99 protein-coding genes and 9 pseudogenes (1 of these 108 only partly in view) are annotated in these 111,728 nt (G+C 70.5%); 64 read left to right on the plus strand and 44 right to left on the minus strand.

Annotation, left to right across the window (positions count from 1 at the left end; genetic code table 11):
- Nucleotides 1–2,367, minus strand: the 5' portion of a protein-coding gene (locus ACFWWQ_RS08795; RefSeq protein WP_384592356.1) for a Pls/PosA family non-ribosomal peptide synthetase. Its footprint begins 411 nt before the window's first position; only the first 2,367 of its 2,778 coding nucleotides appear in the window; its start codon is at nt 2,365–2,367; the stop codon falls past the left edge of the window.
- A gap of 884 nt (nt 2,368–3,251) precedes the next feature.
- Between ACFWWQ_RS08795 and ACFWWQ_RS08800 the strand changes: the two genes are divergently transcribed.
- Nucleotides 3,252–4,751, plus strand: a complete 1,500-nt coding sequence (locus ACFWWQ_RS08800; protein WP_384592359.1) for an amidase — start codon at nt 3,252–3,254, stop codon at nt 4,749–4,751.
- A gap of 234 nt (nt 4,752–4,985) precedes the next feature.
- Here ACFWWQ_RS08800 and pqqB read toward each other — a convergent pair whose 3' ends face one another.
- Nucleotides 4,986–5,921 (minus strand): pyrroloquinoline quinone biosynthesis protein PqqB, encoded by a 936-nt coding sequence (gene pqqB, locus ACFWWQ_RS08805; protein ID WP_384592362.1) that lies wholly within the window; start codon nt 5,919–5,921, stop codon nt 4,986–4,988.
- A 195-nt stretch (nt 5,922–6,116) separates the two neighbouring features.
- On the opposite strand from pqqB, the pseudogene ACFWWQ_RS08810 reads away from it, so the two are divergent.
- Nucleotides 6,117–6,442 (plus strand): annotated as a pseudogene (locus ACFWWQ_RS08810) (GNAT family N-acetyltransferase); the annotation flags it as partial.
- Here ACFWWQ_RS08810 and ACFWWQ_RS08815 read toward each other — a convergent pair.
- The 3 genes from ACFWWQ_RS08815 to ACFWWQ_RS08825 all read right to left on the minus strand — a co-directional run bounded on the left by ACFWWQ_RS08815 (nt 6,379) and on the right by ACFWWQ_RS08825 (nt 11,036).
- Nucleotides 6,379–9,483, minus strand: a complete 3,105-nt coding sequence (locus tag ACFWWQ_RS08815; protein WP_384592365.1) for an AAA family ATPase — start codon at nt 9,481–9,483, stop codon at nt 6,379–6,381. The pseudogene ACFWWQ_RS08810 and the gene ACFWWQ_RS08815 sit on opposite strands and share 64 nt — an antisense overlap.
- Nucleotides 9,480–10,646 (minus strand): exonuclease SbcCD subunit D, encoded by a 1,167-nt coding sequence (locus tag ACFWWQ_RS08820; RefSeq protein WP_384592368.1) that lies wholly within the window; start codon nt 10,644–10,646, stop codon nt 9,480–9,482. The genes ACFWWQ_RS08815 and ACFWWQ_RS08820 overlap by 4 nt, the downstream gene beginning before the upstream one ends.
- A gap of 180 nt (nt 10,647–10,826) precedes the next feature.
- Entirely contained in the window at nt 10,827–11,036 is a 210-nt protein-coding gene (locus ACFWWQ_RS08825) for a hypothetical protein (RefSeq protein WP_384592371.1), read from the minus strand.
- A 305-nt stretch (nt 11,037–11,341) separates the two neighbouring features.
- Here ACFWWQ_RS08825 and ACFWWQ_RS08830 point away from each other — a divergent pair, with 305 nt between their 5' ends.
- Nucleotides 11,342–12,106 carry an alpha/beta hydrolase gene (locus ACFWWQ_RS08830; protein ID WP_384592374.1) on the plus strand — a complete coding sequence of 255 codons (765 nt, stop codon included), beginning with the start codon at nt 11,342–11,344 and terminating at the stop codon, nt 12,104–12,106.
- 338 nt (nt 12,107–12,444) lie between these two features.
- Complete coding sequence (locus ACFWWQ_RS08835; RefSeq protein WP_384592377.1) at nt 12,445–13,128, plus strand: C39 family peptidase; 684 nt, start codon at nt 12,445–12,447, stop codon at nt 13,126–13,128.
- On the opposite strand, the gene ACFWWQ_RS08840 is transcribed toward ACFWWQ_RS08835, so the two are convergent.
- The 3 genes from ACFWWQ_RS08840 to ACFWWQ_RS08850 form a co-directional block, all read right to left on the minus strand.
- The gene (locus tag ACFWWQ_RS08840) at nt 13,112–13,912 is read right to left on the minus strand and encodes a DUF6424 family protein (RefSeq protein WP_384592379.1); all 801 of its coding nucleotides are present in this window, start codon (nt 13,910–13,912) and stop codon (nt 13,112–13,114) included. The genes ACFWWQ_RS08835 and ACFWWQ_RS08840 overlap by 17 nt on opposite strands.
- 134 nt (nt 13,913–14,046) lie before the next feature.
- Nucleotides 14,047–14,739: a transglycosylase SLT domain-containing protein gene (locus ACFWWQ_RS08845; RefSeq protein ID WP_384592383.1), complete on the minus strand. Its 693-nt coding sequence runs from the start codon at nt 14,737–14,739 to the stop codon at nt 14,047–14,049.
- Between the two features lie 165 nt (nt 14,740–14,904).
- Nucleotides 14,905–15,753, minus strand: a complete 849-nt coding sequence (locus ACFWWQ_RS08850) for a peptidoglycan-binding protein (RefSeq protein ID WP_384592386.1) — start codon at nt 15,751–15,753, stop codon at nt 14,905–14,907.
- Between the two features lie 533 nt (nt 15,754–16,286).
- On the opposite strand from ACFWWQ_RS08850, the gene ACFWWQ_RS08855 reads away from it, so the two are divergent.
- From ACFWWQ_RS08855 to ACFWWQ_RS08870, 4 genes are all read left to right on the plus strand, one after another.
- Entirely contained in the window at nt 16,287–17,390 is a 1,104-nt protein-coding gene (locus tag ACFWWQ_RS08855; RefSeq protein ID WP_384592389.1) for a M4 family metallopeptidase, read from the plus strand.
- A gap of 57 nt (nt 17,391–17,447) precedes the next feature.
- Nucleotides 17,448–17,702, plus strand: a complete 255-nt coding sequence (locus ACFWWQ_RS08860) for a protealysin inhibitor emfourin (RefSeq protein ID WP_384592392.1) — start codon at nt 17,448–17,450, stop codon at nt 17,700–17,702.
- 398 nt (nt 17,703–18,100) lie between these two features.
- Entirely contained in the window at nt 18,101–18,724 is a 624-nt protein-coding gene (locus ACFWWQ_RS08865; RefSeq protein ID WP_384592394.1) for a lasso peptide biosynthesis B2 protein, read from the plus strand.
- Between the two features lies 1 nt (nt 18,725).
- Nucleotides 18,726–20,543 carry an asparagine synthase-related protein gene (locus ACFWWQ_RS08870; RefSeq protein WP_384592397.1) on the plus strand — a complete coding sequence of 606 codons (1,818 nt, stop codon included), beginning with the start codon at nt 18,726–18,728 and terminating at the stop codon, nt 20,541–20,543.
- Here the strand turns inward: ACFWWQ_RS08870 and ACFWWQ_RS08875 are convergent.
- The 4 genes from ACFWWQ_RS08875 to ACFWWQ_RS08890 all read right to left on the minus strand — a co-directional run bounded on the left by ACFWWQ_RS08875 (nt 20,527) and on the right by ACFWWQ_RS08890 (nt 25,016).
- Nucleotides 20,527–21,837 carry a hypothetical protein gene (locus ACFWWQ_RS08875; RefSeq protein ID WP_384592400.1) on the minus strand — a complete coding sequence of 437 codons (1,311 nt, stop codon included), beginning with the start codon at nt 21,835–21,837 and terminating at the stop codon, nt 20,527–20,529. The genes ACFWWQ_RS08870 and ACFWWQ_RS08875 overlap by 17 nt on opposite strands.
- A gap of 236 nt (nt 21,838–22,073) precedes the next feature.
- Nucleotides 22,074–23,396 (minus strand): Dyp-type peroxidase, encoded by a 1,323-nt coding sequence (locus ACFWWQ_RS08880; RefSeq protein ID WP_384592403.1) that lies wholly within the window; start codon nt 23,394–23,396, stop codon nt 22,074–22,076.
- Between the two features lie 52 nt (nt 23,397–23,448).
- Nucleotides 23,449–24,459, minus strand: coding sequence for a hypothetical protein (locus tag ACFWWQ_RS08885; protein ID WP_384592406.1), 1,011 nt, complete (start codon nt 24,457–24,459; stop codon nt 23,449–23,451).
- 23 nt (nt 24,460–24,482) lie between these two features.
- Entirely contained in the window at nt 24,483–25,016 is a 534-nt protein-coding gene (locus ACFWWQ_RS08890; RefSeq protein ID WP_384592409.1) for a hypothetical protein, read from the minus strand.
- A gap of 200 nt (nt 25,017–25,216) precedes the next feature.
- On the opposite strand from ACFWWQ_RS08890, the gene ACFWWQ_RS08895 reads away from it, so the two are divergent.
- The 5 genes from ACFWWQ_RS08895 (at nt 25,217) to ACFWWQ_RS08915 (ending at nt 28,769) form a co-directional block, all read left to right on the plus strand.
- Nucleotides 25,217–26,245: a zinc-dependent alcohol dehydrogenase family protein gene (locus tag ACFWWQ_RS08895; protein WP_384592412.1), complete on the plus strand. Its 1,029-nt coding sequence runs from the start codon at nt 25,217–25,219 to the stop codon at nt 26,243–26,245.
- 211 nt (nt 26,246–26,456) lie between these two features.
- Nucleotides 26,457–27,131, plus strand: a complete 675-nt coding sequence (locus ACFWWQ_RS08900) for an HdeD family acid-resistance protein (RefSeq protein ID WP_384592415.1) — start codon at nt 26,457–26,459, stop codon at nt 27,129–27,131.
- A gap of 81 nt (nt 27,132–27,212) precedes the next feature.
- Complete coding sequence (locus ACFWWQ_RS08905) at nt 27,213–27,635, plus strand: enoyl-CoA hydratase/isomerase family protein (RefSeq protein WP_384592418.1); 423 nt, start codon at nt 27,213–27,215, stop codon at nt 27,633–27,635.
- Nucleotides 27,586–27,723: a hypothetical protein gene (locus ACFWWQ_RS08910; protein ID WP_384592819.1), complete on the plus strand. Its 138-nt coding sequence runs from the start codon at nt 27,586–27,588 to the stop codon at nt 27,721–27,723. The genes ACFWWQ_RS08905 and ACFWWQ_RS08910 overlap by 50 nt, the downstream gene beginning before the upstream one ends.
- A 185-nt stretch (nt 27,724–27,908) precedes the next feature.
- A complete protein-coding gene (locus ACFWWQ_RS08915; protein ID WP_384592421.1) occupies nt 27,909–28,769 on the plus strand; it encodes a heparin lyase I family protein in 861 nt (286 codons plus the stop codon).
- A 611-nt stretch (nt 28,770–29,380) separates the two neighbouring features.
- Here ACFWWQ_RS08915 and ACFWWQ_RS08920 read toward each other — a convergent pair.
- From ACFWWQ_RS08920 to ACFWWQ_RS08935, 4 genes are all read right to left on the minus strand, one after another.
- Nucleotides 29,381–30,727 carry a hypothetical protein gene (locus ACFWWQ_RS08920; RefSeq protein WP_384592424.1) on the minus strand — a complete coding sequence of 449 codons (1,347 nt, stop codon included), beginning with the start codon at nt 30,725–30,727 and terminating at the stop codon, nt 29,381–29,383.
- Between the two features lie 355 nt (nt 30,728–31,082).
- A complete protein-coding gene (locus tag ACFWWQ_RS08925) occupies nt 31,083–31,274 on the minus strand; it encodes a hypothetical protein (RefSeq protein WP_384592427.1) in 192 nt (63 codons plus the stop codon).
- 85 nt (nt 31,275–31,359) lie between these two features.
- Entirely contained in the window at nt 31,360–32,472 is a 1,113-nt protein-coding gene (locus tag ACFWWQ_RS08930; RefSeq protein ID WP_384592430.1) for a hypothetical protein, read from the minus strand.
- A gap of 11 nt (nt 32,473–32,483) precedes the next feature.
- Nucleotides 32,484–32,777, minus strand: coding sequence for a hypothetical protein (locus ACFWWQ_RS08935; protein WP_384592433.1), 294 nt, complete (start codon nt 32,775–32,777; stop codon nt 32,484–32,486).
- Between the two features lie 830 nt (nt 32,778–33,607).
- On the opposite strand from ACFWWQ_RS08935, the gene ACFWWQ_RS08940 reads away from it, so the two are divergent.
- Both ACFWWQ_RS08940 and ACFWWQ_RS08945 read left to right on the plus strand, forming a co-directional pair.
- Entirely contained in the window at nt 33,608–33,886 is a 279-nt protein-coding gene (locus ACFWWQ_RS08940; protein ID WP_384592436.1) for a M1 family aminopeptidase, read from the plus strand.
- A gap of 112 nt (nt 33,887–33,998) precedes the next feature.
- Entirely contained in the window at nt 33,999–35,693 is a 1,695-nt protein-coding gene (locus ACFWWQ_RS08945) for a DUF885 domain-containing protein (RefSeq protein ID WP_384592439.1), read from the plus strand.
- A gap of 161 nt (nt 35,694–35,854) precedes the next feature.
- Here the strand turns inward: ACFWWQ_RS08945 and ACFWWQ_RS08950 are convergent, their stop codons facing one another.
- Nucleotides 35,855–36,418 (minus strand): GNAT family N-acetyltransferase, encoded by a 564-nt coding sequence (locus tag ACFWWQ_RS08950; protein ID WP_384592442.1) that lies wholly within the window; start codon nt 36,416–36,418, stop codon nt 35,855–35,857.
- A gap of 260 nt (nt 36,419–36,678) precedes the next feature.
- On the opposite strand from ACFWWQ_RS08950, the gene ACFWWQ_RS08955 reads away from it, so the two are divergent.
- Nucleotides 36,679–36,888 (plus strand): hypothetical protein, encoded by a 210-nt coding sequence (locus ACFWWQ_RS08955; RefSeq protein ID WP_384592445.1) that lies wholly within the window; start codon nt 36,679–36,681, stop codon nt 36,886–36,888.
- A 140-nt stretch (nt 36,889–37,028) separates the two neighbouring features.
- Here ACFWWQ_RS08955 and ACFWWQ_RS08960 read toward each other — a convergent pair whose 3' ends face one another.
- Together ACFWWQ_RS08960 and ACFWWQ_RS08965 are read right to left on the minus strand one after the other, a co-directional pair.
- Nucleotides 37,029–38,378, minus strand: a complete 1,350-nt coding sequence (locus tag ACFWWQ_RS08960; protein WP_384592448.1) for a SufS family cysteine desulfurase — start codon at nt 38,376–38,378, stop codon at nt 37,029–37,031.
- A complete protein-coding gene (locus ACFWWQ_RS08965) occupies nt 38,365–39,747 on the minus strand; it encodes a family 2B encapsulin nanocompartment shell protein (RefSeq protein ID WP_384592451.1) in 1,383 nt (460 codons plus the stop codon). The genes ACFWWQ_RS08960 and ACFWWQ_RS08965 overlap by 14 nt, the downstream gene beginning before the upstream one ends.
- 547 nt (nt 39,748–40,294) lie before the next feature.
- Here ACFWWQ_RS08965 and gntA point away from each other — a divergent pair.
- Nucleotides 40,295–40,963 (plus strand): guanitoxin biosynthesis heme-dependent pre-guanitoxin N-hydroxylase GntA, encoded by a 669-nt coding sequence (gene gntA, locus ACFWWQ_RS08970; RefSeq protein ID WP_384592454.1) that lies wholly within the window; start codon nt 40,295–40,297, stop codon nt 40,961–40,963.
- A gap of 199 nt (nt 40,964–41,162) precedes the next feature.
- On the opposite strand, the gene ACFWWQ_RS08975 is transcribed toward gntA, so the two are convergent.
- On the minus strand, nt 41,163–42,275 hold the full coding sequence (locus ACFWWQ_RS08975) for a PP2C family protein-serine/threonine phosphatase (protein ID WP_384592457.1): 1,113 nt from the start codon (nt 42,273–42,275) through the stop codon (nt 41,163–41,165).
- Between the two features lie 479 nt (nt 42,276–42,754).
- Here ACFWWQ_RS08975 and ACFWWQ_RS08980 point away from each other — a divergent pair, with 479 nt between their 5' ends.
- Nucleotides 42,755–43,432 carry a ScbR family autoregulator-binding transcription factor gene (locus ACFWWQ_RS08980; RefSeq protein WP_384592460.1) on the plus strand — a complete coding sequence of 226 codons (678 nt, stop codon included), beginning with the start codon at nt 42,755–42,757 and terminating at the stop codon, nt 43,430–43,432.
- A 35-nt stretch (nt 43,433–43,467) separates the two neighbouring features.
- Here ACFWWQ_RS08980 and ACFWWQ_RS08985 read toward each other — a convergent pair whose 3' ends face one another.
- On the minus strand, nt 43,468–44,130 hold the full coding sequence (locus ACFWWQ_RS08985) for a ScbR family autoregulator-binding transcription factor (protein WP_384592463.1): 663 nt from the start codon (nt 44,128–44,130) through the stop codon (nt 43,468–43,470).
- 193 nt (nt 44,131–44,323) lie between these two features.
- Here ACFWWQ_RS08985 and ACFWWQ_RS08990 point away from each other — a divergent pair, with 193 nt between their 5' ends.
- Entirely contained in the window at nt 44,324–45,271 is a 948-nt protein-coding gene (locus tag ACFWWQ_RS08990; protein WP_384592466.1) for a ScbA/BarX family gamma-butyrolactone biosynthesis protein, read from the plus strand.
- Between the two features lie 112 nt (nt 45,272–45,383).
- Here the strand turns inward: ACFWWQ_RS08990 and ACFWWQ_RS08995 are convergent, their stop codons facing one another.
- Nucleotides 45,384–46,157 carry a glucose 1-dehydrogenase gene (locus ACFWWQ_RS08995; RefSeq protein ID WP_384592469.1) on the minus strand — a complete coding sequence of 258 codons (774 nt, stop codon included), beginning with the start codon at nt 46,155–46,157 and terminating at the stop codon, nt 45,384–45,386.
- A gap of 352 nt (nt 46,158–46,509) precedes the next feature.
- A complete protein-coding gene (locus ACFWWQ_RS09000; protein ID WP_384592472.1) occupies nt 46,510–47,256 on the minus strand; it encodes a DUF4232 domain-containing protein in 747 nt (248 codons plus the stop codon).
- A gap of 606 nt (nt 47,257–47,862) precedes the next feature.
- Between ACFWWQ_RS09000 and ACFWWQ_RS09005 the strand changes: the two genes are divergently transcribed.
- The 3 genes from ACFWWQ_RS09005 to ACFWWQ_RS09015 all read left to right on the plus strand — a co-directional run bounded on the left by ACFWWQ_RS09005 (nt 47,863) and on the right by ACFWWQ_RS09015 (nt 49,544).
- The gene (locus ACFWWQ_RS09005; RefSeq protein WP_384592475.1) at nt 47,863–48,447 is read left to right on the plus strand and encodes a hypothetical protein; all 585 of its coding nucleotides are present in this window, start codon (nt 47,863–47,865) and stop codon (nt 48,445–48,447) included.
- 73 nt (nt 48,448–48,520) lie between these two features.
- Nucleotides 48,521–49,216 carry an alpha-ketoglutarate-dependent dioxygenase AlkB family protein gene (locus ACFWWQ_RS09010; protein ID WP_384592478.1) on the plus strand — a complete coding sequence of 232 codons (696 nt, stop codon included), beginning with the start codon at nt 48,521–48,523 and terminating at the stop codon, nt 49,214–49,216.
- 88 nt (nt 49,217–49,304) lie between these two features.
- Complete coding sequence (locus ACFWWQ_RS09015) at nt 49,305–49,544, plus strand: DUF2277 domain-containing protein (protein WP_384592481.1); 240 nt, start codon at nt 49,305–49,307, stop codon at nt 49,542–49,544.
- 108 nt (nt 49,545–49,652) lie between these two features.
- Here ACFWWQ_RS09015 and ACFWWQ_RS09020 read toward each other — a convergent pair whose 3' ends face one another.
- The gene (locus tag ACFWWQ_RS09020; protein ID WP_384592483.1) at nt 49,653–50,276 is read right to left on the minus strand and encodes a flavin reductase family protein; all 624 of its coding nucleotides are present in this window, start codon (nt 50,274–50,276) and stop codon (nt 49,653–49,655) included.
- Between the two features lie 374 nt (nt 50,277–50,650).
- Between ACFWWQ_RS09020 and ACFWWQ_RS09025 the strand changes: the two genes are divergently transcribed.
- Nucleotides 50,651–51,073, plus strand: coding sequence for an STAS/SEC14 domain-containing protein (locus ACFWWQ_RS09025; protein ID WP_384592486.1), 423 nt, complete (start codon nt 50,651–50,653; stop codon nt 51,071–51,073).
- Nucleotides 51,074–51,114: 41 nt separating this feature from the next.
- Here the strand turns inward: ACFWWQ_RS09025 and ACFWWQ_RS09030 are convergent, their stop codons facing one another.
- Nucleotides 51,115–51,270, minus strand: coding sequence for a transposase family protein (locus ACFWWQ_RS09030; RefSeq protein WP_384592489.1), 156 nt, complete (start codon nt 51,268–51,270; stop codon nt 51,115–51,117).
- Nucleotides 51,271–51,300: 30 nt separating this feature from the next.
- A complete protein-coding gene (locus ACFWWQ_RS09035; protein ID WP_384592492.1) occupies nt 51,301–51,957 on the minus strand; it encodes a maleylpyruvate isomerase N-terminal domain-containing protein in 657 nt (218 codons plus the stop codon).
- A gap of 258 nt (nt 51,958–52,215) precedes the next feature.
- Here ACFWWQ_RS09035 and ACFWWQ_RS09040 point away from each other — a divergent pair, with 258 nt between their 5' ends.
- Nucleotides 52,216–54,720, plus strand: a complete 2,505-nt coding sequence (locus tag ACFWWQ_RS09040; RefSeq protein WP_384592495.1) for a DUF4118 domain-containing protein — start codon at nt 52,216–52,218, stop codon at nt 54,718–54,720.
- 368 nt (nt 54,721–55,088) lie between these two features.
- On the opposite strand, the pseudogene ACFWWQ_RS09045 reads toward ACFWWQ_RS09040, so the two are convergent.
- From ACFWWQ_RS09045 to ACFWWQ_RS09055, 3 genes and pseudogenes are all read right to left on the minus strand, one after another.
- Nucleotides 55,089–55,478 (minus strand): annotated as a pseudogene (locus tag ACFWWQ_RS09045) (universal stress protein); the annotation flags it as partial.
- A gap of 269 nt (nt 55,479–55,747) precedes the next feature.
- Nucleotides 55,748–56,026: a universal stress protein gene (locus ACFWWQ_RS09050; protein WP_384592498.1), complete on the minus strand. Its 279-nt coding sequence runs from the start codon at nt 56,024–56,026 to the stop codon at nt 55,748–55,750.
- 167 nt (nt 56,027–56,193) lie between these two features.
- Entirely contained in the window at nt 56,194–57,183 is a 990-nt protein-coding gene (locus tag ACFWWQ_RS09055) for an Acg family FMN-binding oxidoreductase (RefSeq protein ID WP_384592502.1), read from the minus strand.
- Nucleotides 57,184–57,406: 223 nt separating this feature from the next.
- Between ACFWWQ_RS09055 and ACFWWQ_RS09060 the strand changes: the two genes are divergently transcribed.
- Entirely contained in the window at nt 57,407–58,057 is a 651-nt protein-coding gene (locus tag ACFWWQ_RS09060; RefSeq protein ID WP_384592504.1) for a CBS domain-containing protein, read from the plus strand.
- A 51-nt stretch (nt 58,058–58,108) separates the two neighbouring features.
- Here the strand turns inward: ACFWWQ_RS09060 and ACFWWQ_RS09065 are convergent, their stop codons facing one another.
- Complete coding sequence (locus ACFWWQ_RS09065) at nt 58,109–58,813, minus strand: helix-turn-helix domain-containing protein (protein WP_384592508.1); 705 nt, start codon at nt 58,811–58,813, stop codon at nt 58,109–58,111.
- A 169-nt stretch (nt 58,814–58,982) separates the two neighbouring features.
- A pseudogene (locus ACFWWQ_RS09070) lies at nt 58,983–59,126 on the minus strand (universal stress protein); the annotation flags it as partial.
- A gap of 285 nt (nt 59,127–59,411) precedes the next feature.
- Between ACFWWQ_RS09070 and ACFWWQ_RS09075 the strand changes: the two are divergent.
- A pseudogene (locus tag ACFWWQ_RS09075) lies at nt 59,412–59,732 on the plus strand (GNAT family N-acetyltransferase); the annotation flags it as partial.
- A 308-nt stretch (nt 59,733–60,040) separates the two neighbouring features.
- Nucleotides 60,041–60,208, plus strand: a complete 168-nt coding sequence (locus ACFWWQ_RS09080) for a hypothetical protein (RefSeq protein WP_384592511.1) — start codon at nt 60,041–60,043, stop codon at nt 60,206–60,208.
- 66 nt (nt 60,209–60,274) lie between these two features.
- On the opposite strand, the gene ACFWWQ_RS09085 is transcribed toward ACFWWQ_RS09080, so the two are convergent.
- Nucleotides 60,275–61,171, minus strand: coding sequence for an aminoglycoside phosphotransferase family protein (locus ACFWWQ_RS09085; protein WP_384592513.1), 897 nt, complete (start codon nt 61,169–61,171; stop codon nt 60,275–60,277).
- A 453-nt stretch (nt 61,172–61,624) separates the two neighbouring features.
- Here ACFWWQ_RS09085 and ACFWWQ_RS09090 point away from each other — a divergent pair.
- The 5 genes and pseudogenes from ACFWWQ_RS09090 to ACFWWQ_RS09110 all read left to right on the plus strand — a co-directional run.
- Nucleotides 61,625–61,816, plus strand: a pseudogene (locus tag ACFWWQ_RS09090) (IS110 family transposase); the annotation flags it as partial.
- Between the two features lie 244 nt (nt 61,817–62,060).
- Nucleotides 62,061–63,383 carry an MFS transporter gene (locus ACFWWQ_RS09095; protein ID WP_384592516.1) on the plus strand — a complete coding sequence of 441 codons (1,323 nt, stop codon included), beginning with the start codon at nt 62,061–62,063 and terminating at the stop codon, nt 63,381–63,383.
- Entirely contained in the window at nt 63,383–64,828 is a 1,446-nt protein-coding gene (locus tag ACFWWQ_RS09100) for an aromatic amino acid ammonia-lyase (protein WP_384592519.1), read from the plus strand. Before ACFWWQ_RS09095 ends, ACFWWQ_RS09100 begins: the two co-directional genes overlap by 1 nt.
- Before the next feature lie 671 nt (nt 64,829–65,499).
- Complete coding sequence (locus tag ACFWWQ_RS09105) at nt 65,500–66,447, plus strand: hypothetical protein (RefSeq protein WP_384592522.1); 948 nt, start codon at nt 65,500–65,502, stop codon at nt 66,445–66,447.
- Nucleotides 66,448–66,685: 238 nt separating this feature from the next.
- A complete protein-coding gene (locus ACFWWQ_RS09110) occupies nt 66,686–67,105 on the plus strand; it encodes a hypothetical protein (RefSeq protein WP_384592525.1) in 420 nt (139 codons plus the stop codon).
- A 586-nt stretch (nt 67,106–67,691) separates the two neighbouring features.
- Here ACFWWQ_RS09110 and ACFWWQ_RS09115 read toward each other — a convergent pair.
- Nucleotides 67,692–68,062, minus strand: a pseudogene (locus tag ACFWWQ_RS09115) (IS5/IS1182 family transposase); the annotation flags it as partial.
- Nucleotides 68,063–68,688: 626 nt separating this feature from the next.
- Between ACFWWQ_RS09115 and ACFWWQ_RS09120 the strand changes: the two are divergent.
- From ACFWWQ_RS09120 to ACFWWQ_RS09130, 3 genes are all read left to right on the plus strand, one after another.
- Nucleotides 68,689–72,309 (plus strand): beta-galactosidase, encoded by a 3,621-nt coding sequence (locus tag ACFWWQ_RS09120; RefSeq protein WP_384592528.1) that lies wholly within the window; start codon nt 68,689–68,691, stop codon nt 72,307–72,309.
- Between the two features lie 127 nt (nt 72,310–72,436).
- Nucleotides 72,437–73,075, plus strand: coding sequence for a hypothetical protein (locus ACFWWQ_RS09125; RefSeq protein ID WP_384592533.1), 639 nt, complete (start codon nt 72,437–72,439; stop codon nt 73,073–73,075).
- 257 nt (nt 73,076–73,332) lie between these two features.
- Nucleotides 73,333–74,448: a chemotaxis protein gene (locus ACFWWQ_RS09130; RefSeq protein ID WP_384592536.1), complete on the plus strand. Its 1,116-nt coding sequence runs from the start codon at nt 73,333–73,335 to the stop codon at nt 74,446–74,448.
- A 222-nt stretch (nt 74,449–74,670) separates the two neighbouring features.
- On the opposite strand, the gene ACFWWQ_RS09135 is transcribed toward ACFWWQ_RS09130, so the two are convergent.
- Nucleotides 74,671–75,033, minus strand: coding sequence for a hypothetical protein (locus ACFWWQ_RS09135; protein ID WP_384592539.1), 363 nt, complete (start codon nt 75,031–75,033; stop codon nt 74,671–74,673).
- A gap of 239 nt (nt 75,034–75,272) precedes the next feature.
- On the opposite strand from ACFWWQ_RS09135, the gene ACFWWQ_RS09140 reads away from it, so the two are divergent.
- On the plus strand, nt 75,273–75,563 hold the full coding sequence (locus ACFWWQ_RS09140; RefSeq protein ID WP_384592542.1) for a hypothetical protein: 291 nt from the start codon (nt 75,273–75,275) through the stop codon (nt 75,561–75,563).
- A 20-nt stretch (nt 75,564–75,583) separates the two neighbouring features.
- Here the strand turns inward: ACFWWQ_RS09140 and ACFWWQ_RS09145 are convergent, their stop codons facing one another.
- Both ACFWWQ_RS09145 and ACFWWQ_RS09150 read right to left on the minus strand, forming a co-directional pair.
- Entirely contained in the window at nt 75,584–76,126 is a 543-nt protein-coding gene (locus ACFWWQ_RS09145; RefSeq protein ID WP_384592545.1) for a class I SAM-dependent DNA methyltransferase, read from the minus strand.
- 180 nt (nt 76,127–76,306) lie between these two features.
- Nucleotides 76,307–76,666 (minus strand): beta/gamma crystallin domain-containing protein, encoded by a 360-nt coding sequence (locus tag ACFWWQ_RS09150; protein WP_384592548.1) that lies wholly within the window; start codon nt 76,664–76,666, stop codon nt 76,307–76,309.
- A gap of 603 nt (nt 76,667–77,269) precedes the next feature.
- Between ACFWWQ_RS09150 and ACFWWQ_RS09155 the strand changes: the two genes are divergently transcribed.
- Nucleotides 77,270–77,530 carry a hypothetical protein gene (locus ACFWWQ_RS09155; RefSeq protein WP_384592551.1) on the plus strand — a complete coding sequence of 87 codons (261 nt, stop codon included), beginning with the start codon at nt 77,270–77,272 and terminating at the stop codon, nt 77,528–77,530.
- A 119-nt stretch (nt 77,531–77,649) separates the two neighbouring features.
- On the opposite strand, the gene ACFWWQ_RS09160 is transcribed toward ACFWWQ_RS09155, so the two are convergent.
- Together ACFWWQ_RS09160 and ACFWWQ_RS09165 are read right to left on the minus strand one after the other, a co-directional pair.
- Nucleotides 77,650–79,794 carry a transporter substrate-binding domain-containing protein gene (locus ACFWWQ_RS09160; protein WP_384592554.1) on the minus strand — a complete coding sequence of 715 codons (2,145 nt, stop codon included), beginning with the start codon at nt 79,792–79,794 and terminating at the stop codon, nt 77,650–77,652.
- Nucleotides 79,791–80,204: a hypothetical protein gene (locus ACFWWQ_RS09165; RefSeq protein WP_384592557.1), complete on the minus strand. Its 414-nt coding sequence runs from the start codon at nt 80,202–80,204 to the stop codon at nt 79,791–79,793. Before ACFWWQ_RS09165 ends, ACFWWQ_RS09160 begins: the two co-directional genes overlap by 4 nt.
- A gap of 427 nt (nt 80,205–80,631) precedes the next feature.
- On the opposite strand from ACFWWQ_RS09165, the pseudogene ACFWWQ_RS09170 reads away from it, so the two are divergent.
- A pseudogene (locus tag ACFWWQ_RS09170) lies at nt 80,632–80,871 on the plus strand (transposase family protein); the annotation flags it as partial.
- A gap of 180 nt (nt 80,872–81,051) precedes the next feature.
- Here the strand turns inward: ACFWWQ_RS09170 and ACFWWQ_RS09175 are convergent.
- Nucleotides 81,052–82,257, minus strand: coding sequence for a glycosyltransferase (locus ACFWWQ_RS09175; protein WP_384592560.1), 1,206 nt, complete (start codon nt 82,255–82,257; stop codon nt 81,052–81,054).
- A 606-nt stretch (nt 82,258–82,863) separates the two neighbouring features.
- On the opposite strand from ACFWWQ_RS09175, the gene ACFWWQ_RS09180 reads away from it, so the two are divergent.
- Complete coding sequence (locus ACFWWQ_RS09180) at nt 82,864–83,568, plus strand: hypothetical protein (RefSeq protein ID WP_384592563.1); 705 nt, start codon at nt 82,864–82,866, stop codon at nt 83,566–83,568.
- A gap of 159 nt (nt 83,569–83,727) precedes the next feature.
- Here the strand turns inward: ACFWWQ_RS09180 and ACFWWQ_RS09185 are convergent, their stop codons facing one another.
- The gene (locus tag ACFWWQ_RS09185; RefSeq protein ID WP_384592566.1) at nt 83,728–85,110 is read right to left on the minus strand and encodes a M20/M25/M40 family metallo-hydrolase; all 1,383 of its coding nucleotides are present in this window, start codon (nt 85,108–85,110) and stop codon (nt 83,728–83,730) included.
- A gap of 787 nt (nt 85,111–85,897) precedes the next feature.
- Here ACFWWQ_RS09185 and ACFWWQ_RS09190 point away from each other — a divergent pair.
- A complete protein-coding gene (locus ACFWWQ_RS09190) occupies nt 85,898–86,995 on the plus strand; it encodes an SAM-dependent methyltransferase (protein ID WP_384592568.1) in 1,098 nt (365 codons plus the stop codon).
- 31 nt (nt 86,996–87,026) lie between these two features.
- The gene (locus ACFWWQ_RS09195) at nt 87,027–87,200 is read left to right on the plus strand and encodes a hypothetical protein (RefSeq protein WP_384592571.1); all 174 of its coding nucleotides are present in this window, start codon (nt 87,027–87,029) and stop codon (nt 87,198–87,200) included.
- Nucleotides 87,201–87,384: 184 nt separating this feature from the next.
- Here ACFWWQ_RS09195 and ACFWWQ_RS09200 read toward each other — a convergent pair.
- Nucleotides 87,385–87,597: pseudogene (locus tag ACFWWQ_RS09200) on the minus strand (NADP-dependent oxidoreductase); the annotation flags it as partial.
- A 519-nt stretch (nt 87,598–88,116) separates the two neighbouring features.
- Between ACFWWQ_RS09200 and ACFWWQ_RS09205 the strand changes: the two are divergent.
- From ACFWWQ_RS09205 to ACFWWQ_RS09235, 7 genes and pseudogenes are all read left to right on the plus strand, one after another.
- The gene (locus ACFWWQ_RS09205; RefSeq protein WP_384592574.1) at nt 88,117–88,818 is read left to right on the plus strand and encodes a metal-dependent hydrolase; all 702 of its coding nucleotides are present in this window, start codon (nt 88,117–88,119) and stop codon (nt 88,816–88,818) included.
- Nucleotides 88,819–89,168: 350 nt separating this feature from the next.
- Nucleotides 89,169–90,015 (plus strand): annotated as a pseudogene (locus ACFWWQ_RS09210) (GlxA family transcriptional regulator); the annotation flags it as partial.
- A 65-nt stretch (nt 90,016–90,080) separates the two neighbouring features.
- Nucleotides 90,081–90,749 (plus strand): DJ-1/PfpI family protein, encoded by a 669-nt coding sequence (locus tag ACFWWQ_RS09215; protein WP_384592577.1) that lies wholly within the window; start codon nt 90,081–90,083, stop codon nt 90,747–90,749.
- A 133-nt stretch (nt 90,750–90,882) separates the two neighbouring features.
- Nucleotides 90,883–91,737: an NAD(P)-dependent oxidoreductase gene (locus tag ACFWWQ_RS09220; protein ID WP_384592580.1), complete on the plus strand. Its 855-nt coding sequence runs from the start codon at nt 90,883–90,885 to the stop codon at nt 91,735–91,737.
- A 50-nt stretch (nt 91,738–91,787) separates the two neighbouring features.
- Nucleotides 91,788–92,459 (plus strand): hydrolase, encoded by a 672-nt coding sequence (locus ACFWWQ_RS09225; protein WP_384592583.1) that lies wholly within the window; start codon nt 91,788–91,790, stop codon nt 92,457–92,459.
- Nucleotides 92,460–92,625: 166 nt separating this feature from the next.
- Nucleotides 92,626–94,374 carry an enoyl-CoA hydratase-related protein gene (locus ACFWWQ_RS09230; RefSeq protein ID WP_384592586.1) on the plus strand — a complete coding sequence of 583 codons (1,749 nt, stop codon included), beginning with the start codon at nt 92,626–92,628 and terminating at the stop codon, nt 94,372–94,374.
- 56 nt (nt 94,375–94,430) lie between these two features.
- A complete protein-coding gene (locus tag ACFWWQ_RS09235; RefSeq protein WP_384592822.1) occupies nt 94,431–94,670 on the plus strand; it encodes a hypothetical protein in 240 nt (79 codons plus the stop codon).
- Here the strand turns inward: ACFWWQ_RS09235 and ACFWWQ_RS09240 are convergent.
- The 3 genes from ACFWWQ_RS09240 to ACFWWQ_RS09250 all read right to left on the minus strand — a co-directional run bounded on the left by ACFWWQ_RS09240 (nt 94,609) and on the right by ACFWWQ_RS09250 (nt 96,983).
- The gene (locus tag ACFWWQ_RS09240) at nt 94,609–95,307 is read right to left on the minus strand and encodes a helix-turn-helix domain-containing protein (protein WP_384592589.1); all 699 of its coding nucleotides are present in this window, start codon (nt 95,305–95,307) and stop codon (nt 94,609–94,611) included. The two genes, ACFWWQ_RS09235 and ACFWWQ_RS09240, sit on opposite strands and share 62 nt — an antisense overlap.
- A gap of 328 nt (nt 95,308–95,635) precedes the next feature.
- Nucleotides 95,636–95,908: a DUF1918 domain-containing protein gene (locus ACFWWQ_RS09245; RefSeq protein ID WP_384592592.1), complete on the minus strand. Its 273-nt coding sequence runs from the start codon at nt 95,906–95,908 to the stop codon at nt 95,636–95,638.
- A 193-nt stretch (nt 95,909–96,101) separates the two neighbouring features.
- On the minus strand, nt 96,102–96,983 hold the full coding sequence (locus ACFWWQ_RS09250; RefSeq protein ID WP_384592595.1) for a universal stress protein: 882 nt from the start codon (nt 96,981–96,983) through the stop codon (nt 96,102–96,104).
- A 362-nt stretch (nt 96,984–97,345) separates the two neighbouring features.
- On the opposite strand from ACFWWQ_RS09250, the gene ACFWWQ_RS09255 reads away from it, so the two are divergent.
- From ACFWWQ_RS09255 to ACFWWQ_RS09330, 16 genes are all read left to right on the plus strand, one after another.
- Entirely contained in the window at nt 97,346–98,191 is an 846-nt protein-coding gene (locus ACFWWQ_RS09255) for an HAD family hydrolase (RefSeq protein WP_384592825.1), read from the plus strand.
- 262 nt (nt 98,192–98,453) lie between these two features.
- Entirely contained in the window at nt 98,454–99,242 is a 789-nt protein-coding gene (locus ACFWWQ_RS09260; RefSeq protein ID WP_384592598.1) for an AfsA-related hotdog domain-containing protein, read from the plus strand.
- Between the two features lie 49 nt (nt 99,243–99,291).
- Nucleotides 99,292–99,921, plus strand: coding sequence for a hypothetical protein (locus ACFWWQ_RS09265; RefSeq protein ID WP_384592601.1), 630 nt, complete (start codon nt 99,292–99,294; stop codon nt 99,919–99,921).
- A complete protein-coding gene (locus tag ACFWWQ_RS09270) occupies nt 99,918–100,766 on the plus strand; it encodes a hypothetical protein (protein ID WP_384592604.1) in 849 nt (282 codons plus the stop codon). Before ACFWWQ_RS09265 ends, ACFWWQ_RS09270 begins: the two co-directional genes overlap by 4 nt.
- Nucleotides 100,767–101,121: 355 nt before the next feature.
- Nucleotides 101,122–102,159, plus strand: coding sequence for a 3-oxoacyl-ACP synthase III family protein (locus tag ACFWWQ_RS09275; protein ID WP_384592607.1), 1,038 nt, complete (start codon nt 101,122–101,124; stop codon nt 102,157–102,159).
- A 2-nt stretch (nt 102,160–102,161) separates the two neighbouring features.
- Nucleotides 102,162–103,130, plus strand: coding sequence for a zinc-binding dehydrogenase (locus ACFWWQ_RS09280; protein ID WP_384592610.1), 969 nt, complete (start codon nt 102,162–102,164; stop codon nt 103,128–103,130).
- A 263-nt stretch (nt 103,131–103,393) separates the two neighbouring features.
- Nucleotides 103,394–103,648, plus strand: coding sequence for an acyl carrier protein (locus ACFWWQ_RS09285; protein ID WP_384592613.1), 255 nt, complete (start codon nt 103,394–103,396; stop codon nt 103,646–103,648).
- A gap of 12 nt (nt 103,649–103,660) precedes the next feature.
- Entirely contained in the window at nt 103,661–104,641 is a 981-nt protein-coding gene (locus tag ACFWWQ_RS09290; protein ID WP_384592616.1) for a beta-ketoacyl-ACP synthase III, read from the plus strand.
- Nucleotides 104,638–105,399, plus strand: coding sequence for an SDR family NAD(P)-dependent oxidoreductase (locus ACFWWQ_RS09295; protein WP_384592619.1), 762 nt, complete (start codon nt 104,638–104,640; stop codon nt 105,397–105,399). The genes ACFWWQ_RS09290 and ACFWWQ_RS09295 overlap by 4 nt, the downstream gene beginning before the upstream one ends.
- 38 nt (nt 105,400–105,437) lie before the next feature.
- On the plus strand, nt 105,438–106,211 hold the full coding sequence (locus ACFWWQ_RS09300; RefSeq protein WP_384592622.1) for an SDR family NAD(P)-dependent oxidoreductase: 774 nt from the start codon (nt 105,438–105,440) through the stop codon (nt 106,209–106,211).
- A 51-nt stretch (nt 106,212–106,262) separates the two neighbouring features.
- Nucleotides 106,263–107,021 carry an SDR family NAD(P)-dependent oxidoreductase gene (locus ACFWWQ_RS09305; protein WP_384592626.1) on the plus strand — a complete coding sequence of 253 codons (759 nt, stop codon included), beginning with the start codon at nt 106,263–106,265 and terminating at the stop codon, nt 107,019–107,021.
- Between the two features lie 142 nt (nt 107,022–107,163).
- A complete protein-coding gene (locus tag ACFWWQ_RS09310; RefSeq protein WP_384592629.1) occupies nt 107,164–107,625 on the plus strand; it encodes a MarR family winged helix-turn-helix transcriptional regulator in 462 nt (153 codons plus the stop codon).
- Nucleotides 107,622–109,022 carry an MFS transporter gene (locus tag ACFWWQ_RS09315; RefSeq protein ID WP_384592632.1) on the plus strand — a complete coding sequence of 467 codons (1,401 nt, stop codon included), beginning with the start codon at nt 107,622–107,624 and terminating at the stop codon, nt 109,020–109,022. The genes ACFWWQ_RS09310 and ACFWWQ_RS09315 overlap by 4 nt, the downstream gene beginning before the upstream one ends.
- A gap of 136 nt (nt 109,023–109,158) precedes the next feature.
- Nucleotides 109,159–109,776, plus strand: a complete 618-nt coding sequence (locus ACFWWQ_RS09320) for an isochorismatase family cysteine hydrolase (RefSeq protein WP_384592635.1) — start codon at nt 109,159–109,161, stop codon at nt 109,774–109,776.
- A gap of 186 nt (nt 109,777–109,962) precedes the next feature.
- Nucleotides 109,963–110,541 carry a hypothetical protein gene (locus ACFWWQ_RS09325; RefSeq protein ID WP_384592638.1) on the plus strand — a complete coding sequence of 193 codons (579 nt, stop codon included), beginning with the start codon at nt 109,963–109,965 and terminating at the stop codon, nt 110,539–110,541.
- 427 nt (nt 110,542–110,968) lie between these two features.
- Nucleotides 110,969–111,598 carry a TetR/AcrR family transcriptional regulator gene (locus ACFWWQ_RS09330; RefSeq protein WP_384592641.1) on the plus strand — a complete coding sequence of 210 codons (630 nt, stop codon included), beginning with the start codon at nt 110,969–110,971 and terminating at the stop codon, nt 111,596–111,598.
- The last annotated feature ends 130 nt before the right edge of the window (nt 111,599–111,728 follow it).

The following is a 111,728-nucleotide window of genomic DNA, read 5'->3' on the forward strand; positions in this document are numbered from 1 at the left end:
GAAGGGGGTGCCGTTGAACGCGTTGAAGTGGGTCTCGGGCACCTTCCACAGGCGTTCCTGGTGCCAGAAGTCCCGTTCGTAGATGGAGAACACCTGGGGCCGCAGGGTCCGGAAGCGGGTCAGGCACCGTTCCACGAGGGCGTAGTAGACGGCGGTGTACGTCATGACGCCGATCAGGAATCCGGCTTCCAGCAGGGAGCCGATCGCGTCGTCGCGTCCGGTGGTCACGAGGCTCAGCAGGACGATGCCATGGAAGTGGACCCAGCGGATGAGCAGGAAGAGGGCGATGGTGCGGAGGTTGTAGCGGTTCTTCGCCGCGAGGCGGTCGCGGAAGGTGGCGCCGGTGCGGAGGTGGTCGAAGCGGGTGTCGCGGTCGACGGTGCGCGGGATCTCGAAGCTGGGGGAGCCGAGGAGTCCCACGCCGGTGCGGAGCTCGCCGTCGAGCGGGATCATCACCTTCGTCGCCAGCAGGCAGTTGTCGCCGGTGCGGCCGCCGGGGGGGTAGGCGATGAAGTTGCCGAGGAAGTTGCGCCGCCCGATCGCGGTGCGGGTGACGCGGAAGGACGAGCCGGAGAACTCGGCGTTGAGGAGCGAGAGTCCGTCGGCGATCATCGTGCCGCTGCCGATGGAGCTGAGGAACGGCGAGTCGTGCTGGATGAGGCTGCCGAAGTTGGAGCCGGTCTGTTCGACGCGGGAGAGGTCGTACCCCAGTCGTTGCAGGTAGGGGACGATATAGCTGCTGTCGCCGAAGAGCTGCATGAAGAACTTGAGGTTGGTCAGGCGGGCGATGGTGCGGTGGGCGCCGTAGCGGAGGCCGTACAGCGGGTAGACCGTGCCCGGTTCGATCGTCCGGCGCAGCAGGCGGGGGACGGTGAAGAGCACGCCCAGTCCCAGGGTGATCGCCCCGAAGAAGAGCGTCCCGGACAGCAGCAGGGCGTTGAGGTGGAACACCGCGGAGGTCAGGGGCTGTTCGTCGAGTTCGCCGTGGCCGCCGAGGACCGGTACGCCGGTCCACAGCAGGGCGAGGAGCGAGAGGGCCAGCGGGATGGCGAGGAGCAGGGTCCTGGCGAGGTCCGCCGCGCCGAAGGCGGCCCGCCGCAGCGTCCCGCAGCGCTTCGGAGGGACGCGTACGTAGTTCACGTCCGTGGGGCGGGCCGGAGAGCCGTGCCAGCGCTCGCCCGCGGGGACGGCGTCGCCGCGCCGGAGGGTGGAGGTGTGGCCGAGCTGGGCGCCGTCGCCCATGGCGGTGTCGATGTCCAGGACGGTGCGTTCGCCGACGAAGGTGTCCCGGCCGAGGGTGACGGGGCCGGTGCGGATGCGTCCGGCGTGGGCCCGGTAGCCGAGGAAGAAGGAATCCTTACGGATCACGGAGCCGGCGCCGATGGTGAGCAGGTCGGTGCAGACGGGGACGGTGTGGGACAGGATGGTGACGTGCCGGCCGATTTTCGCACCGAGCGCCCGCAGGTAGAGGACGTAGAGCGGGCTGCCGACGAAGAACACCACGGGGTTGGCGTGCACCAGCACCTTGACGATCCACAAGCGCAGATAGGTGACGCCCCAGACGGGGAACTCGCGGGCCGTCCACTCCCCGATGAGCAACCATTTGACCAGGACGGGGAAGGCGCAGAGGCCGGTGAACTCGGCGCTGCCGAAGACGACCGCCCGGCCGTAGAGCGCCGGGAGTGACGAGGCGCGGGAGACCCAGGTGTAGCCGCGGGTGGTGGCGAACGCGATGAGGCAGGAGTAGCCGAGGAAGAAGGCCAGTTGCGCGGCGCCGCAGGCGAGGTAGCGCGCGGTGGGGTGCGCGGGCGGTGGCCCGGCGGGGGCCTCGGGTTCGGCGGGGGTGCCGGGCTCGGGGGCGGCCTCGTTTGCGGGGGTGGCGTCGGCGCAGGCCGTCGCCAGTGCGGCGATGGTCGGGTGCCGGTAGATGTCCCTCATCGAGACCGCGGGCAGCTCCCCGCGTTTCCTGACGCGGGCGCAGAAGTGCGCCATCACCAGGGAGTCGGCCCCGAGGTCGTCGAAGAAGTGACTGTCGGCGGGGACCCGTTCGGCGTGCAGGAGCTCGGCGAGGATGGCGGCGAGGACGGTCGCGAGGACGGGGGGCGGGCCGGGCGCCGCGGCGGGTCCGTCCGGGGTGGCGGCCGGTGCGGATCCGTCCGTAGCGGCCGTTCGTGCGGATCCGTCCGCAGCGGCCGTTCGTGCGGATCCGTCCGCAGCGGCAGTCCGTGCGGATCCGTCCGTAGCGGCCGTCCGTGCGGATCCGTCCGCCGTGGCCGCCGGCTCGGTCCCGTTCGTGATGGCTGTGGTGACCGGTGCGGCACCGTCCGGGTGGCCGGGCGTGGTTCCGGTCGGTTCTTCTCTCCCCACGTGAACTCCTTGGACGCGTCGTGCCCGTGCGCGCGGGCGAGGTGCGGTGGTGGTCGGGCCGGAGGGGCGATGGCGGGTCAGGGGGAGCGCACCCGGGGGCTCATCGGTGCGTGGCGGCGCCCGAGAAATCCGGACGGCCGCCTTCGGCGCCATCCGCGTACCGCTCGCTTTTCTCCCGCACGGCTCCCCCATTTCCCGTCCCCACCTAAGGGATCGTTGAAGAACGTAGAACCGCCCCCTCCCCCGAACCAGCCGGGTGCAGGCCACAAAAAGCACCGGCCCGCGGGAACGGAAAAGGATCACCGCCCCGCATCGGAATATCCGGCTCCCCGTCCGGCGCAATTCCCCGGGAGGCGTCTGCCACCTGCGGATCTCCTTCCCCTCCACACGACGACACAGAGGGGACATGAACCTTCACCACCCCCACACAGAAAGCATGTAAATGCTACTTATCGGGCGCCATAACGGACCATAAAAGGTGCAAAAAGTGCAATGCGACAGGCGAGGCGATACCCGTTCGGCGCTTCTGCGACGAACCGAGTTGGCGCGAATCGACCGAAACGCGCGAGTCATGGATAAAGAATTACCCTGACTCCGGTAATGACCCGCCACAATCCGACGGACGCACTTCCGGAACACTCCGAGAATATTTTTATATTCTTCTCCCAAAATTCCCTCCGGACGTACCACTTAGCACATCCCTCACCGCACACACCGGAATGCACTCTCCTTTCCCGGGCCCCGGAAAGACCGTCGGATCACGGAATTCCCCCGGACCACGAAGGGTGGCGCGAAGCGCACCTCCGCGCGCGCCCGGCGCGACGTACGCGATCTCCCCGCCCCTACGGTGAGCGGTGGCACAACCGCGAGGAGAAGAGGCAGAGATGACAGGTGGTCAGGCCCGGGGCAACCGGCTGATACCGGACGGGGCGCAGGCACCGGACGAAGAACTCGCCTGGCTGGACGCGACGGCGCAGGCCGGTCTGGTCCGCCGTGGTGTGCTGTCGCCGACCGAGCTGGTCGAGGCGGCGATCGCCCGGATCGAGCGGCTCAACGGCAAGCTCAACGCGGTGATCACGCCCCTGTTCGAGAAGGCCCTCGCCACGGCGGGCGCGGCCGGGCTGCCGGACGGCCCGTTCCGCGGGGTGCCCCTGCTGCTGAAGGACGCCCTGTGCCACTCCGCCGGCGATCCGGCCCACAGCGGTATGCGCGCGTTGCGCGACCGCGGCTGGCGCGCCCCGGAGGACGCGACGCTGACGAAACGGTTCCGGTCCGCCGGATTCGTCATCTGCGGCCGGACCAACGTCCCGGAACTGGCCACCAGCGTGACCACGGAGCCGCTGGCGTACGGACCGACCCGTAATCCGTGGGACCTGACCCGCTCCCCGGGCGGTTCGAGCGGCGGTTCGGCGGCGGCGGTCGCCGCGGGCATGGTCCCGGTGGCGCACGGCAACGACATGGCCGGTTCGATCCGGATACCGGCGAGCGCCTGCGGGCTCGTCGGCCTCAAGCCCACACGGGCCCGGACCTCGCTGGGGCCGGAGTTCGGCGAGTACTGGGGGCCGGTGACGCATGAACACGTACTGACCCGGTCGGTCCGCGACACCGCGGCGGTCCTGGACGCCACCGCCGGCATGGCACCCGGCGACCCGTACACCGCGCCCGCCCCGGCGCGGCCCTACCGCGCGGAGGTGGGCGCCGGCCCCGGCGTTCTGCGTATCGGGTTCCGTACGACGCCGCCGGGCGCGTCCGCCCCGGCCCATGCGGACTGTGTGGCGGCGGTCGAGCACACCGCGCACCTGCTCGACGCGCTCGGCCACCGCGTCGCCCCGGAACCGGCGCCCGCCCTCGACTCCCCCGCCCTCTTCGAGGCGCTGCCGAACCTGTTCGCCGCCATCGTCACCCGGGAGGTGGCGTACTGGTCGGAGCGGATCGGTGAGCGGCTCGAACCCGGCGACCTGGAGCCGATGAACGGGGCGCTCGCGGAGGCGGGCCGCTCGGTCACGGCCGCGCAGTGGCTCGCCGGCCTCCAGACGTGGCAGCGCTGGGCCCGCGGTGTGGCCGCGCTCTGGGAGGACGACGTGGACGTCCTGCTCACGCCGACGGTGTCCACGCCGCCGCGGCCACTGGGACAGCTCGCGCCGACGGCACAGGAGCCGATGGACCTGGTGGCGGGCGTCGTCGAGGGCATCGCCTTCACCATGCCCTTCAACCTCACCGGCCAGCCCGCCGTCTCCCTGCCCCTGTACCGCAACGCCGAGGGTCTGCCGATCGGCGTCCAACTGGTCGCGGCCTACGGGCGGGAGGACGTGCTGATCCGGTTGGCCTCCCAGCTCGAAGAGGCGGCACCGTGGTCGGGCGCGCGGCCGCCGTTCGCGGCGTAGTCATGTGACGGCGACGGCCGCGACCGCCCAGGCCGTGCCGACGCCGGGCACCGGGCCGACGCCCGCCTCGGCCCTGGTCCGGAACCACTACGGGGGTGTGGGCCGGGGCCAGGGCCGGAGGACCTCGGTTCCCTCGGCTCAACGGCCTGTCACGTCACGCGGCGGGCTCACCCGTGGTCCGCCGATGCGGGCCCCACCCGCGGCCGCGTGGCACCGCGTCGGGGCGCCCGTCCCTCACACCGTCAGCTCCCTCCCGTCTCCCGGGACCTCCACCCCCGCGCGGCGCACCTCATCTGCGGCATCGGACGACGGATCCAGAAGCGGATTGGTGTTGTTGAAGTGTGTGTAGAGGCGACGGAGGTCCGGGTGGCGGGCGAGGCGGGCGAGGGTGCCGCCGGGGCCGCTCACCGGGAGGTGGCCCATCAGGGACTGCCCGGCGTCCGGCGACCGGACCGCCTGCCCCAGCTCCTCCGCGCTGAAGAACGTCCCGTCGACGAGGGCGCAGGTCACCGACGCGAGGAGGTCGTCGAAGCCGTCGGCCCAGGTGGCCAGGCAGGGCGCGTAGAGCAGCGCCCCGCCGGTCGCCGGGTCCTCGATCCGTACCGCGCTCACCCAGGGCACATCGGTGGCGGGCGCCGCGACATACTTCGGGGCCTTCGTCCCGACCGGGTGCAAGGTGACGGTGAGGCCCCCGGACAGCGTGAACGGAGCGGAGGCGGCGGCCGTCCGGTCGGTGGAGCCTGGCGTGGTCAGGGGGCCGGTGTCCTGCCACCGCCAGGGTGCGTAGCGGTCCAGCAGGCCCCGCAGCGGCAGCGCCGTGGAAAGCGCCTCGTGGACGGGCGGCGCCGCGTACACCGTCAGGTCCGCCCCGCCGCGCAGCACCGCCAGGCCGAGGGTGTGGTCGGCCTCCGCGTCGGTGAGCAGGACGCCACGCACCGGGGTGTCCCGCGGCCCCGGGCCCGCGGCCAGCGCGGACGTCGCGTCCAGCTGGACCCGGATGTCCGGCGAGGCGTTCAGCAGCCACCAGTCACGGCCGTTGCCGCTGACGGCGACGGAGTCCTGGAACCGGGACGGCAGCTCGCCACGGCGGCACCGGGCACACAGCGCGCACCCGCAGTTCCACTGCGGGAACCCCCCGCCCGCGGCGGTACCGAGCAACTTCACCCTCATCGACAGCCTCCCCAACTCACCGGATACGCCGAGTTCCTGACACTTACGCGCCTCGGACCGCCGGAAATCACAGCGGGCGCAGCGGGTTTCCGTGATCGCCGGGGAGCCTCCCCGGAACGGTGCGAGCGAACACACGAGACCGGGCGGGCAGTGGGAGCGGACCGCGGCGCGCCCCGCCGACGAGCAGCGGCGCCAGCCGGAAACAGTGTGGCGACCGCGACCGTCCGGAAGCTGTGCGACCTGGCGGCGCAGCGCTACGGGCTGCGCACCCTCAGGGCGGCCACCGCCCACGGGAATCCCGCGTCCCGGAAGGTGCTGGCCAGGGCCGGTTTCCTCCCGGTCGGCCCGCGGACCCGGCCGGCCTCGGCGGCAGGCCGGGCACCTGGTACCGGCGCGACCTCACCCCCCGGCAGGGGTCCTCGGCGTCCCGCGCGCCCCGTTCACCGGGCGGCCCGCCCTACCCGCCCACGCCCCGATGCCGCACCGCCGACCCCGACCGGTCCTTCAGGACCTCCAGCTGAGCCGGGATGCGGCCCTTCAGGTCCGCGACATGGCTGACGATGCCGACGCTGCGGTCGCGTTCCCGCAGCCCGTCCAGTACGTCCAGCACCTCGTCCAGGCTCTGTTCGTCGAGGCTGCCGAAGCCCTCGTCGATGAAGAGGGTGTCCAGGCGGGTGCCGCCCGCCTCGTCCGTCACCACGTCGGCGAGGCCCAGCGCCAGGGCGAGCGAGGCGTAGAACGTCTCCCCGCCCGACAGGCTGGAGGTGTCCCGCTCGCGTCCCGTCCAGGCGTCGATCACGCGCAGTCCCAGGCCGGAGCGGCGCGCCCCGGCGCTGCGCGCGTCCGTGTGCACCAGGGTGTAGCGGCCGCCCGACATCCGCTGCAGCCGCTCCCCCGCCACCACCGCGACCTGTTCCAGGCGGGCGGCCAGGACGTACGACTCCAGCCGCATCCGGCGTACGTTCTCCCCGGAGACGCCTGCCACGAGCGACGCGACGCCGCCGACCACGCCGAACTCGGCGTACAACGGCGCCAGTTGGCGGGCCTCCGCGGTCGCCCAGTGCGACAGCCGGTCCAGCGCCGCGCAGCGCTCCTGTGCTCCCGTGCGGGCCGCGGCTGCCTCGCGCAGCCGCCGCCCGGCGGCCTCCACGGAGCGGCGCGCGGCGGCCGGGTCCACCTCCGCGCCCGTCGCCACGGCGGCCGCCGCTTCGGCGTCGGCCAGCTCGCGTTCCACCGCCGCCGCTTCCGCCTCCCGGTGGGCGACCCCTTCGGCCAGCTCCCGCCGTACCGCATCCGGCAGCTGCGCGGCCACCGCGTCCACCACGTCCGCGAACCCCGCCGATGCGACGGCCTCGGCCCGCGCCTCCTCGGCCTCCCGCAGCCGCCGGTCCGCCGTGCGGGCGGCGCCCGCCGCGTCCACCACGGCGGCCAGCATCGCCGCCCGCCGCTCACCGCGCCGGGCCCGCTCCGCGACGCTCGCGCACTCCCCGCGGGCCCGCGCCACCTCCTCGCGGAGCGCGGCCCGCTCCGCCTCCAGCGCCTCCCGCCGGGAGAGGCGGGCCGCGATGCGGCGCTCGGCGTCCTGCCGCTCCGTGCGGCGCCGCTCCGCCTCGCGCTCCGCGGCCGTCAGCGCCTCCCGCGCGGCCCGCACCCCGGCCGCCACCGTCCGCACCTCGGCGTACTCGGCGGCCAACTCCTCGGCGTGGGCGGCACGTTCGGCGGCCGGGGCGTCCCCGGCCGCGGTGGTGGCGGCGGACAGTTCACCGTGGACCTCCCGCACCCGGCCCTCCGCCGCCCGGTACGCGTCCTCCCGCTCCTGGTACGCGGCGAGCGCGGCCTCCTCCTCGGTGCGGCCGACGTGCCCCTCCCCGGGCTGCGCGGGATCCGGGTGTTCCGTCGCGCCGCAGACCGCGCACGGCGCGCCGTCGCGCAGCGCGGCGGCCAGCTCCGCGGCGACGCCCCGCAGCCGCCGGTCCTTCCGCTCCAGCCAGCGTTCGTGTGCCGCGGCGGACCGCTCCCGCGCGGCCAGGGACTCGCCGCGCAGCCGCTCCAGGCGGGCCGCCAGCTCGTCGCGGCGCCGGGACGCCGCCGCGCGCTCCCGCGCCGTGGCCACCGCCGCCTCCAGCGCCTCCGCGCGCCCCACGGCCTCCTGGGCGGTCTCCACCCGTTCCTGAAGGGCGCGGCGGTGCGCGTCCCATCCGTCGAGCCATTCCGCGCACTCCGCCACGGCGTCCTCGTCGGCGGCGCCCTCGCGCTCCGACGCCTCGCGTTCGGCGGTCAGCGCGGTGACGCGCTCCTCCGCGCGGCGGGCCGCGGCCAGTGCGCCGAGCTGTTCGCGCTCCGCGTGTTCCCGTGCGGCGAGGTGGTCCGGCTCCGCACCGGCGAGGGAGACGGGCAGCCCGGCGCGGCGGGTGCGCTCCGTGGCGTCGGCGGCCTCGGCCTCCCGGCGGGCCGTCACGCACCACGCCAGCGTCGGCGCCACCTCGGCGGCGCGGCCCGCCGCCGCCAGCCGCTCCCGGTCCCCGGCGTCCGCCACGGCCGTTTCCGCCAGGCGAGCGGCACGGTCCCGGGCCCCGGCGAGGCGACGCCGTACCCGGTCGCGCTCCTGCGCCTCCTCCCACGCCAGGGCGGCCACCCGCTCCGCCTCCCCGGCGGACCGCTCCGCGCAGGCGGCCACGGCCAGCCGCTCCCGCGCCGCGGCCCGCGCCACGGCCATCCGTACGAGGACGGAGGCGGCGAACCCGGGCTCGCCCACGCCCGGGGCGTCCGGAACCGTCTCCGCAGCCCTGCGGCCCGCGGTGCCCGGCTTCCGTGCGGCCGGGACGGTGCCCGCCGCGGAACCGGCCGGCAGCGCGGGCAGCACCGCGAGATCCGGGCAGTCCCCGGCCGCCTCCGCCGCACGGTGCGCGAGCGCCAGCAGCCGTTCGTCGCCGCCGCGGACCCGCTCGGCCGCCGCCTTCCGCCGGGCCGCGAGCCGCTCCTCGACGGCGGCGAAGCGCCGGGTGTCGAAGAGCCGGCCCAGCAGCCGTGCCCGGGACTCCGCGTCGGCCCGCAGGAACCGCGCGAAATCGCCCTGCGGCAACAGCACGACCTGGCAGAACTGCTCCTTGTTCAGGCCGAGCAGCCCGCCGATCTCCTCGCCGATCTCCTGGTGCGACCGGCTCAGCGCCTTCCACCGGCCGCCCTCGCCGGGCCCGGGCACGTACTCCCGCAGCCGGCTCTGTGCCTTCTCCCGCGTCGTGCCCGTACCGCGCTTCTTCGGGCGCGTCTGCTCGGGCAGCCGGGTGATCTCCAACCGGCGTCCGGCGACGGTCAGTTCGAGCACCACCTCCGTCGGCGTCCACGGGTCGGCGAGATCGCTGCGCAGCGCCTGCCCCGCCTGCCGGACGCCGGGCACCGAGCCGTACAGCGCGAAGCACACCGCGTCCAGGACGGAGGTCTTGCCCGCGCCGGTGGGGCCGTGCAGCAGGAACAGGCCGTCCCGCGACAGCCGGTCGAAGTCGACGGTCTGCGCGCCGCCGAACGGTCCGAACGCCGTGACCGACAACCGGTGCAGCCTCACGGCGCCACCTCTTCCGTCGCCTCGTGCAGCCGTACCTCTTCGAACGCGGCGCGCAGCACCGCCCGCTCCCCGTCGTCCGCCGCCCGGCCCTCGCGCACATGCTCCACGAAGTCCTCGGCGACCTCCTGGTCACCGCGGCCCCGCACCCTCTGGGCATACGAGGCGAAGGTGACGGCCGGGCCCTCGTCCGGGTCGAAGGCGAGGGCGAGGGTGTGCGGGAACCGCTCCGTCAGGCGGGCCATCGGCTCCGGCGGGCGCACCGGGTCGGTGAGTGTCGCCTCCACCCAGTGCTCCGCGTGCCGCTCCAGCGCCGGATCCGCCAGCAGCGCCTCCAGGCGGCCCCGCAGGCGGGCCAGCGGACGCGGGACGGGGACGTCGATGCGCTCCGCCGTCACCGCGCCGTCCGCGCCGAGGTCGATCAGCCAGGACGACTTGCGGTGCGCCGCCTCGGAGAAGGAGTACGCGAGCGGGGAGCCCGAGTACCGGACCCGGTCGGAGAGGGCCTGACAGCCGTGCAGATGTCCCAGGGCCACGTAGTCGACGCCGTCGAAGACCGCGGCGGGCACCGAGGCGACGCCGCCGACCGTCAGGTCCCGCTCGCTGTCGCTCACCTCGCCGCCGGTCACGAAGGCGTGCGCCAGGACGACGGAGCGCGTTCCGGCGGGGCGGGCGGCGAGGTCGGCGCGGACGCGGTCCATCGCGGCGCCCAGCACCTCCGTGTGGGCCGCCCGCCCGGCGCCGAGGCGGTCGCGGACGAGGGCCGGTTCGAGGTAGGGCAGGCCGTAGAAGGCGACCGGGCCGTCGGCGTCGTCGATCAGGACCGGTTCACCGCACCGCTCCGGGTCGGTGCGCAGGTGGACGCCGCCGCGCTCCATCAGCCCGGCGCCGACGCCCAGGCGGCGGGCGGAGTCGTGGTTGCCCGAGATCATGATCGTGGGGACGCCCGCGGCGGCGAGGCGGTGCAGGGCGGAGTCGAACAGCTCGACGGCGGCGAGCGGCGGCACCGCCCGGTCGTACACATCACCGGCGACGAGGACGGCGTCGACGTCCCGGGCGGTGACGGTCTCGACGAGATGGTCGAGGTAGGCGCGCTGCGCGGTGAGCAGGCTCACGCGGTGGAAGGAGCGCCCCAGGTGCCAGTCGGAGGTGTGCAGAAGTCTCACAACATCGCTCCGACCTGCATGTTCCGCCTCTCCATCGGCTTCGGCTCAGCACCGGGTCAGCACCGCACCGGGTCAGCACGAGTCTACGAGTCATCACGCGTCACGTTGCCCGTGGCAGGCACCCCGTCCGTCACGGACCTCATTTTCGCACCCGCGTCTGGAGTCAGGTGACCGTAGATGTCAGCGGTAGATGTCAGCGGTGATCCGCATCGTGGCGCGCCCCGGCCAGCGGGAGACCTCAAGCAACGACACCCCCAGCGATAGCGCTGCCGGCAACGAAGTGCCGCAGTGTATGGACTGTCCACGACTCGCCTGCGAATCGCCCGCCTCGATAACTGCACGCTTGAACTCGATCCGATAATGCGTGATGCGAATCCAGAACATGGCCACCGCGACGAGCACCGATGACGGGGGCCAGGTCCTACCGGCTCCGGAAAGGACGGATCGGCGGGTTCTGGGGCGAGACCGCCCTGTGCGGCCTCCTCCGCCAGGCCGGGCTCGTACCCGGGCAGGTTCCGCTGGACGGGATGATGCCCGGGCTTGTAGCTTGCAGTTGACCGTGACGCCGCCCGAGGAGGTGAGACCCATGAACGCTGTATCGACGTGGGTGCTCCCCCTTTCCGTCACGGCCGGCGATTGACGTAGGTGTCGCCGGGAGCGCCTCGACAACCAGGCACTCCCGAAAGGCAACACCTGTGCATTCTCTGCAATTCACCGCCGAGTCGTCGTCGAACGGCATGGTCGAGCGCGACTTCACCGTGGGCGAGGTCCCCGGCGTTCTCTGGTCGCCGGTCTCCGGCGCCGATCGGGCACCCCTGGTGCTGATGGGCCACGGCGGCGGCGCCCACAAGAAGCATCCGGCGATGGCAGGCCGCGCTCACCTTCTCGTGACCGGCTGCGGCTTCCATGTCGCCGTCATCGACGCGCCCGGTCACGGCGACCGGCCGCGCACCGCGCACGACGAGCAGGAGATCGCCGCGCTGCGCAAGGTGCAGGCGGCGGGCGAGCCGGAAGGGCCGATCGTCGTCCGTTACAACGCCCGCCTGGCGGAGCTCGCCGTGCCCGAGTACCGGGCGGCCCTGGACGCCCTTCAGGAACTTCCGGAGATCGGCGCCGATGGGCCGGTGGGCTACTTCGGCATCGGCCTGGGCACCGCGATCGGGGTGCCGCTGGTGGCGGTCGAGCCCAGGATCACGGCCGCGGCCTTCGGCCTGCACTGGCCCGATGCCCTGGTCGAGACGGCGAAGCAGATCACCATCCCGATCGAGTTCGACCTGCAGTGGGACGACGAGCGCATCCCGCGCGAGGCCAGCCTCGCGCTGTTCGACGCCTTCGCCTCGGAGGAGAAGACGTTGCACGCCAACGCGGGCAAGCACTTCGACTTCCCCAGGTTCGAGGCCGACAGCGCGGCCCGGTTCCTCGCCCGGCATCTCGGCCGGGCGGCGACCTCACCGGCCTGAGGCGAGCGGCAGCGGCGTCCGGTCTGCCGATCGGGCGCCGCTACCGCGGTCCGGGGCGAGGCTGCGTATCCAGATGATGGATCCGCGTAGCCGGCCGCCCCGGCGTTGGTCTCCCGACAGGTCTCCAGGACTTCTGGGAGGTGCTTGCGGACCAGGGCTTCGGGGGGGGCGGGAACGCGACGTGTCATGCGGGAACAACCTCTTGGCCGTTGGTGGTCAGGAGTTCCACGATCTCCGTCCGTTGCGGCCGAAGCAGGATATCGAGGCGCGGGCGCGACAGCCGACCTCTGGCCCCAGCTCGCCCCGGGATGAATCGGGGGCGGGATAGGATCCGCTGCATGGGTAAGGCAATTTCCACTGTGCATTCGGTCCCTTACTACGCCCAGTGGGCTTCAGCCCATCTCGTGGAAGGAATTGTTACCGGCCGGATTCCGGCGAGCGAGGATCCGGCATGGGCCGACTACGGAGCCACCAGTCCGGAGCAGTACGAGTGGTGGTCGTGGCGTCTGTGCGGAGTTGCGTGTCTCCGGATGGCTTTGGAGTACTTCGGGCACACAGTTCCGTCGCCGATGGAGCTCGCGGCGGAATGCGTCACTGCTAGCGCATACGTGAAGCACGACGATGGACTCCAGGGGCTGATATACGCGCCGTTCGCCTCCTGGGTCGAGGCCCGATTCGGCCTGGTCGCCGAGGTCAGGCCCACTCTCCCCGCTGCGGAAATTCCCGGCATCCTGGCCCACGGACGGCTCCCGATGCTGTCGGTCCATCCGTCGATTCGCCATCCCGACGCCGAACCACCGCGGACCGGAGGCCATTTGGTGCTCGCAGTCGGCGCCACCGAGCAGTCCCTGGCGATCCACAATCCTTCCGGATACCCAGGTGCATCCCAGGAATACGCCCAGGTGCCGTGGGACCGACTCGGCAAGTTCTACGCGAATCGCGGCGTCATCCTCGGCGCCGGTCAGTCGGGAGGTGGCACGGCTCCGGGGGAGACGGTGACTCCTGTCAGCTCTGCTTCCTGAACGCCTGCTGGGCCAGCGGGTCGTCGGCAGGGAGCACGGCCCTCTCCTCACCGGAGGCCAGGGCTTCTTCCGTCTGGGCAGGTTGCTCCGCCGGACCGGGGCTGGTCAGGCGCTTCGCGTAGGGCGAGCTGGGATGGGCGGCAAGCAGGCGCACCCGGCCATCGCCGGAGCCGCGTGGGGAGATCGGTACCACCGCAGCCGGGAGGCCGCTGTCGTCCGTCACGAACAGTGCGAAGTCGTCGTACCGGAAGTGGTCGATGTCCACGATCGGCTTGGGGTAGTGGTGGTACCCGGCGGTCTTCGGGAGCACCCCTGAGTGGGTGCCGGCGGGCAGTGGCACCGAGGCGTTGAAAATCGAGTCCGTCCATTCGGCCACCTGATCTGCGGTCTCGATGGGGGTGTCCAGGAGCCGTTGGCCGTCGTCGTAGCCGAAGCTCGCATAGCCGGCAAGGGTGTCCGGGAACGCTCCGACCACCCGCGCGGCGTAGCGGCGGACGTGATCCACCTTCGAGGGATCCGCGCAGAATTGCGCCGACCACTCGATTCCAAGTGGCAGAAACAGGCACAGCCAGCCCTCGCTGTCCTTGACCCACACTCCCCCACCGTGATGGTCCTGGTACGGTCCGGGCGCAAACACCCAATCACCAGTTGTCCCGACGAGATCGCCCATCAACTTGCGGCTGGCCTGGTACTGCGAACTCTCGGTACGCGGTGGATGGTCTGCCACGGAGATGGTCCACGGAAAGTCTTCGTGCTCTGGGTGTCCAGGTTCCGCGCTGGTCATGGCGATCTCCTTGACAGACTGTTCAGCTGAGCGGAAGAGCCCCTGGCGAATCGGTCTACTGCATCGGCTTTTCTCCGATACGTTTGCTTCGATTCCGTTGCTCTGCCCTTACGCGAGGAACAGGAATCCGCTTCTCAGTAGGGATGGGGCGGCAGGTTCGGGTTCGCCTGTTGGACACGTGAGATGTCTCCGTACCTGCGCCAGATGTAGTTGATGGCCGCCGCGATATTTGCCAGTGGGTCATAGATCAGATGGGAGGTACCCTTTTCGTGGTCCTCGGCGAATGTCATGGCAGTCACCTGTGCATAACCGCGTGAGCAGTTGAAATGCGCTCCGTCCGACTGTACGTCTCCCGTTGCGTTGACGTCGTGCAGGTTCACTGCGTTCGAGTTGAAGGACGATTCCCGGAACATAAGAGTGAGCAGGTTCGCGTGATTGCTGACCCCGGTAACCCAGCTCGACGGGGCGCCGGTCATGGTGCATACCTGTTCCGCGAATTCTCTCGCCGTAGCCTCGCCATGGGGGATACCGGAGTTTTTCGAGAACCGGACCGAACTCGTCGGAATGGCGCCCGGCTGCCGGCAATCCACCCCAAACCCCGTTTTGCGGCCGAGCTTCGTCAGGGAAGAGCAGCCGGCGAACCCGTCGGCATCCGAGTCGGTGAGGCCCAGTGATCTCTGCCAGGCAGCGTATGCGGACCGGGTCTGCCCATCATAAATTCCCGTGACTCCCGCTGGAAGGCTGAATCCCGCAGCCACCAAGGCACTTTGGACGGACTTCACGTCGTTGTTGCTTTTGCCGAAACGGACGTTGGAAAGGAAAACCACCTTGCCTCCTTTCCCCTTGCGGCCTGTGGTGAGGCTGTACCGGCCAAGCGCACCTCACTGGTGACCCACAACGGCCATGTACCGGCCGACCCCACGCAAATGGAGTGCGCAAAGAGTGCCGCGGGTTCGTCAGCATCCCTGGGATGCCGCTGGTTTGTCATTGCGTCAGGCAGGGTGAGGCACGCGCAGCCTGTCCCAGCTGGACTTACCCGGAACCCCGTCAGCATCGCTGCCCGAGAGACCGAGCTTGCCCTGCCAGACGGCGTAGGATTCCACGTCTCCCGATTCCCATACATCGGTCTCGTCGCCGGGTGGGTACCGGTTGCATCCTTCAGCAATGAGCCGATTGTGCATGGCCGCGATGACCGGCGACTTCTGGCCGGTGTGGAAGAAGGCCGGGCCGGGGAACGGCTCGGTGGCCCGCGGCTGCATCGCGAAGACAGGCCATGAGCCGGGATCGACGTGGTCGTTCTCCGGCACGTGGGCGTGCGCGTACCAGCCGCCCTCGGACTCCCACTTACTCTCGGAGCGATGCGCGGTGAAATCGGTGGGGCGGCCCATGGGCCAGGTGTTCGGCACACCCCAGGAGTGAACCCATGCGTTGAGTTCTTCCCATCCCTTGCACGGGGTGTCGGCCAGACTGGCGTACGCGGTGCCGTCGACACGACAGTGCGGGAAGAACAGCGCCTCGATCTGGATGACGACCTTGCCCGCGCGGTTGGTGCGGGTGCCGCCGGCCAAGTCGCGTAGGGCCTTGCTCCGGGAGGTGGCGGGGAAGAACTGGGCGAAGGCACCGGTGAAGGGGTTCCACAGGAGATGCGGGGCCATCCCTATCCCGCCGTGCGTGAAGAAGCGCTTCAGGTTGTCGAATGGCACCAAGTCCTGCGGAGCCGCCGCGCTGGCTACGTGGTCCGCCGTGATGTGCGCGATTGCTTTCGGCGGGAACGCTGGGTCACATGGAGCATGGTCACCGACATCTGCATTGATGGCCTGAGGCATCCATATATCGGGCATGACGAAACTTCCTCCTTTCATCGAGCCCAGGAGATGAAGCGGTGTGCGCGTACCGGATGATACCTCCAGAGCCTCATACCGGCGTTATACCGGCGTTCCGGAGCCGTCGGTACAGAGACACTTCTCTGGGCATGTGCAATGTTTGATTCAATTCTCTTACGGGGGGCGGGGTTCAGCCAGTGGTGGGGCAGGCTGGAAGATCGCTCGGGGGCCATTCGCCCCGTCCGGTGGGCAGAGATACGCGCCTCGCCCGACGTGAGGCACAGAGCACTGCCTGTGGTGAGATCTCTTGCTGATCCGCCGATTCCGCGGCTGCGGTATCGGTGTGCTGAGGGCATCGTCCGCCGGGTGGCGGCACCGGGGGCACCCACGCTGCGTCAGCGCTGCCGATCTGGTAGAGGCAGACGAGCAGGCAGTGGCTCCGGCCCGGCGCCGTGGCTGCGCTGCTCCATTCCGCCCGCCCGGGCAGGCCACCAGGGTGATACGGGGGCCGGCGCAGGGACTTCGCTGCCGGTGCCGGGGACCTCTTCCGTATGCATACGACCCTCCCCCAAGACGGGGAACGCCGAGTGCCGAAGCCGGGCAACTGCTTCTGCACCATTGTGCCGCCGTTCGTCCTCGAGAGACTCGCCGAGTCGGACGACCCCAAGGTGAGCGAGTCCGCCCGGACCACCCTTGAGGCTGACGCCGAGGCCGCGTTCCGGGCCCACCGTGCCGAATCGCCCAGCCTCATGGCGCCGGCCGCTCCAGCAGCCGAGCCCCGTCTGGAGCGGACGGTCTTCGACGCCCACCACGGCCTCGGGTTGCCCGGCGATGTGGTCAGGCCCGACGGGGCCGATCCGGTCGCGGACGGTTGCGTCAACCGCGCCTACGACGCCCTCGGCCTCACATTCCACCTCTACAAGGAGGCGTACGGCCGGAACTCGGTCGACGGCAACAACATGCCGCTGAACGCCAGCGTCCACTACCGCCGCGGCTACAACAACGCGTTCTGGGACGGGGAACGTATGGTCTTCGGCGACGGCGACGGGCAGGTGTTCAACGACTTCACCGTGGCCGTCGATATTCCCGCCCACGAAATGACCCACGCGGTCACGCAGTTCACCGCGGGGCTCGTGTATCAGGATCAGTCGGGCGCCCTCAACGAGTCGATCTCCGACGTATTCGGCTCGCTGGCCAAGCAGTTCGCCCGACGCCAGACCGCCGAACAGGCGGACTGGCTGATCGGTGCCGGCATTTTCACCCCCACGGTGCAGGCGCAGGGCCTGCGGTCGTTGAAGGCTCCGGGCACGGCCTTCAACGACCCCCGACTGGGCGGCAAGGACCCCCAGCCGGACAACATGGCCGCATTCGTCGAGACGAGCCAAGATGACGGCGGAGTCCACACGAACTCGGGCATCCCCAACCACGCCTTCTACCTTGTCGCGATCGGTATCGGCGGCTTCTCCTGGGAGAAGGCCGGCCAGATCTGGTACGACACGATCACCTCCGGCGAACTGGATCCGAACGCCACTTTCCAGGATTTCGCCCGAGCGACGCTCGCCGCCGCGGCAAGGCGCTACGGCAAGGGACTGGAGTACGAAGCGGTCCTCAAGGCGTGGTCCGAGGTGGGCGTGAGCGGGAACAGTAATGGCTGATCCGGTCTCACCTCGGCCCCTGAGCTGCCCGGTCGCGCCGGCGCCATGCGGATCCGGGTGACCAGGAGCGGCGGCCTGGCCGGGTTGACACGCCAGGTCGAGCTGGACACCTCCGGCCGACCTGACGCAGCCGAACTGGAACGCCTCGCGCTCGCCGCCCTCGCCGACAGCCGGGCCGAGTCCACCCCTGGTGTGCCGGATGGCTTCCGGTACACCGTGACCGTGGACGACCGCACTGTCGAATTCGCCGATCCGCACCTCAGTGAAGCCCAGGACGAACTGGTCGACCGTGCGCTTCGGGAAGGTGCATAGACGCCGCCTGCCGGGCCTCTTCACCTTCCAACGAGCGTCGGCGCAAGGCGCATTCCTCGCGGCGCATCCGGGCCGGGCACGGCATTGCACGCCCGACCGAAGCCACCATGGACCTGGTGATGCGGGACGTTTTCCAGCTCCCCAAAGCCACGGTGGAAGCGGTTCAGGGAGGTGTAGCAGTCCGGTTGCGGGGCATTCGGGGGAGAGTAGCCTGGAGATGATGTCCTGACCGGTTCTGGAGGTAGACGATGTTTCTCCGATTGCTGCGGCGCCGTAAGCCGCATCGGCTCGTCCTTCTCGGTAAGGGCCGTCTGATCCGCGGCTTCAGCGGCGGGCTCTACGACGGTCACGGATACCAGTCCTGACACCGTTCACGATGGAATCCTGGAGGATATGCGGTGGCAGAGGACAGTGATGCCCTGGCAGCCATGGCAAGGGTCCTTTCACCGCATTGCCGTGTCACCCGGATGTCCGACGGGGCGCTGATCGCGGACTGGAAACGGACGCGTTTTCTCGGATTGGCGACGACGGAACTCCAGAAATTCACATCCGTAAACCCTGAGGAACGCGCGGAAATCGTCACCGGTCTTGTGCGTGCCGGGTGCGCGCCGGGCCGCCGGAAGAAAAATCCGGTCGTAGGCGTCGGGCTCCGGCTGGGTGGAGTGCACCTGCTGATCCGGACCCTTGGGTTCGGGCGCGTCCTCCGGCTGCTGCCCTTGGCCGCCCCGGATTATGCCCGTGCGGACCTCCCCTCCGCGCAGGAGGTCGGACGGCTGAAACGCGCAGTGCAGACACACGGCAGCAGAAGCTGGTTCGTCAACGGCGACTGCAAGTCCGAGGCGGTGACGGCCTTCGTCCTGCTGCGGCGGTGTGGCCTGAAAGCCGTGCTCCACGTAGGCGTGCGTGAACACCCGTTCGCCCTGCACGCGTGGACGGCCTCGGGCGGCCTGTGCATCCCCGACGCCGATCCGCGAGGGCACGCCTTCACGCCGGTGCTCTCGATCGGCTGCGGAGGACAGTGACATGGATGCGCTCCGCCTCGAATGGGCCGGGGGCGCACCCAGGCTCCGGGCCAACGAGGCCATGGCGCGTCAGGGACTCGTGACGACGGTCTCCTCGCGTGCCGGCACCGCGGCCGTCGTCGGCTGGGTCGGCTCGGCCCGTGACCGGGCGGCGGGCGCGCGCGGCCTCCTCGACTCCGGCATGCAGGGGAACGCCACGCCTGTGCCGGCCGGCGACTACGCGGCTGTTCTGGTGTACCGCGACCGCATCCTTCTGACGCGCGACGAGCAGGCACGCATCCCGCTGTTCTTCAGGGAGTCCGGTGGCCGCGTGAACGCCGTAAGCACCTCGGTCCGCTGCTTGGGGAGCGTCACAGAGCTGAACCCCCGCTACTTCTGCCGCTACCTCACCGGGAACGTGGCGCAACCGCACTCGGACCTCACCCCTTTCGCCGGGGTGCACCGCGTCCTCGGCGGCGAGGTGGTCGAGCTGTCTCACACCGGGCAGATGCGCAGTCGTACGCGGCGACGCGTCCGTCGGGCCACTGACCCGCCCGAGCCGGCGGCAGACGGCCCCGGCCTCGATGAGGCCGCGCAGGAGTTGCGTCTCGCGCTGGAGAACGCTGTCGGACGCCGCATGGGTACGACGACGGCATGCCATGTCTCGGGTGGCACCGACTCCACCAGTGTCGCGCTGCTCGCCGCCCGCCTGCTGGCCACGGAACGGGGCGGCACCGGGGAGGACCTGGTCCTGCTCGCCGGGCGATTCTCCCGCGGGGAGCTGGCCGCGGAGCGGTCGTACCTCGACATCGCGATGGAGGAGATCTGCCGTCTCACGCCCGCGGCCCGCCCCGTGATCGTCGATGCCGACGACGTGGCCGACTTCGACGACTTCCGGCACCACGCGGGAGACGCCGACGAACCTCATGCCCACGCCTTCCGCGCCCCGTTCTGGGCCAGGCTGCACGCCGCGGCCGCGGAACTGGGCTGTGACACGCTCCTGACCGGCTGCGGGGCCGATCCGATCGCGGACGCCAACCCGTTCCACCTGCACAGGCTGGCCCGCACGGGACAGCTCCGGCAGATGGCCGAGCAGGCACGTGCCTGGGCCGCGGGAAGCGAGCGGGGCGTGCGGGACATCGTCCGCAGCTACGTGGTGCAGCCGGCCGTTCCGCTGGCAGCCGAACGGATCACCGCGCTCCTCCGCGGCGGAACCGTTCTCGGCGGCCTCGGCACCTTCAACCGCCCCAGGTGGCTGCGATCCGGATTCGCGCGCGCTCACGGTTATCGGGATGCGGGCATCGCGGAGAGCCGGTTCGTGTTCGGGCGCAAGCCGGAACGGTCGCTTTACGACGCCGCCAATTACGTCGCCGCTCCCGATCTGCTGTCCTGGCAGCGCGCACGACGGGACGGGTTCTTCCTCTCACACCCCTTCCTCGACCCGGAGGTCGTCGCCACGATGAGCCGTCTGCCCGCCGCGGTCACGTTCCGGCCGGGCCGTCCGAAGGCCGTTCTCCGTGAGGCCATGGCGGATCTGCTCCCGGCCCCGATCCGCGGCAGGGCGGTCAAGGTGCCCTTCAACGACCTCTACTCCCGCGGCCTGCGGAGACACGGCGACGCGCTCATCGCCCTGTGCCGCTCCGCCCGGCATCCGCTGATCGCGGATATGTTCGACGTCGAGACGCTGTGCCGGGCCGTGCGGGAGGCCCAGCTCGGCCTGGGGGACTCGTACTCCTGGGATCGCGTGAACAGGTCGCTCGCCCTGGTGGCGTGGCTGGAGCGACTGGACCGGCATTCCGGCGCGCCAGGCGCGGCGGTGTCCGTCACCGCTGGCTCTTGACGTCCCACAGGCTCCGCTCGACCGGGCCGGTGAACAGGTCGACGAGGCCGTACCGGCCCACCAGTTCGCGTGCTTCCGCCGGGGTGGCGATGCGGTCTTCCTCGCCTTTTCGCCCAATGGATGTCTGCACGCTCGCGCCGTGCGTGCCGAACCTCCAGTAGACGGTGACGAATCGCGGGTCCCTTGTGCGTTCGTCGATCGCGTTGTTCTCGTGCACCCTGGCGCGGTAGATGAGAGAGTCCAGACCGCTTTTCTGTTGCTCCTTCACCCATCCGGGGACTTTTTTCTTACCCCAGGAGTACGCCACGAAGTCGAGCGGTGGCTGCAGCACCAGCCGGTCCTTGCGCGCGAGGCTCGCGGTGGCGTAGAAGGCCACCTGGTCGTACGGCGTGTTCTTGGGCAGTTGCACCACCATTTGTGTGGCGAAGACGTCTTTCGACTCAACCCATTGTCCATAGGGCATCCACGGTTGCGCTTCGACCAACTGCCCGGGCTGGTGAATCTCCCGGCGGGAGAGCGGGTTCACTTCCGAGGACTTGCGCCACTGCTCGGCGTCGGTTCGCCACTGCTGGCGAAGTCGGTCCTTCCGAGTCAGCGGAACTTTTTTCCCCATGACGTGGAACTCGGTGCCGAGCACGTAGAAACCCACGTCGCCGTTGTTCCGGAGGGTGATGTCGATGGGTACGGCGAATGCCTTACGGTCCTTGCTCAGCACCGCCTTTCCCATGGACAACGTGATGAGCGGCCTGGTTTGTCGCTGGAACGGCTGGTAGAGGTCCTGGTAGCCGAAATTGGCGATCGCGATGACCGAGGAGACGCTCAGCGCGGCGGCCACCCGTTTCGGAGCGGGGATCACGACCGACGTCCGCCACACCGCGAAGACCGCGTACGCCGAACCCGCCGTGAGCGCGCCGAACAGCGCCGGGTAGGCAAGGGAATCGCCGTTCTTGACGGTCTGCACCAGGAGCATGGCGTTGGTCAGCAGGGCCGCGAACGTGCCGATCAGCGCAACCAGGCCGGAGTAGGGGAAGCTCTGCCGGATCCAGTGGTCCAGGACCGCGGCGGCGCCCAGGAGTGTGGTGAGCGAGACCACGAGAAGGACGGCACCGGTGATGCGACCGGCGAAGGTCAGATCGTGGGCGAAGTCCTCAAGGCCGAACTGAGCCAGCAGCAACGTGGTCGTGAGGAGGACCAGCACGATCACTGCCAGGGCCACCCGCGACTGCCAGGTTTCCAGCGAGGGCCGTCGCATTTTCGGGTGCGGGCGGGAGGGAGTCCTGGGGGGAGTCTGCACGCGGTCACCTCCTGAGGCCCGCCGGTCGTGCCCTACACGTGTGCAGCACGGACTCAGGAGATCTGCCGCCGCGCCAAGGGTTCGAGCACCATCGTCCGCGGCGATCCGTCAGGTCGCCATCCCTGGGCCCCCGGACGTGCGAGGGGCAATGCCGACGGCCTGGCGCCGGGCAGCCTTTCCCCGGCCCCTCCGCCCGGAGCCGCTCCCCTCTCACTGGGGCATTGCCCGTGCAGCGTTCAGTCGTGAAGGCCCCCGAGCCAGCGCAGGGCACTCAGGCTCGGCAGGAAGCAGTACTCGCCTCCTCGGGTGACGACGAACCGGGGCAGCGGAGCGAGGCGACGCCGCACGGGTCGCCGGGGAATGGTGTAGCCCGTATCCCCGTCCGCGGCGCCGACGACGGGGTCCGTCGTACTGCCGGCCCCGAAGAAGACGCCGTCGTTCATCCACTCCGACTGGACGAACTCGAACTGCCGCCCCACGTGGGCGCCGACGAACGCGAACATCAGACCGCGGTCCACGCCGTCGTCCTCCAGTACCCCCTCGGGCAGCGGCGGCCCGTAGACGGCGCCGCGCCGGATCATGCGGTGCAGCCGCACCTCCCCCGCCACCGAGGCGTCGCGCGGGTTGGCCCGGCGTATGTGGCAGCCGCCGGGGGTGACGAATCCCGTCGGATCGTCCTGCTCGTAGAGGAAGGTGTTGCGACGGTGACGGTCGGCGCCGAGGGCCGGGTCGTCGTGCTCCGGGGCGAGGGCCAGAGGAGCACCGCTGCGCCAGCGGCCCATGATCTTCGCCGCGATCAGTTCCTCATCCTGGGCGTCCGCGGAGTTGTCCCTCAGATAGCGTCTGAACACGGCGACGTTCTGGTGGAGTTTGCGGAAGACCACGTAGCTGCCGTTGCGCCCCAGCACGGTCGGCTGCGGCATCTGGACACCACCGATCTCATCCGGACAGCCGAGGACGAACTCCCCGCTCCTCAAGGGCGTTTCCCACGCGTTCGACCCCGGGATGCCGCTTCCTTCGATGGCCGGGTGGCTGACGCCGTCGAGATAGCCGAAGTGCTCCTTCTCCGTGGGCAGCGCGTAGCAGTCCTGCCGCCAGATTGCCGTGACGCCGGGGAGGCGGTCGTAGACGGGACGGGCGCGGTCGATGGCCGCCTCCAGGCGCGAGGAATCGGGGGCGACCGCTGTGATCACGACATGGACGCCGGGCGTGCCGAGTGGTGCTTCCCAGTGCTGTGGGCTGCTCGCTCCCTCATCGCGCAGTGCTCTGGCGCGGGCTGCCATGCCCTGCCGGAACTCCCAGGCGAACGACTCCAGCGATGCGCGCGGTACCCCCAGAGTCTCCAGGCCCCGGTACGTGACCGCGACACTGACCCAGGTGTCCCCGAGAGGGCTGGAGGGGTCGGCGGCGGAGGTGACGGCTGAGCCCGCCCGCCGCATCAGCTCCCGGCCCTGGGCCCGGTCGTCGATGCGGAAGAGCAGGTACGTCGCCGCGTACGGGGTGGGCCGCGGGCTGAGGACCCCGCGCTGAATGTCGTCGAGTTCCAGTGTGCCGTTCATGGGTGCGCTCGCTTCGCAGCCTCCCTGCGGCATCGCTACGAGACCGGCATCGCTACGAGACGAGGTTGCGCCAGAAATTCCGCAGGCTGTCGTCGGCGCCGAAGAGCGTGCTGAAGATCGTCGAGTCGGCGAGCAGCACGTCGGCCGCGCGGCCGTCGCCGGGGGGCATCCACAAGAACGTGTTGAACTCGGTGTTGCCGTCCTCGGTGAACGGATGGGGCCGGGAGGTGTCGATCGGCTGCCGGGCCAGTACGCGGATGGCCTTCGGGTCATCGGTGGTCACCGCGTAGTGCGGCAGGTGCAGGTGGAAGTTGAAGTGCGTCACTCCGGTCAACCACCCTCTTTCGTCGAGGTCTTTGGTGGTGGACAGGGGCGCGATCCGGTCCTCCTCACCGGTGGCGGGGCGCAGTCCGTAGCGGTTGACGACCGGTACGCCCAGGCCCTTCATCAGGTCCCTGACGTAGCTGGCGAAGCGCTGCTGGCGCGGCACCAGCGGGTCGCCGTGGTGGCGGTACTCCATCTCCCGCACGGACAGGTCGTCGGACGCGCCGACGTCGTGGTGGGGCCCGAGGACAAGGCGGGCGTCCTCCCTGGTGAGGAAGGCTTGCAGGGCCTCGATCTCGCCTGGCTCGGCCTCCTGCCCGGAGATCATGTGATCCAGCCCGAAGACGAACAGGACGTCCGTGTCGTCGAGCACCCGCCCATCGAGCGGGGTGGGGAAACCAGCCTGGTCGATGCGCTGGTAGACCGGGACCGCATGCCCGGTGGCCTCCTCGGCGAAGTCCTGGAACGGCGCCCAGGCCCGGAAGAACAGTTCCAGTGAGCCCGCGATGGTCTGCTGGAACCGATACGGGTCGGCCCACTTCGGGTCCTCGTAGGCCGGCCACGCCACCCGCCGCACCTCGGTCATCGTGGAGAAGCGGTTGTCCAGCTCGGCCGGGTTCCGACCCGCCTCGGCCGGATAGCTCCACGAGACATAGATGCTCACCCGCCGGCCGCCAGGGGTGTACTTCCGGGGAATGTGCCGCTGGTTGTAGATCCGCGCTGTTCTGGCCTCTCTCATCGCCCAGCTCCCAGCTCCCGGCCTCACTGCATCTGGTCGAGCATCTCGGACAGAGCCCCCTTGACCAGCAAAGCCTTCTTGATCTCGTCTGCCGTCACATACGGGTACTCTCCGTACTCGATGAAGCTCGGACAGTGGTGCTCGCGAACGAATCTGACGAATGCCTCCGGATTCGTCCGCCAGTCCTCCGGAAACCCCTCCAGATGCTCGAACGCCGTACTCACGCCCGCCTTGGTGAAGAGCGCGATGGCGTCCTCGGTGTACTTGTCGAAGTCGGTGTCGAAGATCCCCTGATACATGAAGCGCGTATCGTCATCGAAGAGAATCCAGCGCAGATAGTGCAGCTTCAACGGCGCGAGAAGGTACGGATCCTGTTCCAGCGCCCCGGCCAGTGCCTCGCCGTACTGGCGCATCGCGTCAGCGTGGCCGGGCTTGACCCGTGCGACGATGGTGAATCCGTAACACGCCGGAGTCCTGGGGAAAACGGGCCCGTACTTCCCCTGTTCGAGTTGATCCGTCTCCTTGGGGAGGACGACCGCCTGCGGCCTGATCTCCATTTCCGCGCCTCCTGCCAACCCCTACGCAGGGGCCCTTCCATCCTCCCGCCCGGTCGCCGGGAGCGCCTGCCGAGAAGCGATCCCCGGTGCAGGGAGAGGGCGACCAACTGTCGACGAGCCGGTGGACCCACGATGGTCGCCTGCGGCCGGCGGTGCGGTGAGCGTTTGCCGGACCCTCCGGACGGCGACACGCTGGGAACATGGTGCGCAAGCCGGCTTCGAACGTGCTGACGGGGTGGGCTGTTCACCGTCCTGGTCCGATCGCGGACCGGCCGCTGGCGCCCGTGCACCGTCCTGTGCCCGCGCCGGGCCCAGGCGAGCTGTTGTTGTGGGTGGAGGCGTGTGGCGTCTGCCGCACGGACCTGCACCTGGCCGAAGGCGACCTGCCTCCGCACCGGCCGTCGACCGTTCCCGGTCATGAGATCGTCGGCCGCGTGGCGGCCGTCGGTGAGTCCGTCACGCGGTTCCGGGCCGGTGACCGAGCTGGTGGGGCGTGGCTGCGGGGCACCTGCGGCAGCTGCCGCTACTGCCGGGCCGGTCGCGAAAACCTCTGCCCTGCCTCCCGCTACACGGGCTGGGACGCGGACGGCGGTTTCGCCGACACCGCCCTCGTCCCGGCGGACTACGCCTACGCGCTCCCGGACGGTCAGGACGCCACCCTGCTGGCACCACTGCTGTGTGCCGGGATCATCGGCTACCGGGCGCTGCGTCGTAGCGCCCTGCCGCCCCACGGCCGGCTCGGAATCTACGGCTTCGGGGCCTCGGCCCATCTGGCGGCGCAGGTCGCCCTGGCCGAAGGCGCCACCGTGCACGTGCTGACCCGCTCGGTACGCGCCCGTGAACTCGCCGTCGACCTCGGCGCCTCCTCCGTGGGAGGTGCGTACGACCGCCCTCCCGAACCGCTGGATTCGGCGATCCTGTTCGCGCCGGTAGGTGACCTGGTGCCCGTGGCCCTGGAGGCGCTGGACCGTTCGGGAACGCTCGCCGTTGCGGGCATCCACCTCACCGACATCCCCGCACTCCAATACGGGCGCCACCTCTTCGAGGAGCGGAACCTGCGCAGCGTTACCTCCAACACGCGGCAGGACGGCCGCGACTTCCTGGACACGGCCGCGCGGATCGGCATCCGGGTCACCGTCAGCCCGTATCCGTTGAGCCGCGCCAACCAGGCTCTGAGGGACCTGGCCGCAGACCGGGTCAACGGCGCCGCCGTGCTCGTGCCCGGATGACCCGCGCGGTTCTCTGCCTGCCGGCCCGGTGGGAAGCGACGCCGGTACCGGCCCGGATGGTGGCGGGCCGGTGACGGAGGGATCACCACGAGTGCCGGGGACGGGCGTCTGCCCGAGCGCGACGAAGCTCCCCCAAGCAGGACAGGGCTGAAGGGGTGACGATGGAATGGTCCGTATTCGACCGTGCCGTCCCATGAGAGAGGTGGCAGGCATGACGAACCCCCCCACGGCTTCGGACGACGGCCCGTCGCAACCCCAAGACGCCTCTGCGGAGAGCGACCGCCTGGGGATCCTGGCCAACCTCGGCTGGCAGGCACTGTTCACCATCGGCCTGGCGTCGATCGCCCTGGGCGTGATCATCCTGGTCTGGCCGGGCAAAACGTTGCTCGTCGTCGGTATCGCCTTCGGCGTCTACCTCTTGGTCAGCGGTGTCTTCCAACTGGCCGGCGCCTTCGGCACACACATTCCCGGGCATCTTCGGGCACTGCACTTCATCACCGGTGCGATCAGCGTGCTCCTCGGACTCATCTGCTTCCGGGGGACCCTGCAATCGACCCTGTTGCTCGCCCTGTGGATCGGCTTCGGCTGGCTGGTGCGCGGCATCATGATGACCGCGGCTGCAGGTTCGGCCCGCCAGACCCCCGCGCGTGGCTGGCAGCTCTTCCTGGGCATCCTCACCCTGCTCGCGGGCATCGTGCTGATCGTCTCGCCGTTCGGCTCGATCGCCGCGCTCGCTTCGGTGACGGGCATCATGGCCATCGTCCTGGGCGTCGCAGAGGTGAGCAACGCCATTCGCCTGCGCATCGCCATCGGACACCACGCCAAAGGCACCACCTCCAGGCATCGGCGGTCCGTCTTCCCTCCACGCCCTCACCCGCAGCACTGACACGAGGGGCTCCTGTCCGGGACGGCTTGGAGCACGCCGTCCCGGATACCCACGCTCGACCTGAAGGCCGAGCCCGCACCGGTGGACGCCGCGGGAACCCGCGCCCGCCTGGACCGCATCCAGGACGTGACCCGGCTCATCCGGGACGCCCCCTTCCCCGTCGTGGCGGCCGTGCACGGGTACGCGCTGGGGGCGGGCTGCGAGTTCGCCCTCTCCTGCGACCTGGTCGTCGCGGCGGAGGGCACCCGGTTCGGTTTCCCGGAGGTGGGCGTCGGGCTCAGCGTGACCGGCGGCGTCTCTCGCCTGCTCACCGGCGCCGTCGGCCCGATCAAGGCGAAGGAACTCATCCTGCTGGGAGAGCACTTCGACGCCCAGGAGGCGCGGCGGCTGGGCCTGGTCACCCGGGTCAGCGCCCGGCTCCGCGGACCGCAAGGGCCGGCTGGACCCCGGCCTGCTGGCGGACCTCGCGGTGCTCGACGCCGACCCCACCACCTGCGCCCCTGACCGCATCGGCGCCATCACCGTCCTGGCCACACTCGTCGGCGGCCATCCGGCCCACGACCCCCACGGTCTCGTCACGCCCGGCCGCTGAGTCCGGCGGACGTGACACCGATCCCGCCGCGGACGGCAGCCGGGGACGGCAGCCGGGGACGGCAGCCGGGGACATGACCTCAGCCCCCTCCCACCGCAGATTTCACCGGCGGGTATACATCTGCCTGGCGCTCCGTCACACTTCCTGCTCTCCACCTTTACAGTTCATCAGCATCAAGGAGCCTCATGTCTCGCGCCCGCTCGCCTCGCACGCCACGGCGGAAAACAGCAACGGCCGCCGGGCTGGTGGCGGTGTCGGCAGCCGTCGCCGCTGTCCTGGCATGGCCCGCATCGGCAGGCTCCGCCGCGAACGGCCCCTCCCGGACGGCACACGTCAGCGGCTCGGGCCCGGCCACCAGCAGCTCCTTGCCGACGACCGCCAACGGCCACGCTCTCGTCGCCGCCGCCCCGGCCGCCAAGGGCGGCCGGGTGCTGTGGACACCGCACATCACGGCCGGTCGCTCGGCATTCCCGGATGTCCAGTGCTCCGGCGGCACCTTCGGAGTGGTGAGCGACCGGGTCAAGGGGAAGGTCTGGCGCGCCCGCCAGCCCGGTGGGCGGGAGCGCTGCGAGGCGGTCGGCCCGAAGCTGAAGCTCGGTAGCACCTTCTTTCTGGGCTGGTCGTCCAAGGTGGACATCCGCGACAGCAAAAACCGTTACGTCTTTCAGTTGAAGTGCAGCCCGAGCACCGGCACGGCGAACCACCCACTTGAGCTGGACGCCACCAACGGCCGTATCCGCCTGCAGGCGTGGACCCACAAACATGCCGCGGTGCCGCTGTGGACCGCACGGGTCAAGAACGGCACCTGGCACTCCTACGCCCTGAAGATCCATGAAGGCCGAAAGGACGGCACCGTTGAATTCTGGTTCGACGGTGTGAAACAGCGGTTCACCAACGGCTCGACGCGGTACACCGGCACCACCTACGACGGCACCAGCGACTACCTCAAGTGGGGCTCCTACCACCCGTCGCCCCGCGACGCCGTGAACTGGTTCACCTCGCCCCGCATGGCCACCACGCTCGCGGCGGCGACCGCCCGTTCGTGACCACTGCCGGTGCGGTGCGGCGCGGCGCGGCGCGCGGCCGTACTCCGCAGGACACCGGCACCGTCTCGGCCGTCGGGGACCGCGGGACGGGCCGATGCGCCGTGCCGGTCATGGCGCGGTGGCGGATGTCGCGGTGACGACGCGCCCTCCATGACGATGTCCACGCCCCCGCTGGAGGGTGCTCCGTCCGTTCCCGTGCCCAGTCCGGGAGCCGGTCGGCGGCGACGACCCCGGTCTCGCCGCCGCACCCGGCCGAGGCACCCCCGGAGCGGACGGCGCACCTCACGGAGGGGGACGGCGTGCCGCTGCGGCATCGGACGCCTCACATGGTGATCAGGTGAATGACCAGAAGCCGGCGCACCCAATTTGACCTGCACAAATGGGGGTGGTGACCTCCTGCTTCCGGGTGAAAGGTGTGGCGGGCGGGGCGCGTCCGGGGCGAAAATTGGATCAATTGCCCAATTTATTACGTGTGACTGATCCCGTAGACGTGGCGATGGTCCTGGTGGGCGGCTTCCCGACAGTGCCGGTGGACGGCGGCGGGGAGGAACTCGGTACGACGCAAGGACGGGGGGACGGGCCGCACGGCACGGAGCCGTCCGGCCCCCAGCTCACCTTACGGTCGGGCGTAGAGCCTCCCGAAAGTCCCTGACCTGCGGGTTGCTCTGGTAGGGCACGAGGCGGTGCGCAAGCCGGGGCAGGGTGCCGTGGGCGGAGCCCGCCGCCAGCTGCCGGTGGTGGCGCAGCGCCTGGAAGGCGTGGTCCGCCGCCCCGTCGACGTCGTCGAGGGCGAGCAGGGTGTGCGCGATCCGGGCGTGCAGCAGGGCGCGGGCCTTGTGGTGGTCGGCGGGGCGGCAGGACAGGGAGAGTTTCAGCTCCCCCAGGGCGGTGCGGTGGTCGCCCAGGCAGGAGAGCACCTCGGCGCGTTGGTAGCGCAGCGCGGTCCCGGGATAGCTGGTGAAGGGGCCTTCGGGACCGGTGGCCCGGGCGAGGCGTGTCTCGGCCGCCAGCAGATCGGCCCCGGCACCGCGGCCCCGGCCCGCCCCGGCCCCGACGACCGCGCGCCCGGCGTGCAGATAGGCGCGGACCGCGTCGGGCACCGCGCCCCCCGCGAGATCGACGGCCGCGTCGCCGAGGGCCGCGGCCTGCTGGTGGTTGCCGAGTTGGTGCGCCTGCACGCTCAGGCAGCGCAGCACGATGGTGTACGAGGTGAGGTCACCGGCGGTACGGGCCAGGGCGAGGGCGACGTCGTAGTAGTGCCGGGCGAGGGCCGGGTGGCCGATCTCGCCGGTGCGTACGGCGAGCAGCAGCGTGAGCTGGGCGGCGCCGGTGAACAGGGCGCGGCGGACGGTGGGGTGGGCGGGGGCGGTCAGCAGCGGCGCCACTTCGGTGGCGAGGAACCCGGCGAGCACCGGTCGGCTGTGGGCGCCGCCGTACCGCTCCCCCATGAGGGCGGTGCGGAGCGCGACCGCCTCCAGGCGGGCCGGGGCGGCGGCGGACGCCCGGGGTGCGCGGGGGTCGGCCGGGGGGAGTTCGGGGCGCCGTCCGCTCCATCCGGTGTGGAGGCGGGGCGGGTTGGCGAGGGCGGCGGTGGCGAGGGCGCCGCGCCGGGCGGGGTCGGCGTCGGTGTGGCAGAGGGCGGCGAGGCGGCGGACCGGGTCGCCGCCGCGCAGCGCGGCTCTCGGTACGGGGGCGACGGACGGTTCGGTGAGTCCGGTGCCCTGGAGGGTGACCCGGCGGCCGAGGCGCTGGCCGAGGACCTGGCCGATGAGGTGGGCGACCGGGGGGCGGGGGCGGGCACCGTCGAGCCAACGGGCCACCGAGGCGCGGTCGTAGCGCAGGCGCAGGCCCTGGGCGGCGCCGAGGGCGTTGACGGCCCGGGCCAGGTCGGTGGCGGACCAGTCGGCCTCGGCCAACAGGGCCGCCAGCATACGGTTGGGGTGGCGCGGAGGCGTCATGGCGGTCTTCCTCGCTCACTGGTCGGACCGGACCGGATGGTCGGCGGCGCGTACCTGGTGTCACAGCAGCTCACCGCGGCGGCTTTCCACGCTTTCACGCTTCCCGCTGCGATCCGGCGTTCCGCCTCGGCTGGATTCATGGTTCCTTCGGTGCACGGCTCCTGTCTACGACTGCACGCCTCGCAAGGGTGCTCTCCGCCGCCGTAGGGCTGCCTCGGAGGAATTCCGGGAGCGCGGCCCATGTCGGCGCGCACGGCACCGGCGCCCCGCCCAACGAGCGTACGGAGGCGGCCGTGCCGGCCCGCCCGTTCGGCGCGGACGGGCGCCGGGGCCGGGGCCGCGGGCGGAGGTGCCGCTACCGCTGCGGCGGATCCGGGCTGACGCTGAAGGTGACCGGTGCGCTCGGCCGGGCGGGAGGCGGGCCGTCCTGCCAGCCCTCCACGGGAGACCGCAGTGCGCTGATCATCCACCAGCTGAACAGCCCGGCCGCCAGCAGCCCGAGCCCGGCCAGCACACCGCACGAGATCAGCTTTCTCCGCTGCGCCACATCGATTCCTGATCCGGGCCGCTGCACGCGGACCGCTCGGCGGGTGTCCGTGACGTCGCCTCTGCTCCGCGGCGTCACGGACTCCCTATCCGGCGGTCTGCGTCGTGCTGCGCCCCTTGACGTCGAAGTCCTTGGCCAGCCCGACCAGATTCAGCCGGGCCAGGTCCGCCTGCTCGAAGTGGAGCGGCCCCTTGTCGAGGTCGCGCCGGTGCTCGCTGGGGACACCCCAGTCGTACCGCTTCTGCACCTCGACCTGGTAGGCGACATGGTCGCCCTCCTTGTGGCCGACGAGACGGTACTGGAAGTGGTTGAGCGCGTAGTACCAGTTCAGGCTCTTGTCGCCCTCGTTGGTGTCGGGTGCACTGCTCTGCCAGGAGCTTTCGAAGGTGCCGTCCGGGAGTTTCCTCACCTCGGCGAGGGTGGTGTCCACGTCCCGGCGGAAGGCCGGCATGTCGGCGAGCATACGGTCCGCGTCGACCTCGACCGGCTCGCCGGAGCCGTCGAGGAAGTGGCCGAGGAGGTCGGCGGCGTCGCCCCATCCCTGGGCATTGAGGTAGCCGCGGACGAGCCCGAGCTGGGCCTCGTTCCAGCCGTCGCCCATACCGGCGTCGTCGCGGTCGACGCGGTCGCGGTTCTCGGTGCGGAAGGTGTCCTCCGTGCCGAAGAGCACCTTCAGGCCGCGCTCCAGGCTCCCGTCGACCTCCGTCGCCAGGCGGAGCACGTCCTTCAGTTGGTTGCCGATCTGCTGGGCACGGTCGTCGTGTTCCCGTGCGGTGCGCTGTTCCTCCGGCGAGAGCGGGCCCGGTGCGCGCATCACCACCCAGGCGACGGAGCCGTCGCCGTTGACGCTGAAGCCCTCGTCGATGGCCTGCTGTTGCAGCTCCGTCGCCTGGCGCTGCAGCTCGGCGAGGCTGCGGAAACCGTCGCCGGTGCCGTCGACGATGTCGTCCAGGAAGTCCTTGACGCCCTTCGTCTCCTTGGCGACCGCGTCGAGGTCGAGGCCGATGCCTTCGCAGGTGCGGGACGCCTCGGTCGCGTCGTCGCCGCTCCAGTGCGCCCCGGCCTTCAGGGGTGCGGTGACGGCGTCCGTGTAGCTCTCCAGGGACTGCCGCAGACGGGAGGCGATCCATTCCCAGTCGGAGGCGGCGCTGCGGATCTTCCCGAGATCCAGGTTCACCAGCCCGGTCAGGTCCACCATCGGTCGGCCTCCTATCCGAAGATGTGGTGCCAGGTCTCGGTGAGGAAATTCTCGTTGCCGTCGATATCGCTGGCGTTGAAACGCATGTTCTCCGCCGCGTCGGACAGCTCGTCTCGCACGAGTTTGTTGAGTGCCTCCCAGCGCGAGGACAGCTCGTCGACGCTGTCGGTGAACGTCCATCCCGGCGCCGCGCCTTTGAGCGCGCTCACCGCGCCGTCGGCGTTTCCGAGGAGCTTTCCCAGGGCGCCACCCGTGGCGTCGATGTCATCGGCGCATTGGCGCATCCAGCGTGTGTCGGCTTCCATCCGTACCCCCGTGCAGTGCCACCGACGGCCATGTGCGGCGAACGGTACCGGATTCCGGCCCGAGTTGACCCGTGGTCGGCCCGGGAACCGGCCAGTCGGCGGCCGGCCCCGCGACCGGCCCCGCCGCACCCGGAACGCGGGGACCACGAGGGCGGCGCGGCTCCGGGGAGCGGGCCTTCCTCTGAACGAATGGGCCGGAATTCGACGGCCGGGAAAGAGAATTCCAGCCTTTCGGTGAACCGCCGAGCGAATCGCCCTTTTCCCTTTCCTGAGGTCCTTGATCGTCGGACCGCCCACTCTTGATCCAGCATTTGCGCTTCCGTAGCGCACGCGGACATCCGGGCGTGCATCGATAGGAGTGCGCCCGCCGGAACAGGCGGCGACGGAAAGGGAACGTCCGCGATGCCAGAACACCTTCCCCACGCCTCACTTCACGCTCCGTCCGTGGGCGGCGCGCCGCCACGGCCCGCGGCTACCGGCACGCTCACCGGCGTACTGGCGGCCACCGCGCGCGGCCGTCCCACGGCGCCGGCTCTGGACGCCGGAGGGCGGGTGCTCGACTACCGCACCCTGCTCGCCGAGGTCACCTCGTTCGCGGCGGCCCGGCACCACCTCCTCGGGCTGCCGCCGCAGGCCCTCGTCCCGGTGCTGACGCTGGTCGAACGGCTGCCGACCCGCACCTCGGGCACGGTGGACCGGGCCGCGCTGCCCTGGCCGCTGCCGCATCCGGTGGGCGAGGAACGGCCGGCGGCGGTCGGCACTCCGGCGGGCCGGGCACCCGCGAGCTCGCCGCGTCGAACTGGTCCGATCTGGCCGATGACGCCCAGCGCATGCGGATCGGCGCACCCGGCCCCTCGAAGCTCTTCGACGACCGGGTCTACTCGCGCGGCGCGTGCACCCTCCACGCCCTGCGCACCGTCCTGGGCGACGCCACGTTCTTCGCGCTGCTGCGGAGTTGGACCGCCCGTTACCGCCACGGCAGCGCGGGCACCGAGGAGTTCATCGCCCTCGCCGAACGCCACGGCCGCCGCCCGCTGCGCTCCCTGCTCCACGCCTGGCTCTACGACCGGCGGCTGCCGCCGCTGCCGGAGGAGCGGGGGCCGGCGTAGCGGGTGGCGGGCGCTTCGTGGTGGGTTCTGGTGCTCCGCCCTCCGGTGTGACGTCTGTTCGCTCCGGCCCAAATTCGTGACGCGGACGGCCGGGGCGTACGAGGATGGCGGCATGTCGTACACCCACACACCCGACGAGTCGCTGCCCCGCCAGGTCGCCGACGCCTACGTCGACGCCCTCATCGCACTGGACCCGGTCACCGGCACGTACCTCGGCGACGCCGATTCCTCCGGGCGGCTGCCCGATCTGTCGCCCACCGGGCAGGAGGCCCTGGCTCAGCTCGCCCGCGCCACGCTGGAGCGGCTGACGGCCGCCGAGGCGCTGGCGGGCGCGGCGAGCGCGGCCGAGAAGCGCTGTGCGCGGCTGCTGCGTGAGCGGCTGGAGGCGGAGCTGGCGGTGCACGAGGCGGGCGAGGGCCTGCGGGCGGTCAGCAATCTGGGCTCGCCGCTGCACCACGTCCGCGAGGTCTTCACCCTCACGCCGTCCGGGACCAACGAGGACTGGGCGGCCATCGCCCGGCGGCTGCGCGCCGTGCCGGACGCCCTGGAGGGGTACCGCGCCGCCCTCGACGCGGGGCTGCGACGCGAACTGCCCGCCGGGCCGCTACAGGTCGCCACGGTCGTGGAGCAGTTGGACGAGTGGATCGGCGCGGGTGCGCGCAGCTGGTTCGCCGACTTCGTCGCGCCGGGGCCTCAGGCGCTGCGCACCGAGCTGGAGGAGGCGGCCGCCGTGGCGACGGGGGCGCTGGCGGAGCTGCGTCACTGGCTGCACACCCACTACGCACCGGCCGTCGCCGACGCCCCGGACGTGGTGGGCCGCGAGCGTTACGCCCGGCTGGCGCGGTACTACACCGGTATGGACCTCGATCTCGACGAGGCGTACGCGTACGGCTGGTCGGAGTTCCACCGGCTGCTGGCGGAGATGCGCGTCGAGGCGGAGAAGGTGCTTCCGGGTGCGGCCACCCCGTGGGAGGCGCTGGCCTGGCTGGACGGCAACGGCACGCACATCGAGGGCGTCGAGGAGACCCGGCGCTGGCTCCAGGAGTTGATGGACGAGACCATCGCGGAGCTGGACGGTACGCATTTCGCTCTGTCGGAGCGGGTGCGGCGGGTCGAGTCGCGGATCGCGCCGCCCGGCAGCGCCGCCGCGCCGTACTACACCCAACCGTCGCTGGACTTCAGCCGCCCCGGCCGCACCTGGCTGCCCACGATGGGCGAGACCCGTTTCCCTGTGTACGACATGGTGACCACCTGGTACCACGAGGGCGTGCCGGGCCACCATCTGCAGCTGGCGCAGTGGGTGCACGTCGCGGACGACCTCTCCCACTACCAGACCACCGTCGGCATGGTCAGCGCCAACGCCGAGGGCTGGGCCCTGTACGCGGAGCGGCTGATGGACGAGTTGGGCTTCCTCACCGATCCGGAGCGGCGGTTGGGGTACCTCGACGCGCAGATGATGCGGGCGGTCCGTGTGATCATCGACATCGGTATGCATCTGGAGCTGGAGATCCCGGCGGATGCGCCGTTCCACCCCGGTGAGCGGTGGACGCCGCAGCTGGCGCACGCGTTCCTGGCGGCGCACTGCAGCCGGCCGGCCGACTTCGTGGAGAGTGAGATCATCCGCTACCAGGGCATTCCCGGGCAGGCGATCGGCTACAAGCTGGGCGAACGCGTCTGGCTCCAGGGCCGCGCCGCCGCCCGTGCCCGGCACGGTGCCGCCTTCGACCTCAAGGCGTGGCACATGGCCGCCCTGTCGCAGGGTTCGCTGGGCCTCGACGACCTGCTCGCGGAGCTGTCCGCACTCTGAGGCCGTCCGGCCGGAACCTGGGCGCGGGCCCTGGTTCCGGCCCTGGTTCCGGCCCTGGTTCCGGCTCGGAGGCAGACCCCTCGGCCGGGCCCCGCCTCCGCGGTGCCGACCGTCCGGGCAGCACTTCCGTGGTGCCGCCCGGCCCCCGTCGCGTCCGCCCGTCAGCCGGACTCCGCCCGGGGCGCCACCGCGACCACGTGGTAGACGCGCTCGCCCACGGCGACGTCCCCCAGGGGCGTCATGCCGAACCCGTCGACGTGGACGCGCCAGGACGGCTGGTTGGCGGCTTCGATGAACGCGACGAGCGCATCCGCGCGGCCCGCGGCGGCGGTGCGCGCCATGGTGAACAGCCGCCGGGCGACGCCCCGCCCCCGGTGTGCCGCGTCGACGACCAGCGGCCCGTACAGCAACCAGCGCACCGCACTCAGCGGGCGCCCCTGCCACCGGAGGGAGTCCTGCGCGGCGAGCAGCGCGCGGACCGGGGGCGGCGGGGCGGGCAGGCTGTCGGGAGCGGAGAGGGCGAGGAGCCCGGCGACCTCACCCTCGTCGTCCGCGAGGAGGAGTCCGCCGTGGGCGGCCATTCCCCGCAGCGCGCCCTCGTTCAGGCTCCCTTGGACAAATCCCTGGTCGGCGCGTTGCTCCGCGGTGAGGGCGTCGTGGTGGTTGGCGGCGAAGAGCGCGGCCATGGCGGGCGCGTCGGCCTCGGTGGCATAGCGGTACTGCATACGCCGATGCTGCCACGGACGGGGCACGGCCGCGGCCGGACGGGAAGCGGACGCCGGACGGGTCTCTCCGAGGGGCGGCACGTCGCGCGATCATCTCCGTTGCACATCAGGCAACCGATGGGACGTCAATGGTGTTGTAGGAGAGAGGAGTTGGCCGGACGGGGGGCGGAGGGCGCCCCGGCGAGGACGCAGGAAGGAACAGGGGGTGCGAGAAGGACCCGATCAAGGACAGGTGCAGGCGGGCCCACTACGCTGACACCGTGTCGAGTAACGAATTGGAACGGCTGGCCCGGATCCGGATGCAGGTGACGAAGGAAACCCTGGAAGCCGCGATGGCGGCCCTTCAAGGACATCCGGTGGACCCCGAACCCGATTCCGACGACGGAAGGCAGCGCACCCCCGAGCCCGAAGCGGACGAACGGCCCGACGACGAGATCCCGCCGCCACCGAGGCTGCGCCTGCTGCCCTGACAAGGCATTTCACCGCCCGCACGCGCGGCGCCACCCCGAGCCGGCGGAAACCACCGCCGCGCGGCCGGAGGGCACCGGCAGGGCGGCGCCGCCCACCGGATCCCGCGGACGGGTGGGCGGCGCACCAGAGGGCCCGGACGTCAGGTCTCCGCGTGCAGGCGCTGGAGCGACGCGACCAGCTTGTCCACCTCCTCCGTCGTGTTGTAGAGCGCCAGCGAGGCGCGGACCGCGCTCTCCACGCCGTAGTGGGCGAGCGCCGGTTGGGCGCAGTGGTGTCCAGCCCGTACCGCGATGCCGTCGCCGTCGAGCCAGGAGGCGACCTGGGAGGGGGCGTGTCCGGCGAGGGTGAAGGTCAGCACCGCGATCCGGTCCGGCGCCGAGCCCAGCAGTTGCAGCCCCGGCACCTCGGCCAGGGCCTGGCGGGCGTAGGCCAGCAGGGAATTCTCGTAGGCGGCGACGGCGTCCCGGTCGAAGGCGGTCAGCCAGTTCAGCGCGGCCAGCAGGCCGACGACACCGGAGATGTGCCCGGTACCGGCCTCCAGGAGGTGCGGGGCGGGCGCGAAGGTGGTCCGGTCGAAGGAGACCGACTCGATCATGTTGCCGCCGCCCTGCCACGGCGCCATGTCCCGCAGGACGTCCGGCTTCGCGTAGAGCGCGCCGATGCCCGTGGGGGCGAACAGCTTGTGGCCGGAGAACACGTAGAAGTCGGCATCCAGTTCCTGTACATCGACGGGGAAGTGCGCCACCGCCTGGGCGCCGTCGACCAGCACCTTGGCGCCGTAGCGGTGGGCGAGCGCGGTCATCTCGCGTACCGGCGGGACGGTGCCGAGGACGTTCGACGCATGGCTGAGCGCGACGAGCCGGGTCCGCATGGACAACAGGCCGGCGTAGGCGTCCTGGTCGATCTGCCCGTCCGGCCGCAGCGGTACGGGCACCACACGGGCCCGGGTCTCCTTGGCGATCATCTGCCAGGGGACGATGTTCGAGTGGTGCTCCAGGACCGGTACGAGGATGTCGTCGCCCGGCCCGAGGTGGGCGCGTCCCCAGCTCCGGGCGACGAGGTTGACCGCCTCGGTGGTGCCGCGGGCGAAGACGATGCCGTCGGGCGACGGCGCCCCCAGGAACTGGGCGACGGCCGCCCGGCCCTCCTCGTACGCCTCGGTGGCCTCGCGGGCCATGGTGTGCGCGCCGCGGTGGATGTTGGAGTTGGCGGATCCGTAGAACGCGGCCAGGGCCTCGATCACCTGGCGCGGCTTCTGCGTGGTGGCCCCGTTGTCCAGCCAGACCAGCGGGTGGCCGTTCACCGTGCGGTGCAGGATCGGGACGCCCGCGCGCGCCGCCTCGGGGGAGAACGCGGTACGCCGGACGGGGAGGCCGGAAGGGTGCGCGGCGGGCGGGGTGGTCGCGGCCGGGGGCGCGCCCGCGTGCGTCGGGGACGGGTCCGGGGGCTGACCCGGACGCCAGCCCCGGAGGGGGTCAGGAGTAGTCATGGTAGTGGGAGACCTCGACGTTCTGGAGGACCGCGAGGGCGTCCTCGACCAGCACCGCCGCGTTGAAGTACGCCGTCATCAGGTACGACGTGATGCCCTTGCGGTCGACGCCCATGTTCCGCATCGCCAGGCCGGGTTCGACCTCGTCCTCGACCTTTGCGGGGCGCAGCCCCACCACGCCCTGCTCGGCCTCGCCGACGCGCATCAGCAGGATCTCGGTGGTGCCGATGCCCGCGCCGCCGGAGAACGGCACCTTGTCGGAGGGGAGCAGCGGCACACCACGCCAGGTGAGCAGCGGGCTGCCGAACCGGTTGTCGATGACCGGGGGCACGCCCCGGCGGGTGCACTCCCGGGCGAACGCGGCGATGGCGCGCGGGTGTGCCAGGAAGTAGCCGGGCTGTTTCCAGACCCGGGTCAGCAGTTCGTCGAGGTCGTCGGGGGTCGGGGCGCCGGTGCGGGTCTGTACCCGCTGCCCGGGGGCCACATTGGGCAAGAGGCCGAATTCCGGGTGATTGAGCAGGGAGGCTTCCTGACGTTCCCGCAGCGCGTGCACGGTGAGGTTGGCCTGCGCGCGGGTCTGGTCGATGGGCCCGTTGTAGAGGTCGGAGACCCGGGTGTGGACCCGCAGCACGGTCTGCGCGAGGGTCATGTGGTACTCGCGGGGCGTGTCCTCGTAGTCGACGTAGGTCGCGGGAAGTTCGGGTTCGCCGATGTGCCCGGCGCTGAGGTCGACCGGCACCTCGGCGCCCGGCAGGACACCGTCCGCCACGAGGTAGGCGTCCAGCGCTCCCCGTACCGTCGCGTCGCGGTCACACAGCCCGGAGAGCGCGGCGCGGTCGACGCAGAGGGCCACGCCGGGGGTGAGCGCCTTGACGCGGTACGGCAGGGGCGCGGCGCGGGTCCAGGCGCCGAGGTCGAAGAACTGGCCGTCGGCGATCACTTCGAGCAGGGCGTCCTCGCCGTAGCGCCCGCTCACCCGCTTCTCGGCGCGCCCCTGGGCGATCACCCACAGCCGGTCGTGCGCCTCGCCCTCCGCGGCCAGGATCTGCCCGGCGTCGAAGGGGACTTCGGTGAAGGCGTCCGCCAGCTCGGCGAGCAGCGCGTCGTCGGCCTCCCGGAGGTAGGGCAGCTCCCGCAGGTCGCCCGGGATGACGCGGGTCGTTCCGCCGTCGCTGTGGGTGCTGATGCGGTCGTCGCCGAGGACGTAGGTCCGGCGGCGGTTGACGCGGAAGACACCGGATTCGACGTCCACCCAGGGCAGGGCGCGCAGGAGGTAGCGCGGGGTGATGCCGCGCATCTGGGGTGTGGTCTTGGTGGCGGTCGCGAGTTGCCGTGCGGCATCGGGGGTGAGGCTGGTCCGGTCGCTCACAGGGGCTCCTTGCCGTAGGAGGTACCGGCCGGTGGGGCCGGCCGGTACGCGGTGAGCCGATCGTCGATTTCCGATCCCGCCGCCCGCAACCGGCCGCTGCGCGGGCGCGGCCGGAAAGTTTCGCCGTACGGGAGGTGCGGATTCCGCACCTCTGATCGAGCGCCCGCCGCCGCACCGCCGCTGCCCTGCGCGCGCTTCCGTCCAGGGCCCTCGCGGCGCCGTCCCGTAGCGCTCCGTCGAACGTTCCTCACACGACGCGATTTACCTCACGGAAGACCTTTGACCGCCCTCAAGTGCGGCTTATATCAATAATTTGACGCTTCGTCAGTTTCGCTGCCCTGCCGGTCACCGCGAAGAGGTGCGGGCGCGGCGCGGCGCCCGTGAAGCAGGGGTTGCCGGCGGAGAGAAAGGGATGCGCGGCCGAGGCTTCGTCGTGCACGATGGCTGACCAGGCACTTCTGGCGTTTTCTTGACGCCGGGGGCGTGATCGTTCTTGACTGCCACGGTCATCCCCGCCGCGGGGCACCTCTCACCGAAGGTCGTGAACATGCTGGCTGACGCCCCTTCCGCCACCGAAGTGGTCGGGCAGTTCCTGCTCGGTGACTCGTTCGCCTGCCTGGCCGGTCGTTCGGCCTGGCGGCAGGGCGGGATCACCCATCGCCATTACACCTGGCTCGGTGACCACGAGGCGGCACGGCAGCTGGCGGAGGATCTTGAGGCGTATGTGGCGGCCGTGGACTGGACGGCCAAGCCCTTCACCAGCTTCGTCGCGACGTTCTCCGGGCCGCTGGAGGTGCCGGAGACCGAGTTCGAGCGGCTGATGTGGCAGCAGCTCCAGGGCGTGCACGACCACGACAGCCGTACGCACGGCTGGGCCGAGGGGTACGACCACGATCCGCAGTCGGGGGCGTTCGCCTTCAGCGTCGCCGGGCACCCGTTCTTCGTGATCGGGCTGCACGAGACGCACGTCCGGGTCGGCCGCCGGCCCCCGTTCCCGATGCTGGCCTTCAACTCCCATGCGCAGTTCGACCGGATAAAGGCGGCCGGGCTCTGGGACCGGCTCCAGGAGAAGATCCGCAAGCAGGACATCGACCTGCAGGGCGACATCAACCCCAACCTGCTGGAGTACGAGAAGCTGTCGGAGGCCCGGCGGTACTCGGGCCGCCCGAAGCCGGCGGACTGGGCGTGCCCGTTCTCCGCCCAGGTGAGCAGCTAGCCACCACCCCGGCCGCCGTACGGCGCGGGGCCCGGCCGGGAGATTCCGACGCTGTCGGCGAATCCCTTCGGGCCTTGCTTCGCCCCGCTGGTGATCCGGCGGGGCGAAGAACAGCCTCGGGAGATTCCGGCCGGGCCCACCGCGGGATGCTGCAGGAGCGTAGCTTCTGGCGGCCGAGGACGGCTGCTCGGGCCGCTCCCTACGCAGCGTCCGCGCGCCGGATCGCGAGAACCGCCGCGTCGTCGCCGAGCCGCCCGTTGACGTACGCCAGCAGGTCCGCGTGGAGCAGCCGCAGGACGTCGCGGGGGCCGCGTCCGCTCCACGCTGCGGCGCGGCCGGCCAGCGGGTAGAAGGTGCCCTCGGCGTTCCGGGCCTCGGTGACGCCGTCCGTGACGAGCAGGAGCAGATCGCCCGGCGCGAAGGCGAAGGTGTCGACCCGGAACGAGGCGGGGCCGCCGAGCCCGCCGAGGCCGATCGGCAGGGCGACGTGCCGGGCGTCGAGGGTGCGTACCTCCCCGTCGCGCAGCAGCAGGGGTGGCGGATGCCCACAGGTGATCGTGTGGACCCGCGGTTCGCGGTCGGGGACGTCGAGCAGGGTGGCGGTGGCGAAGACCTCCTCCTCGTCCGGGGCGTCGCTCCCCCACTGCGCGGTGTCCCAGCGGATCGCGCCGTCGAGATGCCTCGCGAGGTCGGGCAGCGATGCCTGGCGGTGTGCGGCCGCCCGGAAGGCCCCGAGGAGCAGCGCGGCGTGCCCGTACGCGGGCAGCCCCTTGCCGCGGACGTCGCCGATGAGCAGTCGGGTGCTGTCGTCCGTACGGGCGGCGGCGTACAGGTCGCCCCCCATCTCCGCCTCCTCCTCGGCGGCGAGATAGAGCGAGGCGATCTCCAGGGGGCCGCTGCGGGATGGCAGCGGGCGCAGCAGCACCCGCTGGGCGACGGCCGCCACGGAACGGGTCGTGGCCAGCCGCCGTTCGATGCGGTCGCGGACCACGGTGAAGAGCACCACCAGGGTGCCGACGAGGATCAGCGCGACGATCTGCACCTGGTGGTTGCGGGAGGTGGCGTCGCCGCTGATGACCCCGATGGCGACCTGGGCGATGACGGCGAGCACCGCGATCGCCCCCGTGACCAGCGGCCCGGCGAACGCCGCGGTGAACGTGGGGGCGGCCACCAGCAGCGGCCCGAGGTGCACCTCGGGCGGGAAGAGGCTGTCGACCACGCAGACGGCGCAGATGAGCGCGAGCGGGATCAGCACGAGATACCGGGTGAGGTCCCGGCGTTCCCGCAGTACGCGCAGCTCACGAAAGGGCATGTGTCATGCTCGCACCGCGGCGGCCGATGCGCCCGGCGACCCGTTACGCGTCGGAGGCCGGCGCCGTCCCCGTTCCCTCGCGCGTCCGCAGGCAGGGAGAGGACGGCGTCCGGGACCTCGCACTGGAGGGCCGGGCCGTCGAGTCGACGGGGCGCCCGAGGCAAGGCGGCCGGGCCGGATCGGGGCGGCCAGGCCGAGTGCCGCGTGGAGGCCGAGCCAAGCCGAACCAACCGACCCGGAGCGTTACCATTGCGGGCAATTCGATCACCGCATCAGCCACTCCCCCACCCCCAACTCCCTTCCCTCACACGGAATCCAGCCCCCGGACCACCCTTCCGGGCGGTGGAAATCAAACCACCGAGTTGGTTTTATGGGGCCATGACCCGCCCTCACCCGCACCTTCCCCCCACTTCCGCGTGGCGCTCCACGGGCGCGGCGTCCGGTCCAGCCCGGCGCGCCCGGGTCCTGGGAGGTGCCCGATGAGCCGGCAGCCGCGGTCCGCGCAGACCCGGCGGGCGTTGATCCGTTCCGCCGCGCAGACCTTCGACGAGCACGGGTACCCGCGGGCGAAGCTCACCGCGATCAGCGCGGGCGCCGGGGTGAGCACCGGCGCGCTGCACTTCCATTTCGACACCAAGGCCACGGTCGCCGCGGCCGTCGAGGACGAGGCGGCGCGCACACTGCACGAGTCCGCCCGCACCGTGCGGCACCTCACCCCGGACCCGCTCCAGGCGCTCGTCGACACCACGCACGTCCTGGCCCGACAGCTGGCCACCGACGTCGTCACACGGGCCGGATACCGCCTCAACTGCCAGTCCGCGTACCGCTCCGGACCAGATTTGCGGACACGCTGGCATGTGTGCGTTCGCGAACTCCTCGACCGGGCCGGGGAGCAGGGACTGCTGGTGCCGGGCCTGGCGGCGGAGGATTCGGCGGCGGCGCTCGTGGGAGCGACGACCGGTTTCGAGGTGCTGGCGCGCGAGGACGCGAACTGGCTCACCCCGTCCGCGGTGACGGGCCTGTGGCGGTCGTTCCTGCCGATGCTGGCGGGCCCCGGGGCGCCGCAGACACCGGAGCCGTCGGGTACGCGGACGACGCCGCGGGTACAGCGGCGCACCGCGGCGCCGCAGCGGACCGCATCGGCGCTGGTGCGGTAGCCCGGCGGGTGAAACGCCCGCCGCGGCGGGTCCGTTCAGCCGCCGGTGGCGGGGGCGTCCGTACCGCCGGACCTCCGGTGGGCACGCCACATCCGGGCGCCGCGGTCGGCGGCGGTGTCCAGTCGGCCCAGCACGCCCGGGACGGCCATGCCCGGAAGCACATGGTCGTACAGCGCCGCGATCTTCGTTTCGAGGCGGCCGCCGCCGATGGCGGAATTGACCACCTCGACGCCGGTCCAGGCGCCGACGAAGAGCGCGGAGGTCTCCTGCGGGTCGATGTGCGGCAGCAGTTCGCCCTGGTCCTTGGCCTGTTGCAGCATGTCGGCGAGGTAGTCGATCCAGCCGGGCCAGGAGGTGCCGAGGAGCGCGCGGGCGTGCTGGTCGGCGGAGAGCGTGATGGAGGCTCGCAGCAGCGGCTCCTGGGGCAGGCGGTGGGCCAGCACCATGCCGACGTCGACCCATTCCTGCAGCTTGGAGTCCTGCGGCAGCACGCCCTCGGTGGTCAGCGCCTCGCCGAGCACGCCCCGTGCGAGGTCTTCCTTCGAGGTGAAGTGGAAGTACAGGGCGCCCTTGGTCACGCCCGCCCGGCCGAGGATCTCCGCGATGGTCGCGGCGTCGTAACCGCGTTCGTCGAAGACCTCGCCGGCCGCCTCCAGAATCGTGCGCCGAGTCTGGATCGCCCGTGCCTGCCGCGCCATCAGGGGACCTCATTCGTCTGTCGCCGCCGGTGTTTCCGGCATCCAACGAGCCGGCTTTCCGATGGGCCCGAACACCGGATCGTCATTACCTTCAGCGACGCATTGCAAAGAAAACCGGGCAGTACGTATCTTAGCATTTGACGGAACCGCCGGTTCAGTACCAGACCACCGCACCAGGGGAGTCGAGTGCCCAATGTTGCTCATACCGAGCCACTCCGACCGGCCTGAACTGCCGCACAGCGCACGGCAGCCCGATGCTCCGGAGCGGGCAACCTCCGCGGTGCGCAAGGAATTCCTCCACCTCAGCTTCGACGACTCCGTTTTCCTGACGGGGTGCGAGCGGCGCGGGGCGATGGAGTTCGCTCTCACGGCGCGCTGGCCCGGCTTCATCCGGGCCGCAGAGAGCGGCGGGGTGCGACACGAACCCCTGGTCGTGGCGCAGACCATCCGCCAGGCCGGACTGCTGATCGCCCATGCGGAGTTCGAGACGCCGCTGAATCACGCGATGCTGCTGCGGACCTTCGGCTTCCGCCTGGATGCGTCCTTCCAGCCGCCGGAGGGCGTACCGGTCGAGGTCGTCCTGCACGCGTCCGGCGCGGAGCAGGACCGGCGCGGTGCCCGGCTGACAGGGCTGCGCCTGCAGATGGAACTGACCACCCCGGAGGGCATGCGGATCGGCAGCGGGGCCACGGACTTCGAGTGGATCGCCCCGGCGGTCTACAGACGGTTGCGCGGCAATCACGTCGAGGCCGTCCGGGACCAGCCGCCGCTGCCCGCGCCCGTGGCGCCCGAGCGGGTGGGACGCCACGACCCGGCGGAGGTGGCGCTGTCGCCGACCGAGCGGGCCCGGCGCTGGCAGCTGCGGTGCGACTTCTCCAACCGGCTGCTGTACGACCACCCGGTCGACCACGCCCCGGGGCTGGTGCTCATCGAAGCCGCCCACCAGGCGGCGCGGTTGACGGCGCCCGCCTCGTTCGTGCCCCGGACGGTCAGGACGGCGTTCGACCAGTACGTCGAGTTCGACGCGCCGTGCTGGATCGAGGCGGAGACCTTCGGCGGCGAGGCCGGCGGGGACGGTTTCCGGGTCATGGTGCGCGGCTACCAGGACGACCGGCAGGTCTTCCGCAGCACGCTGACGTAACGGCGGCCCCGGCGGGCGGAGGCCAGTGGCCCGGGAGTACGCACCCCGGAGCGCGGCGCTCCGGGCGTCGCAGGGGCGCCGCGGTCCGTCGGCACGGACGGGGGCCCGCGCGTCACACCATCGTGAAGCCGCCGTCGACCGGCACCACCACTCCCGTGACGAACGACGCGCGGTCACTGCACAGCCAGGCCGCGGCCTCGGCGATCTCCTCGGCGCGGGCGGTGCGCGCCTGCGGGGTGGCGGCGTGCAGCCGGGGTTCCAGCTCCGGATTGCGGGCGAACCAGTCGGCGATGATCTCGCTGCGCGTGGTGCCCGGGGCGACGCTGTTGACCCGGATGGACCGGTCCGCGTATTCGGCCGCGGCGGCTTTGGTCAGCCCGGCGACGGCATGCTTCGACGCGATATAGGGCGCGGCGGCCGGAATGGACTGCAATCCGCCGACGCTGCTGTTGTTCACAATGGAGCCACCGCGAGGGTTTCCCAACATCGCCCGTATTTCGTACCGCAGGCAATTCCAGGTGCCTCGTACATTCGTTTCCATGATCTGTTCGTAGACCGTGTCGTCCATGAGATGCATGGCGTTCTGATCGCCGCCGACCCCGGCGTTGTTGAATGCCGAATCCAGACGGCCGAAGGTGTCGAGCGCGAGGTCCACGACCCTGCGCACCTCGTCGGGCCGGGTGACATCCGTCGGCGCGTACGCCACCTGGGCGCCCTTTTCCCGCAGCTCAGTGGCTACCTCGGCGAGCCGGTCGGCGCGTCGGGCGGCGAGCACGAGGGTGGCCTGTTCGGCGGCGAAGACCCGCGCCGCGGCGGCGCCGATGCCGCTGCTGGCCCCCGTGATCAGAACGACTTTGCCAGCAAGAAGGCCGTGTTCGGTAGTCACGGCCGGATTGTGCCACGCCCGTTTCGAGCACATTCCCGGAGACTTGTACGCGGCGGTCTGGTTTTGCGGTCGAGGAGCGCACACGGACACCCGGAAGGTCACCTTCGCGTACCTGATCGCCGCGTGGAGCGCCGGTTTTTCCAGACCGTACGGTTTGGAAATTACGCGCCCGGCGCATTCCGGGGATTCAGGGGCGGCGGGGTGGTATGGCGCGCGGCGCCCGCTCCCCTCACCCACGGCATGCGAACGGCGCGGTCACCGGTGTGGGATGACCGCGCCGTGGGGCCGGTGCGGGTAACTGGCGCTCCGGCGCGCGGCAGGCCGTGCGTCCGGGTGCGGCGGGCCGGCCGCGTCAGCTGAAGGTGCCGGGCTCAACCGCGGTGATGGTGAACTCACCGCCGCAGACCCGGAGGTTGCCGCTGCCCGTCGTCATGGACTCCTTCGAGCCCGGCGCGTAGACGTACACGTAGGCGCCGCGCTTCCAGCACGGGGTGTCGGAGACGCCCTCGTTGACGGTGTGGACCAGGGCGTGGGCGCTCGCGCCGGGCGCCAGGCGGACAACGCCGCCCGCGCCGCCCTCGCGGGTGGCGGGCCTGCCGATGCGGGTGCCGTCGCGGGAGATCAGCGAGACGCCGGGGTATCCACGCAGCGTGCACGCCTTCTTGCCCTTGTTGGTGAAGGTCAGCGGGTACCGGAAGTTCCCGGCACCGGCGTCGGGGGCACCCAGGCTCAGCGACATCTGGGCGGAGGTGCAGCGGTCCGAAGCGGCCAGCGCGGACGGGGCCTCCTCCTTGGCACCCGGGGTGGCCTTGCCGGGGGCGTGCCCGGGGCTCGCGGACGTCGCGTTGCCCGCTCCGGGGGCGCCGGTGGGCGCGGCGGACTCCTTGGCCCCGGCGCTCGGCCCGTCGCCGGAGGGCTGGGTGTCGCCGCCGGGCGGCCGGGTCGCGTCCTGACCGGCGGCGGTGGGCGACGAGGCCGGAGCGGCGTGCGAGCCGGAGCCGGAACCCTGGCAGGCGGTCAGTGCGAGCGCGGCGACGGCGATCAGCGACCCGGCTGCCAGACGGCGGCCGCGGCCGAGAGCCTTGCTGGTGAGCGTCATGCGGCTCCCCCTCGGGTGGTGGGTGGGTACCCGCCTTGCGTGGGTACGCACGGTCGAATCGGCTGCCCGGCCAGCGTGCCCCGAGGCGCTGGCAGGTGGCTAACGGGGCACTAACGCCTCACTAACGACGGCGCGGTGCGTTCGGTCGCCCGTCGGCCGCGCCGACCCTCGACGGCAGTATGAACCTCTCGGCCACCTGGCGCCTTCGGACGGTATCGGCCCTCGTGAAGCCCCAGGTCCCGGGCCGGGTACGCGGCCCCGCCCGGTGCCGGGTGGCCGACCGGGGTGTCCGTCCGCGGACCGGCTCCGTTGCGTAGGGCGGGTACGTCGACCGGGGATGGCCCGCACGGCGTACGCCCGCGGACGATACGGCGGGCGCACTGCCACGTCCAGGCCCGGCGGCGGGTGGTCACCACCGTCGGGGCGGGGACAACGGCCCGACGGAGCGGCCGACCACCATGGCGGATTTCCGCCGGTCCCCCGCCGTGCCGCGGCGCAGAATGCGGAGTGTGAACAGCCATGACAGGAGTCGGCGCCGCGCGGCCCGGGGCCCGGTGACGGGGTGCCGCCGGGGCGGCCGCGCGGGCACCGGACGAGGGGGCCGCGATGTCCGCGCGCAGCGGTGAGGGGCGGCGGGCGGCGAGCCCGCTGCTCTCCGCGGCGGAGGTGACCGCGCAGCTCGGTGACGTTCCCGCGCCCGCCGGTCACACGGACGCCGAACTGGCCGCGGTGCTCGGTCTGCTGACGGATCCGCCGGGCGCCGGGCGCCGCCGCACCCGGATCGAGGCGGTCGTCGTCGGGCACAGCCGGGACACGGCGTCGGCCGCGGCGGCGCGGGCGTTCGCCGGGGCGTGGCGGGCGGCCGGGCGGCAGGTGTGGGCCACCGTCGACTGGCCGGAACAGGCCGCCTCGTGGCTCCGGTTCGCGGGCCGTCTGACCGCTCCGGAGCCGGACGCCTGGGTGATCGCCGCGGCGGCGCCGGGCTGGGCGCAGATGAGCCGGCGACTGCGGCACAGTACCGGCTGGGATCCTGCCCGTACGGTCGGTTTCGCGGCGCTCGGCGACCCCCGGCTCGCCGCGCTCGCGGGCCCCGGCACCCTCGACGGCATGCGGGGCGCCACCGCCGACGGACACACCTGGGTCATCGACCGGGGCTGGGTCACCCGGTCCCTGCCGGGGCCGCCCGCGTAGCGTGCCGGGGCCGTCGGAAGTGGCAGCCTGGAAGAGGCGCGGCAACAGACCCGCCTGAAGTGAAGGGGTACGGATGACGACGCCACTGCCCGGCTTCGAGGGGCTCGACGGCCCGGCGGACGATGCGCCGCGCGCCCGGCGGCAGCTCGCGCCCGGTGCGGTGCACGTCCCGGACTGGCTGGACGTGCGGGCGCAGCGGGAGCTGGTCGCGGCGTGCCGGGACTGGGCGCGCGGCCCGGTGCCGATCCGGCACACCACGCTGCCCCGGGGCGGCGTGATGTCGGTGCAGACGGTCTGCATCGGGTGGCACTGGCAGCCGTACGCGTACACCCGCACCGCCGACGATGTGAACGGCGCACGGGTAGCCGCCTTCCCGGACTGGATGGTGGAGCTGGGGCGGCGGGCGGTGACCGAGGCGTACGGGGACGCGGCGGCGGGCGACGGCTACACCCCCGACACGGCGCTGATCAACTTCTACGACGAGGCGGCGCGGCTCGGGATGCACCAGGACAAGGAGGAGCGGTCCGGGGCGCCGGTCGTGTCGCTGAGCATCGGTGACGCCTGCGTCTTCCGGTTCGGCAACACCGAGAACCGCAGCCGGCCGTACACCGATGTGGAGCTGCGGTCCGGGGATCTCTTCGTGTTCGGCGGGCCGTCCCGGTTCGCGTACCACGGGGTGCCGAAGGTGTATCCGGGGACCTGCGATCCCGCGTGCGGACTGCGGGGCGGACGGCTCAACATCACCATGCGAGTCACCGGTCTCGGCTGACCGCGGGGCCACTTCCGGTCCGGGTGCCCGCGAGGCCCGTTGCCGTCCGGCTGCCCCCGGTGGCGCCGGGCGGAGGCAGACCGGGGGCATGTGCCGCAGCAGCATCAAGACGCTCCGCCCGCCCATGACGCCCGAGGTCACCGATGACGACATCAGGGCGGCGGCCCTGCAGTACGTCCGTAAGGTCTCCGGGTTCCGTGCCCCGGCCGCCCACCACCGCGAGGTGTTCGACGAAGCGGTGGACGCGGTGACCGCCGCCACCCGGGAACTGCTCGACGGCCTCCGGGTCCGGGGCGGCCACCCGGCCCCCGGGCACGAGGCGCCGTAGCGGCGTCCCGCACGGGCGGTCCGGCCGGTGGGGGCCGGGAGACCGCTGTCCGGCGGGCGGTCGCCGCGTACGGTCACCGCCCGCCGGATCAGGAGCGCCCGCCGCCGGTCAGGCGCCGGAGGTGGCCGGCCCCTGCCAGTCCGCGTAGCGGATGCGCGGGGTGGCGTGGACGCCGCCGACGGTGCCCCATTCGTCCTTGCCGAGGCGGCTCAGCGGGCGCAGCCGGTCGATCTCGGCGTGCCCGTCGACCAGGACCTCCTCGGAGATCGCGGCGTGCACCACGCGTCCGAAGACGACGGTCGAGTCACCGATCCGCAACGTGCTGTGCAGTTCGCATTCGAGCGCCACCGGTGAGTCGGCAACCCGCGGCGGCTTGACACGCAGGCTGGGCTCGGCGGCGATCCCGGCGGCCTCGAACTCGCTGATGCCGTGCGGGAAATCCGTCGCGGTGTCGTTGATCTGCGCGGCGAGCCCTTCGGGGGCGAGGTTGACCACGAACTCGCCGGTGGCCTCGACATTGCGCAGCGAGTCCTTGCGGCCGACGGAGGAGAACTGCACGACGGGCGGGGCGACGGCGGCGATGCTGAAGAACGAGTGCGGGGCAAGGTTCGCAGAAACGCCATACTGATCGATGGTTGACACCCAGGCGATCGGCCGCGGCACGACCGTGGCAGTCAGCAGCTTGTAGAAATCGCTACGGGGCATCTCTGCAGGGTCGAAGTCAACGCGCATGATGATCAGTATCCACGAGCGAAACCGCAGATTCTACAAAGAATCCACGGCACCGCCCAACCGCGGGGTTTGACGGAAAGTTCCTGGTATCGGGGCCATCAAGCACCAGGAGCCGACACCGTGCCAGCCACCACCCTCACCACCGCCTGCCTGGGAGGACTTCGAGGTCCCGCCCGGCAGCCTGGGTGTGATCGAGGCGAGCCTGTCCGTGCTGCTCGTACGGAACGGCCTGCCGCCGGGGTCCGCGATCGCCGCGACGCTGCTCTACCGGGCCATCAGCTACTGGGCGCTGCAGCCGATCGGTTGGGCCTGCTGGATCGGTGTGACGTTCCAGCAGGCCCAGCCTGAGACGTCCGATCCCCCTCCGTCGCACCTTGCGCTGGCTGGCTTCACTGCCCGAGGGTCCCGGCATTTCCCATCGGCTGACCGCGTCCGAAGTGCTCGTCGTCGAGGTCGAACAACCCCTGCGCGCCCAAGACTTCGATGTCCTCGCATTGACCGTGGACACCTGGCTCGGTACGCACACCGAATTGGCCGGCGTCGTGATCCATGTGCGTGAGTTCCCCGGCTGGGAGAACATCGGTGGCCTGATCCGTCATGTGCGGTTCATTCGCGACCATCACCGCAACGTCAGGAAGATCGCGCTGGCGGCTGACAGCAAGGTCGCGGCCCTGGTGCCCCAGCTGGCGAATCACTTCGTCCGGCCGAAGTGCGGCGGTTCGCCTACGACGAACTCGATGACGCTCTCGCGTGGGCGGCCGATCCTCCGATTCGCTGACGGGCTGCCCAGCAACTGATGTCGGAACGTGCCGGCCTGGGACTTCGGCTGATGGCCGATTCAGATGATCTTGCCGATCGCGCGGCCGATGGTGGACGAGCCGACCTCGTAGATCACGGCCAGGGCCTGGTGGGTCAGGCCGGTGCGCAGGTGGATCAGGGTGGCCGGTAGCCGGTCGGCGAGGACCAGTTCGTACTTCGGCCCGACCCCCTCCACGTCACGGCCACGCTCCCGGTCTTCACGTCGTTAGCCGAGGATGAGCGGGAGGTTTGCGGCGAGATCGCCCAGAGCAGCCTTCTCGGCGTCGGTCGGCGTGCGACGTCCGGTGCCGATCAGCAACACGTCCTTGTCGGAGAACGAGGCGGGAAACGCGGTCCCGGCGATCTTCTCCAGCGACGTGCGAGCCGCGACGAGGGTGTCGGCGGGCAGCGCGGCGGCCGACGGCAGATGCGCGATCAGGTCGAGGTGATGCAAGGTCCATTCGAGCACGTACGCGGACAGGTAGTCGCCGACGGTCAGCACCTTGTCCTGGGTGCTGACCCGGAGGGTGAGATCGGCGAGTTCGGCGGCTCGGCCCGCGGCGGAACCCACGTCGTCGAGGTGGAACTTGAGCCACCGCGGCTCGCCGTATGCGGCGGCAAGCCGGGGAATCAGCGCATCGAGGGGGTCCTCGCCTGTCGGTGGTTCGTCCAGGAGGCCCCAGTAGGTGACCGCGTCCGTGGTCGGTTCGGTTTCGGTGGGCGTGACCAGGGTGATCAGGACGTCCTGGGCATCGATGACCAGGTGGCAGACCAGGTCCCGCACAAGCCAGCCGGTGCAGCCGGACGGCCGCTCGAAGTCCTCGTCCGGTAGTTCGGCGACCGCCGTGCGCAATGCTGTCCAAGAGTGCGAGAAGAGATCCACTACGGCACGGTAAGCCGGCCTCGGAACGCCGGACAAGCGCATTCAGACGGCCGGCTCGTGTACCTGACCGATCTTCCATGACGTCTTACAGGCCGCCCCGCCTTCGGACGCGTTTCGGACGGCAGCACGCCGGACGGCGCACCGGCGGGGCAGCACCCTCCAGCGCGTCGTCACCGTCCGAGCACCCCCACGGCCGGTATCGACGCACCATGGAAGGGCACAGGCACGACACGGGTTCGACCCGGCAGGAGTCCGTCGGTGGGACGCGGAAGGTTGCGGATCTTCCTTGGGGCCGCCCCAGGGGTCGGGAAGACGTACGCCATGCTCGCGGAGGGGCAGCGGCTGCGTTCGCTGGGTGCGGACGTGGTGGTGGGCTTCGTCGAGTCGCACGGGAGGCGGCCGACAGCGGCCATGGCCGAGGGCCTGGAGACGATCCCCCGGCGCACCCTCACCCACCGCGGGGCGACCTTCACCGAGATGGACCTCGACGCGGTGCTGGCCAGGCGCCCGCAGGTCGCGCTCATCGACGAGCTGGCCCATACCAACGTTCCCGGGACCCGCAGCGCGAGCCGGTGGCAGGACGTGGTGGAACTCCTGGATGCCGGCATCGACGTCGTCACCACGCTCAACGTCCAGCACCTGGAGTCCCTGAACGACGTGGTCCGGCAGATCACGGGGGTCCGGCAGCGGGAGACCCTGCCCGACGAGGTGGCGCGCCGGGCCGATCAGATCGAACTGGTCGACCTGCCACCGGAGGTGCTGCGCCGGCGGATGGTGCACGGTGACATCTACCCGCCGGACCGCATCGAGTCCGCCCTGACCCACTACTTCCGCGTCGGCAATCTCACCGCACTGCGCGAAATCGCCCTGCTGTGGCTGGCCGACCGGGTGGAGGAGGGGCTGCAGCGGTATCGCGCCGAGCACGGGATCGTCGCCCCGTGGGAGACCCGTGAGCGCATCCTGGTCGGCCTCAGCGGCGGCCCGGAGGGCGAGACGCTGATCCGGCGTGCCGCGCGGATCAGCGCCCGTACGCCGGGCACCGAGCTGCTGGCCCTCCACGTGGTCCACGAGGAGGGGCTCACGCGCGTCGACCCTGCGGTGCTGGACGCCCAGCGCACACTGCTGGAGTCGCTCGGCGGCAGCTACCACCAGACCACCGGCGAGGACCCGATCGGGCCCCTGCTGCAGTTCGCGGAGGCGGAGAACGTCACCCAGATCGTGCTGGGTGCGAGCCGGCACGGCCGCCTGACCAGACTGCTCAGAGCGGGGGTGGGAGAGCGGGCGATCAAGCGCTCCGGCCCCATCGACGTACACATCGTCACCCACGAGGAGGCTGCCGGGAACACCGCGCTGCGGCTTCCGCACGCGGGCCACGGAATGGGCCTGCGGCGCCACGCCACCGCCCTGGCCGGCGCGGCGGTCCTGCTGCCCGCGCTGACGCTCCTGCTCACCGCGGTGCGCGGGCAACTGGGGCTCGCCGGCGACCTGGTGATCTATCTGCTGGTGACTGTGGTGGTGGCCTTGGTCGGCGGGGTCCGCCCCGCACTGTTCACCGCCGTCGCCGCGGCACTGCTCGCGGACTACTACTTCACCGCGCCGCTGCACTCTTTCGACATCGAACGCCCCGACGAGATCGCCACGCTCGTCGTCTTCATCGCCACGGCGGTGCTGGTCGGCACCGTGGCGGGAGCGTCCGCGCGGCACATGCAGCAGGCGGTGCGGGCGACTTCGAAGGCGCGGACCTTGAGCCTGCTGGCCGCCGGCATGATGCGCGGCCAGGACCTGACGGCGCTGGTGGAGCTCATCCGGGAGAACTTCGGCCTGAGCGCCGTCAGTCTGCTCGAACGCGACCCACGGGCCTCGCCGGTACCGCGCTGGTACGTGGTCGCCAGCGCCGGCGAACGTCCGCCGGAGAAACCGTACGAGGCCGATGTGGAGAGCCCGGTCGACGACGATCTCACCCTGGCCGCCCGGGGGCCGGCTCTGAGCGCGGAGGACCGGAGGGTGCTTGCCGCGTGCGCCGCCGAGCTGGGGCTGGTCCATACCCGGGGCCGGCTCACCGGCTCCGGCGGTCCCGATGACCTGCTCGCCGACGCTGAACGCACCCGGGCGTCGCTGCTGCTCGCCGCGGGCCGCGATCTGCGCGCGCCGCTGCGCGCCGCCGAGAAGGCACTGGTGCGGCTGCGACGCGGCGCAGGCAAACGGACGCGGGACGAGAAGCGGCTGCTGGACACCGCACACGCAGCCGTCCACCGCGCGGGCCAGCTCGTCGCCGATCTCGATGATCTGAGTCGGCTGCACGCGGGGGCACTGGAGCTCTACCTCCGTCCGGTCGATCTGAACGAGGCGCTGGGGGCGGCGCTGGACGATCTCGGGCCCGGTGGGCACTCCATCGCGCTGCAACTGCCGGAATACCTGCCCGACGTGATCGCCGACGCCGCGCTCCTCACCCGCGCCCTGACCGCCCTGGGGGCCGATGCACTGCGCCACAGCCCGCCGGACCGGCCGCCCGTCATCACGATGGAGACCGCGAACGGCCGGGTGGCGATCCAGGTCGCGGACGGGGCCGCCGACGATACGGCCACGGCGGGCGGCGCCACCGGCGCCCGCGCCGACAGCCTGGCCTTGCGGCTCTCGCGGGACCTGGCCGAGGCCATGGACGGGCGCCTGGGGACGACCGCCAAGGGGGTCCCGTTCACGGTGACACTGACCTTCCCCAGCTGCGCGCCCGGCGGCGCCCCGGCAACCGGTCACGCCCGGTGAATCTCTCGCACCGCCGTCGCTCCATCGCCCGCGTCTCACTCCCCGGCCTACGCGTACCAGCTGAACTGCGTCGCCAAGGCCCGCCACCTGGCCCACGACCAGGTCCGGCCGCTGGTCACCCACCACGTCCACGGGCGCGTCCTGCTTTCTGGGACAGCCCCATGTCAACGTCGTGGAGCTGAATCACGCTCTGGCCGCCACACCCTCGTCACGGCGGAAGCCGTTGCCCACCGCGACAGGAGCGATCCGCTCCTGTCCGCTCACGCTGTAGCGGCCTTGCTGCTCCTGGCACTTGTGCGTCGCGCGGCTGTATCGATGACGGCAGCGGCATGCCCGTGGCCAGGCCGTTCGCCGGCGTGCAGAAGGTCTCACCGCTCCTTCGCCGGTTCGGTGCCGCGGACGACGACCGGGCACGGGGCGTGCGCCGCGCAGTGGTGGCTGACCGAGCCCAGCCGCGCCCCGGTGAAACCGCCGCGTCCCCGGCTGCCGACGACCAGCAGACCGGCGCCGCGGGCCGCATCCAGTAGCGCCGCGGCCGCCATCCCGTACGCGAGGGTCTGCTCCACCCTCGGTCCGGCTCCCAGCCTCACCACCTTCCCGACCGCGTCCGCGAGCGCCTGGCCCGCCGACAGCTCCAGGGAAGCCCGAGCTCCTGTGGTGCGTCGATCCAGCCAATGGACCCGTAGAGCGGCAGGTACTCCCACGCCATCACCGCCGTGACGGTGCTCCCCGTCAACTCCGCCTGCCGCAACGCCCAGCGCAACGCCCCCTGCGACGACTCCGACCCGTCGACACCCACCACGATGCGGCCGCGCTCCTGCCGCCGGTTTCTCATGACGACCTCCGCGAGACGAGGGTCCGGCAGACCGCCGAAAGGTTGCACGCATACACACCCTCTTTCCTCAGCTTCCGCCGCACCGCGCCGCGGCGCAGCGGATCGCCCGACCGCCCCCGAAGCCACCGCCGGGTCACAACGGTGATGACCGGGCACCGGGCATGGGCGCTGCGGGCCACGCCGCCGTGGAGATCACCGCGGCGCGGCAGTCCTCCACCCGGGCGGTATGGAGCCCGGTGCCGAGCACCGAGTCCTGATCGTGGACGAGGGCGGGTGTTCCACGACGCGCCGGGCACCGGCGTTCTGATCGCGTTCCGGTGGCGTGTCGGGCCCCTCGGCCGCAAGCAGTATCCCGGCATGCAGAAGGCGCAGCACGGTATGGCGCCGATCCGCTTCCTCCGCCGCCCACTGCGCTGCCGCCAGGCTCTCGGCGGAACCGTCGAGCCCCGCGGTGATCACTTCCGGTTCCATGTTTCTCTCCTCCTTCCGGTGGGGCGGAAACGCGGCTCCGGCGATCCCTGTACGACGGGCGTGGTGCATGCGTGGCAGCACGTTTCCTGAACCGGACGGCCCCACGAGGGTCCGAAAGACTCAGGCTCCTTCCGCGTTCTCCGGGGGGCGTGGCGGCCCCACGCCGGTCAGGGCTCGATCGTCAGCACCTCGTCCACGGGGCGTCGTGGTGTGTGGGGTCCTTCTGGACCGTAGCCCAGGCGGAGGATCATCTGGACGTGGCCCGTGCCGGACACCGGGTCGCGCAGGATCCAGCGCAGGTCCGGCCATTCGATGGGCTGGGTCGCGAAGGAGCCGACCAGTCCGCGGCGGGTGGCCAGGAGCAGGACGCGTTGCAGCGCCTGTCCCGCACGCAGCCAGTCGGCCGGGGCGTCGCACCTGGTGCTCAACGTCGCGAGCTGGGGATGGCGCTCGAACGTGGCGTAGGCGCGGCCGGGCTGAGCGCGCCGCCCGGCGAAGTCCCGGACGGGCGCCGTCACGGCCGGCGAAGGGCCGAAGGCGTAGTCGGGGACACCGTCGGCGGCCGGCGGCGCGGCCGTGGTCTCGCGCGTCCAGCGGCGCTGCTCGGCATCGCGGGCCTCGTCCATCCGGTCGTACCCCTCGGCCTGGGTGATCAGGTCGAGGACGGTCCCGCGGTGCGGGCCGTCCAGGAAGGTCAGGCCCGCCCCCTCGGCCGCAGCCGCCGCGGTGAGCGCGGCGCGGACCGGCGGCGGGATCTCCCGGTCCGTGTACGGCAGCCGGCTGGTGTGCCGGGCCTGGATCGCCGCGTGGAGATCGGCAAGGTCGGCATCGGCGGATTCGCCGGAGGTCTTGAGGTGTACGGCTGCGAGGACGGCGGGCCGCCGTGGATCGGGCAGCAGGGCAGCCGCCGCGTGCATCCCTGTATGAGCCGCGGAGACCCGCAGGTTCAACAGCGCGGCCCCGCAGCCCAGATGGAGACCGCGGCCGGTGGGGTCGGCCTGCGGCAGGGCGCGGTCGGGGTCGGCGGCGAGGGTCAGCGTGCGGTCGGCTCGGGTGTAGCGGAACCGCCAGGGCTGGGCGTTGTGCTGGGACGGCGCGGTGACGGCGTCGGCGACGAGAGCCCTCACCAGAGAGTCATCGAGAGTGGGAGTGGACACCGGCACCTCCCGGACGCAGCGGACGGCGAACGGCTGTTTGCCTCCAGAGTCGTCGATACGCCCCGGCCGTACCAGGGCCACTGGTCCCCGTCTCGGCCCCGGTCGGAGGGCCGACCGGCTCATGCCGGGGCGGCGCGGAACCGGCCATGCTGAAGAGGTGGGGGCCGCGGTACCCGCGGGCGCGAAAGGCCATGCGGGGCGGCACGGAGGAAAGGAGCCGGTCATGGAGCACCGCACGGTGGGTGAACTCATGACACGGAAGGTCGTAAGCGTGCGGCTGGAGACGCCCTTCAAGGAGATCGCGCGGATCCTGGCCGACAACGCGGTGAGCGCGGTCCCGGTCCTGGACAGTCTCGGCCGGCCCGCCGGAATGGTTTCGGAGGCCGACCTGCTGCGGAAGGTCGCCGACCGCTCCGATCTGACGGGCCGGACGCCGCTGCCGCATCTGGAGGCGTGGGAGCGGGAGCGGGCCGAGGGCCGCACCGCCGGAGAGTTCATGTCCGCCCCCGCCGTGTGCGCACACCCGGAGTGGACGGTCGTGGAGGCCGCGCGGTTGATGCAGGTGCAGAACGTCAAGCGGCTGCCCGTGGTGGACGAGACGGACCGGCTTCTGGGCATCGTCAGCCGCAACGACCTGCTGCGGGTATTCCTCCGGAGGGACCAGGCGATCCGGGAGGAGATCTCCCGGGAGGTCATCGGGCGCCTCGCCCGCCTCGGCGCGGCGGGCGTCACCGCCGACGTCGTGCAGGGGCAGGTCACCCTGCACGGCTCGGTGGACGACCCGCTCCTGATCCCCGTCCTGACGCGCATGTGCGCCGGTGTCGACGGCGTCGTCTCGGTCGCCGAGAACGTGGCGGCGGGGCCGAAGGCTTGAGCCCGACCTGATGGGCGGCGCCGGTCCACCGACCGCCGTCCTTCGCCGGTTTCATGGGGAGGTGGACGTCGGCGCCCCGGTGGCGCGGATCCGCCGACCGGTGATGCGGGTCGGGTCAAGGACGATCCATTGCGGACGCTCACCCACCCAGGGGCCGGAGCGGGCGGCCCTCTCCAGCCGGCGGGCATCGGTATCGCTCGTGGCCGTCCGGGCAGATCCGATGACCAGGACGCTCCAGCCCTGCCGGAACGCGTCGTCGATGTGGTCGACCTCCAACGCGGCCTGCCGGCCGGCCGCCTCGGCCGGGCCGGACTCCGGAGCGGTGCGGAAGGCGATCTTCTCGCCGGCCACTGTGTAGTTCACCGGGAAGATCGCCGGGACGCCGTCGACGGTGACCGCGAGCCTGCCGACACCATGCGTCGAGAGGTGTTCCCAGCATGCGGCGACGCTCAGCACCAGCACCAGCACTTCGGGGCGTACCACGGCCTCCGCAAGCCCGGGAGGCAACTCCACGGTCTGCCCCGCGAGTTCGGCGACCGTGGTGTCCAGCGCGTCGGCGAGCCGCAGCAGAAAGGCGATGCCCGGCAGGGCCGCGTGCTCCTCCACGTAGCGGAGGTAGCCCGGCGAGGCCGCCGCCCGAGCGGCCACCTCCTCGCGGGTCAGCCCGAGTTGCCGCCGACGGAACCTCACCCGCCGTCCGAGGTCGCTCCCGTCCCGGGGTGGCGTCGGGCCGGGACCACGCTCCTGGCAGCTCATGGTGCACTTCCTTCACGGGGCGGATTGCGGCGTGCAGCAGCGCGTGGGGGGCGTCGTCGGCAACCAACTCGCCGGCGATGCGGAGGTCGGGATGGCGTGCCCACAGCTCTGTCCGCACCGTCTGGACGAGCCGACTCGCCGGGAAGTTGTGAGCGATCTCCGGGAGGACGTGGGCCGGCTCCGGCGCCAGCATGGGCCAGGCATGGAGCAGACGCAGTGTGCAGCCGCGTCGCTCGGCTTCGTCAGCGGCCCAGTGGGCAGCGGCGAGGGCCTCGGGTGAACCATCGAGGCCCACGGTGATGACGGGTTCCATCGTTCCCTCCTCCCCGCCATGAGGTCTCGCACAAGGTGTGCCCGGCCGGACGCTGCTGACTGCCGAGGCCGGCGCCGAGACGCTCGGTCATGGCCCGGGTCGGTGGTGGAGCCGGGGCGGCTCCACCACCGGGAGAGAGGCCATCCACCTCCAGAAAATGCCCCTTGCCCGGCACGGCGCCAGGGCCGTTCGTGGCCGCCGACGCCTTTCCGCAACGGGACGAGCAGATGGTCCGCCTCCAACGCCACGTGAAAGATCTTGTCGCCTCCCATCACCGCCGGGTTCGACGACGTTCTTGCCGGATGGGTCGTCCTCAACCGCGATCCCTACCAGCTCGTCGGACACTGGGGCACGGTCAACCACCTTCAGACTCACCCCGAATTCCGCGGCCGTGGTGTCGGCTCCGCACTCATGCGTCAGCTGCGGAAGATCGCCCGCGATGAACTTGACCTCGAACAGCTCCATCTCGCGGCCCGGGGAGGAGAGGGGCTGGAGGGCTTCTACAGCCGGTTCGGATGGCGGGAGGTCGGCCGCTGGCCTGGGGCCCTCCGACTCGCACCCGACGACACCCGGGACGAGGTTCTGATGCTCCTCGACCCCCTCTGAACGCAAGGGTATTCAGACAGTTCCAATATCCGACTCCATCATTAGCGGTCTATCCCGCCGAAACGATCGAGGCCCACCGGGCATTCATCGCCCGCCGCCGATCCTCCCGCCCCAGCGAGGAGTACCGGACCCCGACCGAGGAAGAGTGGGACGCCTTCCTCGCCCACTTCGAGAAGCGGAAGGTGTCCATCTGCACCTGCGCACGCGCCTTCGGGACCCCGTGCATTCCTGAGCACGCTTGTGTCAGATGCTCGCTCCTCCGACCTGACCCGACCCAACAGGCACGGCTTGCCGAGATCCGCGACAACTTGATCGCCCGAATCGCCGAAGCCGAACGGGAAGGCTGGCTCGGCGAGGTCGAAGGTCTCCAGGTCAGCCTGGCCGGCGCCGAGGAGAAGCTCCGCCCACTCGAATGCCACCGCGGACAGCACACGGAAGTCGACCTCGGCATCCCCACCACGCGTGGTGATCGATGAACCCGCGAAGGTCGGCTGCCGCATGGCCCTCAACCAAGATCGAGAACGAGTTCAAAGAAGCGTGCATCAAATGCCCTTCAGAACACGATCAAGTGCCGCCCGGCCTACAGGTCCCCAGTTCGGCTTGCCGCCGGGAAGGCCCCTGTCTCCGTTCTGCCCCATGAGCATCAGGAAGAGGCTCTTCATAGCAGCCAGCCCCCGGGCGCGCCGGATCGCCGCATCGTCCGCATGCGCGTACACGTCGAAGAACCGTGAGACCGTGCCCGCGGGTAGCAGCACCCATGCGGCGGCGAGGTCCCACGCCGGATCGCCGGCGAACATGTCACCGAAGTCGACGATGCCCGAGAGCGTTCCGCCCGAGACGACGACGTTCGCGGGATGGAGGTCGCCGTGCACCCACACCGGCGGCCCCTCCCACGAGTGGGCCGCAACGGCGTCGTCCCAGACGGCCCGGACGTCGGCAGCGATGTCGTCGGGGGCAACGGCCTTGAAGAAGTTCTCGAAGCCTTCCGTGCAGTTTTGGGGATGGGCACCGCGGTCCGTAGCGATCGGCGCCTCAGCGGGTGCCTCCACGTGGAGCGCCCGGAGGAAACCCGCCAGCGTGTCGGCCGCGTGGGCGCCGCGGCTGATCGAGCCGTGGTCCAGCGGCTCGCCGGGGACCCACGTCATCACGGTCCAGTGCTTGGGGAAGCGCTCGGATGGTGCGCCGAACCGCACCGGGGTCGGCACCGGGAGCGGCAGGCGCGGGGCCAGCACGGGTAGCCACCGCCGCTCCTTGAGCTGGAGTTCCGGGGTGGGGTCCATGCGCTGCATACGCACGGCCAACTCGTCCCCCAGGCGCCACATTTGGTTGCCCCAGCCGCCCGCCACCTCGCGGATGGCCAGCCCTGCAAGGTCTGGATGTTGCTCCTGCAGCAGGTCACGGACCAGGTCTGCGGTGATCTCGATCTCGGTGTCGGTCATGCGAAGTCACAGTACTGAGGTGGCAGGCGGGGCGGCTCTCGCTCTCCGGAACGTCTCGCTGTGATTCCTCTGGCATCACCAATTCGGTTCAGAGGGCTGCAGATCAGAGGCTTGGGAACGGAACGGCCCCAAAGTTCAGAGAAGCCTGTGGGCGCTGCCCGATGCTCTGGCCCGACCCCGCCAGGCGCGACCGGCTTGTAGAGATCCGCGACAACCTCCTCGCCCGCATCGCCGAGGCCGAACGCGAAGGATGGCTCGGCGAAGTGGAAGGGCTGCAGGTAAGCCTGGCCGGGGCGGAGGACACACTCGCTCAGCTTCATGCCGAGCAGAGTCGGCTTCATGCCGAGCAGAGTCGGCTTCATGCCGAGCAGAGTCGGCGTGGCACTGCCATCAACCCAGGGATGCCCGCGTTCGCCCAGATCGTGATCCGCACCAGTGACGTCAAGGAGCCCGCGGGTCTTCTTCCCCTCCGCGTTCGCCGCCCTGGCCGACCCCGTCTCCCGGGCCTGCTACGACAAGAAGATCAGCCAGGGCAAGCACCACCCCCCAGCCCTCCTCTGCCTCGCGAGACGACGAGCCGACGTGCTCTTCGCCATGCTCCGCGACGGCACCTTCTACGACCCCCAGCCCAGCCCTACAGGTTGACGAAACCCATAGGGGCACCCCCACGCCTGCTGCGCAGCCTGCGGCCGGGAACACCCCTGCTGGCCGACCGCAACTTCCGCGCTCAGCATCCATCTGCTCGCCGACGCCCCGGCTATCTGAATGGAAGATTTCATCAAACTATTGTCTGACTGTATGAATTCATGCATGCTGTCGCCAGCCCAACATCCCCAGTTGCCGGGAGGCACGCATGGCGACAGGCCTGGAAGCACAAAGGAGCGGGGGCGTGGCGGCCTCGTCGGGCGTCGCCGCGACGGAGCCGCTCACCAGCTTCCACCTAAGGGTGACGGCGACCACCTTCGGGGCGAACTTCTCCGACGGCTATGCCCTCGGGATCATCGGCGCGGTCCTGCCTGTCCTCAACACCACCATGCACCTGTCGGGTGTCTGGCAGGGGCTGCTCGGCGCCTCCGCGCTGATCGGTCTGTTCTTCGGGAGCATCCTGCTGGGACGGTTGGCGGACACGGTCGGTCGCCAGAAGGTGTACCGCTACAACTTCGTGCTGATCGCGATCGCGTCCGCCGCTCAGTTCTGGGCCCATAGCCCGATGGTCCTCTTCCTGCTGCGGCTGGTGATCGGCTTCGGTCTGGGTGCTGACTACGCCGTCGGCTCGACGCTCCTCTCCGAGTTTGCACCACGCCGCCTGCGCGGCGTCCTGCTGGGCTCGCTCACCGTGCTGTGGACCGTCGGCTACGTACTGGCCAACGTCCTCGGCACCTACATCCCGATCACCGACAGTGCCGCGCACTGGCTGCTGGCCAGCGGGGCGGTGCCCGCCCTGCTGGTTCTCCTGCTGCGGATCGGCATCCCGGAGTCCCCGAGCTGGCTGGCCGCCCGCGGCCGGTCCGCCGAGGCCGCGGAGATCCGCCGCAGGTACCTCGGTCAGTCCGAGGTCACCGCCGAGGAGGCGCGGGCCGCGGCGGCCGAACAGCCGCCGGCCGCCCGCTACCGCGACCTCTTCGCCCGTGGCCAGTCCGCCAAGACGTGGTTCGGCGTGATCTTCTACAGCGCCCAGGTGCTGCCGTACTTCGCCATCTACACGTTCATGTCGCAGATCCTGGGCACCCTGCACATCTCCGACGCCGACACCCAGAACCTGGTGCTCAACCTCGCCCTGCTGCTGGGCGGCGTGATCGGGCTGTGGCCAGTGCAGCGGATGGGCCGGAGGCCGTTCACCATCGGCACCTTCGCGATCCTCACGATATGTCTGGCGGCCATGGCCGTGTTCAGTGGCTCCTCCGGCTGGGTGCTCATGGTCCCGTTCCTCGTCTACACCTTCGTGATGGCCGGGGCGTCCAACATCACCCAGGTCTACCCGCCCGAACTGTTCCCCACCCCGCTGCGCGCCTCCGGCGTCGGCTTCCTCAACGGCACGAGTCGGATCGCCTCCGCGATCGGCACCTTCGTCCTGCCCGTCAGCCTGAGCCGGCTGGGCGTGGGCTGGTCGATGGGCTGGATGGCACTGGTGCTGCTGCTGGGCACGGCCGTCAGCCTGATCTGGGCGCCGGAGACCCGGGACACTCTCACCACCGAGGAAGGGCAGCACTGATGACGCGCACACACCTCACCCTCGACGGCCGGTCGCTCAGCGCCACCCAGGTCACCTCCCTCGCCCGGGGCGGGACGCTGCCCTTGCTCGACCTGAAGGCCCGCGAGCGGGTGCAGGAAGCCCGGGAGACCGCCCGGCGGATCACCGCACGCCGCCGGGTCTACGGCTACACCACAGGCGTGGGCGCCAACCGCACGGCCACCGTCCCGGACTCCGCCGTGGACACCTTCGGGATGCGGCTGCTGCGCAGCCACAGCGGCGGAATCGGCCCGGTGGTGCCGGACGAACAGACCCGGGCGATGCTCGCGGTCCGGCTGAACCAGCTGCTGTGCGGCGGGTCCGCGATCGACGTCGTGGTGCTGGACCGCATCGCCGAAGCGCTGACCGGCGGTCACCTGCCCACCGTGCACGCTCTGGGCGCGATAGGGACCGGAGACCTCTCCGCACTCGGCGAGCTCGGCCTCACGCTGGCGGGCGAGCTGCCCTGGCGGGGTGGCCTCGGGCCGGCCCCCGCGCCGCTGGCGCTCAGCCGCTGGGACGCGTTGCCTCTGATGTCCAGCGGTGCGCTCACCATCGGACAGTCCGCGCTCGCCGCCACCGATCTGCGGCTGCTGCTGGACCGGGTGCCGTTGGTCGCCGCACTGACCTTGACCGCGCTGCGCGGCTCCACCGAGCCGTACGCCGAGTATGTGCACGAACTCCGCCCGCATCCCGGCGCACAACTGCTCGCGGCGCAGATGCGGGAGCTGCTCTCCCCGGCGGACTGGGAGTCCCCGCTGGTACAGGACCCCTTCGGTCTGCGCTGCCTCCCGCAGGTGCACGGCGCCGCACTGGACGCCTGGTCCGCATTGGACCAGGTACTGTCCGTCGAGATCAACGCCGCCGTGGAGAACCCGCTGCTCAACGCCGACGCGGAGGACTACCACCACCACGGTGGCTTTCACCTGGCCCGGCTGGGCCTGGCCCTCGACCAGTTCCGGCTGGGACTACTGGGCACCGCCGAGCTGTCCACGACCCGGCTGGGCGTCCTCGTCGAACCGGCCTTCACGGGCTTGGCGCCCTTCCTCGCCGAGGACGAGCACGGCAGCAGCGGCGTCATGATCACCGAGTACGCGGCGCAGTCCGCGCTGGCCGAACTCCGCGGGGCCGCACAGCCGGTCACGCTCGGCCACGCGGTGATATCGCGCGGGGCGGAGGAACACGCGAGCTTCGCCTCCACCGGCGCCCGGCGCCTGCTGGAGTCGGTGGAGCATTTCAGGCTCGTACTGGCCTGTGAACTGGTCGCGGCGGTCCGCGCCCTGCGGCTGCGCGACCTCGTGCCGGCGGGCGACGGCGAACTGCGGGACTTCTACGACCGCGCGGCCGATCGACTCGACCCGTCAGCCACCGACCGCAATCTCACGGCGGACGTGGAGGCGGCCGCGGCGCTGCTGGCCGGCGGCTGACGTCAGCCGGCTTGCGGCCGGGAGCGCTCCGCCCGTCTGCACACGCGGCGAAGTTCCGGGCATTGTTTCCGCATCTGGACAAGCGTCAGCGGCGGTTGATGTCGGGGGCCGGGCAGCAGACGAAGAGCTTGTTGGTACCCAAGGGCACCGGTAGCCGCCTGCCACAGCCACGAAGCACGCCTCACCAGATGGTGACGGGCGGTGTCGACGGGGCGGAAAACTCGTCAACGCCAGGTCGTCACACAGCGCCACCTGCCCACTGCTCCCCCGCCCGTTGCGCCACCCCGCTGTCCAGCGGGGTGGCATCCCCCTCAGCCGATACCGCTTCCCTCAGAACTACGCAGGGCGTACTTCGCAGGCACGGCAGAGCGACGGCACAACACGTAAGAACCGGCGACCGCCCCCGCCCCTAACACGTAAGAACCGGCGACCGCCCCCGCCCCTAGCCCAACCCCTACCCGAACGGTGCGAACATGAGCAATATCGGAAATCCCTAAGCGAAGGCATCAAAGCTTAAATAGCATCCCATTCCAGGTGATTCCGCGGCTCCCGCGCGTGCCTGGGAACCGGCCGCATCTCGGATTACGGGCGCCGATTGCGCGCTGAGCCCTCGCCCGTATGATTCCGGGACTTCGTCCCGCCCGTATCTCCTCGGGAAGGTCATCGCGGAAATGCCCGTATTCGGACGCCGCAAAGGCAGTCACCCCCGCCTGCTACCCGAACTCGACGACACCGCCCTGGGGCAGGTCCGGCGGCGCGTCGAGTCGTGCTGGGACCGCGGTTCCCTCGACACGCCTGTCATGGCCTTGATGGCGGACGTCCTGGACGACGCCGGTGAGGACTGGGACCGCAAGGCGCACCGCCTGAGGGTGCTCGCGGGATCCGCGGGGCGGGCGCTACCCGGCATCTGGCGGGAACGCAACCCGGGCAACCAGTCCGCTGTGCTGCTGCATGCCTGGTCGGATCTGCTCCAGGCCAGGCAGGAGGGTTCCACGGTCGACCTCGACGCGACCCGGGCGTCCTGCCGGCTCGCCGCCGAACTGCTGCCCGCCGACCCCACGCCCTGGACGGTGTACCTGGCGACGCTGCGCCTGGAGCGCCGCCCGCCCACCGAACTGTCGGCGGTCTGGCGCGAGATCAAGGCCCGTGACCCGTGGAACCGGGAGGCCCACCTCCAGGCCCTGGGGTACCTCTCGCCCGACGAGTGCGGCTCCAGCGGCCAGGTGCTGGACCTGCTCGACAGCGTCCGCGTCATGCCGCCGAACGCCCCCGCGGCCGGCCTGGAGCTCACCGCGCTCGTCCGCAACCACCAGCGCACCATGGCTTCCGGAGGGGTGACCGCCCTCGGCGCCGGGGAGTTCTGGCGCCGCCATGACGCCGTCGCCATGCTCGACCGCGCGGCCCAGCACTGGCCGAGCCCTGGATTCCTCCACCACGCGCAGGCGCTCGCCGATCTGAACCTGCTGGCCTACGCGCTGATCAAGGCCGCGCGGCCGAGCGACGCCGCGGCCGCGCTGCGCGCCACCGGCGGCGTGGCGACGCCCTGGCCGTGGAACGCGGAGAACGAACCGCTGGCGGGCTTCTCGCGCCACTACGCCCGCGCCCGCGAGACCGCCTGACGCGCGGCCACCACCCCGCCGAGCAGGCAGCGCAGGGAGCGGCCCCGGCTGTGCATCCGCGGGGTGGTGATTCCACGGCGCCCTCACTACGGCCAGCTCGCTCCGGCCTCATCCCCTTGCATGCAGACATGCAATTCATAACCGGAACGAGTGGAATAGCCGACTCATTCCGATGGCTCCCGAATACCCCGATCTCTCCCCGGGGATGCCTTCTACGGAAGAGCGTTGGGAGACCTCCATGCGTGACAGCGTCAGCACCGGCCGCGGCCGCATGCTGTTGCTCCTGGCGCTGTTGACCTTGCTGTTCACGGCGCTGACCAGCACCTACTCCGATGCGGTGCCGCCCGCGGCCGCGAAGTACTCCGCCGCCGAAACGTTCGCCGCCACTGGCCTGGCGGACCAGACTTGCGACCCCGAGGCCGACGTGTGGGGACAGGCGGAGGGCGACACGCGCCACCCCGGCAACGGCTTCCGGCGGCTGTGCCACGCCACGGCCTGCCATCTGCGGCCGCAAGCTCCTACGGGGCCGAGCGGCACGGCGGTGCGGGAAACGCCCGTGATGGTGTCCGCGGCCGCAGCTGGACTCGCCGCTCCCTGGGCCGTTCTGCCGGCCGTTGACGCCGGATCGCCCGCCCGTGTGACCGTACTGCGCTGCTGAGCAGACCCGGCCGCACCCCACACCCCTGCCCCCACCCCGCCCTCCTCGTGGCGGGGCCCAAGGGGTGCCCGCGGCCTGCCGCTTCCGCGTCAACGGCCTCAGCACCGCAGGAGTTCCGGCATGCCCGCAGACATCTTCGCCGCGCTCGGCGCGCTTGTACGCGCCGAGGCCGCCCGCAACCCCACCCGCCGCCCCGAGTCCCCTCCCTCAACTCCCACCCAGCCGCAGAACGACGGTCGTCCGGCTCCAGAGAATGGGTCCGTCACGTCCGTGCCCCCGCAGGGCGCACCGCCGACCTCCCCATCGCCCTCAACCGTCCCTCCCGCTCCCGCTCCCGCTCCCGCTCCAACCTCCACTGCATCGCCTCGGGTTGGCGGGCGTCGTGGTCGTCGGCCGCTACGCACATGGCGGCTCTTGTGGGTCCTCATCTGCGCGGCCGGACGACGGCGCCGTCGCGCCGGCTCCACCGAAGGTGAGCCCGCGCCCGACGCCTGAAGGGCTTCTGGTGCGGCCGGTTGGAGCGCGGTACCCCCTCAGGCGCCGGCCTGTGTGATCACCAACACGGCAGAGGGAGCGCCGGGGACATCGTGATGCCGCGCTTCCACCGCAGGCGGCGGTACTTGTCGAAGTCGCGGCCACGGTGGGTGCACAAGCGCCGGGGTCTGCGACGAGGGCGTCCCCGCAGGCCCCGAATAGGCGGTATCACGTCCAGCAGTGGGAGGAGTTGGGTGACATCGTGGCGATTGCTGCCGGTGCGTGGCATGGCGAGCGGTATTCCGTGACGGTCCACGATCAGATGGCGCTGGGAGCCAGGGCGGGCGCGGTCGACAGGCGAGGGGCCTACGCGGTCCCGCCTTTGAGGACCCGGACGTGGGATCCGTCCCCGGCGCAGTCGCCCAGGTCCAGCAGGTCGGCGCGTCGCAACTCGCTCAGCAGGGCGGCATGCAGGCGTGGCCAGAAGCGACGCGCTCATACGGCAGGCCGTGCCACTCGCCGGTACTCCGCACAGCTCTTCGGCCTCGGCGAATCGCGTTCGGCGACTCCGTCAGCGAACGCCGGACCGGTTGTGCGGCAACCCCTTGCACCACCCCGGACGGAGTTCCGCGCGGTCCGGGCGGCGTCCGGCCTTGCGGGGCAGGGAGCCCGCGTGGACATTCTCCGCCACCGAGACGTGCGGGATGGTCTCGTTTGCCCGAGCTCCGGTTCCTCGCGTCATCCCTGCACGGGCCTTCGGAACCTGGGGGAGGGAGATGGGCTTCCTCTGTCGACGGGGTCCCTTTTCCGTCGACGAGAATCAACCAAGCCTGGACATGATTGAACATGACGACACAAGACCCAACCCCCTTCCCACTCCCTTGGCATGGGTAGCGCGTGGGCCCTGCCCCAGCCGCGCGGGGCATGGCGCGAGAAAGCCGGTAGCGCAGGAGGAGATACGACGCCCACTGCCGGACGCTGGCGAGGTCAGCCGTCATCGTGTCCACTAGAGACAAGATTCACCAAGACCGGACTGTTTCCAACGCGATCGAACAGACCTAAGCTGCACGCCATCCCACACGTCACTTTGCGAGAGGAATGGCATGCGCATGGCATCACGCGCGAGACGGCCGGCCCGTGGGCTCACCGTCGCGCTCACCGCGCTCGCGCTCTGCTCCTTCGGCGTCACCACCGCGGCGCCCGCTCAGACTCGACCGCACGCTGCACAGCCCACCCACACGGTCAGCCACGACGACACGGCTCTGACCATCGACGGCAAGCCGCTCTCCATCTGGTCCGGCGAGTTCCACTACTGGCGGCTGCCGAGCCCGGACGCCTGGCGGGACGTGCTGCAGAAGATGAAGGCGGGCGGCTACAACGCGACGTCGATCTACTTCGACTGGGACTTCCACTCCCCCAAGCCCGGCGTGTACGACTTCAAGGGCCTCCGCGACGTCGACAAGCTCCTCGATATCGCAGAGGAGGTCGGGATCTACGTCATCGCGCGGCCCGGCCCCTACATCAACGCGGAGACCGACGGCGGCGGCTTCCCCGGCTGGCTGGTCACCCAGAAGGGCAAGGCCCGCAGCACCGCGCCCGACTACCTCGCCGCCTCCGACGAGTGGCTGTCGCAGATCGACCCGATCATCGCCCGGCACCAGCTCACCAACGGCACGGGCACAGTGATCGCCTATCAGGTCGAGAACGAGTACTACCAGGACACGGCCGACGGACACGCATACATGCGGCACCTGGTCGACAAGGCACACGACGACGGCATCACCGTGCCGCTGACAGGCAATCACAACGGCACCTTCACCAAGGAACTCGACGTCGAGGGGTACGACTCGTATCCGCAGGGCTTCAACTGCTCCAAGCCGGACGTCTGGCGTGACCTGCCCGACTACTCGGACGCGAAGAAGCCCGGCGAGCCACTGTTCCTGGCGGAGTTCCAGAGCGGCGCCTTCGACCCGTGGGGCGGGCAGGGCTACGACAAGTGCCGGCAGCTCACCAACGGTGACTTCGCGAAGGCCGCTTACGAGAACAACATCGCCTCGGGTGCCACCATGCAGAACTTCTACATGGCGTACGGCGGCACGTCCTGGGGCTGGCTGGCGTCGCCGGAGTCGGTCTACAGCTCGTACGACTATGGCGCGCCGATCCGCGAGGACCGTCAGCTGACCGAGAAGTACCTGGTCATGAAGCGGCTCGGCTACATGCAGCAGTCGGTGGCGCCGCTGACGAAGACGGAGAAGGTCACCGTGGCCGCGCCGGAGAACAGCGCGCTGTTGCGCCGCGACCGGCGCAATCCGGACAACGGCACCCGTATCACCGTCGTGCGCCACAAGGACGTCAACGACAAGGCAAAGGACACCACGCATCTCGCGCTCGGCGACTACCCGGCCGTGCCGCAGAAGCCGGGCACCGCGCTGACGATCGACGCCCGCGACTCCAAGCTGCTGGTCTCCGACTACGCGATGGACCATCAGCAGCTGCGCTACTCGACCTCCGAGATCATGACGCACGGAACCTTCGGCGAGCGCGATGTGGCGCTGCTGTACGGGCGGCACGGCGAGGACGGCGAGACCGTGCTGCGCTACGCGGACCGGCCCGAGGTCCAGGTGCTCAGCGGTCAGGTCGAGCAGACCTGGGACGCGGCGAGCGGCGATCTGCGGCTGAACTACGCGCACGACGGCCTGGCCAAGGTGCTGATCACCCCGCCCGGCAGCTCGACCCCGCTCCTGCTGCTGCTCGCGGACGACGCGACCGCGGACACCTACTGGCGCCTCGACACCTCGCAAGGCCCGGTCCTCGCGAGCGGCCCCGAGCTGCTGCGCACCAGCTCCTCCGCGGACGGCGTGCTCAAGCTGACCGGTGACACCGACAAGGCGGCGCAGCTACACGTCATCACCGGCACTCCGGCGACGTCCGTCACCTGGAACGGCAAGCCCGCGAAGGGCGCCCTGGACACGACCGGGGCAAGCCTCGCCGGGCCGAAGCCCGTCACCCTGCCGACCCTGGGCGGCTGGAAGTTCCACCGCGAGACGCCCGAGGCTCAGCCCGGATTCGACGACGCGGCCTGGCGTGCCGCCGACCAGCAGGCCCTCTCGGTGGACCACTACGGCTTCCACGCCGGCTCGGTCTGGTACCGGGGGCACTTCACGGCGGCCGGCACGGAGACGGCAGTGCAGGTCGACGCGACCACAGGGAAGGGTGGTGCGTATCTGGCATGGCTGAACGGCGTCTATCTGGGCAGCAGCGGGGACGCCACGCACCGCTTCGACGTCCCCGCCGGGGCGCTGAAGCCGGGCAAGGACAATGTGCTGGCCGTCCTCTCCGCCCACACGGCGCACGAGCAGGACTGGTCCGCGGACGACCACCACAAGCAGCCGCGCGGGCTGACGGCGGCACACCTGGTGGGCTCGGACAAGCAGATCGGCTGGCGGCTCCAGGGCGCGCTCGGCGGCGAGGACCTGGTCGACCCGGTACGCGGTCCGCTGAACACCGGCGGTCTGTACGGCGAGCGACACGGCATGCACCTGCCGGGCTATCCGGATGACAAGTGGTCCTCCGTATCGCTGCCGCACAGCGGCGCGAGCGCATCCGGCGTCGCCTGGTACCGCACCGCCTTCGACCTCGATCTGCCGAAGGGTCAGGACGTGCCGCTGGGGCTGACCTTCGCGGACGACAAGTCGAAGAAATACCGGGCGCTCGTGTACGTCAACGGCTGGATGGTCGGTCTGTACGTCAACGGCCTGGGTCCGCAGACCAGTTTCCCGGTCCAGCCGGGCATGCTGCGCACGAACGGCCACAACACGGTGGCGATCGCCGTCATCGGCGAGGACGCGGACGGGGACGGCCTCGGCAAGGTGTCGCTGAAGGCGTACGGGAACCACACCACCCCCTTGCAGTACCGCGATATCGCCTCGCCGGGCTGGTCGGACGTCGCCCACAGCGATCCGAGCGCGAACGCCGATGTGCGCGTCAGCGCCCCGGACACGATCACCCGCGGCGGCTCGGGCGAGGTCACGGCCACCTTCGCTCCGCGCCGCTCCACGGCCCACGACGCCGCGCTCGAACTGCGACTGCCGGACGGGTGGAAGTCCGAGCCGGCGGCCACACAGCGGCTGGGTGACGTACGGGCCGGGCAGACCGTGACCCGTACCTGGAAGGTCACCGCGGCCACCGAGAGCGGGCCGTTGTCAACGGTGCTGTCGGCCACTGCGCGGTACCAGGAGGGGACCGCGGCGGCCGCAACAAGCGTCGCCACACCGCCTCCGGCGCCCGGCGCGGGCACGCACGACCTCGCGGACCTCGACTTCACGGCCACCAACGGCTGGGGTCCGGTGGAGCGGAACACCTCCAACGGCGAGGACCAGGCCGGTGACGGGAAGCCGATGTCGATCGCGGGCACGTCGTACGCGAAGGGGCTCGGCATCCACGCCGACAGTGACGTCACCGTGTACCTGGGCGGGGCCTGCACCCGCTTCAGCGCCTCGGTGGGCGTCGACGACGAGACGGACGGCGACGGCTCCGTCACCTTCAAGGTCCTCGCAGACGGCAAGGAGGTCGCGTCGACCCCGGTCATGCGGGGGAACGCGAAGGCCCTCGCGGTGCACGCCGATGTGACCGGCGCCAAGGTCCTCGACCTGGTCGTCGGCAACGCGGGCGACGGCTACGGACAGGACCACGGGGACTGGGCGAACGCGACGCTGAGCTGCGCGGGCTGATATCCCGGGGCATCCGGGGAGTTGTCGGCCTGACGCGATGGTGAGGAAGGGGCCTCTCGCGGCGCCCTGCGGCAGGAAGTTCTTGCCGTTGACGCGCTGCGAGAGGGCCTTACCGTCCAATTACGGCGTGACACCCGGCACCGGGAAGAGCGAGGTGGTGACGGCGGTGGTCGCCACGGCGGTCGCCGCCGGCCAGACGGTGCTCGTCGCCACCACGAACAACGAGTCCGTGCGCGTGGTCGCCGAGCGCTACGACGCGATCTCCCCCGGGCTGCTCATGCGGACGGGGAACAAGGAGGTCCAGGAGGCCGAGGCCGCGAAGCTGGAGCGGCTGCTCGCCCGGCCGGTCGAGGCCCCGGCACGCGGTTCGGCGACCGTGGCGGGCGACCTGCGAATACGGCACGCCCGAGCCGCCGTGCATGAGGCCGAAGCCGCGCGGCTGGTCGGTGAGGAGGCGCGGCTGCTGGAGCTGCTGCGGGAGCGTGCCCGCCGTGTGGATGGCCTCGGGCTGCCGGTGAGGCTGCTGGGCTGGGTGGACGTGCCGCACGGTGAGTCGGCGCTGGGTGGGGGCGGCCGGTCCTGGCGCAACGCGGCGGAGGCCGAGCACGGCGACCGATGTCCCGGGCTCGCAGGTTGCCGACCGTGCTTTCCGCCCACCGCCGCGGGGCTCGGTATGTCGGGATGCTACAGAGCGTTATGGGGAGTGTTCTCGGGGTGTTCGTCGCATGGTGTCCGTGCGCTGCGCGGAGGCGGCGTCCTTCGATGACACCACGCAGGGTGCAAGGCCGCTTCCGGAGCCGGTACCGTCGTCCGGGCGAATCCCGCGGCAGCGGGGGGGCGATGCGTGAGGTCCGCGCACCTGCTGCCCGATCGGGGAATCGGGCATATCGTTCGTAGTGTGGTCGGGCGGGGCGCGCGGGGCGGATCCCGTCGGACGCCCCCTTCCCTTCCCCTTCGCGGCTCTTCCGCCCTCCGCGTTTCCGCTTCGGCTCCGTAAATCCCCGCGCCGAAAGAAGGCTTCCGATGCATGCTGCGCTCACTTCCGCTGACCTCGCCGAGCTCCGTCAGCAGCGGCCCTATCCGGCCGTGTCGGTCCTGCTGCCCACGCACCGTCGTGAGCCGGACAACGCACAGGACCCGGTCCTGCTGCGGAACATGCTGGCGGAGGCCAAGGAGCGGCTCCAGGACGATCCGGACGTCTCCAGGCAGCGACGGATCGATGTCACCGAGCAGCTGGACCGGGCGGCGTCGGAGATCGACCTGACGCATGCCGAAGAGGGCCTGGTCCTCTTCGCGGCACCAGGGGAACACCAGGTGTGGTCGCTGGGCCGTACGGTCCCGGCCCGGGTGGTGCTCTCGGACACCTTCCTCACCCGCAACCTCGTCGCCGCGCAGGCCGCCGAGCACCCCTTCTGGGTGCTGGCGCTCTCCGCCGACCGCGTCAGCCTGTGGAGCGGTGCAGCCGACCGCGTCACCGAGGCACACCGCGGCGGATTCCCGCTGACCCGCAGCCTGGTGGACCCCGATCCCGAGGACCAGTTGCAGGTGGGCGACGTGCCCAGCACCTTCCGTGACGAGCACACCCGCAAGTTCCTGCGGGACGCGGACACCGCGCTCACGGCCGTCGTCAGGACCGACCCCCGGCCCTTGTACGTGGTCGGCGAGACGGCGGCGCTCTCCCTGTTCGAAGAGGCCGGGACGGTCGTACGGGGCGGTTCCGGTGCCAGGAGCACGGTGACGCAGGTGCCGTACACGGGGCTGGCGGGTGGCCCGCCGGACGCCCTCTGGCAGGCGATCCGCCCGTACGCCGAGAAGCGCGCGGAGGCCGAAGTCGCCGAGGTGCTGGCCGAACTGGACCGGGCGCGCGGCCGCCGGGCGTTCGCAGCCGGCATGGACGAGCTCCGGCAGAACGCCGAGGTGGGCCGGGTCGCGCTGCTGGCGGTGGAGGAGAACTACCGGGAGACCGTGCGGGACACCGGCGAGCACCTCATGCCGGCCGAGCCCGGTGACCCGGACTCCGTCGACGACATCGTGGACACGATCGTGGAGCGGTCGCTGGACACCGGCGCGGACGTGCGGTTCGTGCCCGACGGCGTGCTCGCCGAGGCGGGCGGGATCGCAGGGACGCTGCGGTATTGATCCGTTCCCGTCGGCCCTCGTGTGCGGCGGCCGGTGCCCCGACGAGGGGACACCGGCCGCCGTTGCGGTCCGTGCGCGGGCGGTGCGGCCTCCAGGGCGCCTACGGAACCGATCGGGTGGCCGGTCTCCGGAATCGCGTCGAAGGTTACTGCGTAACCGTGCAGCGTCGCGAGGCGATGCCTACTTGTACCAGTAGCGCACTCCGCCGTGGTGGGAGCAGAGCTAACAGCGTTCGGCAGGGTCGTTGCCGGTGATGCCGAGGTACGTCTCGCTCACCCAGCCCTGCTGCTGGGTGCCCGCCCGTCGGACGTGCCACCAGCCTCGGTTCCCGCCAACGGTGTCCCCGTACGTCCAGCAGTGGTAGTACACCTTCACGCGCGACCACTGCCCGAACGAGTCGCAGCTGGTGTGCGGGCCCCTGCGGTAGTTGACGTCGGTTCGGGTGACGTGGGACGAGTACGCGCTCTTGTTGCTCCATGCGTGACCGCAGCTCAACGTCCCGGCCGCAGCGGGAACGGACGCCACCGCGGGTGTTGCCGCCACGACCGCCAGCAGCGCCAGGGCTCGGGCCCCGTTGCGCGCCATCTTCCCTGATCGCCTTACCTTCCGCATATCTCCCCCTTGTTGGTGTATATGGCCGCCCACACCGTACGAGGACCGACGGTAAAGCGCACGCATGAGACCGGCCAAGAACGTCCGGGCAACTGCCTTGTCAGGCATGGAAGTTCGGGCACTCCGCCATCACCCGTGGCGGGCGTACGGGCCAGCGCGAGGCCGCCGTCATTACCGCCGTCACTGCCGCAGTCACTGCCGCAGTCGGGCCGGTGCGCGGCGCTGCCCGGCCGGGGTGCTCGTGGGCGCGACCGCGGCGCAGAGCCGGGCGACTACCGGGCGACGCACGAGTACCTCACGGGGGCGGCCCGCTGGACGCCGTTGGCGGCGCCGATCCTCACCGCCCGCGGCACAAAGGACCGGACGTCTCGGCGGCGAACCTCGCCGCATGGTCGGCGCTGACGACGGGCGGGCACACGACCGCGGCGCTCGCCGCCGGGCACAACCTGCTGCGCGACTGCCCGGAGGAGCTGGCCGCCACCCTCCGGCAGGCGCTGCCCTGACCGCCGGGCACCGCGGCCGGTCAGGGCCTGCGGTGCACGGAAACCGCGTATGGGCCGCCGGTGTAGGGCTCGCGCGACCAGGTCGCGTACCTGGCCTCCGGCGCGAGCCCCGCCGCGCGGCAGTGCGCGTCGTAGTCGTCGAGACCGTAACCGCGGTCCAGGGAGAACCCGGCGACGAGGTGCCCCCCGGGCCGGACGTGCCGGGCCGCCCCGGCCACCAGGTCGGCCTCCGTCCCGGGCGGGGTGAACAGCGGGACGTTGCCCGCCATCACCACGACGTCGAAGGTCCGCCCCAGATCGAGGCCGACCAGGTCACGGCGGTGCCAGTGGACCTCCGACGCCCGGCACCGCGCGGTGTCGAGCATCGAGGCATCGGCGTCCACCCCCGTCACCTCGATCCCGTGCCGGGCCAGCTCCACAGCCACCCGCCCCGTGCCACAGCCCGCATCGAGAACGCTCGCCGGCTCGAAGGCCCGGACGAACACGGCCTCACCGTGCACGTCCTCCCCCGCGGCAGCCATCCGATCGAACCGGGCCTGGTAGTCGTCACCGTTCCACGTCATGCGCCCCACCTTGGCACACCGGTCACCGCCGCCACAGCGCCGTTCCCGTCGTGCCCGCGGGCCCCGGTGCGGCGCCCGACCACGGCGGCGAGCCCGCTGCTGCCGAAACGGTCCGCCGGAGGGTCCGGCGGACCGTCGCGAAATGTCGAGGCTATTCAGCGAACTTCGACCTCGGCGGGCTCAGTGGATCCGGATCGAAATGATCTTGTGGACGTGGCCGGGGTTCCACGCCTGCCGCTTTTGGAGGGTGACGGTGTCGAGCTTCGGGTTGTTCATATCCTTCTGGTACTGGAGGGTCACGACGTTGTTCCCCGATTCGACCCAGTTGACGCCGTAAATAGCGACGGGCATGGACCCGGCATCGGCGAAACAGAGCATGTCATGGCCGTTGTTGTTGTGGATCGTCAGGAAGGCGCGCTCGGTACAGGACGTACGGTGGATCGAGGCGACGGCGTGCGAGGGAGACACGGCCGTGGCGGGGACGGCCGTGGCGAACAATGCAGCCACAGAGGCGGCAGCGATGCCGACGGAACGACGCACGGGCAGCTTCATTTCTTCCCTTTCCCCTACGGTTCAGAAGCCCCCACTCTTGCATATGCAGCGACCATCGAGAGTGTTCCTCCCAGCCAATTTCTCGTACCGATGAGCCTTTTCCAGCCCCGGCCAGATTTCGCCATTTGGTGACAATATGAATAACCTCGGTGTTTGATTTGAGGTGGGGTCAGTTGATTCCCCGGAATGCGAAAGTGCTTTCGCGTTGACGCTGGGCGACCGGCGGAAGCTGGGCAGGTCGGTGGTGGCGGTGGCTGCTTCGATCCACGTCGGCAGGTTGCTGCCTTGCAGGTGGGTGAGCATGTGGGCGAAGGAGCGCACGTGCCGGGCGAGTGCGTCCAGCTCGGGGCAGACATTGGAGGCTGCCCTGCTCGGTGGATCCTGATCGCCCCAGGGTGGTCCACTGCAGTTCACAGCTCCGCGGCGCGCTGGACTCGCACGGTCGAACCGCTCTGCGCGGGCTCGGTACAGAGCGGCGACGGGGGTCTTCTCGGCCGCTGAGCGCAGACTGCGGCGGAGGCGATCGGGGTCGGCTGCTTGTCCGGCACGGCGGCCGATCCTTCAGCGCCTCGGCCTTCCACGATCCGGTGTATGGATACCGAGCTGCCGGAATGGATCACCGTGCGGCGTGGAGAACTGGACGAACTCGAAGAACGGCTGGCCAAGGAGTCGGCGAAGGTGCGGGACGAGCGGGACGAACACACCGTCGCCGAACGGACTGAGCGACGCGACGCGAGGCCCTCGCCTCGCGAGCCCGCATTCAGAGGACATTCCAAGGCGCGGACATTGACCCAGCGGGCCCAGACCGCTCTCCCGCTTCTCCCACCACCCGACCTTCACTGCCGGCAGTAACGGCTCGACCAAGTCCACTGCTCGTCCGTCAGATCCGATGGATGCCCGCCCCCAAAGTCTCTCACTTCAGACTCAACAACCCCTTCAACCCAGGGACGCGAAAGATCTCAAATGCGGTCTCAGATTTTGAGGCATTCGACTGGATTGGGAATTACCTGTATCGACATCCCCGTTGAGATTCCTTTATATAGCTCCCGCACCGTTTCGGCCTTAATTCTCCTTATTGCATTGCAAACTCGGACCTTCAGGGTGGGGTTTCCTTTCGTCAGCCCGATCCCGTACTTCTCCGCCACACCGAAACCGTCCCGGGTAATCATGAGTCCTGCCCCTCCCCCCTCCCTTTCGCTGGCTTCTTTGAGACCCGTCAGGATGGGTTCATCCGTAACCACCCCATCGTATTTGTAACTGCCGAGCCCGTGCGCCGTACGCAGACCTCTCATGCAGTTATCGTAATCAGTACGGGTGGCCACATTCGTGAACCCCTGCTCTTTGAGGCGACCCACCGAGGTTGAGTTTTCGACTGTACAGAGAGGGACGTTGAGATTCTCTTTCAAGTCAGCAATTGAGTTCACTTTCGCCGATTTCTGTACCCCGTACTTGTCCCTGAAGTCTGCCTCTTCGTCCCCTTGGCCTTTTCGTAGCAGGATTTTCTGCCTGGTCTGGTAGTAAGGTCCGGCGAAGTCGACTTCCTTCTTTCTCTCTTCATTGATTCCATAGGTCCCCACAACCATGTGAACAAATTCTTCCTTCAGGGCGCCCTCGCGACTGCCACTCCCCAAGGGTTCGAAACGGATATTTTTTTCAGGGATTTCCAAAAACTTGATGACGAGTTTGGCGTATTCGATTTCGGCTCCGGTCCACTTTGGGTTTTCTTTCGTGCCTTCATTTTCACTCAGTCCGGGTTGGTTGTCCTTGATTCCGATGACGAACTCCCCCTTGCCCTCCTTCGCATTTTCAAGCGCGATCAGAGCGTTTTCTTGAGGGGGCGGTGAGGCTGAAGGACTGGAAGCGGAGGAGCCGGGTGCGCCGGAGGTCCGTCCTTGTGTCTTGTGCAGGTTGTTCCAGGTGAGCCAGCCGCCGACGGTGAGGAGGGCGAGGCAGGTGGTGCCGACCAGTGCGACGCGCAGGCATCTGTCGTTGCCAGGCCAGCCCCAGGCTCCGTTCGCCTGAGGCGCGGCGCTGCAGCCTTGCCGGTTGACGTTCTCGAAAACGGTGGCGTGGTTTTCCGTGGGGGTGCCGGAGCTGCTGTCCGTGGACAGGCCGTGGCCTTCGCTGGTGGGGGTGGTTTCCAAGCTATCCACGGACGGAGTGGGGACGACCTGACCGGGGATGTCGACCTGCTCGCCGCTGGTACCCATACGGGCACTATGAGAGTCGAGCTGGGCGTCAGCGGTCTCCAGGGAGTGGTCGTACTCCCGCGGCTGCGTCTGGGGCCCGGGCACTGAGCCCGGGCCGGTACGGATCGAAGACTGATCAGGCCATGGACGCCGGGCAGTTTCCGTTCCGGGCGGAGCACTCGCCGGCGAGGCGGGAAGAGCCGCATGATTGCGTCCGAGCGCCACCTCGGCACCGCTGTTCCGGTCCCTGGCCTGTGGAACGGGATGCCCCCGGGCGCCCAGCGTCAGACGCAGGTGCCGGTAGATGGTCCCCAGATCCAGCAGCGCGGGGCCGCCGGGGATGCCGTGGCGCAGCGTGTCGAGCAGGGTGCCGGTGAACGCGGTGTAGGTGTCCCCGACCGGCGCCAAGGCAGTGCGGGTCTCGGCTGTAGCCGCGAGGAGGAAACTGCCTTCCACGGCGGCCTGGTCGGCAAGATCGCGCGATGCGCTCATCCGCCCCAGCGCCAGGCCGCTGTAGCAGCAGTCCAGGATCACGACGTGGCGCTCGGCACGGGAGTCCAGAAGAAGGACCCGGCGGAGCCAGTCATAGGGCAGACCGGTCTCGATACGGCCGAACTCGGTGTGTGGCAGAGCCAGGCTGAGCATGTCCTGCGGGTCGATCAGCCCATGCCCGGCGAAGTAGACGACCAGTGTGTCGGTGGCTTCGGCGGCAGCCTGTCTCACCCTTCTCACCACGGTGTGCGCGGCGGCCGGATTCTCGACGACGGTCACATGCTGCGCCGGCAGTTGCAGCGACAGAGGGCCTGACAGGAGTCCGGCGAGGGCTCGCAGGTTGTTCGAGACGGCCGGCAGCTGCTCAAGATGCTGGTAGTGGCTCGTCCCCACCAGGACCGCCCGCGACGCCTCCGGGTCGGGCAGTACGCTCACCGCCCCCCGTCCTCATCACGGTCGGCGTCGAGAGCCCGGATCACCCGCTCGACCTCCTCGTGGGAACCGCCGGTGAGGACAAAAACCGTGTCCCCGCGGTGAATCTCCAACCGCGGCCGTTGTGGCCGGGTCTGCCGCCACGCGACCAGGGCCAGCACGAACGAAGCCGCGCTCCATCCGTTCCCCGTCACCAGCTGCAGCACATCCATCGCCGTGCCCATCTCCCCCGGCCGCGGCGCACTCCCCTGCACTCCGACCGTGGCAGATCTGCGTACCTCAGGGTCCGACCGCAACCAGCCCTGCAAAGACCGCAGTTCCCCCACGGGCTCGACCCGCACCTCTAATTGCACCCGGACCTCCCCATCCCCCGTGCACCCTCCTTGTGACGATGCACGCCCATTCTCCGCCACAGCACCGCGCTCGCAGAGGGAAACGCCGCACGAGACCGCCGGACCTGGATTCCTGAACAGCGCTCCACACCCTGGGCCAGCCCCGGTCGTTCATGAGTCCTCGTCGGTTCACTGGCGGGGGCTCTGTGCGTGCGGGGTGCGGTTGTATCGAGGCGGGGCAGGCTGATGACCGGCTGTCGCGTCGGGTGGGCGCCGGGTTCCCCTCCCGGGGTGGTCGTGCAGGTTGTTGGGAGGGGTGAATTTACCGGGGTCTCGCCCGAGGCCACATGGATGCGGCGCATGTGCCCAATGATCCGTTCATCGCGCAGGTGCCGGGCGGACTTGGGCCGCCCGCAGCGGGCGTTGAATGCCGAGACCGACAGGTCCAGTTCCCGGCATACGGGCTCGGCCCCGAAGTCGTCGCGGAGGCGGTTGATCACCGCGTCAGAGCCCACGGCAGTTCGGCAAGTTGGTCACCGCGCTGCGAAACGAGGGCGCGGACCCGGTCCGCAAGGGCCGGCCCTGGTCGCTGCCGCTGGAGGACCGGGTCCCGCTGGTCCCCACGTACTGGCACACGAACCTCACCCTGCGCCAACTGGCTCCGTTGTCCGGGGTGTCGAAATCGGCGGCCGACCGGATCGTCGACCACCTCGGCCCTTCGCTCGTGCTCCAGCCCCGCAGACGGTTCCGCGGCGGCCCCGCACCCGACGCCTTCACGGTGCTGGTGCGCATGCCGGCTCTCTTGCACGACGACGCCGGCGACGTCACCGAGTACCTGTTGCGTCCCGAGCTCAGCCCGTGGGGCGCCGAGGTGTCGGTGAAACCGGTTCCGGGCGCCGATGCAGGCTTCCGGACCGACCCCACGCAGTCACCCAAGGGCGTCGAGCAGCAGGTTCGCGGCCACCACCGCTCCATCGGTGCGGATCTTGGCACCCAGAGCCCTCGCCCGCTCCCGGGTCCCGGGGTGCAGGGCCGTCCTGAACGCGACGCGCAGGGACTCGGTGGCCGCCGTCGGACCATCGAGTGCCGCGCCGGTGTCCAAGTCCGCCACCCGGCCGGCCCAGTACGGGTTGTCCGACAGCTGGAGAGGTACCACCACCTGCGGCACGCCCGCTCGGGCGGCCGTCAGCGTCGTGCCCGCGCCGCCGTGGTGCACCACAGCGGCCACCCTGCCGAACAGACGCTGATGATTGACCTCGCCGATGGCGAAACAGTCGTCCCGGTCATCGACCGGTTCCAGGTCCGCCCAGCCACGGGAGACGAGTGCGCGGTGCCCCTGTGCGCGGATCGCCTCGATGGCCTTGCGGCCGATGTCCTGCGACGGGCGCATGCTGCCGAAGCCCACATAGACCGGCGGCGCGCCCGCGTCCAGGAACGCCACCACGTCGGCCGGGAGCGGGCGTTCGTCCGGCAGGTTCCACGCGCCCGTCTGGATCACGTCGAGGCCCGGGGTCTCCCGCCACGGCCCCAGGACCGGGTCCGCAGCCAGCCACGGCTGGCCGGTCAGGACGTGGTCGCGGACGTTGTCCACCGGTGGCAGGCCGAGCGATGCCCGGTGGCCGTTGAGTACCTCGCCGAATTGCGCGTTCACGTGGTGGGCGTCCAGCTCCCACAGCGTCCGGTTGTCGTTCGCCTCCGGCTCCGGCCAGCCCGGCCGCGGTGGCGGCGCATGGTGCGGCGACGGCAGGTGGATCGCCGCATAGCTCACGTACACGTAGCGGATGCCCGCAGCCTCGGCCACGGACCGCGCGGCTATCTGTGCCAGACCGGCCGCCACCAGCACGTCACATCCGTCGGCCGCCGCAGGGAGGAGGTCGAACTGTGCGTCAACCAGCTCGTTCCGGTACCGGGACAGGTCCGCCGCCGACGGCAGGGTCGCCCCGCGCATCAACGTCCGCGCCGGCGGCCCGACCGGCACCAGATGCACACCGATACCTGCCAGCCGCTCCGCGAACTCCTCGTCCGGCGGGGCGCACATCCGTACCTCCACGCCGAGCTCCCGTAGCCGCACCGCGAGTGCCACCAGCGGTGCGACATCGCCGCGCGTCCCGTATGTCGACAACAGCACCCGCATTCCGCCGCCTCTTCCGTTCGTCGTCCCATGAGTCTCAGCCCGTGCCCGACTCAGCCTTCGAACGGTCCCCGTTGACGGCGATGCGTCGGCGTGGCAGATGAGCGGGCAGCAGTGTACGTCGCGGGGCGCTGCACGCAGCGGTTGTCCCCCACACCAGGCGCCTGAGGCCCACTCACACGTTGCTCTCGCCCAGGCGTATACGCGGATGAACACCGTAGGCCCGGAGACGGACGTGGCCGACACCGGCCTGGCCGCGGCCCTGGAAGCCGTGAGGTGATCGGCCCGTTGCTCGGTGAGCCGCGTGACGGTGGTCGGTGACAGGGCCGCCGAGAAGGTCCGGTGGCGGCTGGCGCCGTCCTTGTCATGGGCCAACTCGGCGATGTGGAGGCGGATTTCTTGTTCCAGGGAAAGCCGCGAGCATCCGCCGATCCTCCTCACGGACGATCTCGTCGATCAACGCTCCGGTCTCGCATGGAGCCGTCCTCAGCGACTACGGTGAGCGCCCAGCGTGCCTTCCGGCCGATGTCGCAGCGCCGGTCCTGGGCCGCCCGTAGCCGGCGAGGCGCGCCTGGTTCCCGACCGTCCACACCACCGGAGAGCCACTCGATGCCCCGATCGCCCGCGTCCCTCCCTGATGTTTCGATCATCTTGCCCTGCGCCGGATTCGGAAAACGCTTCAGCGCGCCCTACTCGAAGGAGCTGCACTGCCTGGCTCCTGGCGTCACGGTGCTCGACCGCAGCTTGGAGGCTGTTGTCGAACTGGCCGAAAGCGGACTCAACGTGCGCCTGGTCGTGGTGTTCAGGGCACACAAGCTGGACACGGTAAGTTATCTCGCTCGCTACGCCGAGATCTTTCACATGGTCTTTGTCTACCAAGATGATGCGTTTGAACCGGGGCTCGACGGCGCGATCCGGTCCGCTTTGCCGATGACACAAGGGCCGGTGGCTCTTGTCCTGCCTGACATCGTCATCAACGGCACGGGTGGTACCGGCAGCCTTCTCGCCGCATTGCGACGAATAGGGGCGACAGGGTGGAGCGTAGTGGCCGCCGAGGAGCGGGATCCCGAAACGCTGCAGCAGGTGGGCGCACTGGCGGTGGTCGAGGAGGGCGGCGTCATGACAGTCAGGACGGCCGCCGAAAAGCCGTCAGATCCCACGGGCTTCAATGCGTTCTGGGGCATGGTCACAGCCGCCGAGGAGCAGGCACACCGGTTGCCCGATGTGGTGAGCAGGGGAGCGGACAACCCACTTGCCGGGGCGGCCGCTCTCATGGTGGAGGAAATCGTCAACTACAACACCGCCGTTGGCTGACTCCCAGGCGCCGACGAACTCGTGCGTGGCGGGCGGTGGTCCGTTACGGCACGGGCTGTTGGCGAGCTCGACCTGCTTGGGCCGACGCCCACTCGCGTAGGCGGCAGCGTCTGCGGGGCGGCGTTCCAGCGGCCGGCGGGATGCCGGTGACGTCAGTGATCAGATGATGCCGGTGCCGGTCTGTTCCGCGACCGTCGCGTTCCCGAGCTGTTGCAGGAGCCGGCATTGCGCGAGGGTCATCGACTCCAACTCATCCAGGCTGACGCTCTCGTGGGAGGCGTGGATGTGGCACAGGGGTTCTTCGCAGCCCAGCAGCAGCACCGATGCCTGCGGGTTGATCTGCTGAAGCACGCTGACCAGGGGAATGGAGCCGCCCTGCCCGGCGAACGCGGTCTTCTCACCGAGATACGCGTACTCCAGGGCGTCGGCGGCCGACTTGTAACCGGGTTGGCTGGTGTCCGCCGTGAAGCCCTCGCCGGTGCCTGCGGGCTCGACCTCCACAATGGCGTTCCACTCGTTGACGTCGGAACGCCGCAGGTAGTCGGCAAGCAGTTTGATGGCCGTCTTGGGATCCTGTTGCGGTGCGATCCGCATGCTGATCCGCGCCTTCGCCGTTCCCTGGAGCTGATTGATCGGCTTGGCCCAAGGCGGCGGACCGTCGAGACCCACCACATTGATCGAGGGCTTGACGTACAGCCGGCTGCCCAGCGAATCGGTGCCGATCAGCTTCACCCCCTCCCGCACCCCGGCATCCGTGCGGAACTCTTCCTCCGTGGGCTCGTGTCCCTTCCAGATGCTGTGATCGAGTCCCGGGACGGCGACGTTGCCGGCGGCGTCGTGCAGCCGGGCGATCATCCGCGCCAGCACGACGAAGGCGTCGGGTGCGGGACCGCCGTACATACCGCTGTGCTTCGGGGAGTCCAGGGTGGTGACAGTGACGTCCACCGCTGCCAGTCCACGGAGCGAGGTGGTGAGGGTCGGCTTGCCGAGTCGATAGTTGCCGGTGTCGGCAACGACGATGACATCGGCGGTGAACAGGTCGCGGTGTGCCGGGACGTACTCCTCCAGGGTTCCGCGCCCCGATTCCTCCTCGCCCTCCATGACGATCTTCAGGTTCACCGGAACGTCGCCGTTGAACGCGTGGGCGACGCCAAGATGCATGACGACCCCCGACTTGTCATCGGCGGCGCCCCGGCCGTGCATGCGGTGGGTGGTCTCGTCGACGTACGGCTTGAACGCGTCCGGCCAGGACGCGTCGGGTTGCACCACGTCGTAGTGCGCGTACAGCAGCACGGTAGGGGCCTTGGAGGAGGCGGTGTGGGTCGCGTAGACCAGCGGCGCGTCCTTGTCGCCCAGCTCGATAAGGCGTGCGTCCTTGAAACCGTACCCCTGGAGCAGGGTCCGAATGGCGTCGGCGGCATCGCGTACGGACTTCAGGTCAGTGGGCGAGTACACCGAAGGGATCTTCACCAGGGCTGTGAGATGGGCGGTGAGATCACCCATGATGCTTTTGACCCGGGCTCGGAGATCCAGTTCGTTCATATCTTCTCCTGCAATGAATCCAGTAGGAAGTGGATGCGGATGCGGATGCGGATGCGGATGCGGATGCGGATGCGGATGCGGATGCACAGAAAACCGGCCGGCAGGTTTTTATTTCATCTGCGAACCGTGTGATTCCGCGACCGACTTGATCAGGTAGAGGGTTTATCATGAACCCCACTCCGCCACGAATCGATCGGCGCGTCTGGGTGATCGATGGACCTGTGCGGCGTGGATATCGGCCGCGGTAGTGATATCCCCTTGCGGTACTCCGAGCGTGGTGTCCCGTCGATGGCCTGCTCGACCACCATCCGCACCCCGACGGCCTCCCTGACAGGTGCGGAGACACGGGTGGAAAAGACCACCGTGCCCTTGCCTGGCCTCTTGCACCTGCCGCGTCCCTCCGGGGCCTCGCCCAGGGTCCCGACAGATCGGCCCGCAGGTATGCCCATGCCGATGTCACGTAGGTGTGGTGACGTGTAGCCAGGTCAAGCGGTTCTCGGGCCCCACCAAGAGTCCTGCGAGCAAACCTGCCCCGCTCGGCAGACACCACGACCCTTCCGAAACTTCTTCATCGCCCTTCGACAGGGCCCCGAGGCGCAGGGTGCGCTCTCCGCTCGAAGCGGGAGTTGCACACTCGGCTCCGCTTGCGAAAGGAGCCATTTTCGAAAGAATTGAGAATAAGCCAGCAACCAAGGTTGCTTCCCTCAACCTGTATATGCACGTTCCCGCTTCTCCCAGGTATCTCAAGCGGAGGCAGCAGGGGCGGGCCAAGCGCGGAGGGCGCCGCATGTCAGCAGGGGCGTTGGTTGTGGTCGGGACGGGCATCAAAGGTGTCGGCCACGTGACCAACGAAGCCGTGGGGTGGATCGAGCAGGCCGACCTTGTCGCGTACTGCGTTTCCGATCCGGTGACGGAGGCGTGGGTCCGGGAGCACAGCAGGTCTTCCCAGGACCTGTACACGTTGTACGGCAACGACAAGCCGCGGTCCGAGACCTACGAGCAGATGGTGCATGCGCTGGTCGAGCCGGTGCGTGAGGGCCTGACGGTCTGCGCGGTGTTCTACGGGCACCCGGGTGTGTTCGCCTACCCGCCGCATGAAGCGATCAGAGTGCTGCGCGCTGAGGGTGTTCCGGCCATGATGCTGCCCGGCGTGTCGGCACTGGACTGCCTCTTCGCCGACCTCGGCGTGGACCCAGGGACGATGGGGTGCCAGGAGGTCGAGGCCACCGATCTGCTGTTGCGCCGCCGGACCCTGTTGACCGATTCCCATGTGGTGGTCTGGCAGGTGGCGTGCGTGGGGGACCCGGGCTTCCGCTTCGGTGGATTCGACAACGACAACAACCGTCACGTACTCGTCGAATACCTGGAGAAGTTCTATCCACCGGACCACCAGGTCACCCACTACTCAGCGGCTCAGTACGCGGTGTGTGGCCCGACCATCCGAACGCTCGCACTGCGCGGCCTCCGCGACGAGTACTTGACCGGCGTCAGCACCCTGTACGTTCCGCCGCTCGCCGCGGCGGATGACGACCAGGCCATGGCCCAACGCCTCGGGCTCGGCGAGAACTCGTCGCACCGCCCGCAGTCCAACGAGACCCACACCCCAGCGCACCTCGACCGCTATCTGCCCACCCGCGTTCCCAGCGCACTGGCCGCCTATCTGGCGGACTTGGCCTGCGACCCATCCAAGCTCAGTGCTCACATGAGCGACCCGCAGTCGGCAGTCGACCAAGCAGTCGGCCTGAACCAAGAGGAGCGCGCGGCGCTGCTGTCAGGCGATGCAGGCGCGATTCGCATGGCGATGAAGGACACCGAAGCAGACACAGGCATCACCGATACTCCCCCCGGCGCAGCCAAGGGGCGGGACGACAGCACGTCCCCCTGACCGCAACCAATACGACGAAAAGGATCGTGATATGTCCAGCTCCACGTTCCCTGGCAAACAGTCAGGAGCCCCGCAGCAGAGCCTGCGGCACGCGATCATGGACCCGACCCACTGCGCGGTCCGCACCGCTGTCCGACCCGATACGCCACAGGCCGCCGCGGTATACCTCAACATTCACGTCACCCACGCCGTCATCGGCAAGTGATGCAGGCTCTCGGCATCGCTCATTTCGCAAGCGCCGCAGTGTGACCTGGCCGTGGTGAAGGGTTTCAGCAGGCCGTTTCATGCGCGGGATGCTCCATACCTGATCGGCGTGCCTCCGCCAACTTCGCCAGCGCGGGATCGTACACGCGCCCCGTGCGGTCGGCTCGGCTGTTGATGTGTGCCGCGTCCTGGTTCGCGGCACCGGCCGTGCCGATCACCGTGATGCCGCGATCGCGGGCGATCTGCAACACCGCCGACTCGACACCCCCGGACGCGCCGCTGACCAGCAGCGTCTGCCCGGACCGCGCACCGACCTCGCGGATGACGCGCAGCGCGGTCTCCACCACGGAGGAGTGCCCGGCCGCCTCCTCGAACGACAGCGCCCGGGGCATCCGGGACAGGGGCCGGTCGGGCTGTTACGAGTCGCCGGCGTGCGCGAGTCGAGCACCGGGCTCACGGCGTCACTCGTCCCAGGCAGGAAAGAGTCGGTCTGTGTAGTCGACCATCTTGTCGTAGAGCTGTTGCCGACCGTCTTGTCGTAGACCTGTTGTCGACCATCTTGTCGTAGCCCTCAAGATCGACGACGGTTCGGGAGAGTCGGCTGGCCGAAGGTCGGCAGCAGCCGGAGGCCGTCGCGGAGCCGGCACAGCTCACCGGGGGGCGCGCGTACGCACGGCTGCTCGTAGCGGTGCCGGCGCGACGAGGCCGAGTTCGGCGAGCAGTGGTGTGCAGCGAGTGGCGGAGCTGCGGAGCTGCGCTGCAACCGACATCACCGCGTCGACGGCCCTCTTCGGGCGGGGCGTTCCGCTGCTCAGGGTGCCCCTCCGCCGATCTTCCAGGGCGTCCACGCTGGTAGCGTCTCCGCCGTTGTTGAGGGCGTGTCACCGTGCACGCCGGACGGGGAGGACGAACGCACCATGATGGGCCATTCGCACGCGATGAGCGGCGCGCTGCTCTTCGCAGGCACCACACCCTTTCTGCCGCCGATGGTGATGCACGCTCATCTGGCGCCGGAGGAGATCTTGATGGGCACGGTGCTCTGCGCCGGTGCCGCGCTGCTGCCGGACCTGGACCACCATGACGGCACCATCGCCAACTTCCTCGGCCCGGTGTCCAAGAACCTGTGCCGCTTCGTGGCCTGGATCTCCGGCGGCCACCGCCACGCCACGCACTCGCTGTTCTTCGTGGCCCTGATGACTGTGGGCACCTGGGCCGGAGTGACGTACCTGGGCAGGCCGTTCACGCTCGGCATGACCTTCTTCCTCCTGGCCCTGGCGGTCCGGGCGCTCAACCTCTGCCCGCCCGGACACGGCTTCTCCGCCTGGGGCACGATCGTCGCCATGGCCGGGATCGGCACCGCCGTGATCGCCAAGTTCATCCCCTCGGCCCCCGGTTGGCTGCCGTACGCCGTCGGCCTGGGCTGCCTGGCCCACCTGCTCGGCGACTCCATCACCAAACAGGGCGCGCCGTGGCTCTGGCCGCTGAAGAACCGCTACGAGATCGTCATCATCCAGCACAGCGGCAACAAGCTGGAGACAGAGATACTGACCCCGATCATGGGGATCGCCACCGTCGTCCTGCTGTGGTTCACGGCACTGTCGCCGCACCCCTTCAGCTAGTGTGATGCGTCAGAAATTCTGCGGGTCAGTTCTTCTCTAGCGCAGGTGGCGTCGAAGGGGCTCGGCGTTCCCTTGGTTCTCCTGCGGCGTCGGCGATGAGGGCTGGGGCCGTCGGCAAGGGGGATGAGCCGCCCGGTCGACGCGCACTTCGATGTCGCGCACGGTCTGTCGAACGTCATGCTGTTCCCCGCGGTGACTGCCTTCTCCGTGCACGCGGGGAACAGCAGGTACGCCTACTGCGCCCACACCCTGGGCGCCACGACCGGCACGGACATCCGTCACCCGCGCGGGCCCGGCGGCAGTGGTGGACAGCGGCCACGGCAGGGCCCGGCTGCTGCTCCCGGCGGCACCGCACCGCCTCGCTCGACGGCATGCCCGTCCGCACTTCGAGCGGGCTGCGGCTCACCCCGAACTGCGCACTGTCCGACGCCGAGACGCCGCACACCCTGCTCGTCCCGGGCGGCGAGGGCGCCCACTGCCCCGGCCCCCGGCTGGTCGACTGGTCGACTGGTCGACTGGTTACGGGAGCACGCCCGGCGGGCGGAGCGCATCGTGTCGGTGTGCAGCGGTGCACTGCTGCTGGCCGAGGCCGGGCTGCTCGACGGCCGCCGGGCGACGACGCACTGGGCGCTGTGCAAGCAGATGGCCGAGGAGTACCCGAAGGTGGACGTCGAGCCGGACCCGGTCTTCGTGCGGGACGGAAGGATCGCCACCTCTGCCGGCGTCACCGCCGGCATCGATCTCGCGCTCGCCCTGGTCGAGGAGGACCACGGCAGGGACATCGCACTCACCATCGCGCGCTACCTGGTCGTCTTTCTCAGACGCCCGGGAAACCAGGCGCAGTTCAGCGCCCAGCCGGCCGTCCAGACGGCCCGTCGAGAGCCGCTGCGGGAGCTCCAGCAATGGATCACCGAGCACCCGGAGGCAGATCTGTCGGTCGGACGCCTCGCGGAGCGTGCCTGCCTCTCCCCCCGGCATTTCGCGCGGGCCTTCCGAGCGGAGACGGGGGTGACGCCCGGCCGGTACGTGGAGCGCGCACGCCTGGAACAGGCCCGCCGATTCCTTGAGGAGACGGCCGACAGCGTGGAGCAGATCTCCCGCGCCTGCGGATACGGCACCCCGGAGGCCATGCGCCGCGTCTTCGTCAAAGCGCTGGGCACCGCACCGGCCGAATACCGCCGGCGCTTCCGCCCATAGCCCGAACTCCCAGGACCCGGACTCATCACTCGTCCTCTGAACTCTCCTGCGCAGAAGGGAAGACCATGCAGATCGCGATCGTCCTCTTCGAGGGCTTCACCGCACTGGATGCGGTCGGTCCGTACGAGATGCTCTGCCGCGCCCCCGGGGCGGAGACCGTCTTCGTCGCCGAGCGTCCTGGTCCGGTGCCCAATGACATGGGCAGCCTCACGTTCGTCGCGGACAAGGCGCTCGATGAGGTGCCGGCCCCCGGCATCGTGGTGGTGCCCGGTGGCCCCGGCCAGACCGACCAGATGGCGAACGAGACGCTCCTCGGCTGGCTGCGCACCGCCAGCGCCACCAGCACCTGGACGACTTCGGTCTGCACGGGATCGCTGCTGCTCGGGGCGGCCGGGCTGCTCAAGGGCCGACGCGCCACCTCGCACTGGCATCCGGTCCCATGGCAGCGTCCCGGGGGTGCCCTGGTCGGCGGGGAGCGCGCGCAGGGCGTCCCGAGATCGCCGCAAGGGCGGCGGGTGTGCTGCCCTCGGTGCCCGATCGCGTCGGCAATCGTGGTTGCCCGAACCCGGGAGTCGGGCTCGGGGTGGCTTCGGTCCTTCTCCCGTCGTCGGGAGCGGATCCCGGCGGCGTCGTCCCTACGCACGCCCGGCGGCGTCGTCCCTACGCACGCCCAGCGGCGTCGTCGCCCGCGTCGTGCAGCGCCTACTCGCGCTCACCGCAACAATCTGACATAACGACGTCACTGAACAAAACGCCCCACGGCCGCTGACCGCCTGTGGCCACTGGCCCCGTGGAATCGGTCATCCAGGCGGCACTCACGGCGCCCGCACCACCCCTGTCTGCCCACGGACACACTGGAAGGAAGCAATGACCACGGTAGCGATCATCGGCTTCGGGGACATGGGAGAGCAGATGGCCCCCCACCTCGTCGCCGCCGGCCACGAGGTCCGTGTCAGCGACACCGACCCCGCCAAGCGGGAGCACGCCGCCACCACCGGCGCCACCGTCCACGCCACCGCGGCCGAAGCGGCCCGCGGCGCGCAGCTGACCCTCGGCCTGGTGATGTCGGACGACATCCCCGCCGCCTACCTCGGCCCCGACGGCATCCTCGCCGGAGCCTCGCCGGGCTCCCTGGTCCTGGTCTGCTCCACCACCACGCCCGAGCTCCTGAACGCGGCGGTCGCCGCCGCCCCCGCCGGGGTGACCGTCCTGGACGCGCCGATCGTCGGCGGGGTGAAGTACGCGCGTGAGCGCGGCATCACCTTCCTGGTCGGCGCGGCACCGGACGCCTTCGAGCAGGCGCGCCCGGTTCTTGAGACGCTGGGGAAGGTGCGGCGGGTCGGTGAGGTGGGGTCCGGTGTGGCCTACAAGCTGATCACCAACGTCGCCGTCATGGCGGCCGAGGCCGGCATCCGCGAGGCCCTGGACCTTGCCGACCACCTGGGCCAGGACTACGACACCGCACTGGACCTGATGGCGCTCGGGCCCATGGCCGCCGTCGTCGCCCGCGCCCGGGACACCACCAACCCGCGCCCGCTGCGCCGTTCGGCGGAAGACGATGACACCCTGCTCGCCGCCGTCCCCGACCCGGCCCGGCAGCTGCCGATCTCCCACGCCGCCGCCGGACGGCTGTGGAACGCCGTCACCGCGGTCAAGGGCTTCGAACCGGACTTCGTGGACCTGACCCGGAAGACCACCGCCCGCGAGGGGTTCCGCCCCTGAGCCACCCACAGCACCTCCGCACCGATCCAGACGCCGAAAGGGAACACGCCATGACCGCCGATGCCGCCCACAGCAAAACGGCCCCCGAGCCGGTTCGGGACCCGGCCGCCGACCACCTGCTCACGCCGGACAACTGCACCGTGGTCTTCATCGACTACCAGGAGGGCCAGTACGCCACCGTGGGCTCGGCGAGCCGCGAGGAGATCGACCTCGGCGCCGTCACCCTGGCCAAGCTGGCTCGTGCCTACGAGATCCCGACCGTGCTGAGCACCGTCGCCGTGGGGATGGGCGTCAATCAGGCCACGGTCCCCGTGATCACCGCGGAGCTGCCCGAGGTTCCGGAGATCGACCGCACCGGGGTCAACTCCTGGGAGGACGCCGACTTCCGCGCCGCCATCCGGGCGACCGGCCGCAGGAAGATCGTCATGGCCGGGCTGTGGACCGAGGTCTGCCTCACGTTCCCCGCCCTGGACATGCTCCGCGAGGGCTTCGAGGTCTACCCGGTCATCGACGCCGTCGGTGGCGTCTCCCCGGTCACGCACGCCACCGCGATCGAACGGATGACGCAGGCCGGCGCCCAGCCGATCACCTCACTCGCGTTCGGCTGCGAACTCATGCGCAACTGGGCCCGCCCCGACGCCGACCTCTACCGCACCGTCATCAACGACTACTTCCGCCGCAAACAGGCCATCGGCGAGAAGACCGGCACGCTCTTCCGGTAAGCGGCCCCGAGCTGGTCGCCTCGTGGTGGCCCCGCACCAGGCCCTCGCCGTCCAGCTCCGGTCAGGTGACCCACCGGGCGAGGCTCAACGCCCGCCGTGACCGTCTCGGTGATCATCGCAGCAGCCGGACCGGCATCGGCGCGGGCCCGGCGGCCGGGAGGTAACGGTGCACATCCTGCTGATCGCGAGTGCGGTCAACAGTCTCACGCAGCGCGTCTTCGCCGAGCTGGGTGAAGACGGCCACTCCGTGGCGGTGGAGCTGGCGCTGGGCGAGGAATCCTTGCGGGACGCCGTGCGCCGGCACGCACCCGAGGTGATCATCGCGCCGATGCTCACCACCGTGATTCCGCGGGACATCTGGTCCGCGTATCCGTGCCTCGTCGTCCATCCGGGCCCGGTGGGCGACCGGGGCCCGTCGTCGCTGGACTGGGCGATCCACGAGGGCGCCCGCGAGTGGGGTGTGACGGTGTTGCAGGCCGGCGCGGAGATGGACGCCGGGGACGTATGGGCCTCCGTGCCCTGTGCGCTGCCGCCTCGCGGCAAGAGCGATCTGTACCGGGGGGAGATCGGCGACGCCGCCGTGGAAGCGGTGCTTCTCGCGGTCCGGCGGTTCGCCTCGGGGCGCTACCTGCCGCGGCCCCAGCGCGCAGACGGTCCGGACGGTACCCGGTGCGCGCGGCCCTACTTCGACCAGAGCCTGCGGCGCATCGACTGGGCGTCGGACACCGGCGAAACCGTCCTGCGCACACTGCGGACGGCGGACTCACAACCGGGTGTGCTGGACGTGCTCGGGGGCGCCGAGTGGTACCTGCACGGCGGCTGCGCCGAAGACACGCTGCGTGGCCGCCCGGGCGAGATCCTGGCCACCCGGGCGGGCGCGATCTGCCGGGCGACGGTGGACGGCGCGGTGTGGATCCCCGAGCTGCGGCCCCGGCGGCCAAAGGGCGGCCCGGCCACCTTCAAACTGCCGGCCACCCTCGCGCTCGGGAAGCGTCTGCCGCCCGTGCCGGAGGTCCCCGTCCCGCTCCGGTGCCCCGACCACCGGCGGACCTGGACGGACATCCGCTACCGGGAGGACGGCCCGGTCGGCTTCCTGCACTTCTCCTTCCCCGGCGGCGCAATGAGCACCGACCGGTGCGCGCGGCTGCTCGCGGCGTACCGCTCCGCCTGCTCCCGGCCGACCCGTGTCCTGGTGCTCGGCGGGGGCCGGGACTTCTTCTCCAACGGCATCCATCTGAACGTGATCGAGGCCGCCGCCGACCCCGCCGAGGAGTCCTGGGCGAACATCAACGCCATGGACGATCTGGTGGAGGCCGTCCTGACCACCACCGACCGGCTGGTCGTCGCCGCTCTCGGCGGCAACGCCGCGGCGGGTGGGGCGATGCTGGCGCTGGCGGCGGACGAGGTGTGGTGCCGCGGCGGGGCCCTGCTCAACCCGCACTACCGCCTGATGGGCCTGTACGGCTCCGAGTACTGGACGTACACCTTGCCCCGTAGAGTCGGCCCCGGACAGGCCGCACGCCTCATGCGGCGCGCGCTGCCGGTGACGGCGGCCAAGGCACTCGGCCTCGGGCTGGTGGACCGCGTCGTCACGTGCGCACCGGAGGACTTCGGTGCCGAGGCCGCCCGCCTCGCCTCGCGTATCGCCACCTCGTCGGCGGTCCAGCGGCGCGTCGAGGCCAAGAAGGCGGTACGGGAACGGGACGAGGCCGTCAAGCCGCTGTCCGCCTACCGCGCGGAGGAGCTGGCGCACATGCGCCGGACCTTCTTCGACCCCGACGCCCCCTATCACTCGCTGCGCGGGGATTTCGTCCGCAAACGACGGCCGCGGTGCACCCCGGCGCATCTGCGGGACGCCGCGCTCCGGGGCGTCCCGCGCGATGCGGCGTGCGACCGGCCACCGGTCGGCCGGTGAGGGCCCCGGCCGTGACCGTCCACCCTGACGCGACGCTCCCCGAGGCGGCGCGGTTCATGGCTCGGGGGGGGGGGAAACGGCTGCCCGTCGTGAACGACGTCGGCATGCTGGAAGGCGTCGTCAGCCGGAGCGGCCTGCTCAAGGTGTTCCTCCGTGATGACGCCGAGATCGCGGCGGGGATCCGCCGTGCCGTCCTCGGCGCGCCCGCCGCGCGGTGGGCGAGGCGCGTACGTCTCAGGGCTCGCGTCCGGTCGGCGTGCCGGGCGCTCCCTCCACCAGGACGCGCCGACCGGTGACCCGGTGCGGGGCGAGCATCACGAGCTGGTCCTGCCCGCCCCCGGCCCAGGGAGCCGAGTGCGCGGCGTCGCGGAGCTTCTCGGTCGCGGCCCGGTCCCTCCCCGTCCGTACATCGCCGACGAGCAGGACGCTCCAGCCCTGGCTGAAGGCTTCGTCCAGCCGGTCCTCCTCGAAGGCGATCTCGGCGCCGGAGACCGCGGCCTGCGCGAGCGGCGAGTCCGTCGCGGTCAGGAAGGCGATCTCGCCCTCCACGACCCGGTAGTTCACGGGGAAGATCTCCGTCCCGTTCCGGCCGGTGACGGCGACTCGGCCGATGCCGTGGTCATCGAGGAGCTCCCAGCACCCTGTCTCGTCGATCTCGACCATCCGCGCGTGGCCGCCCGCCGCGGATCCGCCGACCGGCAGGTCCGCGGTGTACCCGGTGAGATCCTGGACGGTCGTCTCCAGGGCGTTCGCGATCCGGACCAGGAATTCCACTCTGGGCGTGCACACGCGTTCCTCAAGGTCGGCGACGTAGCCGGGCGTGGCCCCGGCCCGCGCGGCCACCTCCTCCCGGGACAGTCCGAGCCGGGCGCGCCTGGCCTCAACCCGACGGCCGAGGTCGGTCATGTGGTGCCGGTGGGCCGCTGTGCTCATCAGAGGTCTCCTTCGGTGGTGGCCGAGCGCCGTTGGGGGCGACGGCGAGCGGGCAGGGGGCACAGCCGGCCACGAGGAGACTGACGGAGCCGCGCAACAGACCCGGCCGGCGCCTCTCGCCCACGGGCCCCCGAGGGCCAGGAGCAGGGCGTCCCGTCCCGCGTCGTACGGCTTCGTCGACGGCCCGCTCCGCGGCCGCCGGGCTCGCGTCGGAGCCGTCGGCCGCCCACCACCACGGATCGGGCACGCCACGGCGCCGTTCGGCCCTCGTGTCCGGACCCGACCGTACGGACCGGTCCGTGGTGCCGGGCGCGTACGACCGCGGGGGTCACCGCCGCCGTGGCGCGGCGGACTTCCTCCCGGTCGGCGGGGTGTGCTGGACATGCGCGTCCGGCCCTGGGAACACCAGGGTGACCCGGTCCGTGTCCGACCAGCGGACGTCGTAGGGCGGGGTGCCATCGGCGTGGTGCAGTCCGACGATCTCGCCGTCACGCCCTTCGTCTCCGACGGTGGCACCGCCCACGATCAGCCGGTCGCCTACGCGTGCCCACACGCCCGCGCGGGGCTCGTCGAGGAGGTGTTCCGTCCGGGGTCCGGCCATGGCTGTCTCCTCCCGGGTTGCGCGCCGGCCGCCCGTGCTTCCGTGACCGGCCCCTCCACCCTGCCGCCCTGTCGGCCACTCCGGCAGGGGCCGAACAGTCCTGTATCGGGACCATTCGGCGCCGCCCCGGGCGCAGACATGTGTCCGGGGCGCCCGGGTGCGTCACGGCCCACGAAGACCGGGAGGACATGCCCTACAGGTCGGGTACCACGGCCACCGGAGCCGGGCTGTGGTGGAGGACGGCATGGGCGACGTGCCCGATGTGCGGCACGTGCGGCCACCGTGTACGGCGGTGTCTGCCGATGACGAGGAGCGCGGCGTGCGCCGAGGCTTCCAGCAGGCACTGCGCCGGTCGCCCGACGAGCGCCTGCTCGGTGACGTCCACCGCCGGGTACCGCTCCCGCCAGGGTCCGAGCATCTCGTCCATCGCTGCTCTCTCCCCCACGGGCCCGTGGCCAGCCGGGCTGGCACCGGGTCCCCCGCCGTACCGGTGGTGCGGGAGCAGGGTCCCGCCGTGAACCGCGAGCAGCGGGGCGGTGCGCAGCGCCGCGGCCTCGAAGGCGAAGCGGACCGCTTCGTCGCAGGGCCGGCTGAGGTCCAGTCCGAGGACCACGGTACCGAGGTCGTCGGCCGCAGCCGGTGGCGACTGCTCTTCCCGGTCGCCGGCCCGGACGAGCACGACGGGACGTTCCGCGTGGGCGACGGTGGCCATGCCGACAGAGCCGAGCAGAAAACCCGCGGCCCCGCTCACACCGGCGGTGCCGATCACCAGCAGTTCGGCGTCCGTGGCCGCACCGCACAGCACCTCCGGCGGCGGTCCGATGACACGTTCCGCCGTGATCTCCAGCCCCGGGTGGCGTCGCCGCAAGCGGTCGGTGACCTCGTGTGGCACGCCCTCCGACCACCGACGTGCGGCCTCCGGTCCCTCCGGCGGGGCGTAGGCGTAGGGCTGCCATTCCCAGGCGTGCACGAGCCACAGCGGCACGTCCCTCAGCAGCGCTTCGCGGGCGGCCCAGTCCGCGGCTGCGAGACCGGCCGCTGCTCCGTTCACCCCCGCGGCCACGGGACGTTTCATGCCCGCCTCCTGGAGACACTCGGGTGCTGCCCAGGCTCACACGCCCTTGAACCCCTGTCCGTCCGGAACGGCGTGTCCGTCCGGAACGGCGTGCCGGGTTCCTTCCGCTACGACGGCCACCTTGAGCATCTCCCGGCCGACGCCCGCGCCGGTATGGGTCGCTCGGCCCCCAGGTGCGCCACCCGGCCCGGCCGGCCGGCCGCCATCGGCTTCTGGCCTTCGCTGTCGTGTGTGGGGGCGGCGAAGACACCGACGGCCGGTGGTACGTGGCGCGGCCCCGACTTTTGAAGCTGGCCGAAACGTAAGCTGCGTCGGCTCCTGGGATGCCTGAGACTGAAGGGGCACGACATCGCACTGCGGTGATGCATTCCTCAAGGGGATTCATTCCGGCCCCAGCGGATTCGCGTCGCCGGACGGAGGAAAGCGCTGTGAGTGACGGATCTGGATTATCACCGGAATTCAAACATCGGAAGGGCGCCGAGAAGGGACGGCGCCAGGGGGGAGAAAGTCGGCGGTCGGCGGCATTCTTCGATGTTGACGAGACGCTCATCACGGCAAAAAGCATGTTTGAATTCCTGCGCTACTGGCTGGCACGGAACGGGGACGACGGCACTCTGTACCGGCAAAGAGCCGACGCGCTACGGAAGCTGGCCGAACGGGTGCCCCGCGAGGAGGGCAACCGTGCCTACTACACGAACTTCGCGGGCGTTCCGGCCGCCGGGCTCATCGATGCCGGCCGGGACTGGTACGCCGCTTATCGAAGAGGGCCGGACGCATTCGTCACGGCGACCGCCCGCGCACTCGTTCGTCACCAGGCCGCGGGTGACCGCATCGTACTGGTCTCGGGCGGCTTCGCGGCGTGTCTGAGACCGCTCGCCGACGACTTCGCAGTGGACCTGACGCTGTGCTCGGATCCGCTGATCGCCGACGGAACGTTCACCGGCGAGGTCGGAACGGCGATGATCGGCAAGGCCAAGGCCGTCGCCGTCGCCCAGGCGATCGAGGAGTTCGGCCTCTCGGCAGCGGACTGCTGGGCGTACGGGGATCACTCCAGCGATCTCGACATGCTGTCCTCGGTGGGGAACCCGGTGGTCATCGGCGACGACCCGGTTCTGTGCGGATACGTCCGAAGTCAAGGCGGGAGCATTCTGCCGACGACCGGCGGGCGACGGGACGGACTGAACGAATTCGGGAGATCAGACGCCTGAGCAAACCCCCTTCATGAAGCCCGACCAAACCCCCTTCACGAAAAGGGGGAGAAGAGCGACCAAGACGCGGATATCACGCACCGCCCCATGAGGGGCATACACCTTCGCCGCCCATGACTTCCTGTCGGGGGCAGGCTGGAGTCGGGCCTCGCTGGTGCCGCCGGAGCACCCTTGCGACCTCTCCCGGAATTCAGTGGCGCACACCATGCAAGGGCGCATGGGTGATGACGCCTGCCAGTCATGTGATGAATGGAATTCTCGCATGCCAGAAAGCAAAACGACCACGTTATTCATCGTCGGCGACCGTTTCGACGCATTTGCCGACCAGACATCGGCCGTTACCGTCTCCCGGTTCATCGACCGGCTGCGGACCGGCGTGTACCGGAGCGCGGCCGACAGCAACACCCTGGTCCTCGCCGAGGGGCAGGGGGTCACCGCATACGACTGGGACCGCATCCAGGAGGAGTTGACACGCTGCGGCCCGCGCGGGCGCACCGTGATCGAACGAAGCCCACGGGGGCGGCCCGGCAGTCACACCGAGACGCACAAACACCGCGAGAGCAATGTGCTCATCGCGGGGCTGACCCGGCGTTCCGAGACGTCCTTCCGCGCCTCCCTGCGGCTCCACAACGATCAAGAGATGCAGCTTGATCACCAGGCGAGCCATGTGCAGGGCATGGTCGTGCTCGAAGCCGCGCGGCAGATGTACGTCGCGGTGTGCGAGCGCTACCACACCTGCCGCTGGCCGGAACGCCGCTACAGCCATGTGTTCGACCGTCTGGAGACCAGTTTCCGCAACTTTCTGTTCCCGTTGGAGGCCACGATCGATGGCGAGGTCCTGCAGGCGGACCTGAGCGATCCCGATCTGCTGGTCTTCGACATCGAGGTCACGTTCGGGCAGGCCGCCCTGCACGCCGCCACCGTGCGCATGACAGGTACGGCGCTGCCCAGTGCGGTGATGGCGCGCAAGGAGCGCCGGGGTGCCGAGCGGGCCGTGCGGCACGCGCTCAAGCGTGTCCCCGCGCCACCCGAGCTCGCGGTCGCCGAGTGAACCGGCGGACGCAACCAGCAATCTCTTGCCGTGGAAGGGAACACGTGCGATGACTTCCCCGCTGCTTCTGGTGACAGAGGTACCCGTCGAGCGAGAAGCTTCCCAGGAGGCGCTCGCCGTCTGGCAGGACCGTACGCCCGCCGCCGCGGGCCGCGGCAGCGTGCTCTACGAGAGCACGGAGGCACCTGCCGTCCTGGAGCTGACCCCCTTGGCCGGACTCGCCGACCTCGCCGCCCTGACCGACCGCTGGCGTGACCTGCGCAGAGCGCTGGCCCCGCTGTCCACGGGCGATGTCCGCCGCCAGGTGCTGGAGTTCGTGGGAGCGCCGAAGCCCGCGGCCGATGAGCTGCCGGACACGCCGTACATCCAACTGCGCCACGTCGAGGTCAAGCCTCCGGTGTACGAGGAGTACCTGTCCTGGCGGCAGGGGACCATCTTCGCCGAGGTCCTCACATCCGAGCGGATCGAGACGTTCCTCGCGTACCACTCCCTGCTGAGCACGGAGCCCGGAGTCATGTTCGTCTCGGGGTTCTCCTGCCCGCCGCAGGAGTACCTTCCGACATTCGCCTCGGAGCGCTACGCGGAGATCGCCCGGCAGGCGCATCCCCGGTTCGTCACCGACGAGGGGCTCTACACCCGGATCTACCGTCGGGTGTCCGGCGGGGAGGGCGCGCGATGACGCGTTCCCGGTCGTACGAGCTGAGCATGACGACCCAGGGCCCGCTCTACCCACCGAGCGAAGTCATGAACAGTGACGGACACTTCGTGGTGATCGGCGGGATCAACCGGGCCCTCCCCGGCGGCGAGGTGAAGACCGAGTGGGGAAGCGCGCTCGTCGCCGCCGACAGTGTCCTCCCGCCCTTCGGCGAGAACGCGCCGTACCGGATCATCCGGGAGCTGCCACCCGAACTCTCCGCGAAAGACAGGGAGATGGTCCTCTGTACCTTGCCGCTTCCGCTGCCGTGCTCGAACTACACGGCCGTGATGGCCCCGGAGCAGCAGCCCGACCCGTTCACCGTGGTGCGCCCGAGCTACCCGTTCCACCAGGTTCCCATCCCGGACCTCCAGCCCGAGGACGGCCCCAAGGTGACCGAACCGGTGACGCTGGGGCAGTGGATCAAGGCGAGCGGAAACCTGACCGTGGCGCTGGCGGAACAGGACACCGCGGCGGACTTCCGCGGTGAGTTCCACGGGCTCATCCCGAACAGCCTCTACACCGTCATGGCCATCCGGCGCCGTGATCTCGATCCGGACGGCCCGTCGCATCCCAGTCCGTTCGGCGTCCCCAACGTCTTCGTGGCCGACGAGGAGGGCAACGGCAGTTACCACGCCAGGCTCCCCCACCCCTTCCCTGCGCCCGACTCCGCGGCGGCCGGGAACCGGATCGTCAACTTCGTCGTGCTCTGGATGAGTTACCAGATGAACTACGGCGGCGCCGTGGGACACCACGGCCTGGGCTCGGACATCCACGCCCAACTGCGGCTTCCCGGGCCGGGGTTCGGCGAATTCGTCACCCACGCCTGACGACGGACCGGAAGCACCCCCGATACGGGTTTCCCCACCTGGCTCCCGGCACATCGGACACTCTGCACCCCGCATGCATGTGCCGCGCGCCGACCCCCGGGCGCGGAGCCGTCGGTCCCGTACGGCTGCCCGGGGGTTCCGGTTCCCCTGCCGCGCGCGAGCCGCGGCAATGACGCACCGCACCGATGCCAGGACGGCACGAAGCCCCCTCCGGCAGCCGTCGCAGCTGTCCGAACGCATCGGAATTCCCCTGGTTCCCGCCATGGAAACAAGACGGCCCTTTCGCTGCCTCGCCACCCATCTCACAGATCGGAGTTCCACCATGCCGCACGGCTTGATTCCGGCAACACGAGATATGCCCGACGAAGCCCCGGCCTCCCGGCCGTTGAATGCCGCGGCGGGACTCAAACGCCCCGTCGGCATTCGTTCGACCGGGCTCTATGTGCCGCCACGTGTGGTGACCAACGAGGAGCTGACCCGGACGCTCGACACGTCCGACGCCTGGATCACCTCTCGTACCGGCATCAAAGAGCGGCGCTTCCTGGAAGCCGGCATGGCCACCTCGGACATGAGCACCGAGGCGGCCCGGCAGGCGCTGTCCCGCGGCGGCGTCGACCCGGCCGAGCTGGACGCCATCGTCCTGACGACCTTCACCCCGGACCAGCCGCTGCCGTCCACCGCCCTGATGGTCAAACAGGCGCTGGGCGCGCACCGCGCCATTCCGCTCGATCTCACCCAGGCAGCCTGCGCCGGTGGGATATACGCGCTGCTCGTCGCCGCCCACCTCCTGCAGAACGACTCCTACTCCCGCGTCCTGGTCATCGGCGCCGACGCCGGATCGCGTGCCACGGACCCGCAGGACCGCGGGACCCGCGTCTTCCTCGGTGACGCCGCCGGGGCCGTGCTGCTCGGCCCGGGGGCCCCCGGCTTCGGGCTGCTGTCCTGGGACACCGGTGACGAGCTCTCCTACGACGTGGAGATACCCGCGGGCGGCTCCCGCCTGCCCACCAGCCAGGCGACCGCCGACGGCCGTGGCCAGTACTTGAAGATGCTGGGCAAATCCGTGTGGAACATGGCCACCGGCCGGTTGCCGGACAGTATCCGGCAGACGGCGCTGCGCGCAGGGGTCGAACTGGACGAGGTGCGGTACTTCCTGCTGCACCAGGCGAACCTCAACATCATCAACGAGGCGATGCAGAGTCTCGGGGTGCCCGCCGAACGCGCGCCCACGACCGTCGGCCGGTTCGGCAACACGGCCGCGGCCAGCATGTTCACGGTGCTGCACGAAACCATGGAGCACGGTGTCCGGCACGGCGACCACCTCATCATGTCCGGGATCGGCGCCGGTTTCCTGTGGGGTTCGGCCTGCTTCCGGTACGACGGGCGGGAGTGAGCATGCTCGCCGTGTCGGCCGTGGGTACCGACGCCGGAGACCCGCTCGGCTGCCTGGATGTCGGCGAACGGGCCGAGCCCACGGCCGTCGACGGCTGGACGACCGTGTCGGTCCGCGCATCCGCTCTGAACCGGCACGACCTGTGGACGTTGCGCGGCGTCGGCCCGCCGTTCCAGCGCATACCGATCATTCTGGGCTCGGACGCGGCCGGAGTGGACGAGGACGGCAACCCCGTCATCGTCCACTCGGTCATCGGGGACCGTGCGAACCGCCGTGGGGAGGAGGATTCCGGCCCGCACTGGTCCGTGCTCGGCGAGCGGCACGACGGAACGTTCGCGGAACGGGTGGCCGTTCCCCGGCGCAACCTCGTGCCCATGCCTGCGGGCATGTCCTTCGAGGACGCCGCGTGTCTTCCCGGGGCCTGGCTGACGGCTTACCGCATGCTCTTCGACCGGGCAGCGCTGGAGCCCGGCGGTACCGTCCTGGTCCAGGGCGCGGGCGGCGGGGTCTCGACCGCCCTGATCGTCCTGGGGTCGGCCGCCGGGTACCGCGTCTGGGTGACGAGCCGCAGCGCGGGGCGCCGCAAACAGGCCGAGGCCCTTGGCGCAGAGGCCGCCTTTCCGCCCGGCGCGCGGCTGCCGGAACGGGTCGACGCCGTGATGGAGACGGTGGGCGAGGCCACCTGGGAGCACTCGTTGCGCAGCGTCCGTGACGGTGGTCGCATCGTGGTCAGCGGCGCGACCACCGGAGCGTTGCCGCCCGCGGGGCTGACACACGTCTTCTTCCGCCAACTGACCATCGCCGGCTGCACTCTCGGCACCCTGGACCAGCTGGCGCGGCTCTCCCGCTTCTGTGCGCGGAACCGGCTCGCCCCGGTCATCGACCGTGTGCTGCCGCTGTCCCGGGCCCCCGAGGGCTTCCGGGCCATGTCCGACGGTTCGGTCTTCGGGAAAGTCGTCTTCGCCTCATGAGACGGATGGTCCGGAAAGCCGACTGAAGGGAGGACGGCCCACTCGTTGCACAGAAATCGCGGCACCTTGCACAGAAATCACGGCACCGCCGCTCACGCATTCACATGACGCCTTTTCCCTTCGGGAACGGGTTGTTCAGCATGCGATAAAAGATCACTCAATGCGCCGCGGGCAGGGCTTGACGGTCAATTATTCACCGGTATAGCTTCACCTTCGAAATCCACGCCGGCCATCGAATCCACACTCAAGGAGCGTGACTTTTCATGGCAGTTCCCTCTCCCACCAAGGAAGCCGTCGAAGGATTCGTCGTCGATGTGCTGGAGAAACTCGGCATCGATCGGGAGCAGATCACACTTGACGCGTCGTTCGACGACTTGGGGGTGGACTCGCTTCATGTGACCGAGCTGGGGCAGGCGGTCAACAGGGAATTCGACATCCACGTGCACGCTGCGGACCTGGAGGAGACCCAGAGCCTCAGGGAGGCGCTGAATGCCATTTACGGGAAAGCCGGCCTCTAGGACAAGGTAGCCATGACCGTCACACTTGCCGGTGCCGGAGCGGCGCTGCCCGAGCGGGTTCTGCGCAACGACGACTTCGTTCACCTCGACACCTCCGACGAGTGGATCGTCCAGCGCACCGGCATCCGGGAACGCCGCCGGCTGGCCGCGGACGCGAGCCTCGCGGAGCTGGCCACGGACGCCTGCGCACGGGCACTGTCGGACGCGGGCATCGCCCCGCGCGACATCCGGCATGTGGTCGTGGCCACCTCCACGGCCGACCGGATCAGCCCGGGGATGGCCGTCGAGGTCGCGACCCGGCTGGGCATCGACCGGCCGGCCGCCTTCGATGTCAGCGCGGGCTGCTCCGGGTTCCTGTACGCACTGGACCACGCGATCGCAGTGATCGAATCGGGACGGTCCGAGCATGTCCTCGTCTGCGGCGCCGAGGCGCTTTCCCGCATCACCGACCACACCGACCGCAACACCGCGGTGCTGCTCGGAGACGGAGCGGGCGCGGTCGTCGTGTCGAAGGCGAGCGGCAGCCTGCGCCCCTCCTTCACGCTCGGCTCCGACGGCACGCAGATCGGACTCCTCTACGTGGGGCAGGACCGGTTGCTGCGCATGCGCGGGCGGGAGATCTTCGAAAACGCCGTGGACCTGATGGCCGGGCACACACAGCTGGTGCTCGAAGAGTGCGGCCTCGGCCCGGACGACCTCGATCTCTTCGTCGCCCACCAGGCCAACGTCCGTATCATCCAGGCCGTCAGGCGTCGGCTCGGTGTCTCCGCCGACCGGGTGTTCCTCAACGTCGACAAGGTTGCCAACACCTCCTCCGCCTCCATACCGCTGGCCCTCGCGCACGCGAACGAACAGCGACTGCTGCGCCCCGGTGCCGTGCTGGGGCTCACGGCGTTCGGCGCGGGGCTCTCCTGGGGCGCCGGGATCATCACCTGGAAGAGCCCGGCGGTGCACGGCGTGGACGAGCTGCCCGTCAGCCGGGGTGAGAGGTGAACATCTCGGGCAGCGTCGCGCTGGTCACCGGTGGCACCTCCGGTCTCGGTCTGGCCACCGCGGAGAGATTCCTTGCGGCCGGCGCCCGCGTCGTCCTCGTGAGTCCGACGCGCGCCAAGGGCCGGGCCGCCGCCGAACGGCTCGGCAGCGGAGCCGTCTTCGTCGCCGCCGACGTCAGCAGCGAAGAGGACGTCGGCGCCGCGCTCGACGTCGCGCAGGAACTGGGCACGCTGCGCACCGTCGTGAACTGCGCCGGCGTCAGCAACGCCATCAAGACCGTGGGCAGTCGCGGCGCGTTCCCGCTGGCGGAATTCACCGACGTCATCCGGGTCAACCTGATCGGCACGTTCAACGTCATCCGGCTCTTCGCCCAGCGCGTGGGCCAGGCCGACGACGTGGACGGCGAGCGCGGCGTCGTGGTCAACACCGCCTCCATCGCCGCCTTCGACGGCCTGATGGGCCAGGCCGCCTACGCCGCCTCCAAGGGCGGCATCGTCGGCCTGACACTGCCCGTCGCCCGCGATCTCGCCGCCCTGAAGATCCGCGTGGTCACCATCGCTCCCGGGCTGTTCCACACCCCGATGCTCGCGGCCGTACCCGCGGCGGCCCGCGCCGAGCTCGGCTCCCGGACTCCGCATCCCGCCCGGCTCGGCGACCCGAGTGAGTACGCGGAGCTGGCGCTGCACATCGTGGCGAACCCCATGCTGAACGGCGAAACCATCCGTCTCGACGGAGCCATCCGCATGGCTCCGTGCTGAAGCACCGTCCTGACGACCCAGAAAGGCACGGTCCCGATATGACCGGCAAAGACGGCATTCTGTCCGGCAAGGTGAGCCTGATCACCGGCTCCAGCAGCGGCATCGGCGCGGCCGCGGCGCGGGTGTTCGCGCGCGAGGGCTCCGCTGTCGTACTGACCGCGCGCCGCGAGGACCGCCTGGCGGCTCTGGTCAAGGAGCTGCGGCAGGCGGGGGCGGACGCGGAGTACGTGGTGGCGGACGTGATCCGGGCCGATGACATGCGGCGCGTCGTGGACTTCACCGTGGAACGCTTCGGCCGGCTCGATGCGGCGTTCAACAACGCGGGCTTCGCGGTCGGCCGCACGCCGTTGCACCTGATGGACGACGAGCTGTACGACCCCATCATGGACACCAATGTCCGAGGGCTCTTCAACTGCCTGCGGCCCGAGATCGCGACGATGCTGGAGAAGGGGACCGGTGGCGCGATCGTCAACACCAGCAGCGTCGGCGGACTGGTGGCATCACCGGTCGCGGCCCCGTACGTCGCCTCCAAGCATGCGGTCATCGGGCTGACCAAGGCCGCCGCCGCGGAGTACGGCGGCGAGGGAATCAGGGTCAACGCCATAGCCCCCGGCACCACACGCAGCGAGCTGGTGGAGGAGTGGTACGCCCAGAACCCCGAGATCGAGAAGGAGCTGCACCGGACGACGCCCCAGCCGCGTACGGCGGACCCCGAGGAGACCGCCGAGGCGGCCGCATGGCTGTGCAGTGACCGCAGCTCCTATGTCACCGGCGTGACCCTGCCGGTCGACGGCGGCTTCACCGCGCTGTAGCCGACTGCGCGCGCTCCCGTTCACCCTCACCGTCAGGCAAAGGAGAATGTCGTGGTTGGTCGCCTCGAAGGAAGCGTGGCGGTGGTCACCGGCGCCGGGTCCGGCATCGGCAGAGCCATCGCCGAACGGTTCGCGGCGGAGGGCGCCACAGTCTCCGTCTGGGACCTGGACGAGAAGGACGCCGCCGGTACGGTCGCAGCGCTGACGGAACGCGGCGCGACGTCCACGGCATGCGTGGTCGATGTCGCCGACGGGGCGTCGGTCGGCCGGGCCGCCGAGCGCTCCCTGGCCGCGTTCGGGCGGGTGGACGTTCTGGTCAACAACGCGGGGATCTTCGACTCTTACGCGCCGGTACTCGACACGAGCGAAGAGCAGTGGGACCGCGTCCTGGGCGTCAACCTCAAGGGGATGTTCCTCGTCACCAAGTCGCTGCTGCCCGCGCTCCTCGACGGCGGCGGAACGGTCGTCAACACCTCCTCGATCTCCGGAGTGGTGGCGGGCGGCGGCGGGATCGCCTACACGTCGTCCAAGCACGGCGTGATCGGGTTCACCAGGCAACTGGCCGCCGACTACGGCAAACAGGGGGTGCGGGCCAACGCGATTCTGCCCGGCGCCGTGGAGACACCGATGACGAGGCCGATCCTTGAACAGGGGGACGCCGCCATCCTGGAAACCGTCCGGAGTGTGCCCGCCCAACGGCACGCGCAGCCCGCGGAGATCGCGAACCTCGCGCTGTTCCTCGCGAGCGACGAGTCCTCGTTCGTGCACGGCGCCAGCTACGTCATCGACGGGGGCTGGACCGTTCTCTGACCCGCGGCACCGCCGACTTCGGGGGCCGCGGCCGCCACGGCGCCCATAAATGGACAGGTAGCCTGAAGAGATATACCGTGCAGGCTACCTGTTCACTTGGCGAAGTGGTGATGACGGACCAATGGATCTGGCAGCGTTGGCCATGGACCTGGATTTCGCGATGCGGCTGCTGCGCGGCCGCATCCGGGCGGAGTCGGGTGTGGATGCCGAAGGGTTGTCGCGTCCCCAACTGACGGCGCTTTACCGCGTGGTGCGCGAGGGGCCGATCACCACGAGCGAACTGGCCGCCTTGGAGTACATGCGTCCCCAGTCGATGGCGCAGACGCTGGCAGGGCTGGAGAAGGCCGGCCTGGTGCAGCGCAGCCCCGACCCGACCGACGGCCGCAGAGTACTGCTCTCCGGTACGGAGCGGGGCAGCGAACTGGTCACCGATCTGCTGGGTCTGCACGCCCGTTGGCTCAGTGCGGCGATCGCGGAAGAGCTGGCCCCCGAGGAACAAGAGGAGCTGGCAGCGGCCGTGAAACTGATCGGCCGACTCGTCGACAGCACCGTCGGCCCGGTCGTGAGCACGCGCCGCAGGGGCGCCCATGGGGGTGCGCGGTGAGCGGCGAGTTAACCCGCGACAAGGCTGCGGCAGCAGACGGCTCGGCGCGGACGCCCGGGTGGCGTCTGGTCGCCCCGCTGCTGGTGGGATCGGCCCTGAATCCCATCAACAGCTCCATTCTGGCGACGGCGCTGGTGCCCATCGCCCGGTCGCTCGGGGTGAACATCGCGGCGACCGCGGTGTTGGTGTCGTCGCTGTACCTCGCCAGTGCGATCGCCCAGCCCACCATGGGCAGGCTGGCCGAGCGGTTCGGCCCGCGGCGGGTCTTCCTCGCCGGCCTGAGCCTGGTCGGCGCGGGCGGCATCCTGGGAACCCTGGCCCCGAACCTGACGACCCTGACCGTGGCCCGGGTGCTGCTCGGGATCGGCACGGCCGGCGGCTACCCCACGGCGATGATGATCGTGCGGCGGCTCGCCGAGCGCCATCCGGAGATGAAGGTCGGCGGCACACTGGGCGCGCTGTCGGCCGCCGGGCTGGTGACCGCGGCCGTGGGGCTGCCGATCGGCGGCGCACTGGTGGCGGTGGCGGACTGGCGGGCGACGTTTCTCGTCAACGTGCCGATGGCGCTGATCGGCATCGTGATGACCCTCCGCTGGGTTCCGGCCGACGACGGCTCCGGTACGCGCGCTTCGGCGTCGTTGCTCAGCGAGCTGGACCCCCCGGGCATGGTGCTGTTCGCCTCCACGGTCACCTGCATGCTGTTGTTCTGCGGCGATCTGGCCCATCCGGACTGGCTGTTGCTGGCCGCGACCCTCGTGTCGGCGGTCGCGCTCGTGCTCTGGGAGCGCAGGGCCCGACTGCCCTTCATCGATGTGCGGATGCTCGCCCGGAACCGGCCGTTGAGCATGACCTATCTGCGCGTCGGGGCCACCCTGTTGGTGCCGTACTGCATTCTCTACGGCCTGTCCCAGTGGTTGGCGGAGAGCCGGGGGATGTCGGCCATCACGGTCAGTCTCCTGCTGCTGCCCATGTCGTTCCTGGCCTCGGTGGTCACCATCCCCTTCTCGCGTCGGCAACTCGTACGCGGCCCGCTGATCGCCGCGGCAGCCGCCGCGCTGGTCGGGTCGCTGGCGATGGTGAGGTTCAGCCATGACACTCCCGTGGCCGTGATCGCGGCGGTGACGCTGGTGTTCGGAGTGACGACCGGCCTGGGCTCCGTGGGCAACCAGACCGTGCTCTATGCGCAGTCCCCCGCCGAACAGGTCGGTGTGGCCTCGGGGTTGCTGCGCACCTCCACCAACCTCGGCGCCATCATGTCCTCCAGCCTGGTGAGCCTGGCGCTCGGCAACACCGCCGGCGACGCAGGTCTGCACGTCCTGGGACTGGCCCTGGCCGGGCTCGCCACACTGCTGTTGCTGGCCACCGTCTTCGACAGGCTGCCGGCGCACACCCGTTGACCCGGGTGCGGGTCACCGCTCTCGCTTCGGCGGCGACCGTCACCCCTGCCCCGCCCGGCGGGCTGCTTCTGTCGGGCCCGTGCCCGATGCCGGGACTGTTGTACATCCGCGAGAACGACCGAAAGGAAAGACCACGATGACTGACGCCATCACCTTTGTGCCGAGCCGCACGGCCTTGCTGCTCATGGATGTGCAGGCGGGCATCCTCGGCCTCCTCTCCGACCCTTCCGAGTTGGTGCAGCGGGCCAAGGAGGTCCGACAGGCGGCCACGGCCGCGGGTATCCAGGTCGTCTATGTGCGGGTCGCTTTCACCGAGGAGGACTTCAAGGGCATCTCGGAGAACAACAAGACCTTCGCCCCCGTGGCCGAGAACCACCTCTTCGCGGAGGGTTCTCCCGAGACCGTCATCGCTCCCGAGGTCCAGCCCGGGCCGGACGACAAGGTCTTCACCAAGACCCGGACCGGCGCGTTCAGCACGACACCACTCGACGATTTCCTGCGCGAGCGCGGGATCGACACCCTGGTTCTGGCCGGGGTCAGCACCACCGGAGTCATACTGTCCACCGTCCGCGACGCGGCCGACCGTGACTACCGGGTGGTCGTGCTCTCGGACGTCTGCGCCGACCCCGACGCGGCCGCCCATCGCACGCTGCTCGAATCGGTCTTCCCCTCGCAGGCCGACCTTCTCGACAGCAAGTCCTTCGCCGACAGCCTGGTCGCGGGCCACGCGGACGGAGCCGGCCCGGCGGAGTGACCGACGTGACGCCGGCCGGGGGCCACACGGTCCCCGGCCGGCACCCACTCGTCGGACAGCGTCGCGCCCCTCCCACAGGCGTCGCTCTCGCCACCGTCGGCCTGGCAGCGGCCCGCCCGGGGACCACGCGGAGCATACGGGGCACGGCCGTCGGGCGGTGGCACCCAACTACCGTGGAGGCGCCGCATGGCGATCCGGATCAGGATCGGTGACTACGAGCGGGTGACGGACGACGCACTGGGCCGGCACGCGGTCGGCTACTTCCCCCGTATGACCGAGCGCGAGGCATGGGAAGCCGGACGGGGAGTATGGCGCTTGGACCTGCGGATGGTCCGGCGCGAGCGGTACGCCCTCATCGTGGGCGAAGGCCGGGTGAGGGCGATCGCCGAGATCACCGACGTGACCGTACACGGGACCGACCGGGGCCGGAAGAAAGCGCTGTGGGGCACGCTCCTGACAGCCGGGCACCCGATCTACGACCACTACGTCCACCAGATCGATCCGCTGCGCAACGATTCGCGCAACAGCGTCGCCTACGGCGACCTGCCGGAGGAAGTACGGTTGCAGGCCCGGCACTGCGCGTGCGGCTGCGGGCAGCCCACGGAGCAGAACTTCGTTCCCGGCCACGCGCTGCGTGCCATCCAGGCACGGATTCGTGAGCACTTCGGCGGCTCGGCGCTCTCCTTCATCGCCTGGCTGGACAACGAACTTCCGGCCGAGGAGCCGCAAGCCGATGTGCTCACCGCCGACAGGGCCGGAACCTGAGAGCGCGGGCAACACCTACGACGGTCAGCCGCTGAAGCCGGTGCCGTCCCCTTTTCCCATGGGATACGAAACTTTCTCCATGGGGTACGAACCGGCCGCTCCGTGTCCGTCCGTGGCTCCCGGATCGCCCTCCTCGGCGTTGGCGTACGACGGTGCTCGAAGCGCCATGCCCGGGCCGTCGGCGAGCGAGTCGGCCGCATCGGTATCGTCGAGTCGTTCGAACGTTCGGTGACCGGAGCGACCGGCGGCCGGACGCACTCGTCGTCGGCGGTGGACTCCGCGCAGGTACGCCCCTGTTGACGTCCGTGAACCGGAGTGCGTCGGCCACGCTTGCTTCGTGTCATTTAGCGACATAGCGTCGCATGACGACACCGCAGGGGAAGGGTGGCGAGGTGCCTTGGTGACGGAGAGACGTAGCGGAGGGGGGATGAGTGAGGCGCGGCGGGCGCGGTTGCGGCTGGAGATCTCCCGGGAGGCGGCACGGCTGTTCTGGGAACAGGGAGTGGCCGCGACGAGCGGGGACCAGATCGCGGCGGCGGTCGGCCTTTCGACCCGCACGATCTGGCGGCATTTCCGCAGCAAGGAGAGCTGCGCCGAGCCGATCGTCCTCCAGGGCACGGTCACGCTGATGAGCGTGTTGCGCGGCTGGCCCCAGGAGCGGTCCCTTGAGGAGCACCTGGATGCGGAGCTGGTCAGGCTCCGTGAGGAGGGGCCGCCCGTCGGTCTTGCCGACGAGATGCTGGGGATGAAGATGATCCGGCTCGCCGACACCGAACCGGCGCTGCGCACGGCGTGGTTGATGGCGTGCGATCAGCTGGAGCGGCAGCTGGCGGCGGTCATCGCCGGCCGTCTGGAGCGTCCCGCCGGTGATCTGGAGGTGCGGATGCACGCCGCGGCCGCCGCCGCGGTGGTGCGGGTGCTGGACGAGCACCTCGGCGCCGCCCTCCTCGCCGACGCCGGCACCGCGGAGTTCCAGGGCGCGGTGGCCGTCTCCCGGCGCTACGCCCAGGCCATCCGGGAGGCGACCGGCGGAGCCATCGGCGATCCCGTCACCTGAGCCGTCCGCGACGTCCCGCGGTGACTGCGGTACGAGCAGGACGGCGACGGCGACGGCGACGGCGACGGCGACGGCGACGGCGACGGCGACGAGAACCGGCACAGTGGGACGCCGAAACGGGGCGCGTCCG

Origin of the sequence: Streptomyces sp. NPDC059080 (assembly GCF_042739975.1) — a bacterium.
Taxonomy (GTDB): domain Bacteria; phylum Actinomycetota; class Actinomycetes; order Streptomycetales; family Streptomycetaceae; genus Streptomyces; species Streptomyces benahoarensis.

Bases quoted from the DNA above. Each gene is read 5' to 3' on its own strand.
- ACFWWQ_RS08940 (WP_384592436.1), top strand. From the start codon at position 33,608: ATGCGGATCGGCGCACCCGGCCCCTCGAAGCTCTTCGACGACCGGGTC.
- ACFWWQ_RS08850 (WP_384592386.1), bottom strand. From the start codon at position 15,753: ATGCCCGATATATGGATGCCTCAGGCCATCAATGCAGATGTCGGTGAC.
- ACFWWQ_RS09245 (WP_384592592.1), bottom strand. From the start codon at position 95,908: ATGGCCGGACCCCGGACGGAACACCTCCTCGACGAGCCCCGCGCGGGC.
- ACFWWQ_RS09145 (WP_384592545.1), bottom strand. From the start codon at position 76,126: ATGACGTGGAACGGTGACGACTACCAGGCCCGGTTCGATCGGATGGCT.
- ACFWWQ_RS09280 (WP_384592610.1), top strand. From the start codon at position 102,162: ATGCTCGCCGTGTCGGCCGTGGGTACCGACGCCGGAGACCCGCTCGGC.
- ACFWWQ_RS08840 (WP_384592379.1), bottom strand. From the start codon at position 13,912: ATGACCAGCGCGGAACCTGGACACCCAGAGCACGAAGACTTTCCGTGG.
- ACFWWQ_RS09020 (WP_384592483.1), bottom strand. From the start codon at position 50,276: ATGCGCGTTGACTTCGACCCTGCAGAGATGCCCCGTAGCGATTTCTAC.
- ACFWWQ_RS09270 (WP_384592604.1), top strand. From the start codon at position 99,918: ATGACGCGTTCCCGGTCGTACGAGCTGAGCATGACGACCCAGGGCCCG.
- ACFWWQ_RS09290 (WP_384592616.1), top strand. From the start codon at position 103,661: ATGACCGTCACACTTGCCGGTGCCGGAGCGGCGCTGCCCGAGCGGGTT.
- ACFWWQ_RS09205 (WP_384592574.1), top strand. From the start codon at position 88,117: ATGATGGGCCATTCGCACGCGATGAGCGGCGCGCTGCTCTTCGCAGGC.
- ACFWWQ_RS08980 (WP_384592460.1), top strand. From the start codon at position 42,755: ATGAGCCGGCAGCCGCGGTCCGCGCAGACCCGGCGGGCGTTGATCCGT.
- ACFWWQ_RS09250 (WP_384592595.1), bottom strand. From the start codon at position 96,983: ATGAAACGTCCCGTGGCCGCGGGGGTGAACGGAGCAGCGGCCGGTCTC.
- ACFWWQ_RS09225 (WP_384592583.1), top strand. From the start codon at position 91,788: ATGACCGCCGATGCCGCCCACAGCAAAACGGCCCCCGAGCCGGTTCGG.
- ACFWWQ_RS09000 (WP_384592472.1), bottom strand. From the start codon at position 47,256: ATGACGCTCACCAGCAAGGCTCTCGGCCGCGGCCGCCGTCTGGCAGCC.
- ACFWWQ_RS09155 (WP_384592551.1), top strand. From the start codon at position 77,270: ATGGATACCGAGCTGCCGGAATGGATCACCGTGCGGCGTGGAGAACTG.
- ACFWWQ_RS08950 (WP_384592442.1), bottom strand. From the start codon at position 36,418: ATGCAGTACCGCTATGCCACCGAGGCCGACGCGCCCGCCATGGCCGCG.
- ACFWWQ_RS08900 (WP_384592415.1), top strand. From the start codon at position 26,457: ATGACGAACCCCCCCACGGCTTCGGACGACGGCCCGTCGCAACCCCAA.
- ACFWWQ_RS08870 (WP_384592397.1), top strand. From the start codon at position 18,726: ATGGATGCGCTCCGCCTCGAATGGGCCGGGGGCGCACCCAGGCTCCGG.
- ACFWWQ_RS08800 (WP_384592359.1), top strand. From the start codon at position 3,252: ATGACAGGTGGTCAGGCCCGGGGCAACCGGCTGATACCGGACGGGGCG.
- ACFWWQ_RS09320 (WP_384592635.1), top strand. From the start codon at position 109,159: ATGACTGACGCCATCACCTTTGTGCCGAGCCGCACGGCCTTGCTGCTC.
- ACFWWQ_RS09195 (WP_384592571.1), top strand. From the start codon at position 87,027: ATGTCCAGCTCCACGTTCCCTGGCAAACAGTCAGGAGCCCCGCAGCAG.
- ACFWWQ_RS09135 (WP_384592539.1), bottom strand. From the start codon at position 75,033: ATGGCGCGCAACGGGGCCCGAGCCCTGGCGCTGCTGGCGGTCGTGGCG.
- ACFWWQ_RS08945 (WP_384592439.1), top strand. From the start codon at position 33,999: ATGTCGTACACCCACACACCCGACGAGTCGCTGCCCCGCCAGGTCGCC.
- gntA (WP_384592454.1), top strand. From the start codon at position 40,295: ATGCTGGCTGACGCCCCTTCCGCCACCGAAGTGGTCGGGCAGTTCCTG.
- ACFWWQ_RS08920 (WP_384592424.1), bottom strand. From the start codon at position 30,727: ATGACGCCTCCGCGCCACCCCAACCGTATGCTGGCGGCCCTGTTGGCC.
- ACFWWQ_RS09105 (WP_384592522.1), top strand. From the start codon at position 65,500: ATGCCCGTATTCGGACGCCGCAAAGGCAGTCACCCCCGCCTGCTACCC.
- ACFWWQ_RS08885 (WP_384592406.1), bottom strand. From the start codon at position 24,459: ATGAGAGAGGCCAGAACAGCGCGGATCTACAACCAGCGGCACATTCCC.
- ACFWWQ_RS08835 (WP_384592377.1), top strand. From the start codon at position 12,445: ATGGGTAAGGCAATTTCCACTGTGCATTCGGTCCCTTACTACGCCCAG.
- ACFWWQ_RS09110 (WP_384592525.1), top strand. From the start codon at position 66,686: ATGCGTGACAGCGTCAGCACCGGCCGCGGCCGCATGCTGTTGCTCCTG.
- ACFWWQ_RS09130 (WP_384592536.1), top strand. From the start codon at position 73,333: ATGCATGCTGCGCTCACTTCCGCTGACCTCGCCGAGCTCCGTCAGCAG.
- ACFWWQ_RS09100 (WP_384592519.1), top strand. From the start codon at position 63,383: ATGACGCGCACACACCTCACCCTCGACGGCCGGTCGCTCAGCGCCACC.
- ACFWWQ_RS09015 (WP_384592481.1), top strand. From the start codon at position 49,305: ATGTGCCGCAGCAGCATCAAGACGCTCCGCCCGCCCATGACGCCCGAG.
- ACFWWQ_RS09275 (WP_384592607.1), top strand. From the start codon at position 101,122: ATGCCCGACGAAGCCCCGGCCTCCCGGCCGTTGAATGCCGCGGCGGGA.
- ACFWWQ_RS09185 (WP_384592566.1), bottom strand. From the start codon at position 85,110: ATGAACGAACTGGATCTCCGAGCCCGGGTCAAAAGCATCATGGGTGAT.
- ACFWWQ_RS09255 (WP_384592825.1), top strand. From the start codon at position 97,346: ATGCATTCCTCAAGGGGATTCATTCCGGCCCCAGCGGATTCGCGTCGC.
- ACFWWQ_RS08960 (WP_384592448.1), bottom strand. From the start codon at position 38,378: ATGACTACTCCTGACCCCCTCCGGGGCTGGCGTCCGGGTCAGCCCCCG.
- ACFWWQ_RS09175 (WP_384592560.1), bottom strand. From the start codon at position 82,257: ATGCGGGTGCTGTTGTCGACATACGGGACGCGCGGCGATGTCGCACCG.
- ACFWWQ_RS09265 (WP_384592601.1), top strand. From the start codon at position 99,292: ATGACTTCCCCGCTGCTTCTGGTGACAGAGGTACCCGTCGAGCGAGAA.
- ACFWWQ_RS08880 (WP_384592403.1), bottom strand. From the start codon at position 23,396: ATGAACGGCACACTGGAACTCGACGACATTCAGCGCGGGGTCCTCAGC.
- ACFWWQ_RS09240 (WP_384592589.1), bottom strand. From the start codon at position 95,307: ATGAGCACAGCGGCCCACCGGCACCACATGACCGACCTCGGCCGTCGG.
- ACFWWQ_RS08985 (WP_384592463.1), bottom strand. From the start codon at position 44,130: ATGGCGCGGCAGGCACGGGCGATCCAGACTCGGCGCACGATTCTGGAG.
- ACFWWQ_RS09310 (WP_384592629.1), top strand. From the start codon at position 107,164: ATGGACCTGGATTTCGCGATGCGGCTGCTGCGCGGCCGCATCCGGGCG.
- ACFWWQ_RS09050 (WP_384592498.1), bottom strand. From the start codon at position 56,026: ATGGAACCGGAAGTGATCACCGCGGGGCTCGACGGTTCCGCCGAGAGC.
- ACFWWQ_RS09120 (WP_384592528.1), top strand. From the start codon at position 68,689: ATGGCATCACGCGCGAGACGGCCGGCCCGTGGGCTCACCGTCGCGCTC.
- ACFWWQ_RS08930 (WP_384592430.1), bottom strand. From the start codon at position 32,472: ATGGTGGACCTGACCGGGCTGGTGAACCTGGATCTCGGGAAGATCCGC.
- ACFWWQ_RS08935 (WP_384592433.1), bottom strand. From the start codon at position 32,777: ATGGAAGCCGACACACGCTGGATGCGCCAATGCGCCGATGACATCGAC.
- ACFWWQ_RS09330 (WP_384592641.1), top strand. From the start codon at position 110,969: ATGAGTGAGGCGCGGCGGGCGCGGTTGCGGCTGGAGATCTCCCGGGAG.
- ACFWWQ_RS08890 (WP_384592409.1), bottom strand. From the start codon at position 25,016: ATGGAGATCAGGCCGCAGGCGGTCGTCCTCCCCAAGGAGACGGATCAA.
- ACFWWQ_RS09065 (WP_384592508.1), bottom strand. From the start codon at position 58,813: ATGAGCTGCCAGGAGCGTGGTCCCGGCCCGACGCCACCCCGGGACGGG.
- ACFWWQ_RS09190 (WP_384592568.1), top strand. From the start codon at position 85,898: ATGTCAGCAGGGGCGTTGGTTGTGGTCGGGACGGGCATCAAAGGTGTC.
- ACFWWQ_RS09300 (WP_384592622.1), top strand. From the start codon at position 105,438: ATGACCGGCAAAGACGGCATTCTGTCCGGCAAGGTGAGCCTGATCACC.
- ACFWWQ_RS08990 (WP_384592466.1), top strand. From the start codon at position 44,324: ATGTTGCTCATACCGAGCCACTCCGACCGGCCTGAACTGCCGCACAGC.
- ACFWWQ_RS09085 (WP_384592513.1), bottom strand. From the start codon at position 61,171: ATGACCGACACCGAGATCGAGATCACCGCAGACCTGGTCCGTGACCTG.
- ACFWWQ_RS09220 (WP_384592580.1), top strand. From the start codon at position 90,883: ATGACCACGGTAGCGATCATCGGCTTCGGGGACATGGGAGAGCAGATG.
- ACFWWQ_RS09235 (WP_384592822.1), top strand. From the start codon at position 94,431: ATGGCTCGGGGGGGGGGGAAACGGCTGCCCGTCGTGAACGACGTCGGC.
- pqqB (WP_384592362.1), bottom strand. From the start codon at position 5,921: ATGAGGGTGAAGTTGCTCGGTACCGCCGCGGGCGGGGGGTTCCCGCAG.
- ACFWWQ_RS09180 (WP_384592563.1), top strand. From the start codon at position 82,864: ATGCCCCGATCGCCCGCGTCCCTCCCTGATGTTTCGATCATCTTGCCC.
- ACFWWQ_RS08855 (WP_384592389.1), top strand. From the start codon at position 16,287: ATGCATACGACCCTCCCCCAAGACGGGGAACGCCGAGTGCCGAAGCCG.
- ACFWWQ_RS09325 (WP_384592638.1), top strand. From the start codon at position 109,963: ATGGCGATCCGGATCAGGATCGGTGACTACGAGCGGGTGACGGACGAC.
- ACFWWQ_RS09060 (WP_384592504.1), top strand. From the start codon at position 57,407: ATGGAGCACCGCACGGTGGGTGAACTCATGACACGGAAGGTCGTAAGC.
- ACFWWQ_RS08895 (WP_384592412.1), top strand. From the start codon at position 25,217: ATGGTGCGCAAGCCGGCTTCGAACGTGCTGACGGGGTGGGCTGTTCAC.
- ACFWWQ_RS09285 (WP_384592613.1), top strand. From the start codon at position 103,394: ATGGCAGTTCCCTCTCCCACCAAGGAAGCCGTCGAAGGATTCGTCGTC.
- ACFWWQ_RS09215 (WP_384592577.1), top strand. From the start codon at position 90,081: ATGCAGATCGCGATCGTCCTCTTCGAGGGCTTCACCGCACTGGATGCG.
- ACFWWQ_RS09005 (WP_384592475.1), top strand. From the start codon at position 47,863: ATGTCCGCGCGCAGCGGTGAGGGGCGGCGGGCGGCGAGCCCGCTGCTC.
- ACFWWQ_RS08915 (WP_384592421.1), top strand. From the start codon at position 27,909: ATGTCTCGCGCCCGCTCGCCTCGCACGCCACGGCGGAAAACAGCAACG.
- ACFWWQ_RS09260 (WP_384592598.1), top strand. From the start codon at position 98,454: ATGCCAGAAAGCAAAACGACCACGTTATTCATCGTCGGCGACCGTTTC.
- ACFWWQ_RS08975 (WP_384592457.1), bottom strand. From the start codon at position 42,275: ATGCCCTTTCGTGAGCTGCGCGTACTGCGGGAACGCCGGGACCTCACC.
- ACFWWQ_RS09010 (WP_384592478.1), top strand. From the start codon at position 48,521: ATGACGACGCCACTGCCCGGCTTCGAGGGGCTCGACGGCCCGGCGGAC.